This window comes from Xanthomonas sp. NCPPB 1638 (assembly GCF_041475635.2).
Lineage (GTDB): Bacteria > Pseudomonadota > Gammaproteobacteria > Xanthomonadales > Xanthomonadaceae > Xanthomonas > Xanthomonas cucurbitae.
On sequence record NZ_CM192984.1, the window covers coordinates 3,316,543 to 3,430,357 of the forward strand.

Genomic DNA, 113,815 nt, shown 5'->3' on the forward strand with positions numbered 1-113,815 from the left:
GGCCTTTCCGTCAGTGGTGCCCTATACCATGCCCCAGGAGCTGAATACCGCAAAATGGCGTTGCTGAGGGCTATGGGCGCAGCCGGTAGGGATGGGGGGCTATCCTACGCCCGACATTGATTGGAACGCTCTTGGCTCATCCGCACCATCGTAAGAACTCAAGCGTTCCAGTGCAATCCGAAGCGTGATCCCACACAACTGCTGTGCAACTTGGCGCGTTTCCGCAAAGGACTTGAGCCGGTCCACGTGGTTGCCGTGGAGGATTTGAGAGCGGCCCTTTTCGTAGATGTTATCAACCCATTTTTTCAATGTCCTTGGCTCGGGCCACTTCGTGACAACTGCGTCGCTGTCCAAGTCCAGAAGACAGGGTGGATTCGCCCGCGAAGTGCAACAGTCCTATAACGTAGCGGGCCAGGTGTCGTAGCCTGAGCCCCTACACGACCAAGTGGAGTTGCACATGCGCTATCGACACCTGACCCAGGACGAACGGTACCAGATTGCCTGGGGGTGTGATCTCTCTGTCTCCAATGCGGACATCGCCCGTCAGCTCGGCCGTCATGCCAGTACGATTGGCCGCGAGCGCGCGCGCAATCGTAATGCCAGTAGTGGAACGTACCGTGCCCAGCAGGCGCACCGCACCGCCCGCCAGCGTCGCAGTCAAGGCAGTAGCCACGCGCAGATGGACGGGCCGATGCAGGCTGCATTGCTGGCCGGGCTGGCCGAAAAATGTAGCCCTGCGCAGATCCACGGCCGTGCGCGTTTGCTGGGTCAACCGATGGTAGGGGTGGCCAGTGTGTATCGCTATCTCAAGCGTCACCGGTTACGGCATTTGCTACGCCTGCCAACACGGCGGCGTCCTTATGGGCGTGGCCGTGCCAAGCGATTTGAAGAGCGCAAATCCATTCACCAACGCCCCGCGCATGTGGCCTCACGTGCGCAGTTAGGCCATTGGGAATTGGATACGGTCCGCCCATCGCGCGGCACTGGCGTGCTGGTGACGCATGTCGAACGCAGCAGTGGCTATGTGCGTCTGGGCTGGAGTCCTGACGGCACCGCCGATGCTGTTGCCGAGGTCATTTGCGCGCGCCTATGGCGTGTGCGCGATAAGGTGCTGACGCTGACCTGCGATCGCGGTAGCGAGTTCGCCCAGGATGCCCGCATCGAGGACCGGCTATCGACCAAGGTGTACTTTGCCGACCCACATGCCCCTTGGCAACGCGGCTGCAATGAGAATCTCAACGGACTGCTCCGGCAGTATTTTCCGCGCAGTCGTGACTTCAGCACCATCACGGCGCAAGAGCTGCAGCAGGTTGAACATTCACTCAACAACCGACCCAGAAAACGATTGAGCTATCTCACTCCAGCCGAGGTCTTTTTCAACTACGATACCCTTGCACTTCGTGAGTGAACCCCCCCCCTCTCCGCATTGAGAGTTATACGAAATAAGTTACTCCGATTCGGCTCTGCGTATTTCTCAGCAAGTTCCTCACCGAAGTCGACGTAACCTTCAAACTTACTTTTTGGATAACCTCCCAACCAAAAAAAAGTTGTTTTTTGACTGGACTCATCAAAATATTTCTGGCTCATCGCGGATTCGTGTGGGTGCCTTGAGGCCCCTGAATCTGCGTTGAGCCTTGGAAACAGGCCCTTTCCACCGTCCCAGAAGGTGGTACATCCTGTGCTGACTTCTTGACGCGGTGTTCTGCATGAAAACGGGCCGTCGGCTGAGTGAGTTGTTTTCCTTCCCTGGCTTCGCGGCGGAGTCCACGCTCAAGGGCGTGTTCGGCGCCCCGAAGGCGCGGATCGTGACCTTGCGGCGCCGAAAAAAACGGCCGTGTGTTCCAACTGTGGCCATCGGTGTCGCAGCCGCTACGACAAGCGCCTGTGCCGCGCCCGCGACTTGCGGGCGGCCGGCTGGATGCTGTTCGTGGAGTTCGAGCGCTGGCGGGTCGATTGCCCGGGGTGCGGCGGCGTGCACGTAGAGCGGCTGGACTGGCTGGCCAAGAATCCGCGCTACACCGAGCGATTCGCCCTGCATGTGGGCAATCTGTGCCGGAGCATGACGCACAAGGCCGTGGCTGAGCTGGAGCGCCTGCACGACAGCACGGTCAAGGAGCTGTCCAAGCTGTACATGGCCGAGCAGGTGCGCCGGGCGGGGACGCCGGCGCCGCGCGCCATCGGCATCGACGAGATCGCGATCCACAAGGGCCATGACTACCGCGTTGTGGTCAGCGATCTGGAGCGCGGCCGACCGATCTGGTTCGGCGGCAGTGGGCGCACCGAGGCGGACATCGACCAGTTCTTCGCCGAATTGGGCCCAAAACGTAGCGCCGGCATCGACGTGGCGGTGATGGACATGTGGCGGCCGTTTCGCAACTCGGTGGGCAAGAACGCGCCCAACGCCAGCATCGTGTTCGACAAATTCCACATCATGCGCCACCTGTCCGACGCGCTCGATCAGGTGCGGCGCGACGAGTACAAGCGCCTTCAAGGCCAGGATCGCAGTTACATCAAGGGCCAGCGTTACACCCTGCTGAGCAATCGCGAAAACCTTACCCTGGACGGTCGAAAGGCGCTCGCCAAGTTGCTGGCGGCCAACAAACGTCTGAACACGGCGTACCTGCTGAAAGAGTCCTTCGGGCAGCTGTGGAGCTACCGCACCGAGCGAGGTGCACGGGAGTTCTTCGAGCGCTGGAAGCAGAGTCTGCGCTGGCAGCGGCTTGTGCCCTACCAGACGTTCGTGGGGATGATCGAGCGGCACTGGGACGGCATCGCGGCGTACTGCAGGCCGGAGAACAAGGTCAGCCTCGGCCTGGTGGAAGGGCTCAACAACAAGATCCGGGTCATCCAGCGCAGCGCCTACGGCTATCGCGACGAGGAGTTCCTGAGGCTCAAGATCATCGCCAGCTTCCTGCCCGCGCTACCCGAAAATGCTCGATTGCACCCACAGTGATCCGCGAAGACCCATATTTCTTTTCTAGACTAGGCGCAAAAGCTGTCTCCGCACTACTACCTGTCGCCTTTAAGGAAACGCCAATACCTCCAAATTCCCAGTTGCAGATTCCCTTGCCATAGTAGTCAGCATCGACCATGCCATCCGTATAAACCATCGCCATGTAAGCCGTATCGTCGACCCTATGAAAAGTAACAGGTATTGCATCTTCCTTCGGCTTTGTCGACATCCCCAACGCAGGGTCGAACGGCGCACATTCATCGCGATTCGTCATGTCATAAAATGCCGTACCTGACACTGACCCAAACGGCCCCGGCGCATCCTCGATGGTCATGGTGATCCGATAGGCCTGCTTCGGATGCGGGTTCTTCCGATAGATCGGATCGCCGTCAGCATCGCGGGCGTGCACGTCCTCGGATTGCGCGGTGGTCTCCTTTGCCCTGCAAGCGCACAGCAATGCGGCCAGGGAGATGCATAGCAGCGTGGCTGAAGTGCGATACATGGTGTAAGTGGCCGATAACGCCTTGTTTCCGCTAGGCTACGTCCTTGCCTGGGCAGCAACAACACTTCTATTGGCGCAAGGCCAGTGCTGCTGATCCAATCGAGTACGGGCGGCAAGACGCCAACGGTGCGGGATGACTTTCCGCATATTCGGGCCCGGGCGAGCAGGTCCAACTCCCCTGGTTACTCAAAAAGACCATAAACACACTTGATAATCATTCCCATCAAGAGCAGGATGGGCGCCCATTACCCTGGCGGCCTCTTCCATGACATTTGCGGTTGGCGTCCTCAATGCATTGCCCAGCGTGCAGCTGTGCGAACTGCTGGGACGCATCGGCTATGGTTTCGTGGTGCTCGACCTGGAGCATGTGCTGCGGGCGCCCGATGAACTCGAACACGCCGTTCGCGCCTGCGAGCTGTCCGGTTGCGAGGCCTGGGTGCGGGTGCCGGAGGTGGACGAAAAATTGATCGGACGCGTGCTGGATGCCGGCGCGTGCGGCATCGTGGTGCCACGCGCCGAATCGGCCGAGCAGGTAGCGCAGGCCGTCGCCGCCGCGCGCTTTCCGCCGCTGGGCCGGCGTGGCATCACTGGCGGCCGTGTCACCGGCTTCGGCAATGTCGATTTGCCGACCTATATCGCCCAGGCCAATCGCGATATCCGCATCGTGCCGATGATCGAAAGCGCAGCCGGCATTGCCGCGCTGGCGCAGATCCTGGCCGTGCCGGGCGTGGCGCTGGTGATGGAGGGCGCGTTGGATCTGGCGCTGGACCTTGGCCTGGGCCCGCAGCCCACGCATGCGCAGGTGTGGGAATTACTGCTGCAACTGCATGCGCAGTGCCGCGCGGCCGATGTGCCGTTCTGCCCCAATCCCCGCACCGATGCGCAACGCGCGCATTGGCTGCAGCAGCCGGAGCTGCGCTGGCTGCTCGCCGGCGAAGACCGCGCCCTGATCCAACGCGCACTGCGCGGCCATCTGGCCACCTTCGACACACCCACTTCCCTACCCGCCTGCAGGAGCACGCCGTAGATGCCCACCTTCCGTTTCCAAGCGCTGAGCCTGGCCATTCTGGCGGCCAGCCTGAGCCTGCCATTGCAGTTGCTGGCCGCCGATACACAGGCGACCGACACCGCCGAAGGCCAGACCCCCATCCGTGCGCTGGACGCCATCCAGGTGCAAGGCAGCCTGCTCGGCCGCTCCAAGCCCGATGATGTGCAGCGCTACGCCGGTAGCCGCCAGGTGATCGACCGCGCGCAATTGCGCAATGGCGGCAATCGTTCGCTGGACGATGCGCTGCAACGCGTGCCCGGCATCAAGATCTTCGACGAAACCGGCACCGGCGCGCTCCCGCAACTCATGTTGCGCGGCCTGTACGAAAGCCGCAGCGGCCGCGTGCAGGTGCTGGAAGACGGCATTCCGCTGGCATTGGCACCGTACGGGCAAACCAGCCTGTCGCTGTTTCCGGTGGAGCTGAACCAGATCGACCGCATCGATATCGTGCGCGGCGGCGCGGCGGTGCAGTACGGGCCGAACAATGTCGGCGGGGTGATCAACCTGGTCAGCAAGGAGATCCCCAGCGAATGGAGCACCACGCTGGCGCACAAGGTTACCGCCGGCGGCCAGGGCCAGTTCCTGCAGGACAGCGCACTCAGCAGCGGCGGCTATCTGACCGATAACTTCGGCATGCAGGTCGATGCCAACCGCACCTGGGGCGAGTACTGGCGCGCGCACAGCGATACCGACATCAGCAACCTGCGCGTGCGCGCGGAGTGGTGGCTGGACGACACCAAGTTGTTGAAGGCCAGCGTGCAGCGCTATCTGGTGGACATGGATCTGGCCGGCGCGCTCAGCCCGGCCGACTACCGGCGCGATCCGCGCCAGTCCACCCGCCCGCTGGACAGCTTCAATGGCCGCACCACGCGCGCGTCGCTGAGCTACGAACAGCTGCTGGGCGATTGGGGCCCGCTGCAGGACCTGCGGTTGGAGTGGACCAACTTCAGCGCGCGCAGCAGCCGCAACTTCGTCGTCGGCATGCGCCAGGCCGCTACCGAAACCTGGCGCTCGGACCTGCCGCCGCAACTGCGCCAGACCGCGCCGCGCGACTTTCGCGTGGTTGGCAGCGAGCCGCGACTGACGTGGAACATGGGCACTGACGGCGGCGTGCGCCAGCAATGGACCGCCGGCGTACGCGCGGTGCGTGAGGACATCGATTTCCTGGTCGGCAACCTGCGCCTGCGTGATGGCCTGTTCACCACCGTGCGCGACTGGCAGTTCGAAGACCGCGCACTGGCGGCCTATGTCAGCAATGCCATCACCCTGCCGGACGAGCGCCTGACCATCACTCCCGGGCTGCGCTACGAGCGCCTGGATTCGCGCTACTTCAACCGCGCCACCGGCGTGCGCACGCTCAACCAGACCCGCGACGTGCTGCCGGGCCTGACGCTGGGCTTCCAGGCCAATGACCAGTGGTTCTTCTATGCCGACGGGCAGCGTTCGATGCGTGCGCCGCAGGTCACCCAGATCATCTTCGGCAACAACCTGGACGCCGAGCTGGCGTGGAATTACGAAGCCGGCACGCGCTACCAGCCCAACGACCGCACCCGCATCCAGGTCGGCGCCTACCTGATCGACTTCGATCAGCAGATCCAGCTGGACAACACCACCCGCGTGTTCCGCAACCTGGGCAAGACCCGCCACCAGGGCGGCGAGGTGGAACTGCAATGGAGCCCGGAGAACCTGCGCGCGCTCACCCTCAACGCCGGCTATGCGTATCTGGATGCCAGCCAGGAATCGGGTGCGTTCCGTGGCTTCCGCGTGCCCTTCACCTCGCGTAACCAGATCACCCTGGGCGGCAATTACGCGCTTGGTCACACCACGGTCGCGTTGTCGGGCTATTACTTCAGCAAGGCCTTCAGCGATGCTGCCAATACCGTGCAGGAGAATGCCATCGTCTCGGTCGGCCAGCTGCCGGCCTACATGGTCTGGAACACGCAGCTGAGCCACGCGCTGTTCGAACGCGATGGACAGAAATTCAGCGCATCGTTGGCGATCAACAACCTGTTCGACCGGCAGTACTGGTTCCGTGGCGTGGACACCAGCCCGTGGGGCCGCCAGGCCGCACCGGCCCGCACGTTCACCGCTGGCCTGGAGTACACGTTTTAGCAGACAACAAGCCAACGGCGGTGCCGTGGGTCGAACTGTCGATGGATGGCGCCGCCATGCCGATCTGATTCACGCCTGCTGAGCCGCTTGAGAAATCACGCTGCAGATCCAATGCAGATGCAATACACGACCGATGGACAGGGGCATCGGTCGCGCCTGATGGCGACGGCGATCGGTCTGCGATCGCCCTGGAAACAGACCGCGTGCACGCAGCACGCGGCATTGCGATCGCTGCATCGCAGGCCACCCAACGCCCTTGGCGGCGCCAGGCAGCCCGTTTCAGTACCGGTTCTTCCACCGTCCCTGTCGAACGAGAGCTGCCATGAACGCTGTCCCCCACGCACCACTGGTGATCCTGAGCCACGTCTGCCACCCGGCCATCACCGACGGCTTTGTGCCCGTCGCCCAGGCACAAAGCATCCCGGTCTGGCTGCTGACCGACCATCGACTCGATCACCTTGCCTATTACCGCGACCATCCGGCGCATGCGCCGCAGCGGGTGATCGAATGCGATGTCTTCAATCCACTGGGCGTGCTGGACGTACTGCACGATGCCGATGTAGCGCCGCGTGCGGTCTTCAGCAATAGCGACCATCTACAGACCAGCACCGCGTTGGTGGCGGCCGGCCTGGGGCTGCCTGGCAAGGATTGGCAGGTGTGCTACGCCGCCAAGAACAAGGCCGCGATGCGGCAGCGCCTGCGCGCGCGTGGGCTGCCCTGCCCGTGGTTCTGCACCCTGGCACCCGGCGCCACGCTGCCGGCACAGATTCCATGGCCGGTGGTGGCCAAACCGCGCGAAGGCGTGGCCAGCCTGGACGTACGCCACTGCACCGATGCGGCCCAGTTGCAGGCCTATCTGGACGATGTCTGGCAGCGGCATCCGCAGCGCACGGTGCTGCTGGAAGGCATGCTGCACGGGCCGCTGTTCACCCTGGAAACACTGGGCGACGGACACACGCTGCAGCCCATCGGCGGGTTCAAGGTGCGGCTGTCGCCGCCGCCGCATTTTGTCGAATGCGAAGCGCAGTGGGATGGTGATGTGCACACACCGGTGATCGCGCAGGCCTTGCAGCAATTGCGCAGCTTCGGTGTGAACTTCGGACTGTGCCATAGCGAATTCATCCTCACCGCCACCGGCCCGGTGCTGGTGGAGATCAACTACCGCAGCATCGGCGACCGCCGCGAATTCCTGCTCGATGCCATGTTCGGCCAGCAGTGGTTCGCGGCCGCGCTGGCACCGCATCTGGGCCAGCCGCTGCCGCAGTTGCATAGCGCGCGTACGCATGCACTGTTGCGCTATTACCTGGCCGAGCACGACGGCGAGCTGATCGCCGCCAGCGAAGACCGCCAGCACCGCGATGCGCGCTGCGATCTGCAGTACCGGCGCATGCGCGCACCGGGCGAGCGCATCCAGCTGAGCCATTCCAACAAGGATTACCTGGGCGTACTGAGCGCACTGGCCAGCGATGCGCAGGCGCTGCAACAGGCGGTGGTGCAGGCCGAAGCCGGCCTGCACTGGCGGATCGAGCATCCGGAGCTGCGCGCATGAGCCGTGCCATGGACCAACGCTATATCGCTACGCGCATCATCGATGCCTGCCTGCGCGAAGACCTGCGCGCGATCGTCAGCCATGGTGGCCCGGCATTCCCCGATGCGGATGTTCTGGCGCAGTGGCCTGGAGCCGTCCCGGGCGATGGCTGGTGGAAGATTGCGCATCTGCCCGACGGCACGCTGTGGCTGCCCATCCGCCGCCGCGGCCTGCTGCAGGCCATCAGCGCCTGCGACGACCGTTGGCTGGTGCAGGGCGCGGGCGCTGCCCAACTCGAGCAAGGCACCCGGGCATGGCTGCACCGCATGGCCAACGGCCTCGATGCGGACACCCAGCGCCTGCACCAGGCCTACGCCGACGAGGCCGATTGCGCTGCAAGCCACCGTGCCCTGGCACGGCAGGCGTATGCCGCGCAGGCACCGGCACTGGCCGAGGCACTGCACTACACCGATGCCGCCGAGCGTGCCTATCGCTGCGATCAGCTGGCCAGCTACCGCGACCATCCGTTCTACCCCACTGCACGCGCCAAGGCCGGGCTGGAGCCTGCCGAATTGCGCGACTACGCGCCGGAATTTGCGCCCAGTTTCGCGCTGCGCTGGCTGGCGCTGCCGCAGACACAGCTCAGCTGCACCAGCCCACCGCCGATAGACCTGTGGCCGACATTCGCCGACGTGGGCTTGCCGCCCGCGCTTGCCGCCACCCACGGGCTGTGGCCGGTGCACCCGCTGGTGTGGGAGCGCCTGGAGCAACCCGGCTTCGACCTACCTGCCGGCGCTGTGCGCGCACCGCAGCCCTGGTTGCAGGTGCGCCCTGGCCTGTCGGTGCGCACCTTGGTGCCGCTGCAGCACCCGCAGTTGCATCTGAAGCTGCCGATCCCGATGCGCACGCTGGGCGCGTTGAATCTGCGTCTCATCAAACCTTCCACCTTGTACGACGGCCACTGGCTGGAACGCGCCTTGCGGCTGATCGATGCGCACGATGCGGCGCTGCGCGGCCGCTGCGTTTTCGTGGACGAATCGCATGGCGGGCATGTCGGCCAGGCGCGGCATCTGGCCTATCTGCTGCGCCGGTACCCGCCGCTGGAGGACACCACGCTGGTGCCGGTGGCGGCGCTGTGCGCCCTGCTGCCCGATGGCCGGCCGATGGCGGTCCATCTGGCCAAGCGGTTTACGCAAGGCGACATCCACGCCTGGTGGCGCGACTACACCGAGCTCCTGCTGGCCGTGCATCTGCGGCTGTGGTTGCGCTACGGCATTGCACTGGAGGCCAATCAACAGAACAGCGTGCTGGTGTATGCCCCTGGCCGGCCCACCCGGCTGCTGATGAAGGACAACGACGCCGCGCGCATCGCCATGCCGCAGTTGCGCGCGCAGCTGCCGCTGATTGACGCGCTGGGCCCGCTGCACGATGCACGTATCGCCGTGAACGATGCGCAGGCGCTGGCACAGATGTTCTGCACCATCGTGCTGCAACTGGATTTGCAGGCGGTGCTGGACGGCCTGGCCGAATGGCAGCCCGAGTTGCGCGCGGCATTGCTTGCGCAGCTGCAGCAGCAATTGCTGCAGACCCTGGCGCAGCTGGACGCCGAAGGCATCGACACCGCGCCCGCATATCGCCTGCTGGCCGCGCCCCGGCTGCCGGTGAAATACCTGCTCAGCGCCGGCAGCCTGCTCAGCAAGCAGCTCACCGGCGCGGCCGACATCAACAAGTTCTACGGCGACAGCGCGCCCAATCCCTTCGGCACCGCGTTCGCCAGTGCGCCGCCATCGCCGCGCCGACAGGCCGGAGCACGCCAATGAGGCGTGTTTTAGGCCCGGTGCTGGCAGCACACTACCTGGCGGCCTTCACCGCACTGGGTATGCCGCTATTCCTGCCGCAGGTGCTGGCCGATCTGGCGCCGGGCGCCGCAGTGGGCTGGAGCGGCGTACTGTATGTACTGCCGACGCTGTGCACGGCACTGACTGCCAGCAGCTGGGGGCGGCTGGCCGATCGCTACGGGCGCAAACGCTCGTTGCTACGCGCACAGCTGGGGTTGGCGCTGGGTTTTGCCATCGCCGGCTTCGCGCCCACGCTGACCTGGCTGGTGGTTGGTCTGGTCGTGCAAGGCGCCTGCGGCGGCTCGCTGGCGGCGGCCAACGCGTACCTGGCCAGCCAACCGCAGGCCGGCCCGCTGGCACGCGCATTGGACTGGACGCAGTATTCCGCACGGCTGGCCATGGTCAGCGCACCTGCGTTGCTGGGGCTTGCGCTGGCACTGGGCCCGGCGCAGTCGCTGTACCGCGCGCTGGCGCTATTGCCGCTGATCGCGTTCGCGCTGACCTGGCGGCTGCCGGCCGACCCGCCACCGCTGCGGCCGGTTGCCGCTGCCACTGTGGATACGACCAGCATGCCGCCCGCGCATGCAGCACCAGCGACTCTGTCGCTCTGGCCTGCGCTGCTGCTCGCGCAGTTCCTGTTCTGCTTCGCGATGGTGGTGACGTTCCCATACTTCATTCCCTACGCACTGGCGCGCGGCGCTGGACACGATGCACTGGCCGGGCTGCTCTACAGCCTGCCGCACCTGGTCTACCTAGTGGTGCTGCCATGGTGGCGGCGCGGCGATGGCGAGCGGTGGCTGGTCCCCGGCCTGGCACTGTTCGCGCTGGCCTGCGTGTGGCAGGCGGTGCTGCACGATCCCATCGCACTGGCCGGCGCGCGCCTGTTGTTCGGCGTCGGTATGCTGGCCGCCCTGCGCGGGCTCAATCGCAGCCTGGCGCTGGTGGCCAGCGGGCATGGCGCCGGGCGCCTGTTCGGCCGCTTCGATGCCTGCGGCAAATGGGCCGGCGTGCTCGCTGGCGCCGCTGCGGGTGCGCTGACCCAGGCCGCCGGGAATGCCGTCCCCTTTCTTGCCGCTGCGCTGGCTGCGGCCGCTGCTGCACTCACCGTTCTGGTGCGCTTTCCTTCAAGGAGACCTGCCGATGTCCCCGCACACGATGCATGACCCCTGGTACACCACCATGGCCGACGCGCAGGCCTGCACCTGCTGGCTGAACTGCTACCTGCGCGAGTTCGCCATTCCGCGTCGCACCGCCGACTTCGACTACCGCGGGCTGGATCGCCCCGGCCCACGCGTGGCCGAGCAGCGCTGGCTGCGCATCGACCTGGGCGAGACCGGCACGCTCTGCGTCCGCATCGCCTATGCCGACCGCCTGGGGCGCTGCCGCTTCGCGTCCACGCCCTTCCTCAAGGCCACCGGCCAGCCGTGGCGTAGCCTGGATGCGCCTGCACTGGCGCGTTGCCTGCTGCAATCGCTGGGCAGTACGCACGCGGTCAACCCGGAACTGCTTGCGCAGAGTGCCAACAGCGTGGCGATCACCACCGCGGCCCTGCGTCAGGCGCAGTACCGAGCACCGACCGGCGAGGCGATGATCGACGCCGAACAGTCGCTGCTGTGGGGCCATGCATTGCATCCCACACCGAAGAGCCGCGAAGGTGTCGCGCTCGAACAGGTCCTGGCATGCGCACCGGAAGCGCGTGCGGCATTCCCGTTGTTCTGGTTTCGCATCGACCCGCGCCTGCTGCGGACACAGGGCGCCGATGTCCGCGCCAGCCTGCGGCAACTCAGCGGCACCGACGCGCTCTACCCCTGCCACCCGTGGGAAGCACAACGGCTGCTCGACGACCCGCTGCTGCGCACGCTGCAATCGCGCGGGTTGATCGAACCGGTGGGGCCTTGCGGCGAGCTGCTATGGCCCACCTCCTCAGTGCGCACGCTGTATCACCCGCAGCTGGACTACTTCCTCAAATGTTCGGTGCATGTGCGGCTGACCAACTGCGTGCGCAAGAACGCCTGGTACGAACTGGAAAGCGCAGTCGCCCTCACCGAGCTGCTGGCGCCGAGCTGGCGCGCGTTGGCGGCGCAGGTGCCGGGCTTCGATGTGATGCTGGAACCGGCAGCCACCTCGCTGGAGGTGGCGCAGGTGGATCGCGCCCTGCACGATGCCGACCCGCTGGCGGCGCGCGCGCTGTCGGAGAGTTTCGGCATTCTGTATCGCAAGACCATTCCCGCCGCGCAGCGCGCACGCTGGCAGCCGCAAGTGGCCGCCGCCCTGTTCACCTGCGATGCGCAGGGCAACAGTGTGTGTGCCGCACGCCTGCAGGCGCTGGCCGGCCCACGGATGGATCGGCATACCCGCACCGTGCGGTGGTTCCGCGCCTACGCAGGGCTGTTGCTGGACGGCGTCTGGAGCGCACTGTTCCAGCATGGCATTGCACTGGAGCCGCACCTGCAGAACACCGTGATCGGGTTTGCCGACGGCTGGCCCACGCGCGTGTGGATCCGCGATCTGGAAGGCACCAAGCTGCTCGCCCACCATTGGCCGGAAGCGCGCCTGCAGGGTGTGGGCGAACGCGCACGGCAATCGCTGTACTACACGCCGGAACAAGGTTGGAACCGGGTGGCGTATTGCGCACTGGTCAACAACCTGGCCGAGGCGATCTTCCACCTGAGCGAGAGCGATGCGGTGCTGGAAACGCGCCTGTGGCACTGCGTGGGGGAGATGGCGATACGTTGGCAGCAGCGTCACGGCGCACAACCAGCGCTGCAGGGGCTGATCGATGGCGCGCCGCTGCCGGGCAAGAACAATCTTGGCACGCGCCTGCTGCAACGCGCCGACCGCCAGGCCGATTACACCGCACTGCCCAACCCCATTGCGGCGCTCGCCATCGCGCGTCGGGTGGCCGCATGAGCCTGCGCATCGACACCACTGCGGTGATGCGCGCATTGCCACGGCTGCGTGCCGACAGCGACGGCCCGCTGTGCGCCTATGTCTACGATCTGGCCGCTCTGGACGCGCACGCCGCCTGGATGCGCGCGCAACTGCCTGGCCACTGCGACCTGTTCTACGCGGCCAAGGCCAATGCGCAGGCGCCCATCCTGCGCACGCTCGCCGCGCATGTGGATGGCTTCGAAGCCGCCTCCGGTGGCGAACTGGCCTGGTTGCACGCGCAGCAACCGCAGGCGCCATTGCTGTTCGGCGGGCCAGGTAAACTGGACAGCGAGCTGGCCCAGGCCACTGCCCTGCCCGACTGCAGCATGCATGTGGAAAGCATCGGCGAACTGCAGCGCCTGGACGCCATCGCGGCGCAGGCCGACCGCTGCGTGCCGGTGTTCCTGCGCATGAATATCGCCGTGCCTGGGGCGCAGAGCACGCGGCTGATGATGGGCGGCCAGCCCTCGCCATTCGGCCTGGACCCGCAGGATATGGATGCGGCCATGCAGCTGTTGCGCATCAGCCCGTCGCTGCGGTTGCAGGGCTTCCATTTCCACCTGATGTCGCACCAGCGCGATGCCGGTGCGCAGCTGCAGTTGATCGGCGCCTATCTGCGCACCGTGCAGCAGTGGCGACAGGCCTACGCGCTCGGGCCGTTGCGGGTGAACGCCGGCGGTGGGTTCGGCGTGGACTACCTGGCGCCGGAGGCCTCGTTCGACTGGGCCGGCTTCTGCGCCGGGTTGCCGGGGCTGCTGCGCGAGCACGGCAGCGAACTACGCCTGCGGCTGGAACCGGGCCGCTATGTCAGCGCCAGCTGCGGCTGGTACCTGATGGAAGTGCTGGACATCAAGCGCAGCCACGGCCAGTGGTTCGCCATTGCCCGTGGCGGCACCCACCATTTCCGCACTCCGGCCGCGCAGGCCCACGACCACCCCTTTCGCGTGTTGCGCGGCCCCCGCGCACCAGTCATCAGCGACACGCCGGTGACCCTGGTCGGCCAACTGTGCACGCCCAAGGACGTGCTGGCGCGCCAGCAACCGGTGGCCGCGCTCGCCCCCGGCGATTGCCTGGCCTTCCCGTTGGCCGGCGCCTATGCGTGGAATATTTCGCACCAGCAGTTCCTGATGCACCCGCCACCACAGATGGTGTTCTTGCCGGTCGATGGCTGAGCGACTCGATCGCATGCATCTGCACTGTCCATTGCACAACTGCTGTCTCAGAGGTGGCTATCACCCGTGGCCACCGGTATCCGGATATCGGCGCGCAGAGTCGCTTCAGGTGTTTCTTCCGGGTCATCCAGGAACAGGTAATGCACGGGCGCCTCGCGCAGCACATAGCCACTACCTGGCAGCCAGAAGGCCAACATGCAATCCAGCGCGTCCTCCAGCCCCGCATAGGAACCTACCTGACGCAGCACCGCGTGCAGGCCGCCATTGAGATGGCGCAGCTGCAAGGGCGCTGCGGGGGTGGCGAAGGCGGATGTGGCGAAACCGACGCCGCACTCGAACAGGTGCGCATGCGCCGGCACATCACGATGATCGCTCAGCGGTAGCCCGACCAGGCACTGCAGATGATCGACGACGCCGGCGCGCGCGGCCCAGGCCACGATCTGGCCGAAGCCGCGATCCAGATCGTCGAATGCCCCACGCTTGCGCAGCACCACCAGCTCGAACGGCTCCAGCGTCTGCACGCTGACCGCCAGCGGTGCCGATGCGACGCGCGCGCCCGACGGCGGTGCGGACAGCTGCTGCAATTTGCTGGCACGTAGCGCCGGGCTTGCACGCAAGACGCTGGGGCTGGCCTGCAAGGCATTGCGGCAGGCACGCGCCAAGGCCTGCGGGGTCTGGTAGCCCACCGCCAGCGCGACCTCGGTCACCGATGCATCGCCGCGCCCCAGCAGATGCAGTGCCTGGCTCAACCGCAGCCGCGCAACCGTCTGCCCCACCGGCTCACCGGTGAGCGCGCGATAGACCCGATGAAAGTGATACGGCGACTGATGCGCGATGGCGGCCAATTCGGCCAGATCCGGCAGTGCCGCGCCACTGCGCACGACAGTCTGCAAATGCGCAACCACGCGCTCCACACCGCGCTGCCAACCGCTAACGGATGAGTCTGCTGCTTGCATGATGATGGCTCCCTGGCGACGGCATCAGCATCGCCGGATTGGTCGACGTGCGCGGTCCCGATCTTGCGCATTCGAGGCCACGGACGAAGTTGCGCACCATCTCACCGGTCACCGCCTGCGGAAACGCCGACACGCCATCGGCCGCCACGCCGTGGCCAGCAGCGCCGCGCGCTCGCGCGCGAAGGCATCTGCATCCGGGTGGCCCAGCAGGTTGGTCAGCCACAGGGTCAAGCAATCCACCAGCACGCAGCGCCGCGGCGCCGCCAGCGCCTGCAGGGTGGCGGCCAGGGCAATGGGTTCTTCCACGCACTGCCAGTGCGCCGGGCGCCGGCTACGGTGATGCGCAATGCGCTGCTGCATTTCCGCGTTGAAGGCCTGCGCGGTGGCGATGTAGGCCACCTCGGCGGCCGTACCGGCGGCGAGAGCGCCCGCGGCCAGGCGTTCGGCCAGTGCGCTCTTGCCGGAACGGGCGCCTCCCAGGATCAAGTGCCGCATGGCGGGTCCTTGCAGGTGAGCCGCCTCAAGGCGGCGGTCTCCGGATGCGTGTGCACCGCATCGGCCAGGCGCTCGAACGTGGCCTTGCGCAGCGCGGCGATATCTACCGGCAGCGCCTGCAGCATCGCCGCGGTGGTCATCAGCAGCAGCATCGGGCGCGACCCAAGGTCATGCCACACGTCAGCACATCACCGGGCAGCGCACGCACGCATGCCTACAGCTCGATGCCGAGCTGCGCCTTGATGCCGGCGTTGAAGGCATGCTTGACCAGCCGCATCTCGGTGACCGTGTCTGCCACCTCGATCAACTCGGCAGGCGCTCCGCGTCCGGTGATGACCACATGCTGCCCCGGCGGACGCGCGGTCACTGCGGCCAGCACCTCGTCCAACGCAACATAGTCCTTCACCAAGGCGATAGTGAGTTCGTCCAACAGCACGAAGTCGTAGCGCGCATCGGCCAGCATGCCGCCTGCGCGGCGGCGATGTCCACGTTGCGGTCCTGGGTTTCCCAGGTGAAGCCTTTGCCCATTACGTGCTAATCGAGCAGGTCGGGAAAACGGCGAAAGAATGCCTCTTCACCCATTGAAAACGTGCCCTTGATGAACTGCACCACGCCGCAGTACAGGCCATGCCCCAGCGAGCGCGCCAGCATGCCGAAGCCGGACGAACTCTTGCCCTTGCCGTTGCCGGTATTGACCAGCAATACGCCGCGGTCGATCACTGCGCGCGCGATGCGCCGGTCCACCAGTTCCTTCTTGCGTTGCGCGCGTTAGCGCTAATGCGCATCGTCGTGCACGGGGGTGGTCATGCGCGTTCTCCCATCAGTGGACGTGCGGCAAGGCTGCGCCCTGCGGCAAGCACTGCGAAAGCGATGCCGACGTCGCCGGCCAGGGTACCGAGCGCGCGCGGGTAGTCCGCCGACACGCGGGCCAGGAAGCCGCCGAGCGTGACCTGCGGATAACGGCCGGAAAGGGAATAGAAGCCTCCCTCGGACAGCAGGTAGGCCACGCTGCCGCTGAGCAACAACACACCGAGCAGACGCGGCAGATCCAGCCAAGCATCGCGTTGCAGCGGCGTGGCAGACAGCCGACCACCCAGCCACAGCACGGCATGGGCCAGCGCCAACGTCCAATACGCCGGCGACAGGCACCAGTCGCTGATGCTGCCGGAGGCCAGGCCAATCAGGTCCAGCGCCGATACCAACCCCAACAGCAAGGGCAGCATCCACACCGGGCGCAGCAATGCACCAGCGAGAAAGAACACCGCCATCGAGGCATCCGGCAATTGCAGCCAAGCGCCGACATGATGGAAGCGGCTTGCCGTCATCGCCAGCATCAGGGCGATGATCAGGTGGCGCTGGGCGGGGCGGGAGAGCGGGATCATCGGTAGTGTTCAAAGGATGGCAAACAACGTGCAGCAGGCGCAAACAGGATCACCGCGTCTGTGCGCGTAATGCGAAGCAACCCTGGCGTGCAATGCGCGGTGTCGCTTCCAGACACCTATGCGCTTCTCTGCGGCCGGTCGATACCGGCCGCGTGCCTGCGTTGAGGACCTGCGTCGTTTTCGCCGCGTCTCACTGCGCCGGTTGGTAGCGGAAGGTCAGCAGGTAATTACGCCCTGGCTGGGCGTAAAAGCGGGCGGTTTCGTACTGGCGGTCGAACACGTTGTTGGCGGTGAACTGCACCTTCCAGTCTGCGTTCACCGCATAGCTCACGCGCAGATCCAGCAAGCCGTAGCCAGCCAGTTGCTCGGTGTTGGCCAGGTCGTCGTAGCGCTTGCCCGACCCGAACAGGCTCGCGCCCACGCCGAACGCGCCGACGCTGCGGTCAGCATCGATCCGACCGCTCTGCCGTGCGCGGCGCGGCAACCAGTTGCCATGATTGACCTCGCCATCGGCCTGCGGCTGCAGCCAGGTCAAGGCGCTGCGCAGGATCCAGCCGGCCAGCTCGGTGTCGTAGCCCGCCTCCACACCACGAATGCGCGCCTTGTCGATATTGTTCGGCTGACCGAACGGATGGGTGGCATCCACCAGCGACGCGTCGTAGGCAATCAGATCGTCGATGCGGGTCTGGAAGGCGCGCAGCGTCCACACACCCCAGTCGTAGTTGCCGCGCAGACCCAGCTCGGCACTTTTGGAGGTTTCCGGCCCCAGCAGCGGATTGCCGAAATCGGGGTAGTACAACTCGTTGAAGGTGGGCGCCTTGAACGCAGTGCCGTAGCTGGCGGTCAGGCGCAGATGCTCGGCCACATCCCAGCCCCACAGCAGGCTGCCGGTGGTCTTGCCACCGAACTGGCTGTTGTCGTTGCGCCGCAGGCTGGCCTGCAGCGATTGGCTACCGAAGCTCTGCTGCCACTGCGCAAAGGCGGCGCGGTCGATCCGGCTGTCGGCATCGTAGCTGTCGCTGCTGGCGATGGCATCGCGCTGCCAGTCCAAGCCGACCGTAAGCAGGCCCGGCGCGGTGGTGATGTCGGCCTGCAACGCGCCCTGCTTGCGGCGGGTGTCGTAGGTGGACAGGTACGCGCCGTCATAATAGCTATCGCTCAGATCGGCGCTGCTACCCAGGCTGGCGGTGACTTTGAGCGCATCGCTGGGTGCATAGCGCACACGCCCGCCGACGGCCTGCTGCACGCCTTTGCCCAGGTTGCCGCCGAAGGCCGAGCCGTCGTATTCGTTACGGCTTTGCGCGCGCAGCGCGTGTACGTCGGCATCCCACTGGCGATTGAAGCGCCAGCCGCCCTGCACGCTCAACGAATCGTTACGATAACCGTCGCGATCCGGATCGTAGGCGCTGGAGCTGGTATCCAGGTACGCGTTGATGCCATCGGTTTCATCGTGCACGGCGTTGACCGAGTACCAGCCGCCGGCCTCGCTCAGATCGCCCTGGCTGCGCCCGGCAAGCCCGGCGCCATAACGGCGCGCATTGTCGCTGCCGGCCGCCACGCTGAGCGTGGGCACGAAGCTGCCTTGCGGGCGGCGGGTAAAGATCTGGATCACCCCACCCAGCGCTTCGGAGCCATACAAGCTGGAAAATGGCCCGCGCACGATTTCGATGCGCTCGATCTGCTCGATCGGCAGGTCCTGCAGCGCCGCGCCACCAGACGTGGCCGAGCCGATGCGCACGCCGTCGACCAGCACCACCACATGATCCGATTCGGTACCGCGCAGGAACAGCGAGGTCGCCTTGCCCGGGCCACCGTTGTTGGCCAGCGACACACCGGCTTCGCCACGCAACAGGTCCTGCAAGGAATTGACCTGGCGGCGTTCGATCTGCGCGCGGTCGATCACGGTGACCGGCGCCAGCGTCTGGTCCTGGGTCTGCGCGGTCCGCGAGGCGGTCACCACCACCTGATCCAGATCCATCGGGGCCTCGGCCTGGGCCAGGTTCAGCACGCACAACGACAGCCCTGCGGCCAGCACGGCGCGACGCGGCAAAACGGAAGAAACGGACATCGACTGCTGCTCCTGGAACCGCGCCTACCCGCGCGGGGACAATGGGGTCGGCAGGCAGCAACGGGCCAGGCGTCCGGCGCGCGAGCACCAGATGCACAGGGCCACGCCCACCGCGTGCCGGGTCAATCCCTTCAGGCCGGTCTCCGGGCTTGCGAGCGGAAGCCTGGTCGCTTCCCGAATCCGCGCCTTCCCATGCACAGCACAGTGGCAGTACCTGCGGACCCTTGTCTCGCCCACCGTTGCGGGGGCAGCTCCGGAATTGCGTCTCGCCAAGGCGATGCGCGCACCGGATTCCCGTTTAAACCACCGGCCAGCCGGCAGTCACCTCAGGGGCGCGCATGGTAGCAGGATTGGCGGCGGCGTCTCGGAGGTTCGCAGCAACCGGCCAGGCGCAGCGCGTCGCCACGCGTCTGAATCAAACCCCGCTGCATTGGCATGTTCAACATTTCCAGGTCATGGAAGCGACGTGCCGAGGCGGCAGCGTGGCCGGGATTGGCGGAGAGCGGCACAGGGATGTGTCGCGGCGGCGAGTCAGACAGGATGTCTGACCGAGCCGAAGAGCCAGTCCCGGCCGCGCTGCCGCCCCTGCCGAAGCCGCTACCGACAGACATCGGGCTTCGCCGCACCCTCACCCCTCTCCCGCAGGGAGAGGGGCTCACCGTTCTTGCTTATGAAGCTGGCTGAAAACCTCACGCCCCCTGCAGCGCCTGCTCCAGATCCGCCAGCAAATCATCGATATGCTCGATCCCGATCGACAACCGCACGGTGTCCTCGCTGACGCCGGCATGTTCCAGCTCGGCCGGCCCCAGCTGCCGATGCGTAGTGGACGCCGGATGCGTCGCCAGCGATTTGGCATCGCCGATATTCACCAGCCGGGTGAACAGCTGCAGCGCATCCAGAAACCGTGCACCGGCCGCGCGCCCGCCGGGCAACCCGAAGGTCAGCACGCCCGAGCCATGACCGCCCAGGTACTTCTGCGCCAATGCGTGCTCCGGACGATCCGGCAGCGCCGCGTAGTTGACCCAGGCAACACGCGCATGCTGCTGCAGGTAACGGGCGATCGCCAGCGTATTGGCGTTGATGCGCTCCATGCGCAGCGGCAAGGTTTCGATGCCTTGCAGGATCAGGAACGCATTGAACGGCGACAGCGCCGCACCGGTATTGCGCAGCGGCACCACCCGCGCACGACCGATGTAGGCGGCCTCGCCCAGGGCCTCGGTATAGACCACGCCGTGGTAGCTCACATCCGGTTCGTTGAGGCGCGGGAAGCGCGCCTTGTGCGCGGCCCACGGAAACCGCCCGCTGTCCACGATCGCACCGCCGATGCTGTTGCCGTGGCCACCCAGGTACTTGGTCAACGAATGCACCACGATATCGGCACCGAAGTCGATCGGCCGCAGTAGCGACGGCGTGGCCACGGTGTTGTCCACGATCAGCGGCACGCCGTGCGCATGCGCCACCTCCGCAACGGCCTGGATGTCGGTGATATTGCCGCGCGGGTTGCCGATCGACTCGACGAACACCGCCTTGGTGCGGTCATCGATCAGCCGCGCGAACGCCTGCGGATCGCGGTAGTCGGCAAAGCGCGTACTGATGCCGAACTGCGGCAGCGTATGCGCGAACAGATTATAGGTGCCGCCGTAGAGCGCACTGGACGACACGATGTTGTCGCCTACCTCGGCGATGGTCTGGATCGCATAGGTCACCGCCGCCTGCCCCGATGCCAGCGCCAGCGCCCCGATGCCGCCTTCCAGCGCCGCCACGCGCTGCTCCAGCACATCGTTGGTGGGGTTCATGATGCGGCTGTAGATATTGCCCTGCACCTTCAGGTCGAACAGATCCGCCCCATGCCGGGTATCGTCGAAGGCATAGGCCACGGTCTGGTAGATCGGCACCGCCACCGCGCGCGTGGTGGGATCGGGACGGTAGCCCCCATGCACGGCGACGGTTTCGGGTTTCCACTGTGGATCGGTCATGGCACGGCTCGCTCTGGCTGGACCGCCCGACGATACGCGGCTGCGGCACTGCCCCTCATAACGACGCGCCATGATGACATCGCCAACAGTCAGGTCCTGCATGGCGGACCCACTCGCAAGCGATGGCTGCTGAGGATACTGCCAGCGCAATGCGCCGATCAGCGCGCAGGCTTGTGGTAAACGTCCTGCAGCATCTTTTTGTACTGATCCATGGGCGGCAACCCCATGTGGCGGCGGCGCTCGTCCAGCCCCGCTTCGTCTTCGGTAGGCTGCAATGACATGCGGCCATCCGCATCGCTCTTGAATTGGGTGCCGTAACGCTGTGGCTTGCCTTGCGCAAGCAAGACGCGATCGGTGAGCAGCGCAACATCGTCAGGCGCCACCTCCTGCTTGGCCAGCGCCGATTCCATCAACGCCAGGACCTGTGCCTGAAACGCCGGATCGGCGTCGGCATGCTGCACCAGGATCCATGCTGCATTGGCGCCATCTTCGCCCACCAGGCGCCGGCCCGGCCAACCCTGGGTCGCGACGACTTGCTTGAGCCATGCGGTGTTGTCGGCATCCACCGGCGCAACGGATGCCCAGTCGGCGGGCTTGCCCCCAGCGGCGATCGCCGCTTTACGCACTTGCTGATCCTTCTCTACCCGCGCGAGCAGCTCCTGGCGCAGTTGCAGATTCAGTGTTGCCTGCTGCTGCGCATTGACGCGCTCAGCTTTCGCCAGCAGCGCAGGCCACCGGTCCATCTTTCGCAGCCGATTCAGGCCGGGCCGGTCCTTGCTGCGCAGATCATCGACAGCGATCCGCCCACGCGGAATCTGGACATCGAGATACTGCAGGGCCTGGTCTGTCTTGCCCGCTGCGGCCAGGCATTCCGCACGCAGAAGTTCACCATTTTTTGGAAGTTCGCTGGACGCGTGCTGCAGTGCGTCCATCACCTCGGCACAACGCGCATAGTCCCCGGCGTCATAGGCATCGAGCGCGGCAAAGATATCCGGCGCGTCGCCTGCGTGAAGGCGACCGGCCATTCCCATGGCAACACCGATGCAGAGCGGAACAGACACAAGGCGCATCTGAAGTTCCTTGCCAGGTGAATCACTCGTTGGGGGCCAAACGCGGCAGCGTGGACGCACTGCGAACCCACCGCATGACACGGATGGGGCACCCCGCATCCTGCGGGAGGCCCCATCCTACGATCACCCCTTGCCGAACTCCAGATGCCCACCCTGCGCACGTACGCGCACGGTTTCGCCGCTGGCGTACTGACCCGACAGGATCTGCTGGGCCAGCGGGTTCTCTACCTGCGACTGGATGGCGCGCTTGAGCGGGCGCGCACCATACACCGGGTCGAAGCCGACATTGCCCAGGAGCTCAAGCGCCGCATCGTCCAGATCCAGCTTGAGGCCACGTTCTGACAGGCGCTTTTCCAGGCCCTGCAACTGGATGCGCGCGATCGACTTGATCTGCGCCTTGTCCAGCGGATGGAACACCACGATGTCGTCCAGCCGATTGATGAACTCCGGGCGGAAATGTGCCTGCACCACGCCCATCACCGCGGCCTTCATTTGCGTATAGGCCTCGGCGCTACCGTCGCCGGACAACTCCTGGATCTGGTGCGAGCCCAGGTTGGACGTCATCACGATGACGGTATTGCGGAAATCCACGGTGCGGCCCTGGCCGTCGGTGAGCCGTCCGTCGTCGAGCACCTGCAGCAGGATGTTGAACACATCGGCGTGCGCCTTTTCCACCTCGTCCAGCAGGATCAGCGAATACGGGCGGCGGCGCACCGCCTCGGTGAGGTAGCCGCCCTCTTCGTAGCCCACATAACCCGGAGGCGCACCGATCAGGCGCGAGACCGAATGCTTCTCCATGAACTCGCTCATGTCGATGCGGATCATCGCTTCGGTGCTGTCGAACAGGAAGTCCGCCAGCGCCTTGCACAACTCGGTCTTGCCCACGCCGGTGGGACCTAAGAACAGGAACGAGCCGCTCGGGCGATTGGGGTCGGACAGGCCGGCGCGCGAACGACGCACCGCATCGGACACCACCTTGATCGCTTCTTCCTGGCCCACCACGCGGCGATGCAGCTCGTCTTCCATGCGCAGCAATTTGTCGCGCTCGCCTTCGAGCATCTTGTTGACCGGAATACCGGTCCAGCGCGACACCACCTCGGCGATTTCCTCGGCGGTCACGCGGTCCTGCACCAGCTTGAAGTCGTGGTGCTCCACTTCATTGGCCAGCAGCATCTGCTTTTCCAGTTGTGGCAAGACGCCGTACTGGATCTCGCTCATCTTGGCGTAGTCCTGGCGCCGCTGCGCCGCTTCCAGCTCCAGCTTGGCGTGCTCGATCTGCTCCTTGATCTTGGTGGTGCCCTGCAACGCGGCCTTCTCCGACGTCCAGAGCTCGTTGAGGTCGTAGAACTCGCGCTCCAGTTTGTCGATATCGGTTTCCAGGTCGCCCAGTCGCTGGCGCGAGGCCTCGTCCTTTTCCTTCTTGAGCATCTCGCGCTGGATCTTGAGCTGGATCAGGCGGCGCTCCAGGCGGTCGAGTTCCTCCGGCTTGGAGTCGATCTCCATGCGGATACGCGATGCCGCTTCGTCCATCAGGTCGATGGCCTTGTCTGGCAGCTGGCGATCGGTGATGTAGCGATTGGAGAGCGTCGCCGCCGCGACGATCGCCGGGTCGGTGATCTCCACGCCGTGATGCACCGCGTAGCGTTCTTTCAGCCCACGCAGGATGGCGATGGTATCTTCCACCGTCGGCTCGCCTACGAACACCTTCTGGAAGCGGCGCTCCAGCGCGGCATCCTTTTCGATGTACTTGCGGTATTCGTCCAGCGTGGTGGCACCGATGCAATGCAGCTCGCCGCGCGCCAGCGCCGGCTTGAGCATGTTGCCGGCATCCATCGCGCCATCGGCCTTGCCCGCGCCCACCATGGTGTGCAGTTCATCGATGAACAGGATGATCTGGCCTTCGTTCTTGGACAGGTCGCTCAGCACCGCCTTGAGGCGTTCTTCGAATTCGCCGCGGAACTTGGCGCCGGCAATCAGCGCGCCCATGTCCAGCGACAGCACGCGCTTGCCGCGCAGCCCTTCGGGCACTTCGCCGTTGATGATGCGCTGGGCCAGGCCTTCGACAATGGCGGTCTTGCCCACGCCGGGTTCGCCGATCAGCACCGGGTTGTTCTTGGTGCGGCGCTGCAGGACCTGGATGGTGCGGCGGATTTCTTCATCGCGGCCGATCACCGGATCGAGCTTGCCGCTTTCGGCGCGCGCGGTCAGGTCAATGGTGTATTTTTCCAGCGCCTGGCGTTGTTCCTCGGCGTTTTCCGATTGCACGGTTTCGCCGCCGCGCAGCTTGTCGATCGCCGCGGCGATCTTCTTCTTGTCGCCACCGGCCGCACGCAACGCCACGCCCAGCGGGCTGGCATCGTCGGCGGCGGCCAGCACGAACCACTCGCTGGGAATGAAGGCATCGCCGTGCTGCTGGGCGAGCTTGTCGGCCTGGTTGAGCAGGCGGTTGAGATCGTTGCCGATCGACAGGTTGCCTTCCTGCCCGGACACCTTGGGCAGCGTATCCAACGCCTCGCCCAAGCGCTCGCGCAGCAGCGGCACGTTGACGCCGGCCTGCGACAGCAGCGGGCGCGTGCTGCCGCCGCTCTGGTCCAGCAACGCAGCCAGCACGTGCACCGGTTCGATGATGTTGTGGTCGCGTCCCACGGCCAGCGACTGTGCGTCGGCCAGTGCCTGCTGGAACCGCGAGGTGAGTTTGTCCATCCGCATGGGGAGTCCTCTGAACGAGTGGCCGGCAAGTCCGGCGATACCGAGCAAATGCGGTTGCCCGGCGGCGTTTCAAGGTGTGCTGCGACACGAAGGCGGTGGCACCAGACCTGCGGGGGGGGCTTCGCTTGGCGCCACGCGAGGCGTGCCAGCGGCCAGGCGGGCCAGACAATCCGCCGCAGCGGCAACTGCGCCCGCGCCGGGACGGTAGGCGTGGCGACGCTCTGCCCGGCATCGGCCTGCGTGGTGAACACCGATGCCGCTGCCCGCCCCACAGCGCCACCACGCTACCACGCAGTCACTGCCAGGAGCGCTACGCACGCCGCACCGAAGGGAGATAATGCGCGGATGGATACGCCCAAGCCCTGGTTCCTCTATCTGCTGCTGTGCCACAACGGCAGCTATTACGCCGGAATCACCAATGACCTGGAGCGGCGCTTCCAGGCGCACTTGCGTGGTACCGGTGCGCGTTATACGCGCGCCAACCCGCCGTTGCAGCTGTTGGCCAGCCACCGGTACCCGGATCGTGCCAGTGCCTCGCGCGCCGAGTGCACACTCAAGCGCCAGCCGCGCGCGCGCAAGTTGGAATGGCTGTTGACGCAGCCGCACGACATTGCCGGATCACAGGCTTGCAACACCTCGATCACGCCCGCCTAGCCACGCCTTTCCTACGCTGCAGCACCATCCCGACGCGGAGAAGCACATGCACTATCAGCTCTATTACTGGACCGGTCTGCAGGGCCGCGGCGAATTCGTGCGTCTGGCCCTGGAAGATGCCGGTGCCGCCTATACCGACGTGGCGCGCGTCGAGGGCGACGATGTCATAACCGCCTTTCTGCAAGGCAAGCAGCCGGGCGCGCAGCCGTTGGCCCCACCCTTCCTGCGGGCAGGCGATGTGGTGGTGGCGCAGGTGGCGGCGATCCTGCATTTTCTGGGTCCGTCGCTGCAGCTGGTCCCCGATGACGATGCGCTGCGCCTGCAGGCACTGCAATTGCAACTGACCATTACTGACCTGGTGGCCGAGGTACACGACACCCATCATCCGATCGCCACCGGCCTGTACTACGAGGACCAAAAAGCCGAAGCCGCCAAGCGCGCCGAGGATCTGCGTGACCACCGCCTGCCCAAGTTCCTCGGCTATTTCGAGCAGGTGGTGCAGCGGGCCGGCGGTACATCTGTACTAGCTGTGCACTCGTACGTGGACCTATCGCTGTTTCAGTTGGTCAGCGGGCTGGACTACATGTTCCCGAAACGAATGGCGACTCTGTCGAAGGACATTCCGGGATTGCGCGCCGTGCAGCGGCGTGTGGCAGCACGCCCCCGGATCGCCGCTTACCTCGCCTCCGAACGGCGCCTGGCGTTCAATACCAAGGGCATCTTCCGCCAGTATCCGGAGCTTGACGCTGGGTAAACCTGGCATTGCACACAGCAGCGTCCCGCCGCTGCGGCGCCGGCCGGAATGGCAGCCACTACCACGCACGGCTACTCGCACCCGCGGCTGCGTGACCGCAGGCGCATGGCTCCAAACCACGGCCGGACACCGACTCAGCGCGTCTGTAACAAGGTGGCACGAATGCGTTGCAGTTGCGCCTTCACTGCCGACGCCTGCTGCGGCCCCAGTCGCACGATGGCCTTCTGCCCTACCGACAATCCTTCCAGCGCCGGGTCCACGAAGCGATAGCGGCCACGCTCATCGCGCACCACGGCAACCGGCTGCGTCGGATCCGGCGTGCGCAGCAGATGGTCGATGACATCAATCACGCGGTCGTTGAAGTAGCGGTCCGGTGCGCCCAGGTTGGCGTAGGCTTGCTGAAACAAGGGATAGAAGCGCACATAGCTGTGCACCAATGCCTGCGCATCCACGCCGGTGAATGCAGCGACGTACGGTGTGTAGCGGCTGGCATTGGCGCGATCGATGACGGTGTGATCGGCCGCAGGGGTCACCTGCAGTTCGCCCGAGACCGGCTGCAGTACCGAGGCGCGGCGACTGATACTGGGCTGGGTGAGGTTGTCGATCATCACCACCACACGTTCGATCAGGTGCGGCCGCAACACGATCGACAGTGCTGCGTCGTCGGGTACCAGATCCAGCAGCGCCTGCCATGCGGCAGCGTCGCTCTGCGCCAATGCGGGAATTGCAGCGTCGGCGGCATCGGCCGATGCCGCCTGCACCGGATGCCGCGGCGCGGCGGGGGTGGAAGGCGATGGAGTGACCGCGGCGGCGGCCGCGTTGGCGGTTTGGCTGATGGGCGCAGGCAGTGCACCGGGCGTCTGGCGTGGCCCGCTGAATAGCCACCAGGCAGCGCCGGCAATCAATGGCACGGCCAACAGCCACGGCCAGCGCGAGGGCTTGGGTTGCATCATGAAATTCCTTGCATCGACGACATCTGTGGGTATGACCCTCAGATGTTGCGGTGGTTCCATCGATCTGCCGCCGCAGCGCATGCATCGATCGCGTGCATGGTCACGCGAAGCGCAGACCGCTTTGCAAAGCCTCGCCAATTCCGCGAAACGCGCCCCATCCGAACGCGCCAGCCACGCGCCCCCAGGCAAGCACGGCAGTGCATCTGTCACCGCGCAGCGTCGGCAACGAACAGTAGCCGGCCACGCACAATGCAGGAGTCATTGCATCGGCTCCTTGCGTGCCGGCAGCAGCGACAACAGCAACAAGGTCACTGCCAGCGCCACGTAGGCGCCGACGAACTGCCAGCTGATGACGCGCGCCAGGCCTTGCAGCGACCACGGCAGATAGATGCCGCCACGCGGGTCCACCGAGTGGATCAACCCGAACAGGGTCAGCCCGGCCGCCACCAGCAGAAATACCGCAGCGCGCCGCAGCCGGCCGTCGATCATCGCCGCCACCGTGGCGATCCACAGCATTGCAGTGATGATGAAGCCGTTGCCCAGCGCAAAGATCACCGCCAGCTCCGGCAGGCCGTGGCCATCCACCTGCGTGGTCAGCGCCACCAACTGATCCTGCGCCATCCAGCCCGGCGCCTTGATGGTCAGCAGGTACGCCACCGATGGCAGGAACCCCAGCACCATGGCACCGGCGTGCTGCCGGGGCGTGGCCTGGAACGCCTGGGTAGTGATGTCGATGGACACATACACGATGATCGGCGCCAGCACCGCCAGTGGCAGCCACTGCACCAACCCGCTGATGATGCCCAGCATGCCGCCGATGCCGACGAACAGGCCGGTCAGCAGCGTGTAGCCCGAGCGCGCGCCCATGTGCTTGTAGGCGGGCTGGCCGATGTACGGCGTGGTCTGCGCCACACCGCCGCAGACGCCGGCCACCAATGTGGCGAAGGCTTCCACCAGCAAGATGTCGCGGGTGCGGTAATCGTCGCCGGCCGCGCGCGCGCTTTCGCTGACATTGATGCCGCCCACCACCATCAACAGGCCGAACGGCAGCAGCAACGGCAGATACGCCACCGTGGCCGGCAACCCCTCGATGAACCCAAGATTCGGCAGTGGCAGCACGATCTGCGGGGCCGTCCAGGCGGGCACGGTGAAGCCCGGTGCGCCCAGCCCGGCCAGGCCAAGCCCGTAATACAGCACTGTGCCGATCACGAAGGCCACCAGCACGCCCGGCAATTTGGTCGGCAAGCGGCCCTTGGCCAGCAGCACATACAGCAGCAGGCCCAAGGTGACGAAACCGGCCACCGGCGAGCGCAGCGTTTCCAGCAGTGGCAGCAGCCCCATCAGCACCAGCGCAATGCCGGCGATGGAGCCGAGCAGTGCGGCGCGGGGCAGCGCCCGGGTCACCGCCTCGCCCACGAACGACAGCACCAGCTTGAGCAGGCCCATCACCACCAGTGCGGCCATGCCGAGTTTCCAGGTGGCGATCGCCGCCGCCTGCGGGTCCAGCCCCTGCGCCTTGAAACCGGCAAACGCCGGGCCCAGCACCAGCAGCGCCATGCCGATGCTGGTGGGCGCATCCAGGCCCAATGGCATCGCGGTGACGTCCTGGCGCCCGGTGCGGGCGGCCAGCCGCCGCGCCATCAAGGTGTAGAGCAGGTTACCCACCAGCACTCCGAACGCGGTGCCGGGGAACATGCGCCCGAACACCACCTCGGCGGGGAACCCATAGATACCCACCAGCGCCATCGCAATGAAGCCGAGGATGGAGAGATTGTCGACCACCAGGCCGAAAAAGCCATTGAGATCGCCGGCGACGAACCAGCGCGGCGCGGCCGCAGGATGCGAAGAAGAAGCGGACATGGAAGGTTGCAAGACGTTGGGACAGACGATGGTAGCCGCTGCTTGGCACACGCGACAGCAAGGGGGGAGGCTACAGCAATCCCTGCCGCTCTGCCTCAGCGTGTACAAAGGGTGAGTATCGCTGCAGGAAGTTTGCAGTGATGTCGCCCTGGAAATATTCCTGAAAATGCCGTGCGCGCATTTCTCGATTAATCGAATTATCTAGACCAACACGTTCAATTGTCTTGACCACACGCGTCATATCTGCCGCATCGATGTCCGAACTCGGATACACCTGCCCAGTCACAAGTTCCAATCTGAACCATCCTGCTGGCAGCACAAACGGGTCAAGAACGTCTTCAAAATCGCACTTGCGCGCGTTGACAATAGCGCTTGCCAGGCGGAAGTTCATCCACTCGTAGGCCTGCCCAGGCAACTTCGACTTGGCCACAAAATGATCTGCAGTCACACCTCCCACGGCGCGCTCGATACGGACCGCCAAATAAGCGCAGGTCTGGTTGTACTCGCGGTAAAGGTCATCAAGGCACTCACGCCAGAAAGGACTGAGCGTCTGTCCCGCAGGCAATGGCACATCTGGATCAATGCGTTTGCGCCGCATTGACCTTATGCCTCGAGTCCGCACCTTGCGCTCGAAGTCACGCGGTTCAAGACGCGCGTCGACAGGAATCATGGCAACCATCCCTTTTTCTCGCCCACGAACCGCCAGCGCGCCCAGAAAGGATCAGTATCTCCAAGCACCTTCAGCAAATCATTGTGTATTGCTCTCGCGTCCGCCTTGCCAAATCGCTCGCTCCTCATTGCCAGCGCCGCTCGCTCAATCGCATCCTCGGCCTCAATCGAACGCGACGAGCGGAGGTCGAAGGCCTCGCTGGTCAACCAGTTACCAGCCTCACCACGCAAGACGAATGGACGTTGCTGGAGTACAACAGCCTGATGGTTGCCAGTCGCTTTAAAGTCCAAGTCAAACCATGCATCCTCGTTTGCATCGAAGACAGGCTCCACCGATGCCATGACGAGAGGAGAATGCGTGGCCGCAATCACCTGTACACCAGCATTGCTGGCGAGAGACCCCATCACTTCCAGCAGTGCGGCGACAATACGCCTTTGCCACTTGGGATGCAGATGGCACTCGATCTCATCAACCAGGAAGGTCACCTGACGCGTGGGCTCCCCCCCGATCAGCGCAGTAGCCTGCAAGTGCTCCTCCCAGGTCCAAACCAACAGATAGGCGAGGGCTAAGATGCGGCGAAGTCCTGCGGATGCGTGCAACACCGGCACGTCCTGTCCATAAGGCATTCGTATCGTCGGAATGTCACGTGCGTCGTCCAGGCTGATACGTGTCAGATGACCCGGTTCGATAAGGTCCGATGTTGTTGGCGACAAAGAAGAGAGCACCGCCTGAAGGCGATTGAAGGCATCTCCTCGCTCCTTTTGCCAGCTTGCCCAATCGGCAATCAGGCCGTTACACAACACCCGTCCATCAGAGTCCCTCAAACCATCCCAGATTTCCTGTGTGGAGAATACGTAGGCAGGAGGGCGGTCCTGCACATCCACATTCCCCTTCTTACGCCAATAGTTGCGCGCCGGATCCCATGCAGCAAAGCTGCCGTCAGCTTGGGCGTAAAGAACCAATCCAGGATTGACCGGGCGCCCAGCAGCTCCCGTCCAGGCCTGAGCCTTGCGGTCGAACCTGCTTTCGTAGGTGACGGACTTTGACTTACCGGTCACCGAAAAGATGATCGACGCTGACTTGTCAGTGTGAGGCTTGGCGGGTAATCCCATAGACAGACGGCGATTCAACTCCCCCGGCCATTTGCGCGTGAGCGACCACCATGCAATGTCCAGTAGGAAGCTCTTTCCCAAACCGTTGTCACCAGTCAAGAGATTCAAGCGACGGCCAAATGTCAGCTCCATCGAAGGAGCTGGGCCGACATTGCGCAGTGAGAGCTGTTCGATCATGGGGTGAGTTTACCGTTTCCGCAGAGTTTGCTCGCCCACCTCAGGGCCGAAGCCGAGGCGGTGGATCGAACTGCGGACCGCCGATTCAGAACGACACCTCCACCGCCTGCCGCGACCAAAGTACCGACTGGTGCCCGGTGGCCTGTTTCCAGGCCAGCCGGATCGCCTCGATGTCGTTGCGCCGCTGCGGGGTGTCTTCATGCAGGATCACCAGCACCTTGGTGCCCAGCCTGTTCGGCTCCTTGGCGCCGCGAAACAGCCACTGGCCGTAGGCATCGAACACAGTCAACCCGTCCGGGAAGCGCGGGGTCACTTCCTTGTCCAGAAACGCGCGCCACTGTGCCTCGCCGATGGTGCGGGTCTGCGGGCGGTCGGCCGGGCCAGTTTCCTCGCCCACGCCGAAATACAACTCGCTACGCACCCAACCGTGCGCCGCAGCCGGCCGCGCCGCATCGCCCTGCAGGCTGGCGGTAGTCGAGGCGGGTGCGCCGACGGGCGTGGTCGCGCAGGCGTTCAGGGCCAGCATGGCGGCAAGCAGGCAGGACGGCAGCAACTTCATCGACTTCTCCACAACGGGTTAGGGGGCAGGCTCATGCGCTCCGGGCATCCAGCTGATACTGGAATGCGCGCACTATGCCATCTCGCACAGGCCTGAACAACGCGATAATATCTCTCCATCCGGATGAATGTGGACCATCCCATCCCTTCGCGCGCCGCCAGGCCGGATGCCACCACGCGGCGTATTGCAGTTGCAGGAGTAAAGAGCATGACCCGTCCCACCCTTTCGGTGATCGGCCTGGCCGTGGCCACGGTGTTGAGCGCCAACGCGCAGGCCCAGCAGGCCGATGCCGGTGCCACCACCCTGGACACCGTGATCGTCACCGGCACCCGCGCCAGTGACCGCACCGTGCTGGAATCGACCGTGCCGGTGGACGTGCTCACCGCCGAAGACATTCGCAAGGCCGGCGTGGTCAATGGCGAGCTGGGCAGCGCGCTGCAGGCGCTGCTGCCCTCGTTCAACTTCCCGCGCCAGTCCAACTCCGGCGGCGCCGACCATATCCGCGCCGCACAGCTGCGTGGGCTCTCGCCCGATCAGGTGCTGGTGCTGGTCAACGGCAAGCGCCGCCACACCTCGGCGCTGGTCAATACCGACAGCAAGATCGGCAAGGGCACCACGCCGGTGGACTTCAATTCCATCCCCATCAACGCGATCAAGCGCATCGAAGTGCTGCGCGACGGTGCCGGCGCGCAGTACGGCTCGGATGCGATTGCCGGCGTCATCAACGTGATTCTGGACGACAACCCTGGACGCGGCGAGCTGGAAGCCAGCTTCGGCGCCTACAACACCGACGTCAAGCCGATCGACCGCCGCGTGACCGACGGCCAGACCAGCTACGCCAGCGCCAAGGTCGGCTCGCTGCTGGGCGATGACGGCGGCTTCTTCAAGGTAGGCCTGGAACTGAAGAACCGCGAGGCGACCAACCGCGCCGGCTTCGACCAGATCCCGCCGTTCGAGGAACAGACCCCGGCCAATCTGGCCCTGGCCGGCCGGCGCAACTACGTGCTCGGCGATGGCGCCACCAAGGGGCTGAACGCCTGGCTCAACACCCAGGTACCCTTCAGCGCCACCGGCGAGTTCTATGGCTTTGCCACCTACAACCAGCGCGACACCGAAGGCGCCAACTACTTCCGCTACCCGGACAGCAGCGCCAACTGGCGCGAGCTCTACCCCAACGGCTATCGGCCGATTTCCGAAGGCGAGAACCGCGACCTGCAGATCGTGGCCGGCGCGCGCGGGCAATGGGGTCAGTGGGATTACGACGCCAGCGTCAACCATGGCCGCAACGACTTCACCTACCGGCTGCGCAATTCGCTCAACGCCTCGCTGGGGCCCACCAGCACCACGCGCTTCAAGACCGGCGATTTCGCCTTCGCGCAGACCGTGGGTAACCTTGATCTGACCCGCGTGTTCAATGCCGCCGGCGCCACCCACACCTTCGGCACCGGTGCTGAATTCCGCCGCGAGCAATACCGCACCCACGCCGGCGACCCGGCCAGCTATGCGGCCGGCCCGTTCACCGATCGCCCCACCGGCTCGCAGGCCGGCGGCGGGCTCACCCCGCAGGACGAAGCCGATCTGTCGCGCAACGTCGCCAGCGCCTATGCCAACGTGTCCAGCCAGTTCGGCGACAAATTCTCCACCGACCTGGCCGGCCGCTACGAGCATTACCAGGACTTCGGCAGCCAATGGACCGGCAAGCTGGCCGCACGCTACGCCTTCGCCCCGGCGTTCGCATTGCGTGGCGCCATCTCCAACAACGTGCGCGCGCCCTCGCTCAGCCAGATCGGTTACGAAGCCACCTCCACCGGCTATGACGCCGCCGGCCGGCTGACCCAGGGCCGCCTGCTGTCGGTCAACAACCCGATCGCGCGTGCGCTCGGCGCCACCGATCTGAAGCCGGAAAAGTCGGTCAACTACAGCCTGGGCTTCACCAGCCAGCTGGGCGATCACTTCGACCTGTCGCTGGATTTCTTCCAGATCGATATCGACGACCGCATTGCGTTGTCCGAAGACATCACCGGCGATGCGTTGACCGCTTTCGTGCAGCAGAACTTCGGCGTACCCGGTGTGCAGAGCGCCAGCTACTTCCTCAACGCCGCCGATACCCGCACCCGCGGCGCCGAGCTGGTGGCCAACTGGCGCCAGTACGCTTTCGGCGGCGACCTGCTGCTGACCGGCACCTACAGCTATGCCAAGACCGAGCTGGAAAACATCATCGCCACCCCGGCGCAGGTGCTGGCGCTCAACCCGGACTACGTGCTGTTCGGCGTGGAAGAAAGCAATACGCTCACCGATGCCGCACCGCGCACGCGCGCGGCGCTGGCCGCCAACTGGAGCAACCAGCACTGGAATCTGCAGACCCGCGTCAACCGCTATGGCAGCGCCACCCGCGTGTTCGACTTTGGCGGCGGCTTCGTTCCCCGCCAGACCTATGGCGCCGAATGGCAGCTGGACCTGGAAGCCGAATACCACCTGGGCACGCAGTGGACGCTGGCCATTGGCGGGCAGAACATCCTGGACAACTATCCGGACCGTTCCATCGACGATATCGCCTACTTCGGCAACCTGCCCTACGACGTGCTCTCGCCGGTGGGCAGCAATGGCGCGTACTGGTATGGACGGGTGCGCTACAGCTTTTGAGCTGCAGCGCAGGACTGCATAGCGTGACGTCGGCCCTGCCGCTGGCAGGGCCGATGCATCGTCAGGCGCTGGCGAACTTCGCGTAATAGGACTCGATCAATGCCCGCGCCGCCTTGCCGATCTTCGCGTAATCGGCTTCGTTGAGGTTCGCCAGGGACACGCGGCCCGCAGGTCGTTTCCCGCCAAAACCACGTCCCGGTAGCAGCACGATACCGGAGTCGCGTGCCAGCTCGAACAGCAGTTCCTGCGGCTCAACCGCCTGCATCAGCCAATCGGCGAATGGCCGGCCGTAGACCTTTTCGCTGAGTTCGGCCAGATCGAGCAGGGTGTAGTAGCCCACGTCGTTGGGGTTGGGCTCGGGCGCGGCGCCGATCTCCCGGTACAGGGCATGCTCCCGGGCACGGATCAAGCGCTTCATCGCCCCTTTGTAGGCGTTTGGCGTATCCATCAGCGCAAACAGGGAGAACAGGACCATTTGCGCCTGCTGCGGTGTCGACAAACCCGCAGTGTGGTTCAGCGCCACGGTGCGGCTGTCGGCCACCAGACGGTCGATGAATTTCAGCTGGCGCGGTGTCGTGGTGATCGAGCTGTAACGCGCATCCAGCTCGGCCAGCGTGTCTTCGGGCAACGCGGCGATGGCGCGGTCCAGCACGTTGTCCCGATGCGTTGCAATGGCGCCCAGACGCCAACCGGTCGCACCGAAATACTTCGAATAGGAATACACCAGGATCGTGTTGTGGGGGGCCACTGCGAACAGCGAAGTGAAGTCGTCGGCGAAGGTGCCGTACACATCGTCGGTCAACAGAATCAGGTCCGGGCGCTCCTGAACGATCCTTGCGATCAGTTGCAGCGTCTCATCGCCAATGCGCGCCGACGGCGGATTGCTGGGGTTGACCAAGAAGAAGGCCTTGACCTTGGGGTCGCGAAGTTTTTCGATTTCCGATGCCGGATACTGCCAGCCGAGCGCGGGGTCGGCCTCGATCAGCACCTTTTTCAATTGGTAATCGTTGAGTTCCGGAATCTCGATATATGGGGTAAAGATCGGCATACCGATCGCGATGCTGTCACCCGGTGCCAACAGCCGGTTTTCGCGCATCGTGTTGAAGATGTAGGTCATCGCGGCGGTGCCACCCTCGGTGGCGAAGATGTCGATCTCGCCCACGAATGGATACGTACCCACCATTTCCTGGCGCAGATACTGCGCGATGATGGGTTCGGCGCACTCGAGCATGCGATCCGGCATCGGGTAGTTGCAACCCAGGATCGCATCGCACATCTGGTAAAGGAAGGTTGCGCCGTCATGACCGAGTTGATCGCGCACGTACGACACCGCGCCCACGAGGAAGGCGATGCCCGCCACGCCAGCATTCTCGCGCGCGAAGATCTCAAAGCGGTCCTCGATGCCGGCCAGGCGTGGCAGGCCGCCCAGTCCTTCAGGCATGTAGGCGAACGAGCGCTGCGATTCGCGCATTGCGAACAGGCCCAGTTGCCAGAAACCGTGGCGTGGAACGGTGGCGAGGAAGTTGGGATTGCCGCGCCCGGCGTTGAGCATCAGGCGGTTCTTGTCGCGACTGGCCAATGCAATCAGTTCGTCCTTGAGTTCGAACGGGCTTAGCTTCGCGAATTCTGAAATCTTGGGATCCATGACTCCATCCTCCTTCTAGGATGTCAAATCAAACCGACGATCAAAGGCCCGAGCAACGTCAGGAACACGTTGGCGAGCGCATAAGTGATTGCGAATGGGACGGTTGGCACCGAGCTTGCGGTCTTGTCGAGCACGGCGCCGATCGCGGGATTGGCGCTGCGCGAGCCGCTGAGCGCGCCGGCGAACAGGGCGACATTGCGATAGCCCAGTACATAACGCCCGAAGAGCATCGACAGCAGCAGGGGCAACAAGGTGACGACGATGCCGAGCACGAAGATCTTGATGCCATGCTGCTGGATCGCGCCAAGCGCCTGCTTGCCGGAGTTCAGGCCAATCACCACGACGAACGCGGCCAGGCCGAAGTCCTGCAGCAACTGGCCTGCAGCGGGCGGCAGCGCACCGACGATCGGGCGCTTGGCGCGCAACCAGCCAAACAGCAGACCCGACAGCAGAACGCCACCACCGGCGCCCAGGGTGAGCGGAATGCCGCCGACGTCGGCGACCAGCAGGCCGACCAGCAAACCGACCACGATGCCCGCGCCCATATAGACGAAGTCGGTCTTGTCGTCGCCCGCCAGCGGATAGCCAGCCTCGCGCACGGCGCGCGCAGTATCCGAATCGGCACCATAGAACGTCACCACGTCGCCGTGCATCATCTGCGTCTGTGGCAGCACCGGCAACGGGCGCCCCATGCGCATCACCGACGCGACATACGCGCCGTGGCGCATTACCGGATCGATCGCAGCCTTGATCTGCGCAATGGTCATGCGATTCATTCCCTGACGCGTGAACACTGCTTGGCGCGACCGCATCACCAATGGCGTCCCTGCGAACGCGGGCAGTTCCGGGCCAATCCGTTCCGCCGCGTCCACCACCTTCTCGCGGCGGCCGATTGCCACGACCACGTCGCCCGATTCCAGGCGCGGATTCTCGGCCGGATCGAGCAGGTCGCCGCCGCGAATCACCCGTTCGATGGTCAACGCGTCGTCGGCACCGTCCTCGATCTCCCGCACCCGCAGGCCGGCGGCGGCGTCAACCCGGTAGGCACGTCCGACCAAGGCCGGCAGCGCACTCTCCATCCCGGCACCGGTGACCGGCGCATCACCGCGCAGGCACTCCTCTTGCTGCTGCGCGGATTGGCGCAGGTCCTGTTTCATGAAGCGTGGCAGGATGTTGGCGCACACGATGATCGCGCCCAACGAACCGAACACGTAGGTCACCGCGTAGCCGATCGCCACGTTGGCCTGCAACGCCGCGATCTGATCGGACGGCAGCGGCAGGCGCGCGATCGCATCGCCGGCGGTGCCGATGATCGCCGATTGCGTCAGCGCGCCACCGGCCAGGCCGGCGGCGAGGCCCTTGTCGAGTTGGAACCATTTCGCAAGTGCCAGCACCGTCGCCAGCGACACCACGGCGAGGAACCCGGCCAGCACGACCTCCTTGATGCTGGATCTGTTGAGCGAGCTGAAGAACTGCGGACCACTGTTGTAGCCAACCGCATAGATGAACAGCGCGAACATGATCGCCTTGACACCATCGTCGATCGAGATGCCGATCTGGCTCACGCATACCGCCACCAGTAGCGAGCCGGCGATACCGCCCAATTGGAACCGCCCGAACGTGATCCTGCCGATCGCGTAACCGATGGCAAGCGTCAGGAAGATTGCCGCCTCGGGCGAGCGGGTGAACACCTCATGGAGCCACATCATCGAAAACCTCCTTGGCACGGCAGAGTGAAACCCCAGCATCCCTGTCCCCAGACGGCAACAGGAACCAGGGCGCTGGACGCATCCTGGACAGGGCGCCGCCGCCACACCGGCGGCGGTGCGAGGCGTTCAGGGCATCGCGGGGACGCGTGCGTCCAAACGGGAATGGAAAAAGCGCTCATCGGACGAAGTCGTACTTGATGCTGCCCTGTATGCGGAACGCGTCGGCGTTGCGTCCGTCCTGCACCGTCTGCGTGCCATACAGCGCCTCGATGCCCCACGAAAAGGTCGGACTGGCCTGCAGGATCAGATTCGCCGCGCCGTACGTGCTGGCACGGAACGCATCGCGCGGGAGCTGCGGATGTGCCTCAAGAAGCAACCGCCCAAACACCAGATTGGATCGCCAGCCACCAGGCCAATGATAGGTGTAGCCGAGGTGGCCGGCCGATAGACCAAGCGGATGCACGCTGCCGTCGTCCGCAACCACCGCATCCAGGCGTCGGCCACCGATGTCGTTGATGTAGCGGGATACACCCTCGCCGTACACCAGGCTGGCAGTCAGCACATGCGGCCCGAAGTGTCGTTGGCCCGAAAGATGGAAACCGGTGGCGGTGGCAGCGTACTCACCCTGCGGCATGCGATAGGCGAGCCGGCGCGCGAGCAATGCGCCCTGCAGATGGCCCCAGCCGCCCTCCCTCCGCAACCCCGCAACGAGATCCGGCAGCGGCTGCTCTGCCGCGCCGCCGGCCGGCACGGCAAGATCGGACTCCGAATCCTCGATGGACAGCGAAGCCGTCACGGCGTCGCCCACCTTCCAGAACTGCCGCACCGCAGCGACCCGCCTGAGCGACTCGCTACCGGGTCCTTCGTCATCGAGTGTTTCGGGGAACGCGTCGGAGTCGGTGAACGCGCTGTAGCCATAACCGGCATAGGTGTTACCGACCTGCGCATGCGCCTGGCGCAAGCGAAACCAGATGACGCCTGCGCCACCATAGAAATCGTTCTCCAGATAGAACCGCAACGGCCCGAGGCTGGATGGCCGCCGCACCTCGAAACTGAAACGCGTGGCGCTGGCATCGAGGTTGCTGTTGCGTCCAGCGCCGGCATCGATCGGGAGGCTGGACGTCACCCACCTGTCCGGATTACCGGCCGGATCGAAATCGTGCATCGCGTTGAGCTTGGCAAACCCGCCAAGCCTGATGCGGGTGTCGGTGCCAGGGATCGGAACGAAGCCGCGCAGCGCGGGATCGTTGGGAGGGGCAGCGGTGTTGGGGCGAGCGACGCCGGTCAGCTCGTCACCGAAAGTCTCGCGCGGCGGAAGGACAGACGCGGCGACCGGCGCGGGTGCATCCGCAGACCGGGCGCCGACCAAGTGCGACGCACTGGCTTCGCCATCGGCATGGGTAGGTGCTTGCCTGGCATCCACCAACAGACGCAGTTGTGCGACCTCCTGTCGCAAATCCTCGACCTGCCGGCGCAGCAGCGCGACCTCCGGATTCGACGACGTCTGCGCCGCCACCGAACTGGTGGAGAGCGAGAACGCAATGAGCCACGCGTATCGACGCATCTGCCGCCCTCCCGTTGGTTGCCGGTTCGATACACGTATTTTGCTAACCTTAAGAAAGGTAACTTATTCAGGAGGCCCCTGCCGGAGCGAAAGCGGGCAGCGTGTCCCAGATCCGCTCCGACCTGCAGAATCATGCAGATACCGACAACCGCATCGGCATCCGGACGCGACCAGACCGGCTTCGCGCGCCTCCATGGTGCATTTCGCACCGCACTTCGCCTGCTCACCCGCCACTGCATAACCCGAATCTCACACCTGTTTGCGCACACTGCCGTGATGGCAGACGTGCATCCCCCCCTTTCGTCGCCGCCAATGCTGGACGATGCCTGCGCATTGTTCCTGGACGTGGACGGCACCCTGATCGACTTTGCCGACCGCCCCGAGGCGGTGCAGCTATTGCCTGAAGTGCGTGCGGCCATCGGCCGCCTCAGCGTGCGTTTCGAAGGCGCCATCGCCCTGGTCAGCGGGCGACCGCTGGCACAGCTCGACGCCTTGTTCGCTCCCCTGGTGCTCCCGGCCGCCGGCCTGCACGGCCATGAGCTGCGCGGCGACGCTGCGGCACGCGCAGCGATGCCGCAGGACACTTCCGCGTGGCTGCACGGCCTGCATCAACGCGCCGCCGCGCTCACTCACCGGCATCCCGGTGTGCTGGTCGAAGACAAGGGCGTCAGCGTGGCACTGCATTGGCGCGCGCAGCCGTTGGCCGGCCCCGACGTGCTCGCCTTCGCGCAGGACGAAATCGCCCGGCTCTCCGGTTACCGCCTGCAGCCAGGCGATCATGTCGTGGAGTTCGTGCCCGAAGGCAGCAACAAGGGCCTGGCAGTGGAACAGCTGATGCAACAAGGCGCCTTCGCCAGGCGCACGCCGGTGTTCGTGGGCGACGACCTCACCGACGAATTCGGTTTCGACGCCGCCAACCGGCTGGGCGGTTGGAGCGTGCTGGTCGGCGATCGTGCCCAGACCAGCGCGCGCTATCGCCTGCCAGGCACCGCCGCCGTGCATGCGTGGTTGCAACAGAACGCGCGCGGCGCCTGAGCGCCGCCCTCCCCCCTTTCGTCATTGCATAGGATTGTTCGTACTTTCATGACCAAGCCAAACCTGGATCTGGGCGTCATCGGCAACTGCAGTTTCGGCGCATTGGTGGATCGGCAGGCACGCGTGGTGTGGAGCTGCCTGCCCGCCTTCGATGGCGACCCGGCCTTTTGTTCGCTGCTATCGCCCAAGACCGAAGGCGGCGATTTCGCCGTGGAGCTGGAAGATTTCGCCAGCAGCGAGCAGCACTATCTGCCCAATACCGCCGTCCTGCGCACCGTCTTGCGCGACAGCAAGGGCGGCGAAATCGAGGTGATCGACTTCGCACCGCGCTGGCGCAACAACGGCCGTTTCTATCGGCCGGTGAGCATCATCCGGCAGATCCGTCCGCTGGCCGGCAACCCGCGCATCATCGTGCGCGCACGCCCGCTGGCCGACTGGGGCGGCCGCACGCCCGAGACCACCTGGGGCAGCAACCATATCCGCTGGGTGTTGCCGGAATTCACCCTGCGCTTGACCACCGACGTGCCAGTGCGGTTCGTGCGCGACGGCCTGCCCTTCGTACTCAGCCACCCGGTCAGCCTGGTGCTGGGCGTGGACGAATCGCTGACCCGTTCGCTCACCGGCTATGTGCAGGAAGCCCAGGAGCGCACCGAAGAATACTGGCGCGAATGGGTGCGCTATCTGTCGATCCCGCTGGACTGGCAGGAAGCGGTGATCCGCAGCGCGATCACGCTCAAGCTGTGCCAGTACGAAGACAGCGGCGCCATCATCGCCGCGATGACCACCTCGATTCCGGAAGCGCCCAACACCCCGCGCAACTGGGATTATCGCTACTGCTGGCTGCGCGATGCCGCCTTCGTGGTGCGTGCACTCAATCGCCTGGGCGCCACCCGCACGATGGAGCAGTTCATCGGCTACATCTTCAATATCGCCACCACCGACGGCACCATGCAGCCGCTGTACGGCATCGGTTTCGAATCGCAGTTGGAAGAGCACGAAGTCGACACCATGGCCGGCTATCGCGGCATGGGTCCGGTGCGGCGCGGCAACCTGGCCTGGATCCAGCAGCAGCACGATGTCTACGGCAGCGTGGTGCTGGCTTCCACGCAGCTGTTCTTCGACCTGCGCCTGAAAGACCAGGGCGATGCAGACACCTTCCGCCGCCTGGAGCCGCTGGGCGAACGCGCCTACGCGCTACACAATGTGCCCGACGCCGGGCTGTGGGAATTCCGCGGCCGCGCCGAGGTGCACACTTACACCGCCGCGATGTGCTGGGCGGCCTGCGATCGCCTGTCCAAGATCGCCGACCGGCTGGTGTTGCCCGAGCGCAGCAGCTACTGGCGCGAGCGTGCCGACAGCATCCGCGAGCGCGTGTTGAACGAGGCCTGGAGCGAAGAGCACGGCCACTTCACCGACACGCTCGGCGGCCACCGCCTGGACGCCTCGCTGTTGCTGCTGGCCGACATCGGCATCGTGGCCAACGACGACAGCCGCTTCATACGCACGGTCGAAGCGGTGGGCCGCGTGCTCAAGCATGGCGATGCGCTGTACCGCTACATCGCGCCGGACGACTTCGGTGAGCCGGAAACCAGCTTCACCATCTGCACGTTCTGGTACATCGATGCGCTCGCCGCCATCGGTCGCAAGGACGAGGCGCGTGACCTGTTCGAGCGCATCCTCTCGCGCCGCAATCACCTGGGCTTGCTGTCCGAAGACCTGGCCTTCGAAGACGGCGAGGCCTGGGGCAATTTCCCGCAGACCTATTCGCACGTCGGTCTGATTATCGCCGCGATGCGCTTGTCGCGCAGCTGGCAGGAGGCGTCATGAGTCGTTTGGTAGTGGTGTCCAATCGCGTCGCGGTGCCAGGCGAAAACCGCGCCGGCGGCCTGGCGGTGGGGTTGCTGGCCGCACTCAAGGAGCGAGGCGGCATGTGGTTCGGCTGGAGCGGCAAGACCGCGCGCGGCGACAGCGGCGGCCTGCACGAGCAGACCGAAGGCGACATCACCTTCGTCACCATGGACCTCAACAAGCGCGATATCGATTCGTACTACAACGGCTTCGCCAATCGCACGCTGTGGCCGTTGCTGCACTTCCGCCTGGACCTGGTGGACTACGACCGCGCCAAGCGCGAAGGCTATCTGCGCGTCAACCGGTTGTTCGCCGAAAAGCTGGCGCCGCTGCTGAAAGACAGCGATACGGTGTGGATCCACGATTACCACATGATTCCACTCGGCGCGATGCTGCGCGAGCTGGGCGTGGGCTGCAAGATGGGGTTCTTCCTGCATGTGCCGATGCCCTCGGCCGATCTGGTGCAGGCCATGCCCGATCACGCGCGCCTGTTCAGCACCTTCTATGCCTACGACCTGGTCGGCTTCCAGACCCAGCGCGATGCCGAACGCTTCAAGGCGTACGTCCGCCTGTTTGGTGGCGGTCGCGTGCTGGACGGCGACCTGGTCGAAGGCCCGGGCGGGCGTCGCTTCACTGCCGCGTCATTCCCCATCGGCATCGACACCGACCTCATCGCCAACCAGGCCAAGGCGGCGGTCGGCAAGCAATCGGTGCGCGATCTGCGCGAAAGCCTGCGCGGGCGCCAGCTCGCCATCGGCGTGGATCGACTGGATTACTCCAAAGGCTTGCCGGAACGCTTCCAAGGCTTCGAGCGTTATTTGGAGCGCTATCCCGATCAATCCGGCAGCCTCACCTATCTGCAGATCGCCCCGGTCTCGCGTGGTGACGTCACCGAATACCGGCAGTTGCGCGGGCAGCTGGAGCAGATCGCCGGCCACATCAATGGCGGGCATGCAGAGCCGGATTGGACTCCGCTACGCTACGTCAACCAGAACTTCAGCCACGCCACCCTGACCGGTTTTTATCGGGCAGCGTCGGTGGGCCTGGTCACGCCGCTGCGCGATGGCATGAATCTGGTCGCCAAGGAATTCGTCGCCGCGCAGGACCCCAAGGATCCGGGTGTGCTGGTGCTGTCGTTGCTGGCCGGCGCCGCCGACGAAATGAAGGAAGCGCTACTGGTCAATCCGCACGATCTGGATGGTGTGGCCGATGCGATTGCAAGCGCGGCCAGCATGCCACTGGCAACCCGCATCGAGCGCTGGCACGCGATGATGGACCACCTGCGCAAGAACACCATCAATCACTGGCGCCAGCGGTATCTGCAGGCGCTGACCGACATCTGATCGCTGCTCCCACGGTAGGTCGTCGCTGATGGCCGCCGACGATGAGCTGGGTCCGGTCTGCCTGCCTATCGGCATTGCGTCCGGCGATGTCTTCGGCCTGGACCGCCGCCGCCCAGCCGGTGGTGCATACGCTGGACGTAGCGCCGGTGTTCGGCGGCAAGAGCAAGCCCCCCGCCACATGACGCAGGAGGGTCTGGCGCATGGCGTCCGCAAGGAGCCGTGGATGTCGCCGCTCAATGCCCCTTGCGTCGCGCCGCCGTAGAACTGCCCAGCCCCTCTCCGACTCACCGGGCATCGCCATGGCCGGCGCCCGGGCTGTGCCGTGGCAGATAACGATGTGGGTTGCCCTGCGCCCCACGCACACGGCGGTTGGAAATCACCTGAAATTTACATTCGCGCGTCGCCAGCCAAGGGCGGACGGTTGCGCCCGGCAGACCGCATGCCCGATTGAAACCGCTTCCAGATCAATCACTTCGAGTTTCTTGGGCCACTGCTTGTCGTGTTCCGACAAACGGAGGATTCACGCCATCATGATTCGGCCTCAGCCGCCGATATCCCATTGCAGCCCTGTCTCCTGTCGCACGTCGATCTCCCTTCCAGAACACCTAGCCGGACTCAGCCTATGTCGCCTTCATACGATGCCGCCCACGTTTCCCGCCCACCCGCGGGCGTCAAGGTGGCGCGTGCCGCCTGGACTGCATGGCTGCCCGCCGCCGCACAGATCGGGTTGCTGGCCCTGCTGGCGTTGTACGCCGCCACGCTGGTGCCTGGCGGAATCGCCGGCACCTTCGCCAGGTTGTTTCCCGCGCTACTGGTACTGGGCACGGCCAGCGTCGGCCTGTGCTGGTGGACGCATCGCCGTCGCAGCGTGCAGCTGCGGCAGGCCATGACGGCCGTCACTGCGATCGGCGAAGGCCGCTTCCAGCGCCTGGACCTGCGCCCTGCGGCCGGCGAACTCGGCCCACTGCTGCATGCGCTGCAGACGACCCAGGACCAGTTGGCCATCCGCATCGACGTGATGGAGCAAGGCCTGCGGCATGGCCAGTTCGTCATCAAGGCGCTGGACGACCTGGACACCATGATCCGCATCGCCGACGACGACGGCCAGGTACTGTTCGCCAACCGCAAATTGCTGGCGATGCTCAAGCTGATCGAGCCGGATGTGCAGAGCTTCCGCCCCAGCTTCCATGCCGAAGGCTTCGTCGGCGGCAGCATCGGCGACATCTATCCGGACAGCCAGGCCGCAATCGACCGCATGCGCGCATTGAATGCGTCCAAGGCGGTGCGCGCGCCGTTCTTCGGCCGCCAGATCGACTTCGTCTACAGCCCCATCATCGCCGCCGACGGCACCAAGCTGGGCACCATCGCGCAGTGGGTGGATGTCACCGCCCAGGTCAACACCGAGCAGGTGTTGATCCAGGTCATCGACGCCGCCTCGACCGGCGATTTCAGCCGGCGCATGCAGCTCGACGGCATGGACGGCGTGCTGCTGTCGCTGGCGCAGGGCATCAACCGTATCTACGACTCGGTGGAGACCCACCTGGCCGCCCTGGCGCGCGTGATCGGCGCGCTGGCCGAAGGCGACCTCACCCAGCGCGTGGACGGCGATGCGCACGGCATCTTCGCGCGGCTGCGCGACGACACCAACCAGACCGTGGCCCGCCTGACCGAAATCATCGGCGGCATCCAGGCCGCTTCGGACACCATTCGCCAGGCTGCGGTGGAAATCGCCGCGGGCAATACCGACCTGTCCGAGCGCACCGAACAGCAGGCCGCCAACCTGGAGGAAACCGCAAGCTCGATGGAAGAACTCACCTCCACCGTGAAGCAGAACGCCGACAGCGCGCTACAGGCCAACCGCCTGGTGGTGGGCACCGGCGACATCGCCCAGAACGGCGGCCAGGTAATGGACCAAGTGGTCGCCACCATGGGCCAGATCAGCACCGCCTCGCACAAGATCGGCGAAATCATCGGCGTCATCGACGGCATCGCCTTCCAAACCAACATCCTGGCGCTCAATGCCGCCGTGGAAGCGGCGCGCGCCGGCGAACAGGGCCGCGGCTTTGCGGTGGTGGCCTCGGAAGTGCGCGCACTGGCGCGCCGCTCGGCCGATGCCGCCAAGGAGATCAAGACGCTGATCGCCGACTCCACCGACAAGGTGGAACTGGGCTCGGGCCTGGTGCACCGCGCCGGCGCGACCATGCGCGAGATCGTCGGCTCGGTGAAGCATGTCACCGACATCATGAGCGAGATCACCTCCGCCAGCGCCGAGCAATCCAGCGGCATCGAACAGGTCAACCGCACCGTGGCGCAGCTGGACGAAGTCACCCAGCGCAACGCCGCGCTGGTGGAAGAAGCCACCGCCGCCGCACGCAGCCTGGAAGAACAGGCCGTGGAGCTGGCCGATGCGGTGTCGATCTTCCGCCTGCAGTCCGACACCCGCCCAGGCACCAGCAACGTCGTACGCGCCAGCTTCCACAACGCAGCATAGGCCCGGAAAATCGCGCGATTTGTAGGAGCGCACCCGGGCGCGACGAAGCGTTATCGGTAAAGCCCATCGCGCCCGGGTGCGCTCCTACGGAGAAGCCGACCGGTGAGCCGGCTGTGGTAGGTCATCACCATCGCGCAGCCGTCATCCACGCCGTGGCGCAAACCGGTCGCACCTGCCGTATCCGCCACCCGTAGGAGCGCACCTGGGCGCGACGAAGCGTTATCTGTAAAGCCCATCGCGCCCGGGTGCGCTCCTACGGAGAAGCCGACCGGTGAGCCGGCTGTGGCAGGTCATCACCACCGCGTAGCCGTCATCCACGCCGTGGCGCAAACCGGTCGCACCTGCCGTATCCGCCACCCGTAGGAGCGCACCTGGGCGCGACGAAGCGTTATCGGTAAAGCCCATCGCGCCCGGGTGCGCTCCTACGGAGAAGCCGACCGGTGAGCCGGCTGTGGCAGGTCATCACCACCGCGCAGCCGTCATCCACGCCGTGGCGCAAACCGGTCGCACCTGCCGTATCCGCCACCCGTAGGAGCGCACCTGGGCGCGACGAAGCGTTATCTGTAAAGCCCATCGCGCCCGGGTGCGCTCCTACGGAGAAGCCGACCGGTGAGCCGGCTGTGGCAGGTCATCACCACCGCGTAGCCGTCATCCACGCCGTGGCGCAAACCGGTCGCACCTGCCGTATCCGCCACCCGTAGGAGCGCACCTGGGCGCGACGAAGCGTTATCGGTAAAGCCCATCGCGCCCGGGTGCGCTCCTACGGAGAAGCCGACCGGTGAGCCGGCTGTGGTAGGTCATCACCATCGCGCAGCCGTCATCCACGCCGTGGCGCAAACCGGTCGCACCTGCCGTATCCGCCACCCGTAGGAGCGCACCTGGGCGCGACGAAGCGTTATCGATAAAACCCGTCGCGCCCTGGTGCGCTCCTACGGACAGCCGATCGGTGTGCCGCTTCGGCATCCCATCGACCCTCAGGCCAGCTCAGCTGCGCCGCACGCCGTGCGTCAGTCCAGAAACCGGGCGTGTTGCTCGGGGGTGGGCAGCATGCAGTGGTCGCTGCGGCCGAACCAGCGATAGCGATTGCGTGCGAGCAGGCGATATCCGAGATCGCGCAGACCGCGCGGTATCACGCGCAACACTGCCGCCAGCCGCCACAGCCCGCCCAAGCCCGCCAGCACACGCACGATGGCATCGCTGTCGGTCCATGCGCCGCCATGGTCCACCAGCAGGAACGACAACGGGTCGTCCGGGTCCAGCCCATGCTGCTGCAACAACGCGCGCCCGGCCCGGCCCTGCATTGCGGCAAAGCGATAACGCCCCCGACGATCGTGGCGCAGCAGGAATTTGACCCAACCATTGCACAGCAGGCACACCCCATCGAACACGATGGTGGCCGGCACGGTACGCGCAGCGACAGTGGACATCTCAGCGTGGCTCAAGCCATCCCTCGTAGCGAATGAACGGCCCCCCCAGCGGCAGGTGCACGTCGACCAAAAATCCATAGCGGCCGGCATCGGCATGCTCGCGGCAACGCACCTGTTCGAACCAGCGCGCAGGCAGCGGAATCCAACCGAACGCCCACACGCGGGTTGCCTGCCAATACAGCGCCTGGGCATCGGCACGCAGCGCAAACTCGAACCGCACTGCGCCCAGGTGTTCGCGCAAGGCCGCTCCATCGCGCCACAGCCGCGAATCCATCGGCAGACCGGCAAAGCGCCGGTGCCAGCGCTCGCCCTGCGCATCGACCAGGAACTCCACCTCCACCGCCACCGTGCCGCTGCGCGGCAACCGGCTCAGCAACGCCAGCAAGGGCGCCAGCACATGCCGGCCGCGCCGGATCTGCGCCTGCCCGGCAAAGGTCTGCCGCTTCCGCACCGAATGCAGCGCGCGCACCGGCGCCGGCAATTGCGCGAACGCCGGCTGGCCCAGCACCTGCGCGAACAAGGGCGTGCTCAGGGCACGATCCACGCCAGCGTGGCCATGCGCCCGCTACGGCGGTCGCGGCGATGCGAGAAGAAGCGCACCGGGTCGGAAATGGTGCACAGGCCACCGCCGTGGATCGCATCGGCGCGCAGACCGGCACGTTGCAGGCGCAGCCGCGCCAGTGCGTACAGATCCACGCGCCAATGCCCGGGCCGCGTGGCGACGAATGCGTACTGCGCCTGCACGTCTTCATCCACGAAGGCGTCGAAGACGTCCTGGCCGATTTCATAGGCCTGCGGTCCTGCGGCCGGACCCAGCCAGGCCACCAGCTGCAATGCCGGGGTGCGCATGGCCGTCACGCTGCGCTCCAGCACGCCACCTGCCAGCCCGCGCCAGCCCGCATGCGCGACCGCGATCTCGCTGCCATCGACTGCAGCGAGCACGACCGGCAGGCAATCGGCGGTAAGGATCGCCAGTACCCGACCCGGCACGTCGGTCACGGCGGCGTCGGCGATGGGTTCATGCGTGCCGGGCACAAGATCGCTCACACCTTCCAACTGCGGGCCGTAATCTGCCGACCGCGCCATTAGCCGCACCACATCCACCCCATGCACCTGCTGCAGCCACTGCGGCGTGCCGGGCAAGCCCAGCGCTCGCACCAACAACGCGCGGTTGCGCTCCACCCGCTCCGGCGTATCGCCCTCCGGGCTGCTGCGGTTGCCGAGATTGAGCGTGTCGAACGGCGCCTGCGACACGCCCAGGCCATGTCGTAGCGTGGTCAGCGCCCGGATGCGCGGCGGCGCCGGCCAGTGGGCAGGCAGGATGAAGGTGGCGGCCACGCTCACCTCAGCGGCGCGCCAGTTCGGCCGCGCGTGCGCTGTCCTCGCGCAGCGCGGTCATCAGCCGCTGCAGATCGGCCGGCACCGGCGCGGTGGCACGCACCGGCTCGCCACTGACCGGATGCAGGAATTCCAGCGTCTCGGCATGCAGGGCCTGGCGCTTGAAGCTGCGCAGCTCATGCACCAGTGCGTCGGTGGCGCCCTTGGGCAACTTGAGTGCGCCGCCGTACAGCGGGTCGCCGACGATGGGCGATTTCAGATGTGCCATATGCACGCGGATCTGATGGGTGCGCCCGGTTTCCAGCCGGCATTCCAGCGCGGTATGCGCACGGAAACGCTCGCGTAGCCGGTAATGGGTCACCGCATCGCGGCCGTCGTCGCGCACCGCCATCTTCAGGCGATCGCGCGGGTTGCGGTCGATCGGGGCATTGGCGGTGCCGCCGGACACCAGCGCTCCGACCACCACCGCCAGATACTGGCGATGCACGTCGCGCGCGGACAGCTGTTCCACCAACGCGGTCTGCGCCTGCACAGTCCGGGCGACCACCATCACGCCGCTGGTGTCCTTGTCCAGGCGATGCACCACGCCGGCGCGCGGCACCGCCGACAGCGCCGGGTCGCGGAACAGCAGTGCGTTGACCAGGGTGCCGTCCGGATTACCCGCGCCCGGATGCACCACCAGGCCGGCCGGCTTGTCGATCACCAGCACCTGCTCGTCCTCGTACAACACGTTCAGCGGGATGTCCTGCGGCGCGGCATGGGTCTGGGTTTCCAGCACCACCTGCAGCTGCACGCTCTCACCGCCGCGCAAGGTGTCGCGCGGACGCGCCATATCGCCGTCCAGCAGCGCGTCGCCGGACTTGATCCACTCCGACAGCCGCGAGCGCGAAAATTCGGGAAACAGTTCGGCCAGCACCGCGTCGAAACGCCGCCCTGCGGCGCTGTCGGGCACGATGGCCTGACGGATGGACGGGTCGGTGGGGTCGGCGGAAGGGTCGGACATGGACACGGGCACTCAGGCAAAAACGGGAATTTTGGGGTCCGGGCGGCAGGAGTCAGTCGCCGGACAGGCCACTAGGCTATCATCGCCCTTTCGTTTTCCTGACGCGTCCTGCCCAGACCCATGATCCGACGGTCCACGTTTTCCGCGCCTGCGCGCCTGATTGCCCTCATGCTGGTCATGGCCTTCGTCGTCACCGGCTGCCACCGCGGCGCCAAGGACAAGAATCCCGACGAGGGCATGCCGGTGGAGCAACTCTACGGCAAGGGCCATGGGCTGATGGAGAAGGGCAACTGGGCCGGCGCCGAAGCCAGCTACAAGCGCCTGATCGCCCAGTACCCCTACGGCCCGTACACCGAGCAGGCGATGATCGAAACCGCCTACGCGCAGTACAAGGCCGGCAAGCACGAAGACACCGTGTCCAGTGTCGACCGCTTCATCCGCACCTACCCAACCCATCGCAATATCGCCTACCTGTACTACCTGCGCGGGCTGGCCAACAGCAACCGCGACACGGTGTTCCTGCGCCGGGTGTGGTCGCTGGATGCCAGCCGCCGCGACTTGTCCTCGCCGCAGCAGGCCTACAACGACTTCAATACCGTCACCGACCGCTACCCGAACAGCCGCTACGCCGCTGATGCGCGCCTGCGTATGATCGAACTGCGCGACATCTTCGCCCAGCACGAGCTGGACAATGCGCTGTACTACCTGCGCCGCAACGCCTGGGTGTCGGCGGCCGGCCGCGCCAACTACCTGCTGGAAACCTACCCGCAGAGCGCCTACCAGTACGATGCGGTCGCGGTGCTGGCCGAGGCCTACACCCATTTGGGCAACAAGACCCTGGCCGCGGACGCCCGCCGCGTGCTGGAGCTCAACAGCCCGCAGCATCCGTGGCTGGCCGGCCAGTGGCCGAAATACCCGTGGGCGGTTCGCAAGCTCAACCCGTTCGCCGGCGAAAAATCCGCCGCCAGCGGGCAGCGTAATGCGCAGATGAATCGCGACTGAGTTCTTCGCTCACCGCGCAACGCTGCAACAAGGGGCCGAGAGGCCCCTTTGTTTTTGGCCCGGTCTTGCCGCTATGGACCCTCACCGCGCACGCCCGCAGCCAGGTTGCCGGAGGACGCAGCGGACTGACCGGGTGTGTTGGTGCGCGCGGCACCGCGTCACGGGCAAGGTCGTGGATGCACTGGCATCCTGATCCAAATGCCCCCCGCTCAGCGAGACGAGCCTGGCAAACCTCACCAGCGGCGCGTTCCGGCGACAAGACAGGCCTATCGCTGCTGCCGTATGCCGATGGCAGCTGTAGCAGGCCAGGCTTACCGCAGCGGAACGTTACTGACCGCGATACCCGTTGGTGATCGGGTAGCGCCGTTCGCGGCCAAATGCGCGCCGCGACACCTTCGGCCCCGGCGCAGCCTGGTGACGCTTCCATTCGTTCAGCCGCACCAGCCGCAGCACGTGCTCCACCGTGTCTGCCGCGTACCCGGCAGCGACGATGTCGTCGCGCGACTGCTCCTGATCGACATAGCGGTACAGGATGCCGTCGAGCACGTCGTAGGGCGGCAGCGAATCCTGGTCGGTCTGGTTGTCGCGCAGCTCGGCCGATGGCGGGCGCGCAATCACCGCCGGTGGAATCACTGGCGCGCCCCCCACCGTATTGCGCCACTTGGCCAGGCCGAACACTTCAGTCTTGTACAGATCCTTGAGCGGCGCATAGCCACCGCACATGTCGCCATAGATGGTGGCGTAGCCCACCGCGTATTCGCTCTTGTTGCCGGTGGTCAGCAACAGCCCGCCGAACTTGTTGGACAGCGCCATCAGAATCACGCCGCGACTGCGCGACTGCAGGTTTTCCTCGGTGATGTCCGGCTGGGTGCCTTCGAACATCGGCCCCAGCGCGGCGAGCAACCCTTCGAACACCGGCGCGATCGCGACGGTTTCCAGCTTGACTCCCAGAGCGCGGCACTGCTCATCGGCCAGATCGTTGGACAGGTTCGCCGTGTAGCGCGACGGCAGCCGCACTGCGGTGACGTTCTCCGCGCCCAGCGCGTCTACCGCCATCGCCAGCACCAGCGCCGAGTCGATGCCGCCGGACAGCCCCAGCCACACCTTGCCGAAACCATTCTTGCGGCAATAGTCCTGCAGGCCGCGCACGACTGCACGCCAGGCCAGCGCATCCATGCTTTCGTCGCCATCGTCCACCCACACCACCGGGGTGAAACTGCGCGGGCCGGCGGCATAGTCCACCACCAGCCACTGATCCACGAACGCTGCAGCGGCCGGATGCACGGTGCCATTGCCATCAGCCACCACCGAGGCCCCATCGAACACCAGCGCGTCCTGGCCACCGACCACATTGAGATAGGCAATCGCCGCTCCGCTTTCACGGGTACGCTCGGCCAGCAGCGCATCGCGCTGCGCATGCTTGCCGCGCTCGTACGGCGAGGCATTGGGCACCAGCACCAGCTCGGCGCCGGCCTGTACGGTTTTCGCCAGCGGCTCGGCGAACCACAGGTCCTCACAGATCACCACCCCCACCTGCACCCCCTTGACCGTGACCACGCAGTTGTCGCCATCCGGATCCACGTCGAAATAGCGCCGCTCATCGAACACCGCGTAATTGGGCAGCTCGCGCTTGCGGTAGGTCGCCTCGACCTGGCCATCGCGCAGCACGCTGGCGGCGTTGTACACCACGCTGCCGGCGCTCTGCGGCCAGCCCACCACCGCCACGATGCCGCGCGTGGCCGCTGCAATGCGCATCAGCGCCTGTTCGCAATGGGCCAGAAACCCGGGGCGTAGCAGCAAGTCTTCCGGCGGATAGCCACTGATCGCCAGCTCGGGAAACAGCACGATGTCGGCGCCGAATTCGTCGCGTGCCGCCGCGATGTACTCGATGATGCGGTCGGTGTTCTGGGCGACGGCGCCGACCGGGAAATCGAACTGGGCCATGGCGATGCGGAGGGTCTGGGACATGTCAATGGCCTTGTGCGCGTGTTTTCCGAAGCACGGAAGCGGGAAGGGAGGAACGAGCCGCAAGCAGACCTCGCGCGATCCTCTCGCAGACGTCGTCGCCACTGGCAAGCACTGCATTATTCCAGAAGCGCAGCACCTGGAAGCCCTTGCGGTGCAGGAAGGCACCGCGCGTGGCGTCCGCACCGGGCAGTAGGTGCTGGCTCCCGTCGATTTCGACGATCAACGCCCGGGCGAGGCAGACGAAATCGACGATATAAGGTCCGATGGGAAACTGACGGCGGAACTTGAAGCCGAGCAGGCGTCGATCTCGCAACCGATACCACAGCGCGCGCTCAGCTGCGGTCATCTCACGACGCAGGTGCTTGGCGAATCCGGTCTTGGCGGCGTGGCGCATGGACATTCCCGGCAGGAGGATGGCCAAGGTTGCGGGTACCGCCCGGCTGGCGCTATCGGTGTTGATGGCGCTTTGGCATCGGGGATCGCCGCGTCGGAGGCGCCCTCACCCCTACCCCTCTCCCGCAAGCGGGAGAGGGGATGACACAGCAGGCGGGGCCGTGACCGTGGCACGACCCGTAGGTCACGCAGCAACGACCAGCCTGACATCTCTTGGGAACATGATCTCAGCAGCATCTCTGCTGTTGCTGTGGCTGTGGCTGTGGCTGTGGCTGTGGCTGCGGCTGCGGCTGTGGCTGCGGCTGCGGCTGCGGCTGTGGCTGCGGCTGCGGCTGCGGCTGTGGCTGTGGCTGTGGCTGCGGCTGCGGCTGTGGCTGCGGCTGCGGCTGCGGCTGCGGCTGTGGCTGTGGCTGCGGCTGCGGCTGTGGCTGCGGCTGCGGCTGCGGCTGCGGCTGTGGCTGCGGCTGCGGCTGCGGCTGTGGCTGTGGCTGTGGCTGTGGCTGCGGCTGCGGCTGCGGCTGCGGCTGTGGCTGCGGCTGCGGCTGCGGCTGTGGCTGTGGCTGTGGCTGTGGCTGTGGCTGTTACTGTTGCTGTGGGTGTAACTGTTGCTCCCTTCTCCCGCATGCGGGAGAAGGTGCCCGAAGGGCGGATGAGGGCAGCAAAAAGGCCGCCCGAAGGCGGCCTCGCTGGACGCTTGCACGCTTGCGCGTGCGGCGTTCTTACTTCACCAGCGCAGCAATCGCCGCACCCAGATCGCCCGGCGAACGGACAGTCTTGACGCCAGCAGCTTCCATCGCCGCGAACTTGCCTTCGGCCGTGCCCTTACCGCCCGAGGCGATCGCACCGGCGTGGCCCATGCGCTTGCCGGCCGGCGCAGACGCACCAGCGATGAAACCGACCACCGGCTTCTTCACGAACTGCTTGATGTACTCGGCACCGGCTTCCTCGGCGTCGCCGCCGATTTCGCCGACCATGATGATGCCTTCGGTCTGCGGGTCTTCGTTGAACAGCTTGAGGCAGTCGACGAAGTTCAGGCCGTTGATCGGGTCGCCACCGATGCCGATGCAGGTGCTCTGGCCCAGGCCCACTTCGGTGGTCTGCTTGACCGCTTCATAGGTCAGGGTGCCCGAACGCGACACGATGCCGATCTTGCCCGGCTTGTGGATGTGGCCCGGCATGATGCCGATCTTGCACTCGCCCGGGGTGATGACACCGGGGCAGTTCGGCCCGATCAGCACGGTGTCCGGATGCGAGCGGGTCAGCACGTTCTTGACGCGCAGCATGTCCAGCACCGGGATGCCTTCGGTGATGCACACGATGACCTTGATGCCGGCCGCCGCCGCTTCCAGGATCGCATCGGCCGCGTACGGCGGTGGCACGTAGATCACCGACGCGTTGGCACCGGTGCTCTGCACGGCGTCGGCCACGGTGTTGAACACCGGCAGGTCGATATGGGTGGTGCCGCCCTTGCCGGGGGTCACGCCGCCGACGACCTGGGTGCCGTACTCGATCATCTGAGTGGCGTGGAAGGTGCCCTGCTGGCCGGTGAAGCCCTGCACGATCACCTTGGTGTTCTTGTTAATCAAAACGGACATGGATAGTTCCTTCGGTGTCGTGAATCAGGCGGCGTTCTTGACAGCTTCGACGACCTTCTTGGCACCGTCGTTGATGTTGTCGGCCGGGATGATAGCCATGCCGCTGTCACGCAGCAGCTGCTTGCCTTCTTCCACATTGGTGCCTTCCAGGCGCACCACGACCGGAACCTTGACGCCCACTTCCTTGACCGCGGCGATGATGCCTTCGGCAATCATGTCGCAGCGGACGATGCCGCCGAAGATGTTGACGAAGATGCCTTCGACCTTGTCCGAGGACAGGATCAGCTTGAACGCTTCGATGACGCGCTGCTTGTTCGCACCGCCACCCACGTCCAGGAAGTTCGCCGGCTCGCCGCCATTGAGCTTGATGACGTCCATGGTGGCCATGGCCAGGCCGGCGCCGTTGACCATGCAGCCGATGTTGCCATCCATGGTGACGTAGTTGATGTCCAGCTCCGAAGCGGTCACTTCGGTCTCGTCTTCCTGCGTCTTGTCGCGCATGGCGATCAGCTGCTTCTGACGGAATGCGGCGTTGTCGTCGCTGTCGAACTTGCCGTCCAACGCATACAGGTTACCGTCGTCCAGGATCGCCAGCGGGTTGATTTCAACCAGCGCCAGGTCCTTTTCGTTGAACAGGCGGTACAGATTCACCATGATGCTGGCGAACTGGCCGGCCTGCTTGGCATTGAGGCCCAGCTTGAAACCGAAATCGCGGCCGTGGTAGCCCTGCACGCCTTCGACGAAATCGACGTTGAGCGAATGGATCAGCTCCGGCGTTTCGGCCGCAACCTGCTCGATCTCCACGCCGCCTTCGGACGAGGCGATGTAGGTGATGGTCTTGGTGCCGCGGTCGACCAGGATCGACAGGTACAGCTCCTTGACGATCTCACCGGCGGTGGTCACCAGCACCAGATTGATCGGCAACTCGACGCCAGCGGTCTGGTAGGTGGCCATCTTGGTGCCGAGCATCTTGGCCGCTGCGGCCTTCACGTCATCGGTGGTCTTGCAGAACTTGACGCCGCCAGCCTTGCCGCGGCCGCCCGCGTGGATCTGCGCCTTCACCATCCAGGGGCCCTTGCCCAGGGAATTGGCGACTTCAACCGCTTCGTCCGGGGTCGCTGCGACCTTGCCGGCCGGAACGGGGATGCCGTACTCGGCAAGCAGTTGTTTTGACTGGTATTCGTGGAAATTCATGCGTCACCGTGGGAAAAGGAAACGACCGCTGCGTGCGAGGCAGACCGCGGGGGGCGGCACGTCGGACCACGCGAGCGGGCCGCCTATTGTGGCCGACCACGCCGTGCGGCGCAAAATTCCGCCATATAGGCGGCCGACTCCCCGCGCTTGCGGCGCACCCGAGCCGTCTCCGGAGGCTGCCGGCACCCGTACAGCTGCCTATACTCGCGGCACGTTCCAGCAAGGGGTTCCGGCGTGGCATTCAGCGCATCGCTCATCGACCGGATCCGGTCGGCGCCACAGCGCGAGCTGTATTTCTTCTCGCTGTACCGGGTGCTGGTGGCCGGCCTGATCGCCGCCCTGGTCTTCAGCCCGCTGTCCGATGCCGTCCCCGAGCCGCGTTATCCGCGCCTGGCCGCGGCAGTAGCCATCGGCTACCTGTCCATGGCCATCCCGTTGTTGTTCTGGGGCCGCACCGAGCGCCGGCTGACCGCCACCGTGCTGTGCACGGTGCTGGCCGACATCCTGGCCGCCACCCTGGCCACCCACGCCCTGCCCGGTGCCAGCGCCGGCATCGCGATGATGCTGCTGTTCAACGTGGCTGCGGCTTCCATCCTGCTGCGGCTACGTTACGGCATGGGCATGGCGGTGGTGGCCAGCGCCGCGATCGTGCTCGAATACCTGTGGACCCTGCTGGAAGGCGGCGGCGCCAACCGCCCGCTGGCAGAGCTGGCGATGTTCGCCACCAGCTACGTGGCGGTGGCCTACATCTGCCATCAGATCGCCTCGCGCGCGCGCAGCAACCAGGCGCTGGCCGACCAACGCGGCGCGCAGGTCGCCAATCTGTACGAGATCAATGAGCTCATCATTCGCCGCCTGCGTACCGGCGTGCTGGTGATCGACGCGCACAACCGCATCAGCCTGGCCAACGAAGCGGCGCTGGCACTGCTGGGCGATGCCGATCAGCGCGTGGCCACCACCGACCTGTCGCTGGCCACGCTCACCCCGGAACTGGCGCGCCGGCTGCAACGCTGGCGCAGCGGCTGGCGCCAGGAAGAATCGCCTCTGCAACTGGGCGCCGACCGCCCCGAGGTGCAGCCGCGCTTCGTTCGCCTGCTGGCCGACAGCGACCTGGTCCTGGTGTTCCTGGACGATTCCAGCGTGGTGTCGCGGCGTGCCGAATCGCTCACACTCTCGGCCATGGGCCGGTTCTCGGCCAGCCTGGCCCATGAGATCCGCAACCCCTTGGCCGCAATCAACTACGCCTGCCAGCTACTGGAAGAATCCCCGGATATCGGCGAAGCCGACCAACGCCTGCTGCAGATCATCCACCAGCAGTGCCAGCGCACCAACGGCATCGTCGAAAGCGTACTCGGGCTGGCCCGCCGCGAGCGCGCCAATCCTGAAAACCTGGATCTGGCCGCCTTCGTGCGCCGCTTCGTGGTCGAGTACCGGCAGACGCTGTCGATGGAAACCGACATCCTGGAGGCCAGCATCCAGGGCAGCGCGGTGCACGCGCTGATCGACCCCAAGCACCTCTACCAGATCCTGACCGCGCTGGTGCACAACGCCCTCAAGTACGGCCGGGTCATGGACGAACCGGCGCGGGTGAAGCTGCGCGTCGAACACCAGGAGCGCATGGCCGTCATCGACGTGGTCGATCGGGGGCCTGGCATTCCGGAAACAGTCGCCGCCCAGCTGTTTCGCCCCTTCTACACCACCTCCGAACACGGCACCGGGCTTGGGCTGTACATCGCCCAGGAGCTGTGCCGCGCCAATCAGGCGCAACTGGACTACGTACCGGTTCCCGGCGGAGGCGCCTGCTTCCGCATCCTGCTGCAGGGGCCAAACGGATTGCTGGGTAAGTAAGCCAACCGGTTGCCGGCACGCTTGGTTGCGCTGCCGGCCGGCCCAACTGCCGGCATTCCCTCCCGGAACCTCGCCTTCAACGCGGCAGCGGGATGGCGCTGCAGCCCCAATCGCGCCGACAATTGTCGTCCGTCATCGCGCTGGGCTATCGTGGGGAATATGAACGAACCGAAAAGCGCCCTGGTCGTCGACGACGAACGCGACATCCGCGAACTGCTTGTTCTCACCCTGGGGCGGATGGGCCTGCGCATCAGCACCGCCGCCAATCTGGCCGAAGCGCGCGAACTGCTGGCCAGCAACCCCTACGACCTGTGCCTGACCGACATGCGCCTGCCCGACGGCAACGGCATCGAGCTGGTCACCGAGATCTCCAAGCATTACCCGCAGACACCGGTGGCGATGATTACCGCCTTCGGCAGCATGGACCTGGCGGTGGAAGCGCTCAAGGCCGGCGCCTTCGACTTCGTCAGCAAGCCCGTGGACATCAGCGTGCTGCGCGGCCTGGTCAAGCACGCGCTGGAATTGAACAACCGCGACCGCCCCGCCCCCCCGGCGCCGCCGCCGGAGCAGGCCAGCCGCCTGCTCGGCGCCTCCACCGCGATGGAGAGCCTGCGCGCCACCATCGCCAAGGTCGCACGCAGCCAGGCGCCGGTCTACATCGTCGGCGAATCGGGCGTGGGCAAGGAACTGGTGGCGCGCACCATCCACGAACAGGGCGCGCGCGCCGCCGGGCCGTTCATTCCGGTCAACTGCGGCGCCATTCCCGCCGAATTGATGGAAAGCGAATTCTTCGGCCACAAGAAAGGCAGCTTCACCGGCGCACATGCCGACAAGCCCGGCCTGTTCCAGGCCGCAAATGGCGGCACCCTGTTCCTGGACGAAGTAGCCGAGCTGCCGTTGCAGATGCAGGTCAAGCTGCTGCGTGCCATCCAGGAAAAGTCGGTACGCCCGGTCGGCGCCTCCAGCGAATCGCTGGTCGATGTGCGCATCCTTTCGGCCACGCACAAGGACCTGGGCAACCTGGTTTCCGACGGCCGCTTCCGGCACGACCTGTACTACCGCATCAACGTGATCGAACTGCGCGTGCCGCCGCTGCGCGAACGCGGCGGCGACCTGCCGCAACTGGCGGCCGCCATCATCGCGCGGCTCGCGCACAGCCACGGGCGGCCGATCCCGCTCTTGACGCCTTCGGCCCTGGACGCGCTGGACCAATACGGCTTCCCCGGCAACGTGCGCGAACTGGAAAACATCCTCGAACGCGCCCTGGCCCTGGCCGAAGACGACCAGATCAGCGCCACCGACCTGCGCCTGCCCGCCCACGGCGGCCACCGCCTGGCAACCGGCCCCGGCACTGCCGTCATCGAGCCACGCGAAGCGGTGGTCGACATCGACCCCACCTCGGCCGCCCTGCCCTCCTACATCGAACAACTCGAACGCGCCGCAATCCAGAAAGCGCTGGAAGAAAACCGCTGGAACAAGACCCGGACCGCCGCCCAACTGGGCATCACGTTTCGCGCGCTGCGTTACAAGCTGAAGAAGTTGGGGATGGAGTAGATGAGCCCGGATTGGGTATCAGGGATGCGAGATCGTAAAAGCGCTGCAGCTTCGATTGCTGTCGCTAGGCCGAAGCCAGGAACCTAGCAGCACACGCCCAGCCTACCTTTGCGCGCAACCTATCTCGCGCCCGGATTCACCACTTCCAGGAGCCAATAACAGAACGTAGCAAGCACTGTCAGTTGAGTATGGGCAGCGAACACAAACTCTCCGCCTTCTCTTCTCCCGCTTGCGGGAGAAGGTGCCCGAAGGGCGGATGAGGGCGCTTAGTCCTTGGTCACCCGGTTGATCTCCGCCACGCTGGTCACCCCATGTACGGCCTTCATCAAGGCCGACTGCCGCAGATCGCGACCACTGAGGCAGATAGCAGAACACCAAGCGGCAAACACACACCGACTAAACTCCCTTCTCCCGCCCGCGGGAGAAGGTGCCCGAAGGGCGGATGAGGGCGCTTAGTCCTTGGTCACCCGATTGATCTCCGCCAGGCTGGTCACCCCATGTACGGCCTTCATCAAGGCCGACTGCCGCAGATCGCGACCACTGAGGCAGATAGCAGAACACCAAGCGGCAAACACACACCGACTAAACTCCCTTCTCCCGCCCGCGGGAGAAGGTGCCCGAAGGGCGGATGAGGGCGCTTAGTCCTTGGTCACCCGATTGATCTCCGCCAGGCTGGTCACCCCATGCGCGGCCTTCATCAAGGCCGATTGCCGCAGATCGCGACCACTGAGGCAGATAGCAGAACACCAAGCAGCAACACACGCAGACCAAACTCCCTTCTCCCGCCTGCGGGAGAAGGTGCCCGAAGGGCGGATGAGGGCGCTTAGTCCTTGGTCACCCGATTGATCTCCGCCAGGCTGGTCACCCCATGCGCGGCCTTCATCAGGGCCGACTGCCGCAAGTCGCGGATACCGATCTTCTGCGCAGCCTCGGCGATCTGCATCGCATTGCCGCCTTCCAGCACGATCGCACCGATCTCGTCGGTCATCGGCATGACCTGGTAGATACCCGTACGGCCCTTGTAGCCCTCGGTGCAGTCATCGCAACCGACCGCCTCATACAGCGTAATGCCCTGGTCGATCTGCTGTTGCGTAAACCCTTCGGCCAGCAACGCATGCTCTGGCAAGCTGGTCTTGCGCTTGCAGTTGTTGCACAACCGCCGCGCCAGGCGCTGCGCAATGACCAAGGTCACCGACGAGGTGATGTTGTACGGCGCAATGCCCATGTTCATCAAGCGCGCGATGGTCTGTGGCGCATCGTTGGTATGCAACGTGGACAGCACCATATGGCCGGTCTGCGCCGCCTTGATCGCAATCTCGGCCGTCTCCAGGTCGCGAATTTCGCCGACCATGATGATGTCAGGGTCCTGGCGCAGGAACGAGCGCAAGGCCGCCGCAAAGGTCATGCCGCGCTTGTTGTTCTGCTGCACCTGATTGACGCCAGGCAGGCGAATTTCAACCGGATCCTCGGCAGTAGAGATGTTGCGCGTCTCATCGTTGAGGATACCCAGCGCCGTATACAAGGACACCGTCTTGCCCGAACCGGTCGGCCCGGTCACCAGCACCATCCCGTAGGGCTTGTGGATCGCATCCAGGAACAGCTTCTGCTGGTCCGCCTCGTAACCTAGCTTCTCGATCCCCAGCTTGGCCGCACTGCCATCCAGGATACGTAGCACCACCTTCTCGCCGAACAGCGTCGGCAAGGTACTCACACGGAAGTCGATCTGTTTGGTCTTGGACAGATTAAGCTTGATGCGCCCATCCTGCGGCACCCGCTTTTCGGCGATATCCAGCTGCGACATCACCTTCAACCGCGCCGCAATCCGCTGGCTCAGCTTCACCGGCGCCTTGGCCACGTTCTTCAGCAGCCCATCGATGCGCAAGCGAACACGGTAGTCGTCTTCATAAGGCTCGAAATGGATATCGGAGGCTCCCCGCCGGATCGCATCCACCAACACCTTGTTGACGAATTTCACCACCGGCGTGTCATCACCCTTGGCATCGACCCCGGCATCCCCGCCGGCCCCCATGTCTTCGTCGCCGGTGGAGATGTCCAGATCGCCCATCTCTTCGTCATCGCTTCCCAGCGACGAACCAAGCGATGCATTGCTGGCCTGCCATTGTTCCAAGGTGCGACGAATCTGGTCCTCGTCCACCAGGATCGGCTCGACCACCAGGTTCGTATGAAACTTGATGTCATCCAGCGCCCGAGTCTGGGTAGGGTTGCTCACCCCCACGAACAACCGGTTGCCGCGCTTGAACAGCGGCAGCACCTGATGTTTCTGGAGCAACTCTTCGCTGACTAATTTGACTGCATTCTGGTTAGCGTCGAAAACTGACACATCCATCAACGGCATGCCGAACTCGACTGCGTTTGCTGCAGCTAATTGGGCAGCAGATACTAATTTCCTCTCGGAGAACCACTGTGGCAACGGAACTTTTGCCTGTGCAGCTTGCTCCATTGCACCGCGGGCAGCGGATTCATCGAGTGCGCCATCCTGCACCAGGCGGCGTGCGATGCCTGTTATACCAACCAGATTTGTCGTAACGGCGGTATTCATGGGTTCATAGACCTTTTCAATGAGCTGCAGTAGTAGTGTGCCGCTAGACGTGGGACATCGACAATGGCGGCGTGGTCGATTGTCCTTCGGACATCAAGGATCCGAATCGTCGGCGACGAAAAGCGACTGCAGTTCGTGATGGGTAAACCAGTTACCCAGCGTACGGACATTGCCTGGAAAGTATCGCCAGCGGCAGAGTCGAAAGCCCGTACCTGCCAATAGTCGCGGCTGAGAGAGAAGTTCGGCATCGACAAAGGTTCGGTGAGAGGCATCGGCCCTGAATCCTGCTTGTCCTGGCACCACCACCAGAATCCGCCGTATACCTAAGCGACTGGCCGCAGCGGAAAGTTTGCGAAGCACCTCGTGGGGCTGCTCTAGATGCTCCAGCACATGGCTTATTACCATCGATTCGAACCGAGGACCTTCTACCAACGCGCCCAGGCTCCAATCGTCGCTCTCGCCATCGTAGTGGTCCACCGCCAGACCGCGCTCACGGCAATACCGGACCGTCGCCCGGTTGTATTCCAGCCCTCTCGACCCATCGGGAAGGCGCTCCAGCAGCTCGCCGACGCCACATCCGAAGTCCAGCGTCGGGCCACGTAGCAAGGTCTGCGCACTCTGCAAATAGATGCGTCGAACCAGCTTTCTGATCCGACTCCGGTTCAATTGGTACTGTGTGTAGGCGGAATCGAACTCAGTCATCCCGTCCCTCCCGTCGCAACACCGTTCCCCGCAGTAGAATATGCAGCGGCCGTACCGGAACTGAAGCGATGTCGTAGGCGAGAAACCCCAGGATAAGCTGGATGCCAACAATGATCTGAATCGCTGCAAGCATCACGCTACCCGCAGAACTGAAATAACCGGTTTGTGCCGACTGCAGCCAGAAGAAGGCACCGGTCAACCCGCCAGACACTAGGAAAGCTAGACCGGCCACTAGCTCAAGCGAAGCCAGCGACAAGTCGCGCAGGAAATAGTTGTAGAATATTCGCTTGCCAAAGCTGCGCAGGTGGCGGATGGAGAAATCCACAGCGATCCGCCGGATACTGAGGTTGCTGACTTCGTCCCCATAACGCGCGTCCATCGGGACATCCACCACGACCGCGCGAATGGTATTCAACCGGAACAGCATGTCGCTCTCGAAGAAGAAGCGCCGACTGATCTTGTCCAACGGCAGGCGTGCAAGCACGCTGGCATGCGCGGCCGTATAGCCATTCGTTGGGTCAAATATGTCCCAGTACCCACAAGAAAGTTTGGTCAGGAAGGACAGAGCTGCGTTACCGAGGATTCTGAGTGCAGGCATACGGCGGATCTGGGTCAGATCGTAAAACCGGTTGCCCTTGGTATAGTCGGCCTCCCCCCGAAGGATCGGCCCGATCAGCTCCAGCAGCGCAGCCGGATTCATCTGCCCATCGCCATCCATCTTGACTACGACATCGGCACCATCTCCAAGTGCCGCGCGATAACCCGCTATAGTAGCTCCTCCCACTCCTAGATTGATGGCATTGCAAACGACTACGACCCTGGCATCTATGCAATGCTGTTGCACGAAGTCGCCGCTGGCATCGGGGCAATGGTCGTCGACGACATAAATCGCCCACACCTCAGACGGAATCGCGGCCAGCACATCCAGCACATGCGCCTTGACTCGATAACAGGGAATCACCACGGCCAATCGCAGTGCATCGACGTGCGTTTCAACTTTCTGTACAGCCACGGTCGTCGCAAGCACGGTCACGTCCCTGCGTTGTAGGAAAGGCGATAGACCCGCGCCAGCAGAGCGGCGACCGGACGCGGCCAGAAGCGGCAGAACATCATCAAATCCTCTTTGGCACGCACGCCAGACAACACACCATCGCTTGTCGCACTTTGCGCATGCACACGATGAAGCATCGATACACGTTTGACCCGTACGAAACTCCCTGGTTCGTCGGCCGCGCGGGTCCAGGCATCCCAGTCGAGATTCAATCGCAGATCTTCCCTGAAAGCCCCCCAGCTCGCCGGGACACGCAGCGTCACTGACGGACAAGGCACCGAACAGCCCAACATCAACAGACGCCGCTTTGCCGCTCTGGAGCGCCGGACCGACGTGCCGAGGAAGGCCAACTCCTGCAATAGCCGCTTGACCGCCAACATTGGTGTCATCTGCCGCGCGGACTCGCCGACTAGCTCGCCGTAGGCGGTCATGACCAGAAGCGCGTCCGGCACGGCCGCCACCGCCGCCTTGGTATCGCGGGCGAAGTCCGTCAAATAAACGTCGTCCTGATGCGCCAGCGTGATCCAGCCCGTGGGTGCGGTCGTCAACGCCAGATTCCAATCGGCGCCGATGCCGCGCCTTTCACTGTGGTGGACCACCAGCGTCGCCCCGTAGCGATCGGCGAGCTCGTGTGTGGTGGATGTCGGCGTCGAGGTACTGATCCACACTGGCGATGGCGAGGACTGCGTACTCAGCGAGCGCAGGCATGCCTCCAGATATGGTGAATCCTCGTAGGCCGGAATGACGAAGGCGTGTTCAACCACAGGCGATGCCATTCGTCATCCTCCCTGTGCATTCGATGACACCAAAGCCACACCCGCTGAAATCAGACCTAATCCGACCCACTGCCACGCGGCAAGGCGCTCGCCATAGAACAGCCAACTCAGCAACGCAAGCAGCAGATAGAAAAAAGCTCCTGAGATCGCAAACGCCACCCCCAGTTTGACGTGCCGCACCACCAGCATCCAGACCACGAAGCCGACACCCTGCATGACTATCGCCGTAATCACGCTGGGCGACAGGACTGCCGCGACCAACCAAGCGATGCCTTCGGGCGACGGCACCCGTGCGGCGATTTGCGTCAACCCGCGCTTGACCAGCAGCTGGCTACCAATTGTGGAACAAGTCACAATAAAAATGAGTATAATCTCTCGATACATTGGGCCGCGCCTCAGGGTGACACCAGCGCCAAAACAAGCACACCGGTTGTTCACAGCATAAGTGCTGTGAACCCAATGCACCATCGACAGGCAGAGGCGTCCGTGCTGACATTTTTTGTCACTTTGTGACGCGCGCTGAACGCATTGTCTTTCGCCCGCTGGAGTGGGCGCCCTGCCGATACGCGTCCTTCCGCTTCACAAGAAAGTTGGCACGGTCTCTGCATTAGTGCTGGCGTGGTGATTCTGCATGCCACGATCCACCCCACCATGCGGGGGAAGATCCCAAGTGCGCTCATCCGTCCTACTAATCAGCCGAGGTCGAACTCATGAAGAAGAATGCGCAGGGCTTCACCCTGATCGAACTGATGATCGTGATTGCAATCATCGCCATCCTGGCCGCCATCGCGCTGCCGGCCTACTCCGACTACACCAAGAAGGCCAAGGTGTCGGAAGTCGTACTGGCCGCCTCGTCGGGTCGCACTACCATCTCTGAGTTTGTTGCTGCCAACAACGGCAACTGCCCCAATACCAGCGTGCTCGAGAGCCAATCGTCGACCTACGTGAGCGGCGTCAGTAATGCCGGCTGCGTGATCACCGCCGTTAGCCGCGTCTCCGGCGCGACCGGCAACATCATCCTGACCGGCACTGTGAACCCCTCGACCTTCCAGGTTGATTGGACATGCGGCGGCGACGTGCAGGCCAAGTACCGTCCGGGTTCCTGCCAGGGTACCAAGCAGTAATCGATACGCCTCGACGAAGAACCCCGGGCAACCGGGGTTTTTTTTTTTGGACGAGAACTCTGCCGATGGACCAGCGATTCCTGAATCCGATCGCCCTCTTACTGGGCGCGACACTTCTGACAGCCGCCCTGTATTGGCCAGGATTAGACGGCCCCTTTATGATGGACGACCAGCAACATCTGCGATTGGTGCAATCCTGGCACCAGGGACAGATTGGCTTCTGGGACATGGCAGCCGGAAACGGCAACTGGCTATTCCATCGTTCGCTTGCTATGGCCAGCCTGGCCTTGAATGTCACCATCGGCGGCGACTCCAGCACATCCCTCAAGCTGGGCAATCTGCTAGGCCATCTGTCATGCGCCTGGATCGCCTATGCCCTGTTCTGCCGGCTCCTCGCTCGCGACCGCAATCTGTCAGATCATGCCAGGCTGGTCGCCGCATTAATCTGTAGCCTCTGGTTGCTGCACCCTATCAATGTGAGCACGGTGCTGTATGTTGTGCAACGGATGAGCGAAATCGCTGCCATATTCCCGCTGTTGGGGGTAGCACTCTACGCCACCATCCGCGACCGCATGCTTGCAGGGCGACTCAAAGCCACTCCGGCCTTGATACTACTGTTCATCGGCATTCCGCTGCTGACCCTGCTAGGCATCCAGGGCAAGCAGAGCGCCGTGGTGCTCATCGGAATGTGCCTGGTGGTCGAGCTCGGGTGGTTCCAGGAGCCGCGCGACTGGCCCTGGGTATTGAAAAGTTTCTATCTGGTCTCCGTCGTAGTGCCGCTACTGGCCCTCCCGCTGATAATGCACCATTACTGGCAACCACTTAAAGCTGCCATGCTTGAGTGGGGAATGACCCCCACCGAGCGACTGCTAACAGAGCCACGGGTGCTTTGGCAGTACTTGCGCATGCTCGTCGCCCCCTACTCACCGGCGATGGGCATCTATAACGATGACATCGTCATCTCACACGGCCTACTTAGCCCCGCATCCACACTGCTTTCGGTTACTGGCCTGGCACTTGTCAGCATACTTGCCTGGCGAGTACGTAAGCACCTTCCAGCGACGTTCGTTGGCTGGTTTTGGTTTTTGGTGGCGCACTCGGTCGAGGCGAGCATCGTGCCGATCGAGCTCTACTACGAGCACCGCAACTACCTGCCCCAATTCGGCCTATGGCTGATGCTCATCGACCTCGCCGCAGCGGCGCTCCGTTACCTGGGCAAGTCTGGGATAAAGGTTCGCATACTCGGCTGGACACTCACCGGTGGCTTTATCGCTGTTCTGAGCATCCAGACTTGGACGAGAGTGATGGTCTGGCAGACCTCACTGGGCATCAGTTTGACAGCGATCGAAACTCACCCAAATTCGGCACGAGCTCATGTCGCCTTCGGTTTTGCCGCAATGCAGGCAGGGCTTGTAGGAGATGCGTATCGGGTTTTCGAGCAATTGGCCGGCAACCCCGATCCTGCGCTTGCTGCGATTGGCAAGGTCGAACTCACCGTGCTGAACTGTCATTTGAAAAGCGACAGCAATCCCGAGCTGCTGCTGCAAGCCGGGCACCAGTCAACCGCTTTCATCAATCCGGTGCTACCGTACGCAATCTCAAACCTGATGGAAGTCCATGCACGCAACGGCTGCGGTCGCGTCACCTCGGCGGTATTGGCCCAGACGATCGAAGACGTTCTCGCAAGGGCAATGGGCCAGAGCGAATCATCCCAAGCCAAATGGTCCCTGCGGTACAACGCCGCTCTGGCGCACGAACAAGCAGGCGACTGGCGTGATGCTCTGCGGCAGACCAGGATTGCGTGGTCGCGAAGCCCGGATCCGACGATCGCATTGTTTCACGTAAAACTTCTTCTTCGGGCTGGCGACCTGAAAGCCGCCAAGGCCGCTTTCTGGGACGTCATGCGCCGCGCGCGGTACAGTCATGTAAGCGAGCTGGAGGGTGCAACTCGCGGTGCCGCCTTGCGCGCAATTTTGAAGGAAATCAACACTTATGCAGCGGAGCACGGCCAGCAAGGCTTGCACTGAAGCACGATGACAGCGTGTCGGCGCACGCCGTTTGCTCGTGCCAGCAGGTGCGGGACCCGCTATCATCATCACGTATACCGGCATGGGGTGCCGGTGGGGAGACTTGGCAATGTCAGCACTGGGTAGCACTGTGAAGAAGGGGGCTAAACCGGCCAATCGCGTTAATTCGATGACGTCGTTCGTCTGGGAGGGGACAGACAAGCGCGGCGTCAAAATGAAGGGAGATGAGTTGGCTCGTAATGCGAATATGCTGCGAGCCGAACTCCGCCGCAGGGGAATCAATCCCACTGTCGTTAAGACAAAGCCCAAGCCATTGTTCGGCGCGGCCGGCAAGCCGATCAAACCGAAGGACATCGCATTCTTCAGTCGCCAGATTGCGACCATGATGAAATCAGGCGTCCCTATGGTCGGCACCCTGGAAATCATCGGCGAAGGCTCCAAGAACCCCCGCATGCGAAAGATGGTTGGCGAAATCCGTACCGACATCGAAGGTGGATCGTCGCTCAATGAAGCCATCAGTAGACATCCCGTACAATTTGACGAGCTGTATCGCAACCTAGTACGTGCAGGCGAAAGCGCCGGTGTGCTGGACACCGTGCTGGATACTGTGGCGACCTATAAGGAAAATATCGAAGCACTGAAGGGCAAGATCAAGAAGGCCCTATTTTATCCTGCAATGGTGATGGCAGTAGCGTTGATCGTCAGCTCCATATTGCTGATCTGGGTGGTACCACAGTTCGAAACGGTATTCTCCAGCTTCGGTGCGGAATTGCCTGCATTCACCCAAATGATCGTGAATCTCTCGCGATTCATGGTTTCGTGGTGGCTCCCAATCCTTTTGGTGGTCCTCGGGTCGGCGGCGGGACTGATCATGGCCTACAAGCGCTCGCCAAAGATGCAGCACCTGTTTGATCGTCTGATTCTTAAAGTTCCTGTGATTGGCAAGATCATGCACGACAGTTCAATTGCCCGCTTCGCACGGACGACAGCAGTCACCTTCAAGGCAGGCGTTCCGTTGGTCGAAGCGCTGGGAATCGTCGCGGGCGCGACGGGCAACAAGGTTTACGAGGAAGCTGTCCTGCGGATGCGCGATGACGTGTCTGTAGGCTACCCTGTCAATCTTTCAATGAAGCAGGTCAACCTGTTTCCGCACATGGTGATCCAGATGACTGCGATTGGTGAAGAAGCCGGTGCACTGGATGCCATGCTGTTCAAGGTAGCGGAATACTTCGAGCAAGAAGTCAACAACGCTGTTGATGCTCTGAGCAGCCTGCTTGAGCCTATGATCATGATCTTTATCGGCACCATCGTAGGCGGCATGGTCATCGGCATGTATCTTCCGATCTTCAAACTTGGCGCAGTGGTGGGTTAAGACTTAATGGCATTTCTCGACCAGCATCCCGGTCTCGGCTTTCCCGCCGCAGCCGGACTGGGGCTGCTGATCGGCAGCTTCCTGAACGTGGTGATCCTGCGCTTGCCCAAGCGCATGGAGTGGCAGTGGCGGCGTGATGCGCGCGAAATCCTGGAGCTGCCAGACATCTACGAGCCGACACCGCCAGGCATCGTGGTGGAGCCTTCGCACGACCCGGTCACCGGCGACAAGCTCAAGTGGTGGGAGAATATTCCCGTGCTGAGCTGGGTACTGCTGCGTGGCAAATCGCGCTACAGCGGCCAGCCGATCTCCATCCAGTACCCGTTGGTGGAGCTGCTCACGGCCTTCCTGTGCGTGGCCAGCGTGTGGCGCTTCGGCTTCGGTTGGCAGGGCTTCGGCGCGATCGTGCTGAGTTGCTTTCTGGTGGCGATGTCTGGCATCGACCTGCGCCACAAGCTGCTGCCGGACCAGCTGACCCTACCTCTTATGTGGCTGGGCCTGGTGGGCTCGATGGACAATCTCTACATGCCGGCCAAGCCTGCCCTGCTCGGCGCGGCAGTCGGCTATGTCTCACTATGGACGGTGTGGTGGCTATTCAAACAGCTCACCGGCAAGGAAGGCATGGGCCATGGCGACTTCAAGCTGCTGGCGGCGCTCGGTGCCTGGTGCGGGCTGAAAGGCATCCTGCCCATCATCCTAATCTCCTCGTTGGTCGGCGCCATCCTCGGCTCCATCTGGCTGGTCGCCAAGGGTCGCGACCGCGCCACCCCGATCCCGTTCGGCCCCTACCTGGCCATCGCTGGTTGGGTGGTGTTCTTCTGGGGCAACGATCTGGTGGACGGCTACCTGCACTTCGCAGGCCTGCGTTGATCGGGGCACGACGATGAGCGACTTCATCGTCGGCCTCACCGGTGGCATTGCTTCCGGCAAGAGCGCCCTTGCGGCCGAGTTCGAGAAGTTGGGCGTGCCGGTGATCGATGCCGATGTCGTGGCGCGGCAGGTCGTGGCGCCAGGACCGATTCTCGATGCCATCGTGGACCGCTTCGGGCCGAGCATCCTGTTGCCGGATGGCACGCTGGACCGGCGGGCACTCCGCGAGATCGTATTTGCCGATCCAAGCCAACGCCAGGCATTGGAAACGGTGACCCACCCGGCCATACGGACGGAGCTGCGACGCACTGCGCTGGCAGCCAAGGGTCCTTATGCAATTGTCGCCATTCCGCTTCTTACCGAAGCGGGGGGAAGAACAACCTATCCCTGGCTGGACCGCATCTTGGTGGTGGACGCGCCAGTGGAACTGCAGCGCGACCGATTGGTGCAGCGCGATGGCAGCGCGCCGGTGCTGGCCGATAAGATGATTGCCGCACAAGCGGAACGTTGTGAGCGACTTGCGCTGGCTGATGATGTAATTACCAACGATGGCGATAAAGCACACCTTGAGTACGAGGCCCGCGTGTTACATGCGGCGTACCTCCGCTATATACGCTGACATCGAACGGATCTTTGGGCTTCCGCTGCACCTGATAAGACCCTTTTCCGCGTTTTGTGCTGCGCTGTGCGACGCTCAACCGCCCCCAGTGTGCTCCTTTCCGCACTGACATCGCCAGCACGTGGGGACACCGTGGACCGCCCCATCTCCGGATGAGGTCTGCGTACAAAGCCCTCGCGCCCGGGTGCGCTCCTACGCAAGCTCGATTGGTTGGTTAGCGACGGAACGCTAGTGTTGCGATGACGCCGCGCTCTTGGCCCGGCCGTACGCTCACGCGCCAGCCGTACAGGTCGCACAAGCGGCTGACAATCGACAGGCCGATGCCGCCGCCTTGCGAATGGCCGGCGTGGGTGCCGCGATAGCCGCGTTGGAACAGTTTGGCGGCGTCTTCCTCGCTCAGGCCCGGGCCGGAGTCGATGACATCCACCGCATCGCCGAGCACGCGCACGCGCACCTGGCCGTCCTGGGTGTACTTGACCGCATTGCCGATTAAATTGCCCAGCGCCACCGACAGTGCGGACTCGGGCGCGTCGATGACCAGGTCACGCTCGCCTTCCAGCAGCAGCTCCAGCGGTTTACCGCCAAGTTGGGCGCGATGCGAGTCGATCAACTGTTCAGCCACCTTGGCCACATTGCTGCTGCCCTGCCCGCGTTCGTTGCGCGAGAGCAGCAGCAGCGAGCCGATCAGGTCGCTGCATTGTTGCTCGGCACGTTGGATGCGTTGCAGGCGTTGCAGCACCTTCTCGTCGAGATTGGGCTTGGTCAGCAGCAGCTCGGTGGCGCCACGGATCACCGCCAACGGGGTGCGCAGTTCGTGGCTGACGTCGGCGTTGAATTCGCGGTCGCGCTGTACGACTTCGGTGAGCCGTGCAGAGTAATCGTCCAGCGCTTCGGCCAGCTGGCCCACCTCATCGTCCGGGAAGTGCGCGGCCAATGGCTTGGGCTCGCTGGTGCCGCCGCGGTAGGCACGCAGGCGCGCGGCCAGATCCGACACCGGACGCATCACCTTGGACGCCGACCACCGACCGATCAGCAGCGAGAAAAAACCAAACAACAACACCGCAACATACAACCAGGCTCTTAACCTATCCTGCGCAACACTGGCTCGCGTCGTATCGTAAGCGAGGAAAAACCAGGCATTTGGCGTTTTTCGCACCGCAACCTTGTACACGAGCGGTTTGTTGAATTCATCTGTTCCGCTGTAGCCCTGGATGCCTTCTTGCATCTTTCCCCACCCTGGGAAATCTCGCGCAAGCCGCGCCATCGCCTCCGGATCGTTAGGATTGACCGCACGCGCGTACATCTCTTCGACTTGAAGCGTAGGCTTCACATCCGGACTCGCCGCATATGACCGCGCCATCACTTCGATGTTGCGATTCATCACGTCCTCGATCATCTTGGTTTCGATGTATCGATTGGCCCAGACAGTCGCAAGCGCGAACAGGATCACCAGCCCAGTACCGAACAACAAGAACGACAGAATGATGCGGGTGCGTAGACGCCGCCTGTTTCGGCTTTTGCTGATTCGCCCCACTAATTCGGGCCTCATGGCGGGACCGGCGCAAGGCTGCCGATATTGCAGATAATCACAAAAATCAGAAAATTACACTCCGCAAAAATAGCGGTCCACTTGGACCGCCATTGCAAACCTATAGCGATCAAAATGGGTTGGAACAAGAGGGCGCTGAATGGCAACCAGTGTCAAAAGACCATGTTCCAAGCCACCCTAAATCGTAGCTAGTGGAAGTGCAAATAGTGCATGACGCCTTCGGTGATTGTCAACATAGTTGTCCGCTATTTCATGCTGCCAACTTCATGTCATCGGGTGCTTTTCTATCGTCGTTATCCGGGTTCAGCCACACCGCGCCGACAGGCGTCCAGTTGCGCGTGGCGCGTCCGCGCCAGCGGCTTGGATGACGCATGGCGGCCTCTTGGTACACGTCCGCGCGTGCGGCCAGGATGGCCTGGTCGCGTCGCTCATGGCGCTCGTGCGGCGTCACGAATCGGATGCCACTGTGGCGGTGCTCGTTGTTGTACCAGTCCACGAAGCCCGCCACCCAACTGCGCGCGCAGGTGATGTCGGTAAACGGCCTGCTCGGATACGACGGCGCGTACTTCAGCGTGCGGAACAGCGCCTCTGAGTAAGGGTTGTCGTCACTCACCCGTGGACGGCTGAAGGACGGGGTCACATGAAGGCTCTGCAAGGTGGCCAGCATCGTTGCCGCTTTCATCGGGCCGCCATTGTCAGCGTGCAGTACCAGCGTGTCGCGCGCCACCTGCTCTCGCATGCAGGCTTTCCCGATCAGCATCGATGCGTGGATGGCCAGCTCCTCGTGGTGGACCTCCCAGCCGACAATCTTGCGACTGTAGACGTCCAGGATCATATACAGCTTGAAGAACTGGCCTTTCACCGTCGAAGGCAGATAAGTGATATCCCATGACCAGACCTGGCGAGGGGCATCGGCACGCACCGCCATCGGTTTAGCCACAGTTCGCGGGGCGGCGGCGCGACCACGGCGATTGACTTGCCCACGCGCACGCAGCACGCGGTACATGCTTGATTCCGATGCGATGTAAATCCCCTGATCTGCCAGCCGGGGCACGATCTGCGAGGGGGGCAGGCTCTGGTAATCGGGCTGGTTGGCGACGGCCATGATGCGTTCCTTATCGACGCAGCTCAGCGCATGCGGGCAGTGCTTGGCCGCGCCTTTTCGAGCATCCACCAACGTGCTGGCACCGCGCCAACGGCGCAGCGTGCGGCAGCTGATGCCCAGCACCTGGCATGCCTTGATCTCGCGGGCACCGGCGGCCACTGCCTCGGCGATCAACGTGACGGCTCTCTGTTTCAACGACGCGGGGATCAGACGTCCTCGTCGGTGCCCCAGAGAGCCTGGGCTTTTTTGACAGCGTCAGCAGCGCTGCCGCCTCCGCCAGGGCGCGATCCTTGCGCAAAAGCTCCTTCTCAAGCTGCTTGACGCGCTTGCGCATCACCGTGGAAACCGCCCGCTCCGCTGCCGAGGCGCTCGACTGCATGGTCTCAAAGGCCTGCCGCCAGGCAGCGATCTGCTCGGGGTAGATGCCGTTCTCACGGCACCACGCCGAGCACTCGGCCTCGTTCATCGGCATCGTCTGGGCGACGGCTCTCAGTTTGGCTTTCACATCCCATTTGTCCGGCGAAGTAGCGGTGTCGGGCACGATATATCCTTGGCTGCGGATCTGTTTCTTCCACGCGTACAACGTGGGGGCGCTGATGCCAGTGTGACGGCTCAGGTCAGCAACGCTCTGATTGTTGGGGGGCATCATCCGCCGGACGATCTGGTCTTTGAGTTCGGGGCTGTAGCGGGCCATCGGGCTCTCCATCTGAGGATTCAGGGGAGCGGACAACTATCGTGACATGGGGGGCCTTGGCAGCTGATGCAGACCCTGCCCCAAGTGACAGCCCAGCCAACATGACAATAGCGAATAACTTTCTCATCACTCACTCTCCTCGTTGTTTAGACATGCTTGCTATCCACCTACAACCTATCGACGTAATATTTTGCGTCGATTTGCCAACTTTACATCAATCACTGAAATAACGGAGATCCTCTGGGGCCAGAACGGTATGCCCCAAGCAACACATGTCTCCGGAAGGACGACGCTCAGGCATCGGGCGAGGCGATGCGGTAGCCGATGCCGTGGCGGGTCTGGATCATCGGCACATCGAACGGCTTGTCGACCACCGCGCGCAGGCCATGGATGTGCACGCGCAACGAATCCGAATCCGGCAGCTCTTCGCCCCAGACGCGGGTTTCCAGTTCCTGGCGGGTGACCACGGCCGGCGAGGCTTCCATCAGCGCCTGCAGGATCTTCAGCGCGGTGGGGTTGAGCTGCAGCAACTTGCCGCGACGGCGCACTTCCAGCGTGTCCAGGTTGTATTCCAGATCTCCGGTTTCCAGCACGCGGGTGTGCACGCCTTTGCCGCGACGCGACAGGGCGTTCAGGCGCACCTCCACTTCCTGCAACGCGAACGGCTTGATGAGGTAGTCGTCGGCGCCGGAGTCGAAACCGGCCAGCTTGTTGTCCAGTGAATCGCGCGCGGTGAGCATCAGTACCGGGGTCTGCTTGCGCGCTTCGTTGCGTAGCTTGCGGCAGACTTCGATGCCGTCCATGCCCGGCAGGTTGAGGTCGAGCACGATGGCGTCGAACTCGTGCACCACCGCCAGGTGCAGGCCGGTCACGCCATCGGCGGCGAAATCCACCGTGTGGCCGCGGTCTTCGAGGTAGTCGCCCAGATTGGCGGCGATGTCGCTGTTGTCTTCGATTACTAGAATTCGCACTGGAACCTCGTTGTTGGGTCACATCCCCGACTGCGTCCGCACATGGCGGCGTTGCAACCGCGTCAATTTGTCTTTGTTACCGTCTTGTAGCCGGCGCCATCGGCGCCCGTCATGCATTGCGTGGTGGGAAAACACAGCCCAACGGCGCGACCGCGCTGACGGATCATCCGATCGTCTTCGCCTGCCTTGGTCAACGGCATGTTGGCCAATTGCCGGCCATTGAACACTGCCTCGCTTGACTCTGGCGTGAGTTGCATGGCGTCGCCGCTCCCCTGCGGCGCCAGCCGCAGGCGCTGCAGGACAAGCACGCCATTGCAGCGCGCTTCGGTGCCGGTTTGTGCGCAGCTAACGCCGGCGCGCTGGCCGCGCCGCATCCTTCCTGCCCGTAAAGCGGACGGCCGCCAGGCATCGAGTTGCATGGCCGCCGCACCGGCGGGTGAAGCAATGCACGGCAGCAGAGGTCCTTTCATGGCATTGCCTGTCCGTCTATGACTCGATGATTGCTGAAATGTAGACCTGAACACGGCAACCAACAAGCCGTCACAAAAAGGCCCGGGCGCCACTGGGACACCCGGGCCAAACGTTCTTCCCGATCACCGTCACTGCCGAGAGCGGAGCTACGGTCGGCAGAGGCTAGCGGGGCAGAGATTATTTTTTAGTTAATTTTTCGATAAAAATGCTGCCAGACCGATCAACGGCCAGCCTGCTCCAGATGCTCGATGATGTGGGTCGCCACATCAACGCCGCAGACGCCTTCAATCCCTTCGAGACCCGGGGTCGAATTGACCTCGAGCACCAGTGGGCCGCGCGCGGAGCGGATCAGGTCCACTCCCGCCACGGCCAGGCCGAGCGCGCGGGCCGAGCGAACCGCCACTTCCTGCTCCTGGGCGCTGGCCTCGGCCATGGCGGCGCTGCCACCCAGGTGCAGATTGGAGCGGAAGTCGCCTTCGGCGGCCTGGCGGCGCATGGCGGCGACGACGCGGTCGCCGACCACGAAACAGCGCAGGTCGGCCCCTTCCGCTTCGCCGATGAACTCCTGCACGATGAAGTTGGCATACAACCCGCGCAGCGCTTCCACCACCCCGCGCGAGGCGCTGGCCTTTTCGGTCAGGATCACCCCGGCGCCCTGCGCACCTTCGTTCAACTTCACTACGTGCGGCGGCGGGCCGAGCATCGACAACAAGTCCTGGGTGTCGTCAGGGTTGTCGCCAAACACCGTGATGGGCATGTCGATGCCCTGCGCCGCCAGCAATTGGTGCGCACGCAGCTTGTCGCGCGAGCGCAGGATCGCGTCGGAAGGATTGGGCGTATAGGTTCCCATGAACTCGAGTTGGCGCAATACGGCGCTGGCGTAGCGGGTGACCGAGGCGCCGATGCGCGGGATCACCGCATCGAACCCGGTGATCGGCTTGCCCTTGTAGTGCAGGCTGAAACCGTCGGCGGCGATGCGCATGTAACAGCGCAACGGATCCAGGATGCGCACCGTATGCCCACGCTTGCGGCCGGCTTCGATAAGCCGACGGGTCGAATACAGTTTGCTGTTGCGCGAAAGAATGGCGATCTTCATCGCGACAGGTGTACGGCGCGGCCTGGGCATGGTCGGAGTCTGGTGACGAGGTGACCCAAGCCCGTACGTGCGCCGGAACGGTCGCACATCCAGGGCAGCTGCCTGCGCGCGACGACCGGACTGCGATGCGACGGCCCCGAGAATATGGAAGCGATGAATGTAGAAGCAATGGCGCCCGGGCCTGTTGCAGCAACACGAACGCCGCGCATCCCCAGTGGGTTGGATGCTAGCAGGGCGTCTGCACCACGCTCAAGCACCGAGCCGTCAGAACTCGCACGCCAACGCATGCCTGCTGGCAGCGCGGCGGCCTGCTTGCCGCAGCGGAGCCGTCCTGCGCGCGGAAGGCCCGCACCTCATACCGTCACAACCGTTTATCCGCACATGCAACTCACACAACACCCTCACGCCGCACCCGGATTGCCGTAACGCGTCTTGCACGCTTGGAACCGCAATGCTTGAGCCCCTTCAATGCCGGCATGCCGGCTCACCCGAGACTCCTCCATGCGACGTCCAGCAAGCGCGGCTTACGCCACCCCCTCCCGCATCCGCCAGGGGCGTCCGTTTCCCCGCGGCGCCGTCTTCGACGGCAAGGGCACCAATTTCTGCCTGTTTTCCGCACACGCCACGCGCGTAGAGCTGTGCCTGTTCGACGAACAGGGAAACGAAACACGCGTGGACCTGCCCGAATACACCAATGAAATCTGGCATGGCTATCTGCCCGATGCCAAACCGGGGCAGCGCTACGGCTACCGGGTGCATGGCCCGTACGCGCCGACCGAGGGGCATCGCTTCAATCACAACAAGCTGCTGCTGGACCCGTATGCGCGCGAGCTGGAAGGCGACCTGATCTGGGCCGACGAACTCTACGGCTACACGGTGGGCCACCCGGATGGCGATCTGAGTTTCGACGAGCGCGACAGTGCGCCGTTCATGCCCAAATGCGTCGTGGTCGAAGACACCTATGACTGGGAAGACGACGCGCGCCTGCTCACGCCCTGGAACGAGACGGTGGTGTACGAAACCCACGTGCGCGGCTACACCATGCGCAACCCGCAGGTGCCGGAAGCCGTGCGCGGCACCTGTGCCGGCCTGGCGCAGCCGCAGGTACTGCAATACATCAAGGACCTGGGCGTGACGGCAGTGGAATTGCTGCCGGTACACGCGTATCTGGACGACCAGCACTTGCTGGACAAGGGGCTGCGCAATTACTGGGGCTACAACACCATCAGCTTCTTCGCGCTGAAGTCGCGTTATATCTCCAGCGGCCATCGCGATGAGTTCCGCGACATGGTCAAGGCCATGCACAAGCAGGGGCTGGAGGTGATTCTGGACGTGGTCTACAACCACACCGCCGAAGGCAGCGAGCTGGGGCCGACGCTCTCGTTCAAGGGCATCGACAACGCGAGTTACTACCGCCTGGCCGAAGACAAGCGCTACTACATCAACGACACCGGCACCGGCAACACGCTCAATCTGAGCAATTCGCGGGTGATCCAGTTCGTCAACGATTCGCTGCGCTACTGGGCCGGCGAGATGCATGTGGATGGATTCCGCTTCGATCTGGCCACCATTCTTGGGCGCGAGCCGAGCGGGTTCGATCAACGCGGCGGCTTTTTGGACGCCTGTAATCAGGACCCGCTGCTATCGGAAGTCAAGCTGATTGCCGAACCCTGGGATTGCGGGCCTGGCGGCTACCAGGTGGGTCATTTCCCGCCGGGCTGGTCGGAATGGAACGACAAGTTCCGCGACAACGCGCGCGAGTTCTGGAAGGGCGAAGACGGCAAGCTGGCGGAATTTGCCACCCGTTTCACCGGCTCGGCCGATCTGTTCGATCGCCGCGGGCGCCGGCCCTGGGCGTCGGTGAACTTCATCACCGCCCACGATGGCTTCACCTTGCGCGACCTGGTGAGCTACAACGAAAAGCACAACATCGATAACGGCGAAGACAATCGCGACGGCTCATCCAACGACGGGTCGTGCAATTACGGCGCGGAAGGCGAGAGCGACGATGTCGAAATCCTGCAGATTCGCGAAAGGCAGATGAAGAACCTGCTCGCCACGTTGTTCCTGTCTCAGGGCACGCCGATGCTGCTGGCCGGTGACGAGCGCGCGCAGACACAGGGCGGCAACAACAACACCTATTGCCAGGACAACGAAATCACCTGGCTGAACTGGGAAAACGATCCCACCGACGGGCGCCTGACCGACTTCGTCAAGGCGCTGACCCAGCTGCGCAAGCGCTATCCGATCCTGTCGCGCGGACGCTTCCTCAATGGCCAGTACAACGAAGACGCCGGAGTACGCGATCTCACCTGGCTCAATCCCGGCGGCAGCGAGATGGAAGATGCGCACTGGACCGACGCCGGCGCGCGCTCGGTGGGCCTGCTGCTGGAAGGCAAGGCGCAAACCTCCGGCGTCAAGGAGCTGGCCAACGACGCGACCTTGTTGATCGTCATCAACGCCTACCACGAGGGCGTGAGCTTCACCCTGCCCGCGACCGACGAGCCGGTGCACTGGCAGCTGGCGCTGTCGACCGACGAAGCATTGGACGTGGACATGATGCCGGCCGGCGCAGGCGAATTCCTTGCCCCACCGCGCAGCGTCTCGGTGTTCGAGTGCAAGAGCGATCAATAGCCTGAGGTGAGGATGGCTCGCCGTTCGCCCCAGGGCGGCGGCGAGCCAATCGCGGCACAGCCCCACCGGGCACCGTCTTCGACGCGGTGCGGCGGCGGTTCAACACCCAATCGATCGGCTAGAAACGATCAGCCCGGATAGAGCGGAAAGCGCTTGTCCGGATGCTTGGCCTTCCATTCCTTGTAAGAACTGGTGCCTTCCCAGGCCTTGAAGGCGCGCGGCGTACGGCCACGCCCGGACCAGGTTTCGCCCGAATGTGGGAGCCAGTACTTGGCCAGCACCTCGCCCGTGGACGACAGCGGCCCCTTGGACTTGCCCGTCATGGCCAGCGAGGCGATCTGTGACTTCTGTTTTGTATTGAAGCGATTGGCGAACTGGGTCAGTATTTCCACGACCTGGTCGAACGCTTCCAGTGTTTGAGCGTACTTGAGCTGCGCTTCTTCCTGCTCGAGGTTGCGCAATTCTTCCAGCAATTTGGCTTTGGCAGCAGCGGGTGAATCAAGCGGAACCTGGCGCATTGACGAAACGGAGATCGGACGGGCGGCCAGTATTGCCGCTACGCCGCCCAGCGTAAAGCGCCGAGCCGCGACAGGGTCTGCTGACACTCAGCGATGACGCAGCAAGGCCTGCTCGCGGGCCATGGTCAGCACTGGTCCGATCCGCCCGGCCTGCACCAGCTCCCTGCAGTGCTTGCCCACGAACTCCACGCGTGGTGCAGTGAACCACTGCGCCACGCGATCCAGTTGGCCTGCATTGATCGACCAGGCATGGCACACCGCCTCGCCCAGCTCCTCCACCCCCACCAGCCCCATATCGCGGATCTGCTCGGGATCGAGCTTGAACATCTCGAGGACCTTTTCGGCATTGTCCGGTGTGCCGCAGCGCCCCAGCTGATCGTCCGGCCCGGCGCGATAGGCAAGCGAGGCAACCCGCGCAGACTCGGCGCGGCGCATGCCCTTGATCAGCGCTGAAACCAGCTGGGAGGAGGTCGTGTTCATGGCGCTCGCATCGGTGATGCCTGCACTATGGGCATCGGCGCCGAACGCCTCAATCGGGAAGTTCCTGACCGGGCGGAAGGAAATGACGAAGCTGCGGCGTAGTGGTTGTGGGCGCCACATCGTGGGGTAGCGCGTGCAGAGGTTGACGAACGCCCTGGCGCGAGCGAGCGCAGACCCGCAATTCAATGGAAATAAAAGAAGCCGACAGATAGTCCAGCCGAGCGCAACATCATCAGAGGCTTGGGCAAGATTGATACCTCGATTGATACCTCAAGGGGCATCGCTCGGAATCATCAATCGGCCAAAATACCCAACTCAATCAAGCGGTTAGGGACTGAGTAGAAGCTCTGGAGCGGGCGAAGGGAATCGAACCCTCGTCAGTAGCTTGGGAAGCTACGGAATTTGTTTTCTAAATCAATCACTTGACCGCATTTGCCGCTCCGCAAACGGCGGTTTGAGTGGCTATAAATCTCCGGGTTTCCACGCCGGTGCCATCGTTTTGCGGAGCGGATTTGCCAATCACCCGGCCCCAAGGTGCTTGGGTCGCGCAGCATTAATCTCGGCAATCTCTCTGCGAAGTCTGGCCTCGTGCCGGCACACCCACATCTCAGCGCCAGCCTGACCGGAAGCGAATGTGGTGCAGTTCCGTTGGCGCTTGCATCTCTGCTCATACGGCAGGTGGTAGTCGAGCAGGATGAACCAGGCGCCGTTATCGACGCGCTGCTCAAGCCTCGCCACCCCTGTGCTGCCAAGCGCAAGCATGCGCGGCGGCCCTTCCTGGTGTTGGTAGGCCTCGGTCCAATGAAACCCCTCAGGCAGGGTCACGCAGCCATCCTGTGCTCGTAGAACGGGTGACGCTTGTCGTCGAAGATCGCCTGCAGCGCCTGGAGGTTGGCCGGATCGGGATTGAGCCAGGCGTCGATGTGCTCGGGCTTGATGTTGATGATGGTCCGATCGTGCCCAACTGCTGCCACCTCGGGCTCCGGCTCATCGGTGATGGCCGCGAAGCTCAGCAGGTCCGGCTGCTCGCCGGCGGGATCTGTCCAGCGGGACCACAGGCAGGCCACCAGCATTGGCTCGCGGTCGCTGGGCTGGAACTGCACCACACGGTTTTTGCCGTCCGGCCCCTCGACGTTTTCGTAGAAGCGCCCGACCACCACCAGGCCGTGGGTGTAGCCGAACTGCTCGCGCCAGAAGCCCTGCAGGTTGTCCCGGCGAGCGTTGTAGGTGCCGGGATACTTGGTGTCGTAGATCGGCGGCTTGCCGGCGGGTCGGCACTGGTAGCGCATCGGCTTGATGACGCGCTGGCCGCCCTCGGAGACGATCACCGGCGCGTAGTAGCCAGGGAAGATGCGGTAATCCCGCGCCTTGGGCTCGGTCCGCTGCAGGTCCGCGAGGCGGCCCCTGATCTGCTCGATCTTGGTGGTGGCGATGCGCTGGTCTGTCGCCGCCTTCTTGGTCGGCTTGACGCTGGACAGCACCCGCTCGGCGTCCGCCAGGCGCCGGGCCTGCTTGAACAGCTCCTGCTCCAAGGCCTGCATGTCATCGGCGTCCCACACGGCCAGCTCTGCGGCGATCGCGGCCACGCCACCCTCCCCGCCTGCGCGGAATGCATCATCCATCGCCTTTGGGGTCCTGGGCCGCTTCCCCCCCTCTCCCTGCCTCAACCACAGCTTCGAGAACTCCTCGATCGACATGATCGCCCCGAAGTTGCGCACCAGCTTCCGGTAGTCGGCCTGGATCTCAGCGGAGTAACACATGGCGATCCCTCAACAGTCGCGGTCGCCGTTCTCCAAGCCATGCCAGGCCAGGATCTCATCGAGCCGCCGGGAGACGAATTGGGCATCCTCCCCTGTGATGGCGCCGTCCTCAATGACGTCCGCCATGCCGGCAAAGGCCTGCCAGAAGTGGCAACGGTCGGGGCTGCTCTTCAACAGGGCTGGCACCGGGGCATCGAGATTTTCGAGATGGGTTCGGAGTTGGGCTCTGTCCATGCCCGCAGTATCGGCTGACCCGTCTCACCGCTTGAGACGCAGCCGCGTAGACTTCGATCCATGGACGCCAGCCCCAACCTCTTCGAACAACTGCAGCAGCGGCTGGCGTGCGCCTCCGAGCCGCTCGAAGTGCTCAATCAGTTCGAAGCGGAGCTGCTGTATGCGTTCCCAGCCGAGGCGGCCGCTGTCATTGAGCTGGTTGCTTCCTGGGGTCATCGCCTCGGCGTTCTGACGCGCGAGGACATTGAGGGCTTCGTGTAGGAGCCGGGCCGGCGCTGCTCGGGCGCCATGCGGGTGAGCGGCCTATGGCCCCGCATCCGGCAAGGGTAGATTGGCACCGATATGGGGTTTCACATATCGGGCGTTGCCGCACAAGCGGGTCGGATTTTTCCTCATCCACAGCTGTGCGCCGGTACTGCAAATGAACGTTTTTTCTGAAGCGCTCGCCGAGCATCTTGGTGACGCGCCGAGATGCCCTCGCGCCGCCGGCAACAGGCCGGCGCAGCTGATACGGAGAACGTGATGCGCCCATTCCTTGCCACTGCTGCCCTGGCGCTGCTCAGCGCTACCCTGCCCGCCCTCGCCCATGACCCGCTGCCGGTGAAGTTCGGCCAGACCACCCAAATGCTTCAGGAGACGTCCGCCGCTGGCGAAAGCCTGGACGCGTTCGTGACTCGCATCGCGCCGCGCGCCCGCGCAGCCTCGGTGAACAGCCGGTCTGTCGTGTGCGGCGAGGTCCTGGGCACTGGACCTTACACGCTGACGCTCAAGACCGATGGGCGGAAGGATTGGTGCGAGGTTCCGAAGACCGCCGCCCCCTACGTGCTGGTCAACGGCATCGCAAGGGACGCGCGGGAAGACCACATCCCTGCAATCTACTACCGCCGGCCGGGTTACCTTGTCACGCCGTGGGGCATCAAATTCCAGGATCGGACAGGCGTGCGCACGATTGTCAAAAGCCGCTACTGATCTGCCACACCTGACCCAGGTCAGGCCGCAGCTGGCTCGGATGTCGCCAGACTCGCGGCAATGGCCGCATCGGTTGCCGCCTTTACCAGGGCCTGGAGCTTCCAACCCTCCAGCTGCTGCGCCGACTCTGCTCCGGGATAGCGAATGTCGTAGGTCGGGGCAATCAGGTCGGTGATCGGCGCCGCCAGCACACCGAGGGCTGCGTGCCGGTCTTCGACCTGGAACGTCACTGTGCCGGTGTCGTTGACCGGGTTCCAGATGATCGTGATCTGCCGAGCGATAGGGTCTGCTTCAGGATCAGGCGCGGCCACGTTCGCATCGTAGGCGGCTCGTGTGGCCGCCTTGATCCCCAGCAGCAGGTGCACGCCGGGCTCGGTGACGGTCTCGCCAGGCACCTTGATGGGTTTCCCGGTGGTCGGGTCGGCTTCGGTCGTCGACGGCGCGGTGATCTCGTAGTTGCGACCGATCAGGTCGCTGATCTGCACCGTGAGCACGCGCAGGAAGAAACGCTCCAGCGTCTGGGTCCAGCCATCGGGGTGTGGCTTGGTTGTCATCTGCTCGAGGTGGAATTCGACCGGCCCGTCGTTCGTGGCCGGGTCCCATCGGATCTCGATGCGGGGCGACACGATCTTGGTCTGCGTGCCGAAGGTGAGGTTTTCGCTGATGAGCATGTCAGTAGCCTGTAACGTCGAGGATAGGAGCGCGCACCCAGGCCTGGCCGTAGTTGCCAGGGGGTGGCTGAGGATTGCGATCGGTGCCGGTGCGTAGGTCCTGCGCGGTGTCGATCGTTGAGATGGATGCGACGTTGCCATTGATGTTGACCACGCCCTTGCGCCACAGGATCTGCACCTGCCACTGCGGGCCGCCACCAACCAGGCCGCCGATGACCAGCATGATGTTGCCGGTGGAGCCGGCCAGCACGGCGTAGGTGCGGCCGGCCGGCAGCGTGATCGATCCGCCTTGGTTAGCATTGCCCTGCAGCAGTGCCCGCACCTTCATGTACTTCAACGTCGCGTCGAAGTGCACCTCGTTGGTGTCGGGATTGGTAATCACCAGGTAGTCGCGCCTGCCAAAGTTTGGCTCATCGAACACGTAGGCCGTAAAGCTGCCACCGAGCGTGAAGCCAGTGAACGTGAAGCTGCTCCCGCTCTGTGTGCGCGTTGCTAGCACCGCATTGCTTTCACCCAAAAATGCGAGGGCCGGATTTGTGCCGGAGACAGTCAGGCTCCATGCTTTGAGTGTCCCGCTACCGGTGGGCGTGATCGTTTTCTTCGACGCCAGCGCCAAATTCTTCCACGCCTCAGAGATGACGATGCGATTGGGGCCGGCCTCGAAAATTGCATACGCCATCAGAACCTCCCGTAAAACAGAGTGCCGCCGGCGCGTGCCGTCAACGTTGCCGACGGCGACACCCAGCTGATGGTGTTGCCGTCGTCGCTGAAGTACGGCAGCAGGCTGTTACCTGCGCCGCTGTCGGCTACGAACCAGTAGTAAAGCTGGTTGGCGCTGCCAGTGACCGGCACCGGCACAGACCCATTGCTGCCGCTGGCAATGGCGATCGCGCCCATATGCTGCGTGAGCAGATCCGAGTCGGGCTGATCGGTGATCTGCAGCAGCACGACGCCGGTGTCGGCGTCGTTGATGATCAGGACATTGGTCATGTCACTCCGTAACCGAGTGCAACCACACGGCGGCCATTGGGTGCATACGCGTAGAACTTGCCACCTACAAACTCGTTTCGGCCGCCGCCCGGCGTAGCCCCGATGATCTCCACCACGTCAGCCGAAAATGAGATCTTGCCGATTGTGCCGTTGTTGACGGAGCGCATGCCGATCACCTTGCCGTTGACGTCCAATGCCCACGTGTAGGAAGCGAAGTAGCTCGCGAGGCCGTTGTCGTTAACCGTCATCCGCGCTTCGAGCGCCTGCGTCGCTGACACCATCGTGTTGACCGAGTTCTCGTCCGTGTACAACGTCGAGACGGAGCCGGCCTCAAGCTTCACGCGGCGGAAGCTGACGTTGGCGTTGGTCTGCTCACAGATCAGACGCACCCGAATCGTGGTGGTCCCAGTAGCAGGTGGCGCGGACGCAACAATGCGCTGCCATGCGCCGACGATGGACGAATCCGTGGCAACGGTTGCGCCGCCCACCGGCTGACCCGACGAATTGAGATAGCTCAGCTCGATGCGCGCGGTGCCGACCGAACCGTTGCGGTACACGTCCGTCGCAACCGTGTATGTACCGGCAGGCGCCGCACGGTCCTGCACAGCCGCAAGCCCGTTTGCGGTGGCCTGGTTAAAGCCGAACGCCAGGTAATAGCCAAACCGCGGCTCGTTGGCGATCGACATGCCGGTGGGCAACGTCCAGCCCAAGGCACCCTGTGAGAACGTCGGGTTGACCAGCATGTTGCCATTGACATTCGTCTTGGCCACGACACTGGTGAGCGCGGTGCTGTTGGCCGTCGCCTGATTCCCAATCTGCTGCACCTGCGAGTTCAGTGCGTTAAGGGCGGAGGTCTCCGCTTTGCCAGCGACTGCGGCGTTGGTTGTATCGATCCGCTGCCCAAGCGCCTGGTCACGGCTAACACTGGCCTGATCTACAGAGGTGACGCTCGCGGAGGTCGCAAGCCCGCCGCTACCGGATGGCATACGCCCCTCTACCACGCCAACCCGCTGCGCAACCGCCTCGTCGCGCCGGACCGCCGCCTCATCCACTGCTGTGACTCTTGCCGCGGTCTCGAGGGCACCGCTACCGGCCGGCATGCGGCCCTCTACAGTTCCGACGCGCCGGCCTAGCGCTGTGTCGGCATTTGTCAGTGCCGTAAACCCCTCTGAAACCCATGCGGATGGAGCCAGCTGCCCGTCGCCCGCAGGTAGGCGCGCTATCACCCCTGACAGCCGAGTGGCCTCGGCTTCCAGTTCATTGGCCGTCTGGTTGGCCATGTCCAGCGCAGCCGCGATAGCCTCGCCTGCGCTCGAGTAGTTGCCGACGTTCTGCCAGGTCGAGGGATTGCCCGCCGGAACGACGCCGGAGTTTGCGAGCTCTGCTCGGTACAGCCGCCCGTCGTAGCGCACGAAGTCGCCCTTCGGATATAACGCGGTCGAGGTCCATTCGTCCGCGTTGACCAGATCGCCCAACGCTGCATTGAGCGCGTCCGCGTGTGCGATCGCGTCCTCGCGCGCCTTGTTGGCAGCCGCTAGTGCAGCCTCGGCGATCTGACGATCACGCTCTGCGGCCTCCAGAAAGCCCTGCCGGATCTCCTCGGTGGTCTGGTCGATCGCCTGCTGCATTTCCTCCTGCAGCTCGCCCAGGTTCTTGCCGAGCGTCTTGGTGACGTACTTGGCCGCTACCGACAGCGTGCCGTTGGTGTTGCGCGCGCGGATAGCGAACGTCCACTTGCCCGACGCCGGGATGGGCGAGTCGAACGCACCGGTGTGGTAGCCGCTGTCACCGACCGGCGTCATGGCCTCCCACGCCGGCATCGGCGCGCCCTGCTCCGGTGCCGCGGTGTAGCGGATCTCAGCACCGGCCAGGTTGGCCGACTGGATCGTGTCCGTCCAGAAGCCCCAGGTGTAGCGGCGGATGCCGCCGGAGATCTCCTCCACGTCGAACAGGTCGTAGTTCACCGGCGGTGCGTCGGCGCCGATGGTCGTGTAGATCAGCGAGGCGCCCACGCCCATCTGCCCTTCCGGGCCGAACGGGCGCACGTTGAGGGTGTAAGTGCCGGCGCGCGGGATGCGCCACCGCGCGGTGCGGGTGCGCGTCTGGGCCACTTCCTGCAGCTCACCGCTGCCATCGGACGCCGAGGCGTAGACCACGGCGTGATCGAACGGGCCGCTGATGTCGAAAGTCGCCACCAGGTCCGTCGCGGTGACGTCGCCGGTGGTGATCTGGTCCTCGCTGATCGCCAGGTTGCTGACGATCGGGCGCGTGGCCAGCGACGAGCCGCTGTCTGGCGGGATGTACTGGCCAGTCTTGACGTAGTTCCAGAACTCGGGCGACTCCGGCACCACGCTGATGTTGGCGCCCTTCAGATCGCTCTCTGGCTCAATAGACACAACGCGCACGCGCAGCCCCGGCGTGGCCTTGAAGTCGTAGATCCACACGGTGTCGTGCGCCGGGTTTTCCTGCCAGCCGCCCTGCACCATCGAATCGGCGTAGCCCTCGCCCGGCAGCGGTGCGTCATCCGGCCATTCCTCAACGAGCTGGATGGTGTCGGTTGCCTCAGCGAAGCCGCGCACGCGGAACGTGCGGTAGACCGCCTCACCCGGGATGCGCAGGCCGATGAAGGCGTTGCGTGCATCCGGTGGCGGCACCGGTTCGTCCAGCGTCAGCGTGACCGTGCCCAGCAGCGGGCTGCGCTCGGCCGCGACGATGCGACCACCGAAGCCCCACTGCGTGAGATCGTGGGAAATCGACAGCATCGACATGCGGCGATAGGACAAGTACTGCAGGTCCTGAGCAAATCCAATGTCCTTGTACTGGTAGAGGCTCTGTCCAAGGTGATAGCGCGCCAGCTCGGCCGCGTGCGCCTCGCGGCCAATACCCTCACCGGTGAGCCGCGCCGGGTTGAGCATCGTCTCCACACCCGGCGCAGGCACGCGCAGGGTCTCGACTTTGTTGGTGGTGCTGTCGAAATAGCTGTACTCGATGCCGTCGGCAGCGCTGGCCAGCGTGTAGTCCACGCTGAAGCTGCCCTTCTTCATCTCGGCCATGTTGACCACGCCCGAGAGCGGCTGCTCGTCGGCGGCCCACACCACCGACAAGCGGCCCCCGGCCCTGGTGGTCTGCCCCATGCCGGCTAGGGCGATGGCCTGCAGCACCTCGTCGTGGCTGCGCTCCTCCGTCAACCAATAGTCGTAGGTGTAGCCGTTCGCTTCGCAGTGGGCCATGAAGCCCTGCAACGACTCGATGTCGATCTCTTCATCGCTCTTTCCCATGCCGGCAATGAGCCTGCCGTTCTGGTCGTAGTAGCCGCGGGCGTACTTGAGGATGTGGGCGCCGTTGTTGCTGGTTTCCTCGTTCACCCATGCGCCGTTGCGCCACACCGGGATCGGCGCGGCGACGTGCTCAGCACGCAGCTCGTCGGGCTGGCCGTTGAGCTGCCCGGTGGCTTTCATGATGATGCCGGTGCGCGAGATGCCGACATACGTTGCCGTGTCGGCCTGCACGCTGCCCATCGTCGACCACTGGAAGTCGTTGCGCTGGGTGTTGTCGCCGCTGTAGTTGCCCAGGCCGAGGATGCGCACGCGCACGTCGTACTGACCCTTGGCCACATCTGCCGACAGCGTCGCGCGCTTACTGACATCCAACTTGTCGCCGGTGTAGGTTTGCGTGGCCAGCGTTGCCCAGATGCCGGTCCCCGCCGGTGCATACTGCACCTGCACCGTCTCCGACACGTTGTACTTCTTGCCCGAAGTGCCCACGCCGCCGAGCACGTACTCCAAGTTGATCAGGATGCGCACCGTGTCGGCGCTGGTGGTGCGGGTCACGAAGTCGGCGGTATCAGGCAACTCACCGCCCTCGACCGTGTCCACATTGCTGTACAACGGGATCGTCTCTTCCGGCATCTGGCTATAGCCAGAGTGATAGACGCTCACACCTTCGTAGCTCGACAACAGCGTATCTCCATTGGAGATCGCACCCACGCGGCCCACACCGATGCCCGGCGTCAGCACCATGCCGATGTACTGGTCGTCGCCCTCGTACCACGAGTAGGTGGTGCTGGCGATGTCTGGCGCGATGCGCGTGCGGCCGAACAGAAGGCCCAGCGGCTCATAGGGCCGAGGGCGGTTGCGCGCTGCACCCAGGCTGTAGACCGTCCCCGCGTTGCTGGGGGCTGTCGGGCTTTCGACCTTCGGCCCGAGCACCTTATTGATGACGATCGAACCGACCACGAACGCAGCCGTGTAGGCCACAGCTGCACCCGTGGTACCCAAGCCAGCCGCCCACGTCGCACCGGCGCCGCCGGTGAAGTAGATCAGCGCGGCCATCGCCACGATGTACAGGGCATTTCTGCCAACCGCGCCGCGCACCTCGATGACCTGGCCGTCCTTCGGATAGACGTACGGCCACAGGTGGCGAGGCACGACGCGGCCGCCAATCGACACGCTCCAGTCCCCCTGGTCCAGGTCGATCACATGCCGATGCAGGAACTCGCACAGGCGCTCGCCCGGCTGTAGATCCATCGCGATGTGCCGTTGGCCATCCAGTGTGACCGGATGCGGCGTCAGCACCAGCTGACCGCTGCTCGCGGGAGTTGTCATCAAGCCCATGTGTAATACCCCTCGATCCGTGCGCCGTAATCCGGCAGCTCCCGCACGCGGTGCAGCCAGCTGCTGCCGAGCGCGCTGGTTGTATGCAGCACCCAGCCCTCGTGGGCCAGGTGGAAGAAGACTCCGACGTGACCGGGCCTGCCCTGACCCTTGTCGAACATCAGCACCAGGTCGCCGTCTTGCGGCGCCGTGGTGGGCGACGCGTAGGCGCGCGAGAGCTCGCCAAGTGCCACCTGCCCGGCAGCACCGCGCGGACGGCGCGCAGGCATCTGTACATCGCGCCCAAACAACTCGCGCTGCACCTGCACTACCAGGTCCGCGCAGTCGTAGTTTTCGGCGTCGTACGGAATGTTGAGGAATCGCTCAACGTCAACCACCCGCATCAGAAGATCCCCGGCAGCGTGAAAGGGTTGGCGCGTAGCTTCACCGCCTGCTGCCGCATGAAAAAGTCCACGCCGATCTGCGCGGTAATCAGCGGTCCGGCGGCGCGCACTTGCGTCAACGGCAAGTAATATCGGCGAGCGATGAGGTTGGGCTGCGCGCGGTCGGTAATCAGGTAGCGGCACATCACCGTTTCATTCGGCTGCACGCGCTCCAGATCGTCGGTGATCCCACGCCCGACGTTGTCCACCTCCAGCTGCGCGCGCGGCGTCTGCCCGGCCGCATCCGCCGGCGGGGTGAAACGAAACGGGTACCCGACGTAGGTGTTTCCGTTACTCTCCCAATCCTGCGTGTCGTTGGCTATACGCAGGACAGCGCCGAACGACGGTGCGGTCATCTCAAGCAGCTCTAGCGGCCCGGCGGGATCGGTCACGCGTTGGCGGCGCTCGAGGAATGTGCTCATCGCAGGTACTCCACGACCACATCGCGCTGCCACGGGCGCTCTGCACCCTCAGCCGGGCGCAGCTCGCCGATACCACCGTTCTCGAAGCGCGCCTGCAACGTCACGCCACTCAACGGATGCAGAAAGTCGAACCAGCCGACACGCCGGATCTCGTCAAAATACCAAGACTCAAACGCCAGCGCGGTTGTCGGCGATGCAAAGTCCAGCGTCATCGCCACCTTCGTCAACACACGACTGTTGAGTACGCGCTGCTTGGGCACGCCACGCTCCATTTCGGTGCGCAGCACGGATGGGTCAAACGAGCAACGGACAGTGTCGTACAGCACGCCGGCGTAGGCGGGGAAGGTAGCCATCAGCGGCGCGTCCTCGTGTCGAAGCGGCCCTGGATTGCGCCGGCCACTTTTCCACCACCCGCAATGTCCCCGGCGACTGCATTAAGGACCATGCTCACGATCATCTTGTTGCCGTCCTGCTGCACGCCGGTCTGCTGCGCTGTGACTGCGGTCCCGGTGTTGTTCTCGATGTTGAATTGCACCTGCATCGGCCGCCCACCTTGCCGCCACTGCGGCACCGCTGGCCCGCCCACGAGGCCGCCATCCGCATAACCAGGTCCGCGACGCAATGCCGCAAGCGACGCCAGGAATGCCTGCGGGCCGCCGATCGCTGCAATGTCGCGCTGGCTAAGTACGCCCTCGCCCTTGTGCACAATGCCTGCCGGTTCGAACTTGCCTCCGGGGCCAGTGAAGCCACCGGTGTCCCAGCCTTGCAGCGGGATCGACTCACGCTGCACAGCACCCGCACCAGGCTGTCCAAACATGGCACCGATCATGCCAGTGATGGCTTGCTTGGCTGCGATGCGGGCAAGATCGGCAATGATGGAATTGGCCAAGTCGCTGAAGCTGAGCTTGCCGGTCGTCACGAACTCGACGAAGACGTCTTCCAGGCCGCCCAGTGCCGAGCCGACCGCAGATTGCACCTGCCCTGCAGCGTTGCGGGCCTCATCAACGTAGTTCGCCCAGGCGGCCGATGCACCATTGCTCCAGCTGGCCTGCGCTTCGCGCATGGACTGGTATCCATCACGGATGATCTGCACACGGCGGTCGGTTTCTTCGCGCACCGCCTGCTCTTCGGCCGCAGCCGTTGCTTCGTCGATACGCCCGGCATTCTTCTGCAGGGCCAACTCATTCAGCCGCTGCGCTTGCTCCTTGTAGACGCCGTTTAAGCGCTGCTGGATCTCGAACTCGCGATCGCCCGCACCAACACGGGCCACCATGGCATCCATGTCTTCCTGTAGCGCATCGGTGCTGGCGTCGAGCGCCGCCTTGTAGGAGGCAAGTGCGTCCTCGCGCTGCTTCTTCAGCTTGCCCTCTTCGGTTGAAAGCACCTGCAGAGCGGCCGCGCCCTCGGTGCGCACCTTGGCCAGCTGCGCTTCCAACTCGCCAACCTGCTTGTTGACGTCGATCGACTGCTTGCCGCTGACGTTGCGGCTGTTGAGGTAGTCAATCTGCTTTTGCAGCGACTGCGCCTCTGCGGCGGTGCCGCGCTCGGTGAGCTCGCGCAGGCGCTGGTAGTAGGTTTCTGCCGATACCTCTCGCGCCTGGTACTGCGCCTGCAGCACCTTGGTGCTAGTGGTGATCTGCGCCTGCTCGGCGGTGAACGCATCTTTGATGTTCTGCAGGCCCGCAGAGCGACTGGCACCGGCGGTGTTACCTGTCGTCTCCTTCGTGTACTTGTCATTGATCTGCTTGATGAGTTCGTCGCGATTCTTTGCGATCTTGGCCGCCAGATCTTTGTCGCCACTCGACTCAGCCGCGTAGATAGCCTCACGCGCCCTACCTTGCTCAGCATTGATTTCAGCAACGCGCCTTTGCTCTTTGGAACGGTATTGCAGCAGCTCTTGTTCCTGGTCAATCGCTGCTTGATTCGCTTGTGCGGCAAGCATCTTCTGATTGGCGGCTTTCTGCTCCTTGATCCAAGCCTCTTGTAGGCTGCCCATCTGCTGCCGAATCTCTGCGATCCGGTTCTCGACCAGACCTCGCCGACGGTCACCGACGGACATACTATCGAGCAACTCCTGCATCTTTATCAACGATCCCGATAGATCATTGATCTTTTTCTCGCTAGATTCCTCTCGCCCGACGTCAAGCATTGCATCCCAGGCAAATTTCGCCGATTTGGTCACCGCCACCCATGCGCGATCGATACTGCCAAGGCTCGCCCGCACGTCGTTGGCCCGTTCGTTCAGCACCTTGGCGTACGTTTCCGTCGCGAGCGAAGAAGCCTCCTGAGTGCGCCCCTGTTCTTGCAGGGCTTTAATTTGCGAGTAGGTTGCTTCCGTCAAGAAGCTCTGTTGCTCGTTGAGCTTGACGATGGCATCGACCGGATCCTGGCCTAGCTTCGCAAACTCGGCAACTGTCTCGCCGATTGCGCGACCCGTTGCGTCTTCCATGTTGGCCGCAGCTGAAGCTACGGCGACAAAGCTGACCCCAACGATCTTTCCACTTTTCGCAACTTGCGTCAGGGCCTCAGCCGCCTTCCCCTGCGTTAGATTCCTACCCGATAGCGCTTCAGACATAGCGACCAATTGATCGCCTGTCACGCCTGCAATGCCTCCCGTTTCTGCCAAAACGCGCGCGAATGCTTCCGCCTCATCCTGTCCCTTCACCCAGGCCACAGCTAGAGCCGCCACCGCAGCCGCCGTGACCGTGAGTGGGTTGACCACGCCAACCAGGGCGGAGGAAACACCTTTCAAGGCAGGGCCAATCCCGCCAAAGCTGTCCTTGATCTGTCCACCTTGCTGCACCAGCACGGTGAAAAATGGCATGCCACCCTGCAAGCTGGTGAAGATATCCGTGAACTGTGCAGGCAGCTGTCGCATTGCTGCCGCCGTCTGACCAGCCGAAACGCCCAGTTGCGACACAGGGTTGTTTGCCGGTAGCGGCTGGCTGGCCTGTTTCTGCACAGCGGCAATCTGCCCACGCAGCAACGCGAGGCCTTGCTTGATGTCGTTTACGTCCGCACTGATGCGGACGCGCAGATTTGCTGATTGGTCGGCCATTTACCGTGTCAGGTCCTTGATGTATTTCGTAAAGGCGACAGACTCGGCGCCCATCGCCATCCGTACGGCCTGCGCCGTGGATGCTTCGCGTTGACGCAGCTGCGCGTGGTCATCGCGCACAGCCGCTGCTGCAAACGCCCTGGCTTGCGCCAGGGTGTAGGTCAGGACGTCTCGCCGCTGGTGTCCGCGGGCGACGAGGAAGTGGACGAGATCGGCCCAGCCGGTTGTGCCTGCGTCGCCACCATTGCGGGGATGGCATTTCCGGCCACCCGCATCAGGCTCGGCAGGCGCTGGCCGAAAAAATCCTGGTTGAGCTCCACTATGGCCTCGACCAGCGAGGCTGCATCTGCCAGTGAGCCGCCCGCAATCCATCCCTCCGGCTTGCCAGTGACGACGGCCCCGCCCTTTGCGAATGCATCGCCGTCCTGCTCGAGCACATCCATCAACAGCGCCGCCACTTCGATGGTGGCGCCGGCGCTGACCATGCTCGCGGCGATGATGACCCGGCCGATGATCGGCCGGGTTGACTTGATAAACGGGCCGATCTGCGCCAGCGTCAGCGGCGAAAGCTCCAGCTGCTCGCCGCGAAACACAATGGCCCGTACGGGGGGCATCAGTACATCCAGGTCATCGCGGCTCATTCCTGGATGTCCACGGTGAAGTACTGCGACAGACCCACACCCTTCGCCGTGTCGGCCAGCAGCGCCCCGGTCACTTCACCGGCGCCATATTCATCGCCGATCAGCCCCAGTTGTGCCATGACGCCGCCACTGACCTTGTGCGCATGCACGCGCACCTCTTTCCCACTGCGGGCCTCGTTGAGGCCCAGGAACAGCACCTCGTACTGCTTCTGGCTCGTGGTCAGCGCTTCCACGCGCTTGGCCGCGCCGTGGGCATAGGCCACGGTGAGATTGGCAACGCCATTGACCGGTGCCGGGATATCGCTACCGACGGGGATGAACAGCCCACCATCGCGCAGCTCATAATCCGTGCCCGCGTCGTAGGTGACGGTGCCACCGGAGTTCTTGACGGACGTGATCTCGGTTGCACGCCGCTCCAGTGGACTGTAGCCACCCGGGAATCCCACCACCGCTTCGGCGGCAACATTGCCTGCGGCGATCGCGCTCACGGTACCGCGCAACGCCCGCGCGAAATTCTGCGGGGCGAAGTCGTGGAAGGTGTAGGCCATCTGTACCTCGGTGACGCGGTCCACGCGATTGCGGGTGCCGCCGCCGGGCTTGGTACTGTCGGCCAGGGTGATGGTATTGGTCTGGGGGCTGAAGCTCAGCGCGCTGACATTGCCCACCTCTTCGAAGGGCGCGGCGGCCGCGTACTCGCGAATGAGTACCTTGCCGCTGCCCAGGTAGCTGTAATCGTCCATCGTGTATTGCCTCTGTGGTGGTGCCGCTTGGGCGGCGGGTTACTTGATCGGGATGTGGGATTGGTAGGTGAGCAGCGCGCCGACCCAGCTCATGCCGGCTTCCGGCTTGACCGGCTCCATGGAGATGTACTGCGGGCACTGCACACGCGGCGGGTAGCGGTACTGCTGGTCGGCCATCGCCTCCTCGACATCGGCTACGGCTGCGTCCAGGCGCGCCTGGGCGGTATCCAGTGGCGCAGGCACCTTGATGACGACCACCAACGTCGTCAGGCGATGGGTGCGCGTCAGGGCGGCATCGCTGGCGCGCTCCTGCTTGGCCACCAGCACGGTCAGCACGGCGGTGGCGTCTTCATCCACCTGACCCGGCTCCAAGGTGAAGCTGGCGCCAGCATCGGTCTGGTAGCCACCGGCAATGCTGATGCGCTGCAGGCAGGCACCAACGGCAGTGCGCAACGTCTCGCGCGGGCTAGCCATGATCGGCCACCCATTGGCTGATGGATTCGTCCTGGCGCACGCGCTCGGCCAGCAGCAGCGTTTCACCAGGCAGCAGCAGCTTGCCGCGCTTTGCCGGCTCCACTTCCGCACGCTGAAACGTCACCAGGATGAAGCCGGTGCTGACCGGTACGCTGTCGCTACCGAAGTCGCGCACGTTGCGATCGATTTGAACGGTGCAGGGCAACGCAACATCGTCTCCAGGCGCCAGGTACTGCGCAGCATCGGCAAGGCCGGACTCAGCAAAGGCCGCGAACGCAACCGCATCAAACTCCTGCATGAACTGGCGTTGGCTCATGGGCGCACCCGATACATGCTCGATTGCAGCGCTTTTTCCAACTCTCGACTGAAATAGAACGGCATGAGCTTGTCCCACTGCCGTTGTGCCTGTGCAAAGATGTCGTAACGCGGTCGATAAGTTGCACGCGTGGCGAAAATGAAGATTGATCGGATTGCACGACTACGATCATTGCTGCGCTCATACAGACCCGGTAGCAACCTGCCCCGACGCTTCTTCAATACGAAGTAGGTGTAGGTCCTGCCGAACTTGCGCGCCTCGCGCCGTTGGCGCTTCTCACGGCTTTCATTGCTCTCATTCGACACGTAGCCCTGTTCAGCACCGGCCTGCATTTGCGACAGAATCTGCCGGATCTGACCTGACGAGACGTTGCCATACTGGTCAAGCGTCGCGCGGCGGCCAGCCACAGCGAAGGCGCCGGCAGGCATCAGCCCTTTCTTCTGCAAGAGCCTCTCAAATCCCTTGGTGCCACGCTCCCCCCCCAGAACCTGCGCCTGCAGATATTTGTCAGGAGCTGTTCCCTTTAGCGCCTCGTTGCGCAGGAAGATTTGCGCATACAGACGATCTTTTGTCGCCTTTGCATAAAGCACCGCATTCCGAGTCGTCGGTGTCGGGCGGTCGAAAACGCGCAGCGCTGAACGCTTCCAGGTTTCACGGATTTCGTACGCAGTGGCGTTGACCGCCTGCATCACCACGAATGGCAGATTCTTCTTCTCCAACTCGCTGAACTGACGGCCCAGTAAGTTGTCGGCGTCCACATCGATCTTGACGCCACTATTGCTGGCGCCGGCGCGATAGTCAGCGGTGGTGTCCTTGCGGAACATGCTCATGGCCGCTCCAAGCTGTCGCCGGCTGGCGTGCCCTGCACCTGCTCGATCTCGCTCAGGTTGGCTTCGTAGAATTCCAGGCAACGCTTGCGCCCACGGGAGACCTCAAGCACCTGCTCGAGAGTGCCATTCCTGACCCAGGGGCATCGCTGGGTCAGGCGCGGTTGGATCTGCACATAGACCCGCACGGGTACCGCCACGACGGCGGGCGCCGGCGTCACCATGATCGGGCGAGCAGGATCCACCTTGGCGAGCTTGTTGCCGCACCCAGCCAGCAGCGCCGTCGATAGCGCGAGAATCAGCACATTGCGCATCAGTATCCCTCCAGGCTGGGGCATGCCGCAGCCAGCGCTTGCAGTGCGGCAGCGCACTCGGCTGGACGTTGGTCGTATTCCCGCTTGAATGCCTTGGCGCTCCGGTCGGCCGCCGCCTTGGCGGCTTCGGTCTTGTCGCGCAGGCCGGCATTGCGCTCTTGCAGCAGCCGCAGCTTTTCCGCCTCGGCCTGCAACTTGGCGGCGATGGTTGCCAACGCCGCGTCCTTGTCTGCGTTGTTGCGCTCCAACTCTGCGCGCTTGAGTTGCGCAGCCTCCAATGCTGCAGCACGATCGCTTTGGCACTGCTCCACCTGGCGCGTTACCACGATCACTTGCTGGCCCTTGCGGTAGGACGCCAGGGCAGCAATAGACAGCAGGGCTGCCAGCAGTGCGCACACCACCTTGAGCCAGCTACCGGGCTTGCGCAGCCAGATCAGCGTATCGGTGCCCCAGCCGAAGACCAGCGCCACCAGCGCATTGAAAAACGCCAGAATATTCATCGATCGCTCTCCCGACGACGCCATGGATAGATCAGTAATACCGTCAGGCTCACGCGCACCAGCAGCACGTACCAAGGCGCGGGCGTGTGTTGCGCCAGGTCGCGCAGGAAGATGCCCAGCATGCCCACGGCCAGACCAATGAAACAGGCGCCACGCAGCGCCCAGGCAGCACGGTCGCGTGCGCGATCACCCAGGTGGAAGGTGTGCAGCAGCTGCCATGTGGTGGCGCAAAACACGGCCAGCGTGCTGACCAGGCTCAGGAGGTAGGTGGTCATGCACCACCTCCTGCACGGCCAGCGAGCCGATCGGACCACTTCTGCAGCGCGGCCAGGTAGTGCGGCAACATCGGCTTGATGACGAAGCCGCTCAAGCCACTCACCGCGATACCGATGCGGTGGATGGAAGGAAAATAGTTGGCCAGCGCCACCACGATCCAGCCGGCCGCCAGGGCGAAGCCCAGGACGAACAGCCCGAGCAAGCCGACGCGCAGCAGCAACGTCAGCCACTGCACGCCCGGGCCGCCGCTGGGCGCGGAGACCTTGCCCACGTCGATCTCGCTGAGTACCAGCAGGCCAACCAGCGCGCCGACCACCGCCGCCAGAAACCACGACTGCGGAATGCCCAGGAACAGGTGCTCGCTACCGGTAATCACTTCAGTGACAACCACACTGCCAGCGCTGGTGGCCACCAGCAATGCAGCCGACTTGAGCAGCACGGTGGCGCCGCCATCCATCATCGGCGCACACCGGCCAATTCGACGCCATCCCAGATGACCTCGTCGCCCCAGAAGTTGCCGCCGTTTTCATGCTTGGCGATGGCCTTGGCCAGCTGGAATGCGGTGGCTGGCGCTTCGACGTTGATGCGCTGGTCCACATCCACACCCAGTGCAGTGGCCACCTGCCGCGCATAGGCACCGGTGTCGTTCTCCACCGGCGGCGCCCAGCGATTGATGATGCCGCGCACCGTGCGCAGGCCGTGCTTGCGCTGATAGGTCAACAGCGTCTTGACCAGGGCACGGAAGCCGTATTCGGGGGAATCGAAGACCGCAAAGCGCGACTCGCGCGCCACGGCGGAGGCACTGCGATCCTCGCCTTGCCAGACGGTGTTGGTGCGATCGATGTTGCCGGGGTTCGCGTTGCGAACCCCTCGCGGGAGCTTGGCATTCATTGGTCTGAAAAGTTCCTTCGTTGTTGCGCGAACCACCACACGGCTGTGTGCGTGTGGCGGTTTCAGCAGGCCTTTTAGGTGCGCTTGCCCTTGATGAGGGTCTTGGGCCGGGTGCAGTAGCTCAGGGCGTTCATCTGCGCCTCCAGCGCCCGGCCCTTGCCGTTGGGCGTGGGGTACTGCTTGGCGTAGCGCGGCAGACCGATGGTGTTGACGGTCTCTTCGTAGTCCGCCGGCGCGTACACGGTGCGCCACAGGCCAGGAGTGCCGATCGGGAAGATGTGGCACTTGTCGGGGTCAACGAAGGCGGTGTTCCCCACCTTTCCGCGGTAGTTCTCCCAGATGATCCCGCCGAACTCGAACACGCCATACACGGTGCCGGCCGGGGTGACGTAGCCCTCGCGCAGCACCTGCGCCATCGGAGTGCCGGTGTAGCTTTCGCGCACTTCCGGGTGGGACAGCAAGTCGTCGAAGAAGGCGTCGCCGCAGAACGCGTGGATGGCACCGACCGGCACGCCACCCAGGCCATCGGCGATCTTGCGGACAACTCCCGCCACCTTGCGCCGCAGCGCGCCACTGCCCGGGTTGGCGTTGTCCAGATCGAAATCGACCTCGGCCTCCGGGACGACACCGAATTCGTTGAACAGGTCGTACAGGACGGTGCCACCGGCATTGACGATCAAGCCCTTGATTGCACCCACGCGCTGGAATTCCAGCGTGGGGTCCAGCTTCCACTGCACATGCTGGCGCAGGCGCGCGGTCACACGCTCCTGCACGCTTTCCAACTGGTTTGCCTGACCGAAGGCGCGGATGTTCTGCACGCTGTCGGCGGCGATGAAGTCGTCCACCTGGTAGTGCGGTACGACCAGGCTGCGTGCCTTGCGCTTGTCCGGGGCAAAGGTCTGCCCAGGGCCGCCGCGCGGCGTGGGATCGACGAGACGCAGCTCGCCGCCGTCCTCTTCGACCAGGATGCTGGTTGTCGGGACGCCCTCTTCCTCCCAGCCAGCCACCTGGCCTGCACGGCCGGGGATGAACGGGACGTTGTTGATGGCGTCGGTGAGGGAGATGACGCTGAAGGCGTCACCGGCGAAAACATCGGACATCAAGGGTGCGGGCATGGGTATAATTCCTCGTAATCAGCGCAGGACGATGCCCAGCTCGGCGAGCTGCGAGATCGCGGTGGTTTTCTGTTGGGCGGTGATGTCGTCCGGCCAGATCAGCGCTTCGGCCTTCACTTCGGCGTTGCGCTTGATGACCACGATGGCGACATCGGCATCGGTTGCATCGGTGGTGGCCCAGAGAACGCCAGCGGCGTCTTCGACACCCGTGGCGAGCGCTGGATCCAGTGCCAGGTACTTGCCGGACGCAGTGGCCACGCCAAGAACGGTGCCGGCGACGCAGGACTGGCCTGCGGCAAGGATCTCGTTCTCGCGCGAGTAGGTGCCGGGGGCTTCCGACAACAGGAAATCGCCCGTGCGGTTCAGTTCGATCATGGTGGTCATGGGCGGCTCCTTACTTGGCCGGGGATGCGCCGGCCTGGCGGCGGCGGTAGATGTCACTGGTGGACAGGCTGGCGACCTTGTCACCACCGCTTTCGCCGGGCTTGGCGTGGGCGGCGGCAGGCGGCGCATCACGGCGCATGGCATCCAGCGTGATGCCACGGTCCTGCGCGGCCTGCAGCAGCGTCATGGCGAAGGCCTCCGGCGTGGCGCCGCTGTCGATGGCGGCCTGCATCTCGGCATCGAACCCGGTGCGGGCCAGTGTCTGGATGCCGATGATTCGCGCACGCTCGGCGGTGACTGCGGCATCGGTCGCGAACGCGCGGCCGGCAGCTTCGCCTTCGTTGCGGGCGGCGGCGATGGCCGCGTCGTTGGTTGCGATCACGATCTGGTCGGCCGTCTTGCCGGCCGCCAGCGCGTTGCGCAGATCTTCGGTGGTGGAAACCGTGACCTGCCCGTTTGCAGTACTCATGGGCGTTTTCCTCTTCGGAGTGCTGGCGGAACCGGCCAGCTCGGCGATCACGGCTTCGAGTGATCCGATGCGATCGGCCATGCCGGCCTTGACCGCGTCAGCACCCAGCAACACGCCGCCCCGGCCGAAGTCGGCCAGCACGGTGTCCTCGGGCACATCACGGTTGCGCGCCACCGCAGTCACGAAGACCCCGGCGAGCGCATCGACGATGGACTGGACCTTGCCGCGCCCTTCGTCGGTCTTGGGATCCAGCCGCTTGTCCGGCGATTGGCTGGAGACGATCTCCAAGGTGCGGACGCCGGCTTTAGCATCGCGCTCGCTGGTATCCAGGTAGGACATCACCACACCGATGGAGCCGACCATGCCGGTTTCGGCGATCACCACTTCGTCGCAGGCGCTGGCCAGCCAATAGCCGGCCGAGGCGGCCAGGTCGCCCACGTAGGCAACGATGGGCTTGCTGCCCCGCGCGGCATGGATGGTGTCCGAAAGCTCCCCAACGCCACTGGCTTCACCGCCGGGCGTGTTGAACTCCAGCACCACGGCCTTGACGTAGGGGTTGTCGAGCGCGGCCTGCAGGTCGGTGGCCAGCACCTGCGTGCTGGTGGCACCGGAGATGGCGGTGAAGAGGTTGGCGTAGCGAAACACCGGGCCAATGACCGGGATCACTGCCACGCCATCGCGCATGGTGACGCTGCGCGCATTGTCCAGCGGGCGGCCCAGGCGCGTCTGCAACGCCTGCGGGTCACCAGCACGCTCCGCCACGCTGAGGATGGTTTCCAGCGACTCGCGCTGGATCAGCCAGGGGCGGCTGGCCGCGAGGTGATAGGCGTCGCTCATGCCGCGTCCTCCGGGGTGGGTGCCGCGTCGTCTTCCGGCCGCTGTCCGTCGGCCATTGCCGGTGCCGGCGGCGTGGTCGCGGCGGGCGCATACAGGCCATCGGCGCGGCGACGGTTCACCTCGCGCACGCGCTGGGCATACACGGCGTTCCAGTCCTCGCCGTTCATGGCCGCAGTTTCCATGGCCTCGTTGCTGACACCGATCTCGATGCGGGTTTTGGCCGCACCGGCCTCCTTCTGCTCGTCCATCGAGCCACGCGCCGGGCCGATCCATAGGGCGCGGGTCCAGGCCCGACGACGAATGGGATCGCCATAGCCGGGCAGCACCAAGCGACCTGCAGCGACTTCCTCGTCGATGTGCAGCCCATACAGCGGCTGGCAGAACTGCTGCACCAGGTACCACCGGCGCAGATTGAAAAAGCGCCAGGCCTCCAGCATGGCGGCGCGGGCGGCCGAGTAGCTGCGGTCGAACTGCAACATCAGCACATCGAGCGGCAGCTCCAGCGAGGCACCGATCTGCTTCACCACGGCGGTGAAGAATGGATCGAAGTTGACGTTGGGACGGTTGAGCGCCTGGCTGGTCGCCTTCTCGCCGGGGGCAAGGTCCACCACGGCGCCGTTGCCCAGTGCGATGTTGGGCTGACTGTCGTCCGTGCCGAACAGGCCCAGCGCGTTGCCTTCGGCATCGGCCAGTTCCTTGTCGCGCTCGATGAAGACGGTGAACATGGCGCTGATGACGGCGGCCATCAGCTCCGCATCGCCGTAGCGCTCCAGCTGTTTGAGCGGCTCCAGCACCGGCGCAAGGTACGGCGCACCGCGAACCTGCCCTGGCCGCTCCTTGTCGTTCCACACATGCAGCACACGGCGGCGGCCAGTCTCAGCACCGAAGTAGGCGTAGAAGCTCCACACCGCCATGCGCATGTCCACTCGGTCGCCGGGATGCGTGTTGCGGATCCAGCAACCCACCGGCGTGGCGCCTGTAATGGAAATGCCGTCGATGCAGTTCGGGGTGTCGCCGGCATCGTTGGGATTGCTGATGCGGTCAGCCTCGACAAGCTGCACTTTCAGGTCGGACACGCCGCCATGGCGCCGCTCCTGCGGCGTCAGGACGAACACGTCGCCACTGGACATGGCCGACAGCAGCGCGAGCGCTTGCAGGCCGTAGATGTCGAGCGCAGCCTCGGCGTCGCACTCGGCCGGATCTTCTGCCCAGCGCTCCCAGCTGGCACGCAGCACGGCGCTGTAGCGCTCGGCCTCGTCGCTGGCGAGGCCCAGGGCCTCGTGGTCAACCGCCGGCCGGCAAACCAGTCCGGTACCAACGATGCTGGTGCGGCAGCGCATGAGTGCACTGCGGGCAATGGGCGCGTTGCGCATGGCATCACGGCTGCGCGCGCGCAACGTGGTCAGCTCATGGCGCTCCAGGTCTGCCGAGGCGCTGCCCACTGGGGCCAACCAGCTCTGCAGGCTGCGCAATGTGCGCGAGGCACCACGCCAGCGGGTGCCCTGCACTTCGTCTGCGCTGGCGGCAGGCGGCGACACAGCGGCACTGAGCGCCGCGCGCACGGCGCGGTCCTGGCCCAGGGCGGCCTTCAGGCGATCGGCAGCGACGGCAGCGGAGGCCATCAGCGCGGCACCACGTAGGTGATGCGCCCGCGGCGCGTGGCCTTGCCACTGATCGTGCGACGCAGCTCGGCGATGTACGCCTCAAGTGCGGGCAACTCGGCCTTGGTGTACTCCACGCGCCGCTCGCCGAAGGCGAGCGACACCGTCGCCTTGCCCAGCAGCAGCTGGTGGCGGACGGCGAGCGCTTCGTCGAGATGTTGTTGCGGTGTGGGCATGGGCATCCAACGGCAAGGTCACCAGGGCCCGAAACGACAAAGCCCCGCACGATGGCGGGGCTTCGCTGGTCGCGGCACCTCGCCGCTGACCTATTCTTGGCATGCAATGTCTAGACGCAACACGTCATCGCAAATTTCTACTTCACAACACGCAGCCGGGGCGCACTGGGACGCAATTCGATTCCGTACATCCCGTTTAGTTCGTCACGCTGCATGTGCAGTAGCCGGGCAAGATCATCAAGGCTGTAACCAAGCTCATCGACATGCGCCCGGATGATATCGCTCATCACGGAGGGCTTTTCTGCAGGAACAGCCACCTCCTGAGGCTCCTGCCGGCGGTATCCCAGCGCACTCATCTGCCTCCACAGGGAAGTGTTCTGGGAAGTGGTGAGGCAGCCAAGCGTGCGGGCGCGGTAAATCAACGATGCCATGGAAACACGCCAGATCGGCTTGAGAGCGGCAACACGCGCCAACGTCACGCCGCTCGTAAAGGCCGGCATGATGTCCTTTGCAGGCATCAGCAACTCTGCTGCGAAATCATCTGCCTGCTGCTCCATCTCCGGCGTAGGCATCCGATGCATCACCGCATGGCCCAACTCATGGGCCAAGGTGAAGCGCTGACGGTCACCAGGCATCGCACTGTTGAGGAAGATGCACACAGGAAGCCCCGGCGGCTGCAAAGTGAGGCCGTCTACACCAATGCTTTCAAACTCACACGGCAGAACGATCACACCAGCCCGCTCGACCAGCGAAGTGAGGTCGAGAAGCGGACCACTAGGAACACCCCAATGACGCCGTACCAATTGGGCGATCGCGGTTCCACTGCCGCCATAGGCGTCGACATCGAGGCTCGGAAACGACAGTTCCGGCTGGTGATCCATTGAACCCAACAGGCGACGCAGATGCATCAGCCGGATGTTGATATCTGCCTCAAGCTGATCGATAGAGCGCGCACCGACGCTCGCGCGTTTGCGATAGCTGATGCTCACCGGCACACCGAATACCGGATCCGTCTCATAGAACAACGACGCCGGAAACGACAGAACCTGGGCAAGACTCTCCACCAACTCGGGCGTGGGCTGCATGATCCCCGCCTCCAGCTTGGATACCGCAGCCTGACTGACGCCAGCTGCGACCGACAGCTGCACTTGGCTGAGCCCCCTTGCCTGCCGCGCGATCTTGATGATGGACGCGTTGGCAACTGAACTATTCATTACGTCTTCTCAGCGGGCGTTCTGTCGAGGGCGGCGGATTTTACGCGAACCAGCGAGCGGCGGTGCTCTGGCTTCGGCGCGACGGGAGCCACGGGCGCATCCGGCATCTCAACGACCTGAGAGCTATCGAGGCGATCAAGAACGGAGTACTTCCAAGCGACGCGGTTGCCATTACGGGCAACCACCAGGATGTCCTCAACCGACGTCTCCGCCTCATTGAGGACATAGCTGACCTCCACCCTGGACAGCGAATCAAGCCCAGGCAGCGTTGGCTGCTCGGGGTCGTGAAACTCGATTGCAGCCTGAGTCGGATAATTCCTTGTGTACCCGCGTTCGTCACTTCGCTTGAAGCGGAACAGCAACTCATCTCCCAGCACAAACAGGAAGCTCTCATTCTGCCGATGAATCCTGACATGCAGATCGAAAGAAAACTCCACATGTGCCCTACACGTCATCTGCTCCCAGATGAAGCCAGCGCGTGTCCGCTTGCAGCGCCACACGCCGCTGTATCCACTGTCCATCCAGTCAGTCCATGCCCCAAGCACGATGTCGCGCAAACTGGTCAGATAGGGGCTAAGCAGGGCCTCAACGCGAGATTGATCAGCCATCGCAAGGACTCATGTGGATTTGATCTCAAAATATAACCATATTTATTCGGACACCGCAAGTCCTTGGTGTTTGGCTGCGCGGCGATCAATATGCCGACGTCCCGCCCTCCTCACTTGCAAGGTGCCCCGTCATCCGGCCTGGACGCTGGTACAGGCGCGGCTTGACGCCGTTGCGGCGGCGCTCGACTAGCCGCCATCCAAGGCGGCGCAAGAGGTGGCCCACGCGCGTCTGCATGCCGTGATCGCCGGCCGGGATGCCGAATTCGGCGCCAGAAACCGAACCAACCGGATATTGCTGTCCTTCATTTGCGCCCACTGTTGGCATTCCGTCGCGGCGATCATCGCACGCCGCCTTCGCACCCGGCTGCGGCCCGCCATGCCTGAATGCATTCTCCCAACCAATTTTCCATGGTCTTTCCGATGGGCGGGTGCTGTTGGCCGAGCGGGATCAGGAACGTGCTCACATCACGCTGGCGGGGTTCTCCGGGAATGCGGTAGCGGTGGCGGCTTTTGAGCATGCCGCCCACGCCTGTGAGCGCGGCGACGAAGACGTACTGCGGTACGCGCTCGCGGCCGGTGCGAACGGACCAACTGGTGAAAGCGGCGAAGGCGTCGTTGGACAGCACAGGAATGTCCGGCAGGCCAAGGCTGCCGTCCAACCAGGCAGCGCGGAACTCCTCGGCAGCCTGAAGCGCGGCACCGCGACGCAGCTCGCCGGCTGATGCGGGATCGGCCAAGGCCGGCGCCACGTCCGCGCCCAGCTCCTCCTGCCAGTCCACGCCGGTGTGCCGACGCGCGCACATGTAGGCGGCGCGCATCGCCTCGCCCGGCGGCACGCGCATCTGCCGAGCGGTGCGCAGGGCTGCGCCGAAGATCCTGCTGGCTGAAACCAGTACGTCTGCGCGGTGCTGGGGCGCCATCGGCATGGGAGGCCGCTCGGCCTCCGCGACGGCATTGCTGGGCAGGCTGTAGGTGCCGGTGCGCCGCAGCGCCGGCAACACGTCGTGGGTGATCCAGCGCTTGAAGCGTTTGGCTTCGGGCTTGCGGCTCGCGAGAGTCAGAGAGTACAGGCCGGGCTCGTTGACTGCTGCCACTTGCTGCTGACCGCCAAGGGTGTCATTTGAAATGACACCCTTCTCGTCTTCATCAAGTCGTGTGAGTGCCTGACGGCTGTTCTTGACGCCCAGACACTCACACACATCCAGCGCCACGAACCACGGCAGACCGGCGTCATCCTCGACCACGCGCACCGCGCGTCCCTCGAAGTCGAACGGGGTGATGGCATTCATGCGGCGACCACCTCGGTCTCGATTGCCTCGTAGAAAGCCGTGGACAGATCCATCAACACTGCCGCGACGAAAGCGCCACTGACTGCATTGAGCGGCTCTTCTACCCCAACGGAATGCATCACTTGCCGCGCGGTGATAGCCAACAGCTGCCCGGCATAGAACGCATCGGCCACTGCACAGCCGTCCGGAATCACCAATAGGCCGTCGGCGCAACTGGACAATGCCACTTTGAGTTGCTTCGTGGTGCGCGGCGGCTGGTTAGCCGCAGGCTGAACCAATGCCGGCGCGACGGCCGCAGCGATGCGGGCGATGGTGTCGGCGGGCAGTTCGGCAGCGGCCAAGCGGATGGTGTCGTGCAGGGAAGCGGCGCCCTTGCGGGCAGCAGAACGACTCATGGCGATCTCCTCATGTCAGATGGAGTCCGCCGTCCCGATTCCAAGCGAGGCGGCGGACGGTACGCGGTTGGAATGCCGGCATGAGGACCGGTGGGCCTTGCGGCCCCCGCGCACCGCCCGCCATGGAACTAGCTGGCATGCGCCACCGGCCTGGGCCGGCAACAAAAAAGCGCCGGCATCGACAGATGGGCGCTGGTGCGCCTCATGGTTCGGGATTCCAAGCCCGGCTGCGGATTTGGCCGCAGCAGAGATGATGCTGCGCGCAGCCCGGGCGAGTGTCAAGCGGGGGATTGCCACCGCCCTGGCTCACAGGCTCGCTTACATGGACTCCAGCTCAGCGTGCGCCTTGGCCTTGTCCCACTCGGCCTTTGATTCGTCCGTGCCTTGCGGGGCGCGCATTTCGATGGACTGCACGTTAACCATCCAGGCAGTCATGACAGCATTTCCTTCCTCGGCATCCTTCTTGGTCCGCTTACCCTTCTTGAAGTTGGCGTACTGCCCTTTGCCATGCTCAAGCGCTTGGGACACACAGGCTGCAACCGCCGCCCTGTCCTGCCCCCCTTTCTCGACACGAGCCTGCGCATTGGCAGAATCAGTTGACGCCAACTGAGACATGCGATCGAGCATGTACTGCGTGCTCTCTCGCCGGCCATGGCCCACTGCATAGATACGAGTATCCATCTCGATGCGCGTCCGCTCTTCCTCGCTCGCCAGTCGGTCCTTGAGACTAGCCGTTGAAGCGGCACCTGATAGCTCCGAAGCCATCGCTGAGCAAGTAGTCCTTTGTGCTTCGAGTTCCACTGCCAGCTTCGCCGCGCTGCTCACCACCTGGCCATGGGCAGACGCCGCTGCCGAACCCACAACGAGTGCCGCCACTAAACCCATGTTCCTTTTCATCCCCTGTCCCTCTGACTGTGGAAGCAGAATGGTACTGCCGATTACGCCACCTCGCTCCCCAGCGAGAACGACAGTGCCCCGGCCACGAAGGCATGCGCGGAAGCCAGGTAGGCGTAGTAGCTGGCCCGGCTGATCCGCAGCCCCAGCCGGGCCATGCGCGCGAGGCGGTCTGCCTCGCTCATGCCGGCCAGGCAGTATTCGGTGCGCAGCACGCGCGCCTCCTTCCAGCGGCCGGTACGCTCCATGTACTGCACGATGGATTCCACTCGCATGGCGTCCGCAGCAAGCAGCGCTACCTCCAACGGCTCGATGCGTTCGGTGCCGGTTGATGTTGCCCGCTGTACCTGTTCGCCAGCGACAGCTGCAGCCCAGGTGCGCAGCTGGTCATTGAGGGTTTTGTCCGCCGCCACTCAGCGCACCCCCGAGCTGCGCACACCACGCCGGTAGCGCGGCGGCGGCATATGGAGTGTTTCACGGGAATCCTGCGAGGCTGGTTCGGGAATCAAAGCGACCGAGGTTTCACGGGAATCATTGCTGCAATACTCCACCGCCGTGGCGCGCAAGCGCGCATCGAGCACATCCCAGTCCGCCTTCCCGAACCGGTGAAGACGCACTTCTGGATGGTGAGCTGCGGCGTACGCATACACCCATGTGTCCAGGGGCTCGTTGCGCACCACGCGCTTCTCGAAGCGGTTTTTCACCGGGTTGTAGATCTCCGACACCAACCCCGGAAAGAACTCCTGCGGCAACTGGTCGCTGAAATGGACCAGCCGCGCGTCGGGCTGACGCTCGGCGTCGGCAGATAGGCGGCTGTAGAGGTAGTGCTTCGCAGCGACACCGCCTACGTGATAGATGGTGATGCCTCGTTTGTCTGTGCGACCGCGCCAGGTGACGTCTGCCAACTTGCCCTTGGAAAGGATGGGCGCGTTGTTCGGCTTAGCACCGAAGATGCACATGGACCGGGTGATATGCCGCTGACGTACGTAGTGCTTGACTGCCTCGGTGCGGTGACCGCCTGCGTCGATGGCGGTGGACAAGGGGCGCAGCAGCACGCCGTCTTCGCGCTCGATCGGCCGGTTCAGCAGGTCCGTGAGCGACACCCACACTCCTTCCTCGGCGGGATCGCCGGGCAATTCGACATAGTCCAGGGTCCAGGCGGCCATGCCTCGGCCCCAGCCAACGATGTGCACGGCCAAGCGGTTGTCCTGGGTATCCACACCAACGGTGATGGCGAGTACGCCACGCGGCGCGGTGCGCAGGGCATACGGTTCGGCACGGTCGGCGATGACGTTGTGCTTGACCGATCGCATCGACGGGTCTTCCCACGTTTCGGCCAGGCGATCGTTGATGAAGGTCTTGAGCGCGGCAGGGTCGTTCTGCGCATCCAGCCACTCACCCACCAAGTCAGCCCAGCGCGGCCCCAGGCCAAACTGGTAATACAGGCAGTTGATCGTATAGCCGCGGATGTCGGAATCCGGGTTGCCCGCCACCCAGCGGCCGGCGGCGATCATGTCGGCCTTGTGGTGCTCTTCAATCGCTACGCCGCACTCACTGCACGCGTACCACGCGTGCTTTGCATCCGGCGACCACACCAGACCGCTCCATGTGAGCGCCTGGAAGTGGCCACAGTGTGGGCACGGCACGTTGTAGCGCCGCTGGTCGCTTTTTTCGTAGAGCTTGGCGATGCGGCTGATGCCGGCGATGCCTGGCGTGCTGATGTACTGCCGCTTGTAGGTGGTAGGAAATGCCGATGTGCGTCCGTCGAGCATCTTGATCGGATCATCGCCGGTGCTGAGCTGCTGTGGTGCCTCGTCGATCTCGTCGACCTGCAGGTACTTCACCGTAGTGGACTTCAGCCGTTGCGGGCTGCCCATGTGCTCCACGTAGAGCTGACCACCGGCGAAGTCTTTGAAGGTGCGCTGGTTGGCACTGTCGCGACTGGCCGTGCTGCTGAGCGCACGCCGCACGGCAGGGCACACTTCGATCATGGGGTTGAGTTTCTGGGCGATCCACTTGTTCATGGAAGCCTCGCCCGGCAGCGCATACATGATCGGAGCGGGTGCGTAGTCCATCCAGTAAGCCATGCTATTGGTCGCCAGCTGGCTTTTGCCGAACTGGATGGGGAACATGCATACCTGGATGTGCACCGGGCTACGAGCGGACATGTTGTCCATCGGCTCGCGCAACGGCGGGTTGCGGTCGGTGACCCAGCGCCCAGGCTTGCTGCTGCCCTTGCTGGACAGGCGCATGTGCTCGTCGCACCACTGCGACACGGTCAGCGGGCGGCGCGGCTGCAGCGCACGTGCAAGTACCGCATTGATACGGAGAGTCGCCGATGTAATCAAAGGGTAACCTCGCAACGACGCACCGGCTTCAGCACGATACGGATCGCACGCACTGAATCGGCCTCCATTCGGCGTTGGCTGGGAACGAGGCCGCAGCAAGTCAGCTCGTTGTCCGATCTCACCCCTCCACCTCCGCCGGCTTGGTGGCTGATCGAAAGCCGCGACTCATCTCTTCCAGCGCATGGGTCAACTCGTCCCACAGCAGCTGCCGCACCTTGGCCTCGTCGGTGGCGGCGGCCAGCTGCGGGGCGAGCGTGTCGGGGATGCGCTCCAACGCTACGCGCAGCCCCGTGCCCGCTTCAGAGATAGCCTGCTCCACGTCGGCGCGCGGCAGCAGATTGCCGAGTTCCTTGGCTAGCTCGATCTGCGCCAACTGCGCGTCGGCCTCCGCCCTGTCCGCCAGCGCCTTGGCCCTGCGCTTGGCATCGCTGGTCTGGGGCTCGTCGGACTCGTCTTGCTCGTCGCCGCCATCGCCTACCAGCGCGGCGCCGCGGGCCTCGGTGTGGCGCGCAGCAACGCCGGCACGCGATGGGTCCCGGGTCTGCTCGTACAGCGCCAGGGAAGCGCTCTTGAGGTAGCCCTTGCCGCCGTCGGCCTGCACCAGGCGACCGTTGCGCTTGAGCTCCACGATGTAAGACGGCCGGCAGCCGATGTAGGCCGCCAGCTCCTTGCCCGTCACTACCACATCGTTGTCCGTCATACCCAGCGCTCCACTTCTTCCATTTCTTTCAAGGCCAGCAGGACAGGAAAAAACGCGCGCGCGTGAGCGTGTGCGGCCTGTGCGGGGACATGTGCGGGACGCGCATCGCCTGAAACGCCTGTGGCAGTAGCGATGTGCGGGATGTGCGGGATGTGCGGGCACTCACGCACGCGGGAGAGGCATTGCACGTGTGCGTCTTGCGCGTTTGCCCGCGCGCCCGCGCCCACGCAGGAGGTAGAACGCCCGCACATCCCGCACAGGCCTACTGCCACAAGCATTTGGTCCCGCACAGGTTCCCGCACACTGTCCCGCACATCCCGCACATCGATAGGCGCAGTGGTCATGCACGCCCCTTGTATTCGTTGAACGCGCCGCGAAAGCCGACCACCTCGGTGCCCAGCCAGGCGGATTCGGTCTGGTCTTCTGGGCAGCTGGCATTGCCCAGCAACAGGAACCCATGCGGGCCGTGGCTGGTCTGCTCGATGAGGTAGCGCTTACGCGCGCGATCGGGATGCGTGATGCCGCGCTTGCGCACCAGCGCGTTGATGAACTTTGGCGAAGGCGCCGGCTTCACCCCCTCGCGCCCGCACCAGACCTTGTACACCTCGTACCATTCCTTCGAGGGCGCAGGCCGTGGCTTGAGCCCGGGAATATCCTGCCCATACAGTTCATCCAGGAACCGCTGTGGGCTGTCTTGCCCCAGGTTGATCAGCTCGGCTTTCGCTGCGGTCATCGGTGGATTGGTGCCGTTGGAAAAGTCACCGAGATCGATCTGCAAAAGGTAGTGATGTAGTGCCGCGGTGCCGCCGGCGCGGATCTCTGCAAGCACCTCCTGATAGAACTCCGCCTGCAGCTTGTCCGGCGTCCAGATCACGGCGTGGCGGCGATCATCTTCCTCGAGCACGACCGGCATCGCCTCGTTCGAGAGGAACACCAGATTGGCGTGGTTGTCTTCCTCGTAGGCCTGAATATTTTTCGGATTGATCCGGATACGGTCGCCCGTAATCAGGGCCTTCAGCTTGTTCTTGAGGTGGTACACCTCGGTGCGCGCAACTACTTCGTCGGCCAGCAGGAACAACTTGCGGCTGGCCCAGTCGTTGAACTTGTCCTCCAGCGCCGACTGGTCCAGCACACGGCCGTATTCGCCGAACAGCTTCATGTACTCGTCGAAGAACATGTTCTTGCCGGTGCCCTGCGGCCCGTGAATCACGATCGTCGATTTCATCTTGGCGCCCGGGTGCTGCAGCGGGTACGCCAGCCACTTGAGCACCCACTCATAGAGAATGCGCTGATTGGACTCGTTGCCGCACATGTGCCACAGCAGCTGCAACAGCTTGTCGCAGGTGCCCTCTTGCGGCACCGTCGGCCAGCCGGCGAACAGGTTGCAGGTGATGCCCGGTTTGCAGCCGGACGGGTCGAAGTCCACCTCTTGCACGCGCACAATGGCGCGTTGCGGGCTCTCCAGCCACGCACGGTGCAGCTCACGCCGTACGCACGCATCGCGCATGTCGCCCAGCGCCACCAGCATGTGCTCTTGGTGATCGAACACTGTGCCGCCCTGCCCGTACACCAGTGCAAAACGGCTCAGCAGCGTGTCGATGCTGTCGATCGGCTTGAGAAGGGCCTTCCCCGCGCCCCCGGTGCTGGGGATGGAAGCGACGCGTTTCTCTACCGGCGCACGCCACGACAGCTCCGTGATGCGAGCCTCCACCTGCGCACGCACCACGTGCAGCCCTTCGGCCAGGTGCAGGTCGTTGAAGTCGCTGACCTTGCGGCCGTGTTCGATGTACACCGCGCGCCGCGCGCCCTCTTCCGCGAAGACCGGCAGCAACGCCGCGCCGTGCACGTCGAGTGCTGCCGCGCTCGCGCCCAGCATGCCGGCGTTCTCGGCCTTGTGGTCTTCCCCGCAGGTGGGGCATGTCTTCGGATGCTCAGTGAGCACCAGACGTGACTTGCATGCACGGCACTTCTGCAGCACGTCGTCGTCGCCGCAGATCAGCACCTTGGTGCTGCGGTAACGCTTGGCCAGGGCGCTGGCCACCGGCATCAAGTTGCCGGCGTCGAAGGCCACGGCCACTGGGTAGCCGGTGGCCATGTGCAGACTGGCGGCGGTGGCGTAGCCCTCAGCCACCAGCAGTATCCACTGCGGCGTGCCGCCGATCAGGTGGAAATGCCCGCGCTTGGCGAGTCCCGCCGGCCAGAACTCCTTCACGGGCTTGCGCTGCTGGTCGGCCTGTTTGGCCGTGCGCAGCAGCTGCAGCCCGTGGATGGCGCCATTGCCATCAAGCAGCGGCACCACTGCGATGCCCGAGCCGCCGTAGCGCAAGCCGAAGCCCTGCACGCCCTTCGCGGTGAGGTAGTCCGACTCGCCATCGTGCAGCGCCTTGCCCCAGGCGCGGGTGGCGCGTTCGGCAGCCCGACGATTTTCCTCCTGGCGGGCGGCTTCTGCTCGGCGGCGGTCCTCCGCCAACCGGCGCTTCAGTGCCTCGCGCTGCTCGGCAGTGAACTCGCTGTCGCGCTTGCGCAGCTCCACCTTGATCGCGCCGTTGTCGTTACCACGCCAGATGCCGTAGGTGCCAACAATCAGCACATCCGTGCCGTTGGTCTGCAGCTCGTGCAACACATACCAGCCGCGCCGCTCGCGTGAGCCCTCCACCTTGCAGCGGACCATGCGACCGCTGGCGTCCAGGCTGTCGAGGATCAGGCCCGCATCGCGCAGCTGGCCAAGCACATCATCGTAATTCGCCAACATTCAGTAACTTCCAGCCGCGCTATCTACCAAGGAAACGGGGTCCGAATTACCCGCATCGGGGGTCGGCCAGGAGGACCCATCGCCCGGAGCTGAATGGTTTTCCGCCTCGTTCAGATTCAGCGCCCCGCCCTGCCCGCGCGCCCTTATCGTCGCCTCCCGGGGAGATGGGGCGCAGGGCAGCGGCAATTCGCTCTGCACTGCGTCGCGCGCGGCATCCTCGCGTCGCAGTCGCTCACGTTCGGCCAGGGCGTCCTCGCCAGTGAGCCCAGGCGTGTCGCCATTGAGCAGACGTAGTGCCTCGTCCATGTGCTGCCGCGCAACCAGGCTGATGGTCTTGCGGCCGGCGGGGTGTGGTGCCCGGGGCGCGCGGTAGATGGCCATCTCAAGCACCGGCCGCTCCGCTCTCGATGCCCTGACGCAGGGCGCGCTTCATGCCGATCACGGCGCCGATGACGTCGTCGCCCTTGCGGCCGATCTCGTCGGCGTACTGCCGGTCTTCGGGGCCGAACTTGCCATCTGCCACGGCCGGGGCCAGCGCGCTCACCAGCTCGCCGTACTCTTGAAACAGCGTGGCCACGCACACCACCTGCATGCCATCGTCGCTGGGCATCGGCACAGCCAGCATGCCGCGGCGGCGCGCCAGGTCCTGCTCACAATCGCTGCGGTACGGCTCCGGCAGGCTCAGCACCCACGCGTCCTCCAGATCTGCCGGCAAGGTCTTGACCGTGCCGTCCATGTAGCGGCGGAGCACCTGGGCGTTGTTCTCCATCGCCTTGATCAATTCAACGCCCTCACCGGTGCGCAGCTTCACCTGCCGCACGTCGGGCGCCGTTGTGGCGAGGTAGCGCTCGGCAACCTGCATGGCGAACGTGGTGTAGTTGCAGGCCGTGGCATCCAGCATGCGGCGGGTGTGGGCGTAGACCACCGACTGCCTGGGCGGCAGAAACTGACGGACGTCCTTCATGCGCCGGGACCTGCCTCTGCAGCACCATGCGCGGCATGCAAGGAAGCCCCGCCACTATGCAATTCAGTGCACTGCGCTGGTACGACATCCGCACCGGCGTCGGTGCCGTCGTTGCCGTCTTTTTTGTTCCCCAGCAGGCCGGCGCAGAACGCGACCAGGCCGGCCGCGGTCAAGACGATCGCAGCCGCGTTGC

At 64.3% G+C, this 113,815-nt stretch carries 104 protein-coding genes, 1 tRNA gene, 3 pseudogenes and 1 riboswitch (1 of these 109 cut by a window edge); of the genes and pseudogenes, 29 read left to right on the forward strand and 79 right to left on the reverse strand.

All coding sequences use genetic code 11. From position 1 onward, the window contains the following. The first annotated feature begins 457 nt into the window (after positions 1–457). Positions 458–1,408: an IS30 family transposase gene (locus ACCQ13_RS14275; protein WP_159407000.1), complete on the forward strand. Its 951-nt coding sequence runs from the start codon at positions 458–460 to the stop codon at positions 1,406–1,408. On the opposite strand, the pseudogene ACCQ13_RS14280 reads toward ACCQ13_RS14275, so the two are convergent. Beyond that, positions 1,381–1,581 (reverse strand): annotated as a pseudogene (locus tag ACCQ13_RS14280) (hypothetical protein); the annotation flags it as partial. The gene ACCQ13_RS14275 and the pseudogene ACCQ13_RS14280 sit on opposite strands and share 28 nt — an antisense overlap. 253 nt (positions 1,582–1,834) lie before the next feature. Here ACCQ13_RS14280 and ACCQ13_RS14285 point away from each other — a divergent pair. Continuing rightward, the gene (locus ACCQ13_RS14285; protein ID WP_159406496.1) at positions 1,835–2,953 is read left to right on the forward strand and encodes an ISL3 family transposase; all 1,119 of its coding nucleotides are present in this window, start codon (positions 1,835–1,837) and stop codon (positions 2,951–2,953) included. Between the two features lie 13 nt (positions 2,954–2,966). Here the strand turns inward: ACCQ13_RS14285 and ACCQ13_RS14290 are convergent. Continuing rightward, positions 2,967–3,362 (reverse strand): annotated as a pseudogene (locus tag ACCQ13_RS14290) (hypothetical protein); the annotation flags it as partial. A 358-nt stretch (positions 3,363–3,720) separates the two neighbouring features. Here ACCQ13_RS14290 and ACCQ13_RS14295 point away from each other — a divergent pair. From ACCQ13_RS14295 to ACCQ13_RS14325, 7 genes are all read left to right on the forward strand, one after another. Continuing rightward, positions 3,721–4,482 (forward strand): HpcH/HpaI aldolase family protein, encoded by a 762-nt coding sequence (locus ACCQ13_RS14295; protein ID WP_159407385.1) that lies wholly within the window; start codon positions 3,721–3,723, stop codon positions 4,480–4,482. Beyond that, entirely contained in the window at positions 4,483–6,615 is a 2,133-nt protein-coding gene (locus ACCQ13_RS14300) for a TonB-dependent receptor family protein (protein WP_159407386.1), read from the forward strand. Positions 6,616–6,937: 322 nt separating this feature from the next. Further along, the gene (locus ACCQ13_RS14305; RefSeq protein ID WP_167526927.1) at positions 6,938–8,164 is read left to right on the forward strand and encodes an ATP-grasp domain-containing protein; all 1,227 of its coding nucleotides are present in this window, start codon (positions 6,938–6,940) and stop codon (positions 8,162–8,164) included. Next, positions 8,161–9,963, forward strand: a complete 1,803-nt coding sequence (locus ACCQ13_RS14310) for an IucA/IucC family protein (RefSeq protein ID WP_104603110.1) — start codon at positions 8,161–8,163, stop codon at positions 9,961–9,963. The genes ACCQ13_RS14305 and ACCQ13_RS14310 overlap by 4 nt, the downstream gene beginning before the upstream one ends. After that, positions 9,960–11,144: an MFS transporter gene (locus tag ACCQ13_RS14315; protein WP_104603109.1), complete on the forward strand. Its 1,185-nt coding sequence runs from the start codon at positions 9,960–9,962 to the stop codon at positions 11,142–11,144. The genes ACCQ13_RS14310 and ACCQ13_RS14315 overlap by 4 nt, the downstream gene beginning before the upstream one ends. After that, a complete protein-coding gene (locus ACCQ13_RS14320; protein ID WP_104603108.1) occupies positions 11,122–12,891 on the forward strand; it encodes an IucA/IucC family protein in 1,770 nt (589 codons plus the stop codon). Before ACCQ13_RS14315 ends, ACCQ13_RS14320 begins: the two co-directional genes overlap by 23 nt. Further along, positions 12,888–14,084, forward strand: coding sequence for a type III PLP-dependent enzyme (locus tag ACCQ13_RS14325; RefSeq protein ID WP_159407387.1), 1,197 nt, complete (start codon positions 12,888–12,890; stop codon positions 14,082–14,084). The genes ACCQ13_RS14320 and ACCQ13_RS14325 overlap by 4 nt, the downstream gene beginning before the upstream one ends. Positions 14,085–14,131: 47 nt before the next feature. On the opposite strand, the gene ACCQ13_RS14330 is transcribed toward ACCQ13_RS14325, so the two are convergent. From ACCQ13_RS14330 to clpB, 10 genes and pseudogenes are all read right to left on the reverse strand, one after another. Further along, positions 14,132–15,040, reverse strand: coding sequence for an AraC family transcriptional regulator (locus ACCQ13_RS14330; protein WP_159407388.1), 909 nt, complete (start codon positions 15,038–15,040; stop codon positions 14,132–14,134). After that, on the reverse strand, positions 15,015–15,263 hold the full coding sequence (locus ACCQ13_RS14335; RefSeq protein ID WP_146090316.1) for a nicotinate-nucleotide--dimethylbenzimidazole phosphoribosyltransferase: 249 nt from the start codon (positions 15,261–15,263) through the stop codon (positions 15,015–15,017). The genes ACCQ13_RS14330 and ACCQ13_RS14335 overlap by 26 nt, the downstream gene beginning before the upstream one ends. Continuing rightward, complete coding sequence (locus ACCQ13_RS14340) at positions 15,149–15,535, reverse strand: bifunctional adenosylcobinamide kinase/adenosylcobinamide-phosphate guanylyltransferase (protein ID WP_167526928.1); 387 nt, start codon at positions 15,533–15,535, stop codon at positions 15,149–15,151. Before ACCQ13_RS14340 ends, ACCQ13_RS14335 begins: the two co-directional genes overlap by 115 nt. Beyond that, entirely contained in the window at positions 15,523–15,687 is a 165-nt protein-coding gene (locus tag ACCQ13_RS14345; protein ID WP_158251442.1) for a hypothetical protein, read from the reverse strand. Before ACCQ13_RS14345 ends, ACCQ13_RS14340 begins: the two co-directional genes overlap by 13 nt. Before the next feature lie 62 nt (positions 15,688–15,749). Then, a pseudogene (gene cobO, locus ACCQ13_RS14350) lies at positions 15,750–16,282 on the reverse strand (cob(I)yrinic acid a,c-diamide adenosyltransferase). 56 nt (positions 16,283–16,338) lie between these two features. Further along, positions 16,339–16,917 (reverse strand): hypothetical protein, encoded by a 579-nt coding sequence (locus tag ACCQ13_RS14355; RefSeq protein WP_167526929.1) that lies wholly within the window; start codon positions 16,915–16,917, stop codon positions 16,339–16,341. Between the two features lie 190 nt (positions 16,918–17,107). Beyond that, the gene (gene btuB, locus ACCQ13_RS14360) at positions 17,108–18,985 is read right to left on the reverse strand and encodes a TonB-dependent vitamin B12 receptor (RefSeq protein WP_159407389.1); all 1,878 of its coding nucleotides are present in this window, start codon (positions 18,983–18,985) and stop codon (positions 17,108–17,110) included. Positions 18,986–19,102: 117 nt separating this feature from the next. Next, positions 19,103–19,329: riboswitch (cobalamin riboswitch) on the reverse strand. Between the two features lie 345 nt (positions 19,330–19,674). Then, on the reverse strand, positions 19,675–20,961 hold the full coding sequence (locus ACCQ13_RS14365) for an O-acetylhomoserine aminocarboxypropyltransferase/cysteine synthase family protein (RefSeq protein WP_159407390.1): 1,287 nt from the start codon (positions 20,959–20,961) through the stop codon (positions 19,675–19,677). Between the two features lie 158 nt (positions 20,962–21,119). Beyond that, a complete protein-coding gene (locus ACCQ13_RS14370) occupies positions 21,120–21,992 on the reverse strand; it encodes a DUF6624 domain-containing protein (protein ID WP_159408002.1) in 873 nt (290 codons plus the stop codon). Between the two features lie 162 nt (positions 21,993–22,154). After that, complete coding sequence (clpB, locus tag ACCQ13_RS14375; protein WP_104604238.1) at positions 22,155–24,740, reverse strand: ATP-dependent chaperone ClpB; 2,586 nt, start codon at positions 24,738–24,740, stop codon at positions 22,155–22,157. 345 nt (positions 24,741–25,085) lie between these two features. Between clpB and ACCQ13_RS14380 the strand changes: the two genes are divergently transcribed. Continuing rightward, the gene (locus ACCQ13_RS14380) at positions 25,086–25,394 is read left to right on the forward strand and encodes a GIY-YIG nuclease family protein (protein WP_104604240.1); all 309 of its coding nucleotides are present in this window, start codon (positions 25,086–25,088) and stop codon (positions 25,392–25,394) included. 46 nt (positions 25,395–25,440) lie between these two features. Further along, positions 25,441–26,148, forward strand: a complete 708-nt coding sequence (locus ACCQ13_RS14385; protein ID WP_159407391.1) for a glutathione S-transferase — start codon at positions 25,441–25,443, stop codon at positions 26,146–26,148. Positions 26,149–26,282: 134 nt separating this feature from the next. Here ACCQ13_RS14385 and ACCQ13_RS14390 read toward each other — a convergent pair whose 3' ends face one another. The 5 genes from ACCQ13_RS14390 to ACCQ13_RS14410 form a co-directional block, all read right to left on the reverse strand. Beyond that, positions 26,283–27,098 (reverse strand): DUF3014 domain-containing protein, encoded by an 816-nt coding sequence (locus ACCQ13_RS14390; RefSeq protein ID WP_159407392.1) that lies wholly within the window; start codon positions 27,096–27,098, stop codon positions 26,283–26,285. A gap of 261 nt (positions 27,099–27,359) precedes the next feature. Further along, complete coding sequence (locus ACCQ13_RS14395) at positions 27,360–28,961, reverse strand: hypothetical protein (RefSeq protein WP_104604244.1); 1,602 nt, start codon at positions 28,959–28,961, stop codon at positions 27,360–27,362. A gap of 70 nt (positions 28,962–29,031) precedes the next feature. Further along, entirely contained in the window at positions 29,032–29,631 is a 600-nt protein-coding gene (locus ACCQ13_RS14400) for an HNH endonuclease family protein (RefSeq protein WP_159407394.1), read from the reverse strand. Then, entirely contained in the window at positions 29,628–30,920 is a 1,293-nt protein-coding gene (locus ACCQ13_RS14405) for an AAA family ATPase (protein ID WP_104604248.1), read from the reverse strand. Before ACCQ13_RS14405 ends, ACCQ13_RS14400 begins: the two co-directional genes overlap by 4 nt. An 85-nt stretch (positions 30,921–31,005) precedes the next feature. Next, positions 31,006–31,479, reverse strand: coding sequence for a DUF3574 domain-containing protein (locus ACCQ13_RS14410; protein WP_167526930.1), 474 nt, complete (start codon positions 31,477–31,479; stop codon positions 31,006–31,008). A gap of 207 nt (positions 31,480–31,686) precedes the next feature. Here ACCQ13_RS14410 and ACCQ13_RS14415 point away from each other — a divergent pair, with 207 nt between their 5' ends. Beyond that, positions 31,687–34,122 carry a TonB-dependent receptor plug domain-containing protein gene (locus tag ACCQ13_RS14415; RefSeq protein ID WP_159407395.1) on the forward strand — a complete coding sequence of 812 codons (2,436 nt, stop codon included), beginning with the start codon at positions 31,687–31,689 and terminating at the stop codon, positions 34,120–34,122. A 61-nt stretch (positions 34,123–34,183) separates the two neighbouring features. Here ACCQ13_RS14415 and ACCQ13_RS14420 read toward each other — a convergent pair whose 3' ends face one another. The 3 genes from ACCQ13_RS14420 to ACCQ13_RS14430 form a co-directional block, all read right to left on the reverse strand. Then, positions 34,184–35,767, reverse strand: coding sequence for a bifunctional aspartate transaminase/aspartate 4-decarboxylase (locus ACCQ13_RS14420; protein ID WP_372372238.1), 1,584 nt, complete (start codon positions 35,765–35,767; stop codon positions 34,184–34,186). 23 nt (positions 35,768–35,790) lie between these two features. Continuing rightward, a complete protein-coding gene (gene aspT, locus ACCQ13_RS14425) occupies positions 35,791–37,581 on the reverse strand; it encodes an aspartate-alanine antiporter (RefSeq protein ID WP_372372240.1) in 1,791 nt (596 codons plus the stop codon). Positions 37,582–37,651: 70 nt separating this feature from the next. Next, positions 37,652–39,040, reverse strand: coding sequence for a DcaP family trimeric outer membrane transporter (locus tag ACCQ13_RS14430; RefSeq protein WP_372372242.1), 1,389 nt, complete (start codon positions 39,038–39,040; stop codon positions 37,652–37,654). Positions 39,041–39,316: 276 nt separating this feature from the next. Here ACCQ13_RS14430 and otsB point away from each other — a divergent pair, with 276 nt between their 5' ends. The 5 genes from otsB (at position 39,317) to ACCQ13_RS14455 (ending at position 45,757) form a co-directional block, all read left to right on the forward strand. Beyond that, entirely contained in the window at positions 39,317–40,075 is a 759-nt protein-coding gene (otsB, locus tag ACCQ13_RS14435; RefSeq protein ID WP_104604256.1) for a trehalose-phosphatase, read from the forward strand. Positions 40,076–40,123: 48 nt separating this feature from the next. Next, entirely contained in the window at positions 40,124–41,902 is a 1,779-nt protein-coding gene (locus tag ACCQ13_RS14440) for a glycoside hydrolase family 15 protein (protein WP_159407398.1), read from the forward strand. After that, a complete protein-coding gene (gene otsA / locus ACCQ13_RS14445; RefSeq protein ID WP_104604260.1) occupies positions 41,899–43,266 on the forward strand; it encodes an alpha,alpha-trehalose-phosphate synthase (UDP-forming) in 1,368 nt (455 codons plus the stop codon). Before ACCQ13_RS14440 ends, otsA begins: the two co-directional genes overlap by 4 nt. A 41-nt stretch (positions 43,267–43,307) precedes the next feature. Beyond that, the gene (locus ACCQ13_RS14450; protein WP_170066994.1) at positions 43,308–43,448 is read left to right on the forward strand and encodes a hypothetical protein; all 141 of its coding nucleotides are present in this window, start codon (positions 43,308–43,310) and stop codon (positions 43,446–43,448) included. Between the two features lie 440 nt (positions 43,449–43,888). Beyond that, on the forward strand, positions 43,889–45,757 hold the full coding sequence (locus ACCQ13_RS14455; RefSeq protein WP_159407399.1) for a methyl-accepting chemotaxis protein: 1,869 nt from the start codon (positions 43,889–43,891) through the stop codon (positions 45,755–45,757). Between the two features lie 1,007 nt (positions 45,758–46,764). Here the strand turns inward: ACCQ13_RS14455 and ACCQ13_RS14460 are convergent. Genes ACCQ13_RS14460 through rluD form a run of 4 tightly spaced genes read right to left on the reverse strand, consistent with a single transcriptional unit; the run spans position 46,765 to position 49,525 of the window. Further along, entirely contained in the window at positions 46,765–47,184 is a 420-nt protein-coding gene (locus tag ACCQ13_RS14460) for a thiol-disulfide oxidoreductase DCC family protein (protein WP_159407400.1), read from the reverse strand. Between the two features lies 1 nt (position 47,185). Then, positions 47,186–47,692, reverse strand: coding sequence for a DUF4166 domain-containing protein (locus tag ACCQ13_RS14465; protein WP_159408005.1), 507 nt, complete (start codon positions 47,690–47,692; stop codon positions 47,186–47,188). A 20-nt stretch (positions 47,693–47,712) separates the two neighbouring features. After that, positions 47,713–48,528 carry a peptidoglycan editing factor PgeF gene (pgeF, locus tag ACCQ13_RS14470; RefSeq protein ID WP_104604266.1) on the reverse strand — a complete coding sequence of 272 codons (816 nt, stop codon included), beginning with the start codon at positions 48,526–48,528 and terminating at the stop codon, positions 47,713–47,715. Position 48,529: 1 nt separating this feature from the next. After that, positions 48,530–49,525 carry a 23S rRNA pseudouridine(1911/1915/1917) synthase RluD gene (gene rluD, locus ACCQ13_RS14475; protein WP_104604268.1) on the reverse strand — a complete coding sequence of 332 codons (996 nt, stop codon included), beginning with the start codon at positions 49,523–49,525 and terminating at the stop codon, positions 48,530–48,532. A 120-nt stretch (positions 49,526–49,645) separates the two neighbouring features. Here rluD and ACCQ13_RS14480 point away from each other — a divergent pair, with 120 nt between their 5' ends. Continuing rightward, positions 49,646–50,527: an outer membrane protein assembly factor BamD gene (locus ACCQ13_RS14480; protein ID WP_104604270.1), complete on the forward strand. Its 882-nt coding sequence runs from the start codon at positions 49,646–49,648 to the stop codon at positions 50,525–50,527. Positions 50,528–50,854: 327 nt separating this feature from the next. On the opposite strand, the gene ACCQ13_RS14485 is transcribed toward ACCQ13_RS14480, so the two are convergent. Further along, positions 50,855–52,495 (reverse strand): NAD+ synthase, encoded by a 1,641-nt coding sequence (locus tag ACCQ13_RS14485; RefSeq protein ID WP_104604272.1) that lies wholly within the window; start codon positions 52,493–52,495, stop codon positions 50,855–50,857. A 1-nt stretch (position 52,496) separates the two neighbouring features. Then, positions 52,497–52,889, reverse strand: coding sequence for an endonuclease domain-containing protein (locus ACCQ13_RS14490; RefSeq protein ID WP_167526931.1), 393 nt, complete (start codon positions 52,887–52,889; stop codon positions 52,497–52,499). A 220-nt stretch (positions 52,890–53,109) separates the two neighbouring features. Between ACCQ13_RS14490 and ACCQ13_RS14495 the strand changes: the two genes are divergently transcribed. Further along, on the forward strand, positions 53,110–53,490 hold the full coding sequence (locus ACCQ13_RS14495) for a hypothetical protein (RefSeq protein ID WP_372372247.1): 381 nt from the start codon (positions 53,110–53,112) through the stop codon (positions 53,488–53,490). A 117-nt stretch (positions 53,491–53,607) separates the two neighbouring features. Here ACCQ13_RS14495 and sucD read toward each other — a convergent pair whose 3' ends face one another. Together sucD and sucC are read right to left on the reverse strand one after the other, a co-directional pair. Next, positions 53,608–54,483: a succinate--CoA ligase subunit alpha gene (gene sucD / locus ACCQ13_RS14500; protein WP_104604276.1), complete on the reverse strand. Its 876-nt coding sequence runs from the start codon at positions 54,481–54,483 to the stop codon at positions 53,608–53,610. A gap of 24 nt (positions 54,484–54,507) precedes the next feature. Then, the gene (sucC, locus tag ACCQ13_RS14505) at positions 54,508–55,677 is read right to left on the reverse strand and encodes an ADP-forming succinate--CoA ligase subunit beta (protein ID WP_104604278.1); all 1,170 of its coding nucleotides are present in this window, start codon (positions 55,675–55,677) and stop codon (positions 54,508–54,510) included. A 234-nt stretch (positions 55,678–55,911) separates the two neighbouring features. On the opposite strand from sucC, the gene ACCQ13_RS14510 reads away from it, so the two are divergent. Together ACCQ13_RS14510 and ACCQ13_RS14515 are read left to right on the forward strand one after the other, a co-directional pair. Continuing rightward, complete coding sequence (locus tag ACCQ13_RS14510) at positions 55,912–57,525, forward strand: sensor histidine kinase (protein ID WP_104604280.1); 1,614 nt, start codon at positions 55,912–55,914, stop codon at positions 57,523–57,525. A gap of 159 nt (positions 57,526–57,684) precedes the next feature. Then, positions 57,685–59,079, forward strand: coding sequence for a sigma-54-dependent transcriptional regulator (locus ACCQ13_RS14515; protein WP_372372250.1), 1,395 nt, complete (start codon positions 57,685–57,687; stop codon positions 59,077–59,079). 823 nt (positions 59,080–59,902) lie between these two features. Here ACCQ13_RS14515 and pilB read toward each other — a convergent pair. From pilB to ACCQ13_RS14540, 5 genes are all read right to left on the reverse strand, one after another. Continuing rightward, positions 59,903–61,639 carry a type IV-A pilus assembly ATPase PilB gene (gene pilB, locus ACCQ13_RS14520; RefSeq protein ID WP_372372254.1) on the reverse strand — a complete coding sequence of 579 codons (1,737 nt, stop codon included), beginning with the start codon at positions 61,637–61,639 and terminating at the stop codon, positions 59,903–59,905. Positions 61,640–61,732: 93 nt separating this feature from the next. Next, a complete protein-coding gene (locus tag ACCQ13_RS14525) occupies positions 61,733–62,341 on the reverse strand; it encodes a class I SAM-dependent methyltransferase (protein WP_372372259.1) in 609 nt (202 codons plus the stop codon). After that, positions 62,334–63,368: a glycosyltransferase family 2 protein gene (locus tag ACCQ13_RS14530; protein WP_506185061.1), complete on the reverse strand. Its 1,035-nt coding sequence runs from the start codon at positions 63,366–63,368 to the stop codon at positions 62,334–62,336. Before ACCQ13_RS14530 ends, ACCQ13_RS14525 begins: the two co-directional genes overlap by 8 nt. 2 nt (positions 63,369–63,370) lie before the next feature. Then, positions 63,371–64,168 (reverse strand): glycosyltransferase, encoded by a 798-nt coding sequence (locus ACCQ13_RS14535; RefSeq protein ID WP_372372263.1) that lies wholly within the window; start codon positions 64,166–64,168, stop codon positions 63,371–63,373. Positions 64,169–64,171: 3 nt separating this feature from the next. Beyond that, positions 64,172–64,552 carry an SMR family transporter gene (locus ACCQ13_RS14540; protein WP_372372265.1) on the reverse strand — a complete coding sequence of 127 codons (381 nt, stop codon included), beginning with the start codon at positions 64,550–64,552 and terminating at the stop codon, positions 64,172–64,174. Between the two features lie 326 nt (positions 64,553–64,878). Between ACCQ13_RS14540 and ACCQ13_RS14545 the strand changes: the two genes are divergently transcribed. The 5 genes from ACCQ13_RS14545 to coaE all read left to right on the forward strand — a co-directional run bounded on the left by ACCQ13_RS14545 (position 64,879) and on the right by coaE (position 70,180). Then, the gene (locus ACCQ13_RS14545) at positions 64,879–65,292 is read left to right on the forward strand and encodes a pilin (protein WP_372372267.1); all 414 of its coding nucleotides are present in this window, start codon (positions 64,879–64,881) and stop codon (positions 65,290–65,292) included. Positions 65,293–65,357: 65 nt separating this feature from the next. Continuing rightward, entirely contained in the window at positions 65,358–67,319 is a 1,962-nt protein-coding gene (locus tag ACCQ13_RS14550) for a tetratricopeptide repeat protein (protein ID WP_483887895.1), read from the forward strand. A gap of 109 nt (positions 67,320–67,428) precedes the next feature. Further along, positions 67,429–68,691 carry a type II secretion system F family protein gene (locus tag ACCQ13_RS14555; RefSeq protein ID WP_372372273.1) on the forward strand — a complete coding sequence of 421 codons (1,263 nt, stop codon included), beginning with the start codon at positions 67,429–67,431 and terminating at the stop codon, positions 68,689–68,691. 6 nt (positions 68,692–68,697) lie between these two features. Beyond that, the gene (locus tag ACCQ13_RS14560) at positions 68,698–69,561 is read left to right on the forward strand and encodes a prepilin peptidase (protein ID WP_274396446.1); all 864 of its coding nucleotides are present in this window, start codon (positions 68,698–68,700) and stop codon (positions 69,559–69,561) included. Positions 69,562–69,574: 13 nt separating this feature from the next. After that, positions 69,575–70,180, forward strand: a complete 606-nt coding sequence (coaE, locus tag ACCQ13_RS14565) for a dephospho-CoA kinase (RefSeq protein ID WP_104604291.1) — start codon at positions 69,575–69,577, stop codon at positions 70,178–70,180. A 214-nt stretch (positions 70,181–70,394) separates the two neighbouring features. Here coaE and ACCQ13_RS14570 read toward each other — a convergent pair whose 3' ends face one another. The 5 genes from ACCQ13_RS14570 to rimK all read right to left on the reverse strand — a co-directional run bounded on the left by ACCQ13_RS14570 (position 70,395) and on the right by rimK (position 76,066). After that, positions 70,395–71,729: a sensor histidine kinase gene (locus tag ACCQ13_RS14570; RefSeq protein ID WP_159407407.1), complete on the reverse strand. Its 1,335-nt coding sequence runs from the start codon at positions 71,727–71,729 to the stop codon at positions 70,395–70,397. 250 nt (positions 71,730–71,979) lie between these two features. Further along, a protein-coding gene (locus ACCQ13_RS14575; protein ID WP_506185063.1) for an IS3 family transposase occupies positions 71,980–73,528 on the reverse strand; the annotation gives its coding sequence in 2 pieces (ribosomal slippage) (positions 71,980–73,075 and positions 73,074–73,528; 1,551 coding nt in all). A gap of 293 nt (positions 73,529–73,821) precedes the next feature. After that, positions 73,822–74,499, reverse strand: a complete 678-nt coding sequence (locus tag ACCQ13_RS14580) for a response regulator transcription factor (RefSeq protein WP_003490678.1) — start codon at positions 74,497–74,499, stop codon at positions 73,822–73,824. A gap of 62 nt (positions 74,500–74,561) precedes the next feature. Then, entirely contained in the window at positions 74,562–74,969 is a 408-nt protein-coding gene (locus ACCQ13_RS14585) for a hypothetical protein (protein ID WP_372372276.1), read from the reverse strand. Between the two features lie 221 nt (positions 74,970–75,190). After that, on the reverse strand, positions 75,191–76,066 hold the full coding sequence (gene rimK / locus ACCQ13_RS14590; RefSeq protein ID WP_483887896.1) for a 30S ribosomal protein S6--L-glutamate ligase: 876 nt from the start codon (positions 76,064–76,066) through the stop codon (positions 75,191–75,193). A gap of 501 nt (positions 76,067–76,567) precedes the next feature. On the opposite strand from rimK, the gene glgX reads away from it, so the two are divergent. Continuing rightward, on the forward strand, positions 76,568–78,700 hold the full coding sequence (gene glgX, locus ACCQ13_RS14595) for a glycogen debranching protein GlgX (protein WP_159407409.1): 2,133 nt from the start codon (positions 76,568–76,570) through the stop codon (positions 78,698–78,700). Between the two features lie 128 nt (positions 78,701–78,828). On the opposite strand, the gene ACCQ13_RS14600 is transcribed toward glgX, so the two are convergent. From ACCQ13_RS14600 to ACCQ13_RS14625, 6 genes are all read right to left on the reverse strand, one after another. After that, positions 78,829–79,218, reverse strand: coding sequence for an H-NS histone family protein (locus tag ACCQ13_RS14600; protein WP_104604301.1), 390 nt, complete (start codon positions 79,216–79,218; stop codon positions 78,829–78,831). 87 nt (positions 79,219–79,305) lie between these two features. Then, positions 79,306–79,698, reverse strand: coding sequence for a hypothetical protein (locus ACCQ13_RS14605; protein ID WP_104604311.1), 393 nt, complete (start codon positions 79,696–79,698; stop codon positions 79,306–79,308). A gap of 348 nt (positions 79,699–80,046) precedes the next feature. Next, a tRNA-Gly gene (locus ACCQ13_RS14610) sits at positions 80,047–80,142 on the reverse strand. 75 nt (positions 80,143–80,217) lie between these two features. After that, positions 80,218–80,523, reverse strand: a complete 306-nt coding sequence (locus ACCQ13_RS14615; RefSeq protein ID WP_047693011.1) for a hypothetical protein — start codon at positions 80,521–80,523, stop codon at positions 80,218–80,220. Then, on the reverse strand, positions 80,520–81,458 hold the full coding sequence (locus tag ACCQ13_RS14620; protein ID WP_159407410.1) for an SOS response-associated peptidase family protein: 939 nt from the start codon (positions 81,456–81,458) through the stop codon (positions 80,520–80,522). Before ACCQ13_RS14620 ends, ACCQ13_RS14615 begins: the two co-directional genes overlap by 4 nt. A gap of 9 nt (positions 81,459–81,467) precedes the next feature. After that, positions 81,468–81,692 carry a hypothetical protein gene (locus ACCQ13_RS14625; RefSeq protein ID WP_159407411.1) on the reverse strand — a complete coding sequence of 75 codons (225 nt, stop codon included), beginning with the start codon at positions 81,690–81,692 and terminating at the stop codon, positions 81,468–81,470. Positions 81,693–81,752: 60 nt separating this feature from the next. Between ACCQ13_RS14625 and ACCQ13_RS14630 the strand changes: the two genes are divergently transcribed. Beyond that, positions 81,753–81,953 carry a hypothetical protein gene (locus ACCQ13_RS14630; RefSeq protein WP_159407412.1) on the forward strand — a complete coding sequence of 67 codons (201 nt, stop codon included), beginning with the start codon at positions 81,753–81,755 and terminating at the stop codon, positions 81,951–81,953. Positions 81,954–82,214: 261 nt separating this feature from the next. Then, positions 82,215–82,661, forward strand: a complete 447-nt coding sequence (locus tag ACCQ13_RS14635) for a hypothetical protein (protein WP_159407413.1) — start codon at positions 82,215–82,217, stop codon at positions 82,659–82,661. 20 nt (positions 82,662–82,681) lie between these two features. Here ACCQ13_RS14635 and ACCQ13_RS14640 read toward each other — a convergent pair whose 3' ends face one another. The 35 genes from ACCQ13_RS14640 to ACCQ13_RS14810 form a co-directional block, all read right to left on the reverse strand. Next, positions 82,682–83,332: a hypothetical protein gene (locus ACCQ13_RS14640; protein ID WP_159407414.1), complete on the reverse strand. Its 651-nt coding sequence runs from the start codon at positions 83,330–83,332 to the stop codon at positions 82,682–82,684. Position 83,333: 1 nt separating this feature from the next. Then, on the reverse strand, positions 83,334–84,011 hold the full coding sequence (locus ACCQ13_RS14645) for a hypothetical protein (RefSeq protein WP_159407415.1): 678 nt from the start codon (positions 84,009–84,011) through the stop codon (positions 83,334–83,336). After that, positions 84,011–84,322, reverse strand: coding sequence for a hypothetical protein (locus ACCQ13_RS14650; protein ID WP_159407416.1), 312 nt, complete (start codon positions 84,320–84,322; stop codon positions 84,011–84,013). The genes ACCQ13_RS14645 and ACCQ13_RS14650 overlap by 1 nt, the downstream gene beginning before the upstream one ends. Next, positions 84,319–88,935, reverse strand: coding sequence for a host specificity factor TipJ family phage tail protein (locus ACCQ13_RS14655; RefSeq protein ID WP_372372282.1), 4,617 nt, complete (start codon positions 88,933–88,935; stop codon positions 84,319–84,321). The genes ACCQ13_RS14650 and ACCQ13_RS14655 overlap by 4 nt, the downstream gene beginning before the upstream one ends. Continuing rightward, positions 88,926–89,318: an NlpC/P60 family protein gene (locus ACCQ13_RS14660; RefSeq protein ID WP_159407417.1), complete on the reverse strand. Its 393-nt coding sequence runs from the start codon at positions 89,316–89,318 to the stop codon at positions 88,926–88,928. Before ACCQ13_RS14660 ends, ACCQ13_RS14655 begins: the two co-directional genes overlap by 10 nt. Further along, entirely contained in the window at positions 89,318–89,779 is a 462-nt protein-coding gene (locus ACCQ13_RS14665; protein WP_159407418.1) for a DUF1833 family protein, read from the reverse strand. Before ACCQ13_RS14665 ends, ACCQ13_RS14660 begins: the two co-directional genes overlap by 1 nt. Then, positions 89,776–90,132 (reverse strand): hypothetical protein, encoded by a 357-nt coding sequence (locus ACCQ13_RS14670; protein ID WP_159407419.1) that lies wholly within the window; start codon positions 90,130–90,132, stop codon positions 89,776–89,778. The genes ACCQ13_RS14665 and ACCQ13_RS14670 overlap by 4 nt, the downstream gene beginning before the upstream one ends. Then, positions 90,132–92,837 carry a phage tail tape measure protein gene (locus tag ACCQ13_RS14675; protein WP_159407420.1) on the reverse strand — a complete coding sequence of 902 codons (2,706 nt, stop codon included), beginning with the start codon at positions 92,835–92,837 and terminating at the stop codon, positions 90,132–90,134. The genes ACCQ13_RS14670 and ACCQ13_RS14675 overlap by 1 nt, the downstream gene beginning before the upstream one ends. Before the next feature lie 161 nt (positions 92,838–92,998). Next, positions 92,999–93,478 carry a hypothetical protein gene (locus ACCQ13_RS14680; protein WP_159407421.1) on the reverse strand — a complete coding sequence of 160 codons (480 nt, stop codon included), beginning with the start codon at positions 93,476–93,478 and terminating at the stop codon, positions 92,999–93,001. Next, entirely contained in the window at positions 93,475–94,218 is a 744-nt protein-coding gene (locus ACCQ13_RS14685) for a phage tail tube protein (protein WP_159407422.1), read from the reverse strand. Before ACCQ13_RS14685 ends, ACCQ13_RS14680 begins: the two co-directional genes overlap by 4 nt. A 39-nt stretch (positions 94,219–94,257) precedes the next feature. After that, on the reverse strand, positions 94,258–94,692 hold the full coding sequence (locus tag ACCQ13_RS14690; protein ID WP_159407423.1) for a hypothetical protein: 435 nt from the start codon (positions 94,690–94,692) through the stop codon (positions 94,258–94,260). Next, a complete protein-coding gene (locus ACCQ13_RS14695; protein WP_159407424.1) occupies positions 94,685–95,008 on the reverse strand; it encodes a hypothetical protein in 324 nt (107 codons plus the stop codon). The genes ACCQ13_RS14690 and ACCQ13_RS14695 overlap by 8 nt, the downstream gene beginning before the upstream one ends. Then, positions 95,005–95,838 (reverse strand): hypothetical protein, encoded by an 834-nt coding sequence (locus ACCQ13_RS14700; protein WP_223214340.1) that lies wholly within the window; start codon positions 95,836–95,838, stop codon positions 95,005–95,007. The genes ACCQ13_RS14695 and ACCQ13_RS14700 overlap by 4 nt, the downstream gene beginning before the upstream one ends. Next, positions 95,835–96,149: a hypothetical protein gene (locus ACCQ13_RS14705; protein WP_159407425.1), complete on the reverse strand. Its 315-nt coding sequence runs from the start codon at positions 96,147–96,149 to the stop codon at positions 95,835–95,837. The genes ACCQ13_RS14700 and ACCQ13_RS14705 overlap by 4 nt, the downstream gene beginning before the upstream one ends. Beyond that, positions 96,149–96,649 (reverse strand): hypothetical protein, encoded by a 501-nt coding sequence (locus tag ACCQ13_RS14710; protein ID WP_159407426.1) that lies wholly within the window; start codon positions 96,647–96,649, stop codon positions 96,149–96,151. Before ACCQ13_RS14710 ends, ACCQ13_RS14705 begins: the two co-directional genes overlap by 1 nt. After that, positions 96,646–96,924 (reverse strand): hypothetical protein, encoded by a 279-nt coding sequence (locus ACCQ13_RS14715; protein WP_159407427.1) that lies wholly within the window; start codon positions 96,922–96,924, stop codon positions 96,646–96,648. Before ACCQ13_RS14715 ends, ACCQ13_RS14710 begins: the two co-directional genes overlap by 4 nt. Continuing rightward, positions 96,921–97,385, reverse strand: a complete 465-nt coding sequence (locus tag ACCQ13_RS14720; protein ID WP_223214341.1) for a hypothetical protein — start codon at positions 97,383–97,385, stop codon at positions 96,921–96,923. Before ACCQ13_RS14720 ends, ACCQ13_RS14715 begins: the two co-directional genes overlap by 4 nt. Then, a complete protein-coding gene (locus ACCQ13_RS14725) occupies positions 97,382–97,816 on the reverse strand; it encodes a structural protein P5 (protein ID WP_159407428.1) in 435 nt (144 codons plus the stop codon). Before ACCQ13_RS14725 ends, ACCQ13_RS14720 begins: the two co-directional genes overlap by 4 nt. A gap of 74 nt (positions 97,817–97,890) precedes the next feature. Next, complete coding sequence (locus ACCQ13_RS14730; protein WP_159408008.1) at positions 97,891–98,916, reverse strand: major capsid protein; 1,026 nt, start codon at positions 98,914–98,916, stop codon at positions 97,891–97,893. A 33-nt stretch (positions 98,917–98,949) separates the two neighbouring features. Continuing rightward, positions 98,950–99,315, reverse strand: a complete 366-nt coding sequence (locus ACCQ13_RS14735) for a head decoration protein (RefSeq protein ID WP_159407429.1) — start codon at positions 99,313–99,315, stop codon at positions 98,950–98,952. A gap of 10 nt (positions 99,316–99,325) precedes the next feature. Next, positions 99,326–100,621, reverse strand: coding sequence for a S49 family peptidase (locus ACCQ13_RS14740; RefSeq protein ID WP_159407430.1), 1,296 nt, complete (start codon positions 100,619–100,621; stop codon positions 99,326–99,328). Next, a complete protein-coding gene (locus ACCQ13_RS14745; protein ID WP_159407431.1) occupies positions 100,618–102,243 on the reverse strand; it encodes a phage portal protein in 1,626 nt (541 codons plus the stop codon). The genes ACCQ13_RS14740 and ACCQ13_RS14745 overlap by 4 nt, the downstream gene beginning before the upstream one ends. Next, positions 102,243–102,458 carry a gpW family head-tail joining protein gene (gene gpW / locus ACCQ13_RS14750; protein ID WP_017162927.1) on the reverse strand — a complete coding sequence of 72 codons (216 nt, stop codon included), beginning with the start codon at positions 102,456–102,458 and terminating at the stop codon, positions 102,243–102,245. The genes ACCQ13_RS14745 and gpW overlap by 1 nt, the downstream gene beginning before the upstream one ends. Positions 102,459–102,595: 137 nt before the next feature. Next, positions 102,596–103,672: an XRE family transcriptional regulator gene (locus tag ACCQ13_RS14755; RefSeq protein ID WP_159407432.1), complete on the reverse strand. Its 1,077-nt coding sequence runs from the start codon at positions 103,670–103,672 to the stop codon at positions 102,596–102,598. After that, a complete protein-coding gene (locus tag ACCQ13_RS14760; RefSeq protein WP_159407433.1) occupies positions 103,672–104,280 on the reverse strand; it encodes a hypothetical protein in 609 nt (202 codons plus the stop codon). The genes ACCQ13_RS14755 and ACCQ13_RS14760 overlap by 1 nt, the downstream gene beginning before the upstream one ends. Before the next feature lie 338 nt (positions 104,281–104,618). After that, a complete protein-coding gene (locus ACCQ13_RS14765) occupies positions 104,619–105,569 on the reverse strand; it encodes a BRO-N domain-containing protein (protein WP_159407434.1) in 951 nt (316 codons plus the stop codon). Continuing rightward, entirely contained in the window at positions 105,566–105,964 is a 399-nt protein-coding gene (locus ACCQ13_RS14770) for a hypothetical protein (protein WP_159407435.1), read from the reverse strand. Before ACCQ13_RS14770 ends, ACCQ13_RS14765 begins: the two co-directional genes overlap by 4 nt. 318 nt (positions 105,965–106,282) lie before the next feature. Then, complete coding sequence (locus tag ACCQ13_RS14775; protein ID WP_223214343.1) at positions 106,283–106,849, reverse strand: hypothetical protein; 567 nt, start codon at positions 106,847–106,849, stop codon at positions 106,283–106,285. A gap of 53 nt (positions 106,850–106,902) precedes the next feature. Next, positions 106,903–107,271: a hypothetical protein gene (locus ACCQ13_RS14780; protein ID WP_159407437.1), complete on the reverse strand. Its 369-nt coding sequence runs from the start codon at positions 107,269–107,271 to the stop codon at positions 106,903–106,905. Then, positions 107,272–109,221 (reverse strand): phage terminase large subunit family protein, encoded by a 1,950-nt coding sequence (locus ACCQ13_RS14785; protein WP_223214344.1) that lies wholly within the window; start codon positions 109,219–109,221, stop codon positions 107,272–107,274. A gap of 103 nt (positions 109,222–109,324) precedes the next feature. Then, on the reverse strand, positions 109,325–109,906 hold the full coding sequence (locus tag ACCQ13_RS14790) for a hypothetical protein (protein ID WP_159407438.1): 582 nt from the start codon (positions 109,904–109,906) through the stop codon (positions 109,325–109,327). A 340-nt stretch (positions 109,907–110,246) separates the two neighbouring features. After that, positions 110,247–112,658 carry a DUF5906 domain-containing protein gene (locus ACCQ13_RS14795; RefSeq protein WP_159407439.1) on the reverse strand — a complete coding sequence of 804 codons (2,412 nt, stop codon included), beginning with the start codon at positions 112,656–112,658 and terminating at the stop codon, positions 110,247–110,249. Continuing rightward, positions 112,659–113,039: a hypothetical protein gene (locus tag ACCQ13_RS14800; protein ID WP_223214345.1), complete on the reverse strand. Its 381-nt coding sequence runs from the start codon at positions 113,037–113,039 to the stop codon at positions 112,659–112,661. Position 113,040: 1 nt separating this feature from the next. Continuing rightward, positions 113,041–113,622: a DUF8585 domain-containing protein gene (locus tag ACCQ13_RS14805; protein WP_159407441.1), complete on the reverse strand. Its 582-nt coding sequence runs from the start codon at positions 113,620–113,622 to the stop codon at positions 113,041–113,043. Continuing rightward, on the reverse strand, positions 113,619–113,815 hold the 3' portion of the coding sequence (locus ACCQ13_RS14810; RefSeq protein WP_223214346.1) for a hypothetical protein. It continues 100 nt past the right edge of the window; the window shows 197 of its 297 coding nt (coding positions 101–297); its start codon lies off the right edge, out of view; its stop codon occupies positions 113,619–113,621. Before ACCQ13_RS14810 ends, ACCQ13_RS14805 begins: the two co-directional genes overlap by 4 nt.

Coding starts and splice junctions, on each gene's coding strand:
- ACCQ13_RS14275 (WP_159407000.1), top strand. CDS start 458: ATGCGCTATCGACACCTGACCCAGGACGAACGGTACCAGATTGCCTGG.
- ACCQ13_RS14295 (WP_159407385.1), top strand. CDS start 3,721: ATGACATTTGCGGTTGGCGTCCTCAATGCATTGCCCAGCGTGCAGCTG.
- ACCQ13_RS14300 (WP_159407386.1), top strand. CDS start 4,483: ATGCCCACCTTCCGTTTCCAAGCGCTGAGCCTGGCCATTCTGGCGGCC.
- ACCQ13_RS14305 (WP_167526927.1), top strand. CDS start 6,938: ATGAACGCTGTCCCCCACGCACCACTGGTGATCCTGAGCCACGTCTGC.
- ACCQ13_RS14310 (WP_104603110.1), top strand. CDS start 8,161: ATGAGCCGTGCCATGGACCAACGCTATATCGCTACGCGCATCATCGAT.
- ACCQ13_RS14315 (WP_104603109.1), top strand. CDS start 9,960: ATGAGGCGTGTTTTAGGCCCGGTGCTGGCAGCACACTACCTGGCGGCC.
- ACCQ13_RS14320 (WP_104603108.1), top strand. CDS start 11,122: ATGTCCCCGCACACGATGCATGACCCCTGGTACACCACCATGGCCGAC.
- ACCQ13_RS14325 (WP_159407387.1), top strand. CDS start 12,888: ATGAGCCTGCGCATCGACACCACTGCGGTGATGCGCGCATTGCCACGG.
- ACCQ13_RS14330 (WP_159407388.1), bottom strand. CDS start 15,040: ATGCAAGCAGCAGACTCATCCGTTAGCGGTTGGCAGCGCGGTGTGGAG.
- ACCQ13_RS14340 (WP_167526928.1), bottom strand. CDS start 15,535: ATGCGGCACTTGATCCTGGGAGGCGCCCGTTCCGGCAAGAGCGCACTG.
- ACCQ13_RS14345 (WP_158251442.1), bottom strand. CDS start 15,687: ATGCTGCTGCTGATGACCACCGCGGCGATGCTGCAGGCGCTGCCGGTA.
- ACCQ13_RS14355 (WP_167526929.1), bottom strand. CDS start 16,917: ATGATCCCGCTCTCCCGCCCCGCCCAGCGCCACCTGATCATCGCCCTG.
- btuB (WP_159407389.1), bottom strand. CDS start 18,985: ATGTCCGTTTCTTCCGTTTTGCCGCGTCGCGCCGTGCTGGCCGCAGGG.
- ACCQ13_RS14365 (WP_159407390.1), bottom strand. CDS start 20,961: ATGACCGATCCACAGTGGAAACCCGAAACCGTCGCCGTGCATGGGGGC.
- ACCQ13_RS14370 (WP_159408002.1), bottom strand. CDS start 21,992: ATGGGAATGGCCGGTCGCCTTCACGCAGGCGACGCGCCGGATATCTTT.
- clpB (WP_104604238.1), bottom strand. CDS start 24,740: ATGCGGATGGACAAACTCACCTCGCGGTTCCAGCAGGCACTGGCCGAC.
- ACCQ13_RS14380 (WP_104604240.1), top strand. CDS start 25,086: ATGGATACGCCCAAGCCCTGGTTCCTCTATCTGCTGCTGTGCCACAAC.
- ACCQ13_RS14385 (WP_159407391.1), top strand. CDS start 25,441: ATGCACTATCAGCTCTATTACTGGACCGGTCTGCAGGGCCGCGGCGAA.
- ACCQ13_RS14390 (WP_159407392.1), bottom strand. CDS start 27,098: ATGCAACCCAAGCCCTCGCGCTGGCCGTGGCTGTTGGCCGTGCCATTG.
- ACCQ13_RS14395 (WP_104604244.1), bottom strand. CDS start 28,961: ATGTCCGCTTCTTCTTCGCATCCTGCGGCCGCGCCGCGCTGGTTCGTC.
- ACCQ13_RS14400 (WP_159407394.1), bottom strand. CDS start 29,631: ATGATTCCTGTCGACGCGCGTCTTGAACCGCGTGACTTCGAGCGCAAG.
- ACCQ13_RS14405 (WP_104604248.1), bottom strand. CDS start 30,920: ATGATCGAACAGCTCTCACTGCGCAATGTCGGCCCAGCTCCTTCGATG.
- ACCQ13_RS14410 (WP_167526930.1), bottom strand. CDS start 31,479: ATGAAGTTGCTGCCGTCCTGCCTGCTTGCCGCCATGCTGGCCCTGAAC.
- ACCQ13_RS14415 (WP_159407395.1), top strand. CDS start 31,687: ATGACCCGTCCCACCCTTTCGGTGATCGGCCTGGCCGTGGCCACGGTG.
- ACCQ13_RS14420 (WP_372372238.1), bottom strand. CDS start 35,767: ATGGATCCCAAGATTTCAGAATTCGCGAAGCTAAGCCCGTTCGAACTC.
- ACCQ13_RS14430 (WP_372372242.1), bottom strand. CDS start 39,040: ATGCGTCGATACGCGTGGCTCATTGCGTTCTCGCTCTCCACCAGTTCG.
- otsB (WP_104604256.1), top strand. CDS start 39,317: ATGGCAGACGTGCATCCCCCCCTTTCGTCGCCGCCAATGCTGGACGAT.
- ACCQ13_RS14440 (WP_159407398.1), top strand. CDS start 40,124: ATGACCAAGCCAAACCTGGATCTGGGCGTCATCGGCAACTGCAGTTTC.
- otsA (WP_104604260.1), top strand. CDS start 41,899: ATGAGTCGTTTGGTAGTGGTGTCCAATCGCGTCGCGGTGCCAGGCGAA.
- ACCQ13_RS14450 (WP_170066994.1), top strand. CDS start 43,308: ATGAGCTGGGTCCGGTCTGCCTGCCTATCGGCATTGCGTCCGGCGATG.
- ACCQ13_RS14455 (WP_159407399.1), top strand. CDS start 43,889: ATGTCGCCTTCATACGATGCCGCCCACGTTTCCCGCCCACCCGCGGGC.
- ACCQ13_RS14460 (WP_159407400.1), bottom strand. CDS start 47,184: ATGTCCACTGTCGCTGCGCGTACCGTGCCGGCCACCATCGTGTTCGAT.
- rluD (WP_104604268.1), bottom strand. CDS start 49,525: ATGTCCGACCCTTCCGCCGACCCCACCGACCCGTCCATCCGTCAGGCC.
- ACCQ13_RS14480 (WP_104604270.1), top strand. CDS start 49,646: ATGATCCGACGGTCCACGTTTTCCGCGCCTGCGCGCCTGATTGCCCTC.
- ACCQ13_RS14485 (WP_104604272.1), bottom strand. CDS start 52,495: ATGTCCCAGACCCTCCGCATCGCCATGGCCCAGTTCGATTTCCCGGTC.
- ACCQ13_RS14490 (WP_167526931.1), bottom strand. CDS start 52,889: ATGCGCCACGCCGCCAAGACCGGATTCGCCAAGCACCTGCGTCGTGAG.
- ACCQ13_RS14495 (WP_372372247.1), top strand. CDS start 53,110: ATGATCTCAGCAGCATCTCTGCTGTTGCTGTGGCTGTGGCTGTGGCTG.
- sucD (WP_104604276.1), bottom strand. CDS start 54,483: ATGTCCGTTTTGATTAACAAGAACACCAAGGTGATCGTGCAGGGCTTC.
- sucC (WP_104604278.1), bottom strand. CDS start 55,677: ATGAATTTCCACGAATACCAGTCAAAACAACTGCTTGCCGAGTACGGC.
- ACCQ13_RS14515 (WP_372372250.1), top strand. CDS start 57,685: ATGAACGAACCGAAAAGCGCCCTGGTCGTCGACGACGAACGCGACATC.
- pilB (WP_372372254.1), bottom strand. CDS start 61,639: ATGAATACCGCCGTTACGACAAATCTGGTTGGTATAACAGGCATCGCA.
- ACCQ13_RS14525 (WP_372372259.1), bottom strand. CDS start 62,341: ATGACTGAGTTCGATTCCGCCTACACACAGTACCAATTGAACCGGAGT.
- ACCQ13_RS14535 (WP_372372263.1), bottom strand. CDS start 64,168: ATGGCATCGCCTGTGGTTGAACACGCCTTCGTCATTCCGGCCTACGAG.
- ACCQ13_RS14540 (WP_372372265.1), bottom strand. CDS start 64,552: ATGTATCGAGAGATTATACTCATTTTTATTGTGACTTGTTCCACAATT.
- ACCQ13_RS14545 (WP_372372267.1), top strand. CDS start 64,879: ATGAAGAAGAATGCGCAGGGCTTCACCCTGATCGAACTGATGATCGTG.
- ACCQ13_RS14550 (WP_483887895.1), top strand. CDS start 65,358: ATGGACCAGCGATTCCTGAATCCGATCGCCCTCTTACTGGGCGCGACA.
- ACCQ13_RS14555 (WP_372372273.1), top strand. CDS start 67,429: ATGTCAGCACTGGGTAGCACTGTGAAGAAGGGGGCTAAACCGGCCAAT.
- ACCQ13_RS14560 (WP_274396446.1), top strand. CDS start 68,698: ATGGCATTTCTCGACCAGCATCCCGGTCTCGGCTTTCCCGCCGCAGCC.
- coaE (WP_104604291.1), top strand. CDS start 69,575: ATGAGCGACTTCATCGTCGGCCTCACCGGTGGCATTGCTTCCGGCAAG.
- ACCQ13_RS14570 (WP_159407407.1), bottom strand. CDS start 71,729: ATGAGGCCCGAATTAGTGGGGCGAATCAGCAAAAGCCGAAACAGGCGG.
- ACCQ13_RS14585 (WP_372372276.1), bottom strand. CDS start 74,969: ATGAAAGGACCTCTGCTGCCGTGCATTGCTTCACCCGCCGGTGCGGCG.
- rimK (WP_483887896.1), bottom strand. CDS start 76,066: ATGAAGATCGCCATTCTTTCGCGCAACAGCAAACTGTATTCGACCCGT.
- glgX (WP_159407409.1), top strand. CDS start 76,568: ATGCGACGTCCAGCAAGCGCGGCTTACGCCACCCCCTCCCGCATCCGC.
- ACCQ13_RS14600 (WP_104604301.1), bottom strand. CDS start 79,218: ATGCGCCAGGTTCCGCTTGATTCACCCGCTGCTGCCAAAGCCAAATTG.
- ACCQ13_RS14605 (WP_104604311.1), bottom strand. CDS start 79,698: ATGAACACGACCTCCTCCCAGCTGGTTTCAGCGCTGATCAAGGGCATG.
- ACCQ13_RS14620 (WP_159407410.1), bottom strand. CDS start 81,458: ATGTGTTACTCCGCTGAGATCCAGGCCGACTACCGGAAGCTGGTGCGC.
- ACCQ13_RS14625 (WP_159407411.1), bottom strand. CDS start 81,692: ATGGACAGAGCCCAACTCCGAACCCATCTCGAAAATCTCGATGCCCCG.
- ACCQ13_RS14630 (WP_159407412.1), top strand. CDS start 81,753: ATGGACGCCAGCCCCAACCTCTTCGAACAACTGCAGCAGCGGCTGGCG.
- ACCQ13_RS14635 (WP_159407413.1), top strand. CDS start 82,215: ATGCGCCCATTCCTTGCCACTGCTGCCCTGGCGCTGCTCAGCGCTACC.
- ACCQ13_RS14640 (WP_159407414.1), bottom strand. CDS start 83,332: ATGCTCATCAGCGAAAACCTCACCTTCGGCACGCAGACCAAGATCGTG.
- ACCQ13_RS14645 (WP_159407415.1), bottom strand. CDS start 84,011: ATGGCGTATGCAATTTTCGAGGCCGGCCCCAATCGCATCGTCATCTCT.
- ACCQ13_RS14650 (WP_159407416.1), bottom strand. CDS start 84,322: ATGACCAATGTCCTGATCATCAACGACGCCGACACCGGCGTCGTGCTG.
- ACCQ13_RS14655 (WP_372372282.1), bottom strand. CDS start 88,935: ATGGGCTTGATGACAACTCCCGCGAGCAGCGGTCAGCTGGTGCTGACG.
- ACCQ13_RS14660 (WP_159407417.1), bottom strand. CDS start 89,318: ATGCGGGTGGTTGACGTTGAGCGATTCCTCAACATTCCGTACGACGCC.
- ACCQ13_RS14665 (WP_159407418.1), bottom strand. CDS start 89,779: ATGAGCACATTCCTCGAGCGCCGCCAACGCGTGACCGATCCCGCCGGG.
- ACCQ13_RS14670 (WP_159407419.1), bottom strand. CDS start 90,132: ATGGCTACCTTCCCCGCCTACGCCGGCGTGCTGTACGACACTGTCCGT.
- ACCQ13_RS14675 (WP_159407420.1), bottom strand. CDS start 92,837: ATGGCCGACCAATCAGCAAATCTGCGCGTCCGCATCAGTGCGGACGTA.
- ACCQ13_RS14680 (WP_159407421.1), bottom strand. CDS start 93,478: ATGAGCCGCGATGACCTGGATGTACTGATGCCCCCCGTACGGGCCATT.
- ACCQ13_RS14685 (WP_159407422.1), bottom strand. CDS start 94,218: ATGGACGATTACAGCTACCTGGGCAGCGGCAAGGTACTCATTCGCGAG.
- ACCQ13_RS14690 (WP_159407423.1), bottom strand. CDS start 94,692: ATGGCTAGCCCGCGCGAGACGTTGCGCACTGCCGTTGGTGCCTGCCTG.
- ACCQ13_RS14695 (WP_159407424.1), bottom strand. CDS start 95,008: ATGAGCCAACGCCAGTTCATGCAGGAGTTTGATGCGGTTGCGTTCGCG.
- ACCQ13_RS14700 (WP_223214340.1), bottom strand. CDS start 95,838: ATGAGCATGTTCCGCAAGGACACCACCGCTGACTATCGCGCCGGCGCC.
- ACCQ13_RS14705 (WP_159407425.1), bottom strand. CDS start 96,149: ATGCGCAATGTGCTGATTCTCGCGCTATCGACGGCGCTGCTGGCTGGG.
- ACCQ13_RS14710 (WP_159407426.1), bottom strand. CDS start 96,649: ATGAATATTCTGGCGTTTTTCAATGCGCTGGTGGCGCTGGTCTTCGGC.
- ACCQ13_RS14715 (WP_159407427.1), bottom strand. CDS start 96,924: ATGACCACCTACCTCCTGAGCCTGGTCAGCACGCTGGCCGTGTTTTGC.
- ACCQ13_RS14720 (WP_223214341.1), bottom strand. CDS start 97,385: ATGATGGATGGCGGCGCCACCGTGCTGCTCAAGTCGGCTGCATTGCTG.
- ACCQ13_RS14725 (WP_159407428.1), bottom strand. CDS start 97,816: ATGAATGCCAAGCTCCCGCGAGGGGTTCGCAACGCGAACCCCGGCAAC.
- ACCQ13_RS14730 (WP_159408008.1), bottom strand. CDS start 98,916: ATGTCCGATGTTTTCGCCGGTGACGCCTTCAGCGTCATCTCCCTCACC.
- ACCQ13_RS14735 (WP_159407429.1), bottom strand. CDS start 99,315: ATGACCACCATGATCGAACTGAACCGCACGGGCGATTTCCTGTTGTCG.
- ACCQ13_RS14740 (WP_159407430.1), bottom strand. CDS start 100,621: ATGAGCGACGCCTATCACCTCGCGGCCAGCCGCCCCTGGCTGATCCAG.
- ACCQ13_RS14745 (WP_159407431.1), bottom strand. CDS start 102,243: ATGGCCTCCGCTGCCGTCGCTGCCGATCGCCTGAAGGCCGCCCTGGGC.
- gpW (WP_017162927.1), bottom strand. CDS start 102,458: ATGCCCACACCGCAACAACATCTCGACGAAGCGCTCGCCGTCCGCCAC.
- ACCQ13_RS14755 (WP_159407432.1), bottom strand. CDS start 103,672: ATGAATAGTTCAGTTGCCAACGCGTCCATCATCAAGATCGCGCGGCAG.
- ACCQ13_RS14760 (WP_159407433.1), bottom strand. CDS start 104,280: ATGGCTGATCAATCTCGCGTTGAGGCCCTGCTTAGCCCCTATCTGACC.
- ACCQ13_RS14765 (WP_159407434.1), bottom strand. CDS start 105,569: ATGAATGCCATCACCCCGTTCGACTTCGAGGGACGCGCGGTGCGCGTG.
- ACCQ13_RS14770 (WP_159407435.1), bottom strand. CDS start 105,964: ATGAGTCGTTCTGCTGCCCGCAAGGGCGCCGCTTCCCTGCACGACACC.
- ACCQ13_RS14775 (WP_223214343.1), bottom strand. CDS start 106,849: ATGGGTTTAGTGGCGGCACTCGTTGTGGGTTCGGCAGCGGCGTCTGCC.
- ACCQ13_RS14790 (WP_159407438.1), bottom strand. CDS start 109,906: ATGACGGACAACGATGTGGTAGTGACGGGCAAGGAGCTGGCGGCCTAC.
- ACCQ13_RS14795 (WP_159407439.1), bottom strand. CDS start 112,658: ATGTTGGCGAATTACGATGATGTGCTTGGCCAGCTGCGCGATGCGGGC.
- ACCQ13_RS14800 (WP_223214345.1), bottom strand. CDS start 113,039: ATGGCCATCTACCGCGCGCCCCGGGCACCACACCCCGCCGGCCGCAAG.
- ACCQ13_RS14805 (WP_159407441.1), bottom strand. CDS start 113,622: ATGAAGGACGTCCGTCAGTTTCTGCCGCCCAGGCAGTCGGTGGTCTAC.